The organism is Cellulomonas sp. P5_C5, from assembly GCF_054049655.1.
In genome coordinates this window covers 1-110,290 of the sequence record NZ_JBFULY010000012.1, presented here as the reverse complement: position 1 = coordinate 110,290, position 110,290 = coordinate 1, and the positions used below count along the sequence as shown (strand labels likewise).

Here is a 110,290-nt window from a genome sequence, read left to right as displayed (position 1 = left end):
CTGTCGTGGTGACCGTCCTCGTCGCCGCGGCGGGCGTCGGACTCGGTCCGCTCGTCGCTGCCGCCGCCGGGGGAGCGGGACTCGTCGGCGCCGCGCTGCTGCCCACCGCCGCGCACCTGGGTGACCTGTGGTCCGCCGCGACGTCGGGCTGGGTCGCCGGCGGGCTGGGGGGCCCGGGGCCCGCCGATGCGCTGCTCACCGCGCTGACCGTGCCGACCATCCTGTCCGGCGGCTCGTCGTCGACCGCCGTGGCGCTGCTGCTGCTCGGCTCGGTCCTGCTCGCGGGCCTGGGCGCCTGGGCGGCCGCCGGTGCCGCGACGCGGTCCGTCGGCGTGCGGGCGTGGGCGGCGATCGTCTGGGCAGGCGCTCCCGCGCTGCTGCTGGGGCTCGGCGACGGTCGGCTCGGTGCCGTCGTCGCGCACGTCATGCTGCCGTGGGTGGCCCTGGGCCTCGCCCGCGCGGTCGGCGTGCAGCGCGTGGACCAAGTCCTGTCGGGTGTGGCGACCGCGCAGCGTGCCGACGACGACGACGTCGACCAGGCTGCGGTCGAGACGCCGGTCCGTGGCACCCCGACCGTGCCGACGCCGCGGGTGTCCGAGGAAGCGCCGGCGGAGGTCGATCCCGAGCCCGAGCCTGCCCTGCCCGAGCTCGTCGGCTCGCCCGATCCGACCGGGTCCGTCGCCGCGGCGGCCGGGGCAGCGATCGCGTTCGCGTTCGCCGTCGCCGGCGCACCCGGCCTGCTCGTCCCCGGCCTGCTCGCGCTGTGCGTCGTGGCGCTGTGCGCCCCGCGGCGGCGCGGCCGGGTGCTGCTCGTCGCCGTCCCGGCGCTCGTCCTGCTCGGTCCCACCCTCGTCGAGGCCGCCGGGCGCGGCCTGGCGGGGTGGCGGCTGCTCGTCGCCGACCCGGGTCTGCCGGCTGCGTCGTCCGACGCCGGTCCCGTGAGCCGGTTGCTCGGCCTCCCGACCGACGCGTCGTCGCTCGTCCCCGACGCGCTGCCGACCGCCATGGCCACGGCCTGGCCGCTCGCCCTCGGTGCGGTGGTGCTGGTGCTCGCCGGGCTGGCGCTCCTGCGGGGCGCGCCCGTCGCGCGGGCGGTGCGCGGAGCCTGGCTCGTCGCGGTCCTCGGCGTGGCGACCGCGACCGTCGTCGTCGCGATCCCGGTCGCGGTCTCGGACGACGTGCTCGCGTACGGGTGGGCCGGTCCGGCCCTGTCGCTGGCCGGTGTCGGGCTGCTCGCCGCCGCGGTCCTCGGCGCGGACCGGCTGCGCGAGCGGCTCGCCGGCTACACGTTCGGGTGGCGGCAGCCGGTCATCGCGCTCCTGACCGCGGTGGCCGTCGTGGTGCCCGCGGTCTGGCTCGGCTCGTGGACGTGGCAGGCGCGCAGCGGCGACGCCGTGCCCCTGCGCGCGGTCGAGCGGGCGATCGTTCCTGCGGTCGGCCAGCAGGCGCAGGCGTCGGCCCTGTCGTCGCGGGTGCTCGCGGTGAGCGTCGCCCCCTCCGCCGAGGACTCTGACGCCGGTGCGTCGACGGTGACGTGGCAGCTCATGCGCGCCGACGGTGCGCAGCTGGTGGACCAGGCCGCCGCAGAGTCGACGCGGACCCTGCGCGGCGACCTGACGTCGCCCGAGGTGGCCGCCGACGACGCCGCGACGAGCGAGGTCGACGCGCTCGTGGCACGCCTGGCGTCGGCGGCGACCGGCGACGTCGCCGGCGAGCTGGCCGCGCTCGCCGTGGCCGACGTCGTCGTGCCGCCGCTGCCGCACGACCTCGGCGGGGTCGCGCCGCAGGTCGCGGCTGCGCAGCGCGAGGAGCTCGTGAGCCGGCTCGACTCGACGGCCGGTCTCGAGCGAGTGACCCAGAACGCCACGGGGACGCTCTGGCGGGTCCAGGCGACTTCCACCGCGGCCGGGGTCGCCGCCCCGACGGTCGTCCCCGCGTGGGCGCGGATCCTGCCGGCGAGCGTCGACGTTGCCGACCCGACCGCCGCGGCGCTGGCGGTCGCGTCCTCCGGCCGTGCCGTCGACACCGTGGTCCCCGCGGGTGAGGCGGAGCGGCTGCTCGTGCTGGCGGAGCGCGCCGACCCGCACTGGCACGCGACGCTCGACGGCCGGTCCCTGCGGTCGGTCGACGACGGGTGGCGCCAGACGTTCGCCCTCGGCGCCGAGTCCGGAGAGCTCGTCGTCCGGTACGACGACCCGGACCGGGGGATCTGGCTCGCGCTCCAGGCGTTCGTCGCGCTCGTCACGGTCCTGCTGGCGGTCCCGGTGCGCCGGCGTCGGGGGATACGCGCATGAGCGCCGTCCGACCCGTGCCGACGCCTGCGCAGGTGTGGCTCGCGCGCGGTGCCCGGGCGCTGTCCGGGCTCGCTGTCCTGGGGCTGACCGTCGTCGTGGTCGTCGCCGGTGCCCGGGTCCCGGGCTCGGGCACGGACGACGCGGTGGCGACGACCGTGGTGCCGGTCCCGCCGACAGCGTCGACGCTCGTGTGCCCCGGCGCGCTGATCCTGCCGGACGACACCGGCCGGGGTGACTCGGCCTTCGACCCGACCCCGGTGGACCCGGTCTCGACGGTCACCGTCGTGACGTCGGTCCCGGACCGGGACGGCAGCTCCGCCGGGACGGTGACCCCGCTCGACCGGTCGGCCGTGACCGCGACGCTGGCTCCCGGCGGCACCGCGGCGGTCGTGGAGGGCGTGACCGGCCCGCTCGTGGTCCGCGCCGAGCCGGGGTCCTCTCCGGCCCGGGTCGCCGCGGCGAGCGCGGGACTGGTCACGGCCGGGGACCTGCGCGGCCTGGCGGCGGCCTCGTGCCAGCAGCCGACGGCCGACGCGTGGCTGCTCGGTGGCGCCACCGACCTGTCGAGCACGGCCCAGCTGGTGCTCAGCAACGCGGGCTCGACCCCCGCCGAGGTCGGCCTGACCATCTGGGGGCCGTCCGGTCCTGCTGATCTCACCGGTGAACGGTTCCTGGTGGCGCCCGGCGCGCAGCGCGTGATCGTCCTCGGCGGGATCGCCGCCGACCAGCGACGGCTGGCGGTGCACGTCTCCGCCACGGGCGGGCGGGTCGGCGTGCACGTGCAGGACTCGGCCCTCGACGGCTTCACCCCGGCGGGCACGGAGCTCGTCGTCCCCGGGGACGCGCCCTCCCGACGTCAGGTCGTCCCCGGGCTCTCGGTGGTCGCGTCGAAGGTGGGCGACGCGTCGGCGCCCGCGCTGCGGCTGCTGGCGCCCGGTGACACCGGCACGACGGCGCACGTCACGCTGCTCGGGGACGCGGGCGTCACCGAGCTCCCGGGTGCGGCGTCCGTCGCGCTCGCGCCCGGCGAGGTGACGGACGTGCCGCTGGGTGGCCTCCCGGCCGGTTCCTACACCGTCGTCGTCGACGCCGACCAGCCCGTGCTGGCCTCCGCGGTGCTCAGTCGGCCCGGTTCCGTCGGTGAGCTGGACGACGTGCCGAGCGTCGAGCGGGCGTGGGCGGCGTCGACCGCGGTGGGTCGCAGCGGCGTCGTCGCGATCCCGTCGGGCACCCGCGGCAAGCTGGTCGTCGGGGCGGTCGCCACCGGCAAGGACCCCGCGGCGAAGGGGACCGCGACGGCGACGCTGCGGCTCCTGGGCGCCGACGGCTCCGTGCTGGCCGAGCGCCGGCTGCGGCTGGCCGCCGGCACGACCGGGGTGTGGTCGGTCGACAAGCTCGCGACCGGGACCGGCGACGTCGAGGTGCCCGAGCCCGGCATGTCGACCGGAGGCCGAGGGGCCCCGGCGGGCGTCGTCGGCGTGGACCTGGTGACCGACGAGGACGCGAAGGTGGCCGTCGCCTGGGCGCTCCTCGCCGAGGACAACCAGCCGGACGGCGTCCTCGTCTCGGTGCTCGACCCCGTGCCGGTGCCGCGCACCACCCCCGACGTCGCCGTGCGGGAGGACCCGCGGCTCGGCACCCGCTGACTCACCCCGCGGAGCGCAGCTCCGCGCGCTCACGCAGGCGCAGCCCCAGGGCCGCCGCACGGCGGACCGGCCACTGGTACCAGTGCGGGTACCGGCGCCGGACGTACCGGGCGGCGCTCGCGTGGTGCGCGGAGATCATCGCCGCCGGCCTGGCCCGCCAGGACGTGCCCCCGACGTGCGTGACCTGCACCTGCGGGACGTACAGGTTGGTCCACCCGGCACGGCCGAGCCGCTCGCCGAGGTCGACGTCCTCGAAGAACATGAAGTAGTCGTCGTCGAACCCGCCGACACCCTCGAAGGCCTCGCGCCGGAGCAGCAGGCAGGCCCCCGAGAGCCACCCGGCAGCCCGGCGCGTCCCGGCGTCCCCCTCGTGTGCGCGGTACCGGCGGGTCCACGGGTTGCCCGGCCAGACGCGCACGAACAGCGCGTGCCCGGCCCCTTGCGTCAGCGACGGCAGCTCGCGCGCCGACGGGTAGACCGTCCCGTCGGTGTTGAGCAGGGCGGGCCCGACGGCCCCGGCGCGCGGCTCGGTCCGAGCCGCGTCCACGAGCGCGTCGAGGGACCCGGGCTGCCACTCGATGTCCGAGTTGGCGACGACGAGCCACGGTGCCGTGCTGCCCGTCGCGCCGAGGTTGGCGCCACCGCCGTACCCGAGGTTGGCCCCCGGTGAGACGAGACGTGCCCCGAACTCGTCGGCCACCGCGCGCGCGACGGTCGGATCGGTCCCGTTGTCCACGATCACGAGCTCGACGGACGCCGCCGAGGCCGTCGCCAGGGTCCGTGCGAACGTCGCGAGCTCGTCGCCGGGGTGGTAGACGACGCACACCACCCGGACGTCGGGACGGGTGGTGCCGGGGGCGGAGAGAGAGTCGGTCATCGTGCGGACAGGCTAGTGGCGTCAGCCGGCGTCGCCGTACCGCGGGTCGACGTCCTCGGGCGAGCGGCCGAGCAGGTGGGCGACCTGCTCGACGACGACGTCCCGCACGAGGTCGGCCAGGTCGAGGGGGTCGCTCGCGCGGGACTCGACGGGCCGGCGGTAGATCACGATGCGGGCGGGCAGCCCCGCGTCGGGCGGGAAGTACCGGCCCAGCGGGACGCCGCCGTGCTCCCACGGCGCCGGGTTGGACGGCGGCACGTCCTCGACCGCGAACTCCGTGCCCTGCAGCTGACGCGCCCAGGTCCGCTCGATCCGCTCGACGGCGTCGAGGACGAGGTCGTCGAACCGCTCGGCACGGGTGCGGTAGGCGGGCATCGTGCTCGGCATCAGCGGCCCGCGGGGTCCGCGTCCGCGCCGGTCACGACGACGCACCGGCACCACGGCCGCCGACGGCAGCGCGACGGAGCGACGACCGACGCCGGGGGGCCGACGGGCGGGCGGGGGCGGTGCTGAGCTCACCTGTGCACTGTAGATCGCGGACGGGCGACGGCGTGGGGGACACGGCCTGTCGCCGCTCGGGGGTACGGTCAGCGCGTGAGATCCGTGAGGCAGTGCTCGCGCACGGCCTGTGGCCGTGCGGCCGTGGCCACGCTGACCTATGTGTACGCCGACTCGACCGCGGTGCTGGGCCCGTTGGCGCAGCACGCCGAGCCGCACTCGTACGACCTGTGCATCGAGCACGCCGAGCGACTCACGGCCCCGCGCGGGTGGGAGGTCGTCCGGCTCACGCCCGAGTTCACGCCCGCGCCGCCGAGCCGGGACGACCTGCTCGCGCTGGCCGACGCCGTGCGCGAGGCCGGCAGGCGCACCGAGCCGGAGCCGGCGCCCCTGCCGGAGGCCGTGGGCGCCGTGCTGAATGACGCACCCCGTCGAGGGCACCTGCGGGTGCTGCGGGGCGAGGGCTGACGTGGCCCGCCGCAAGGGAGAGGCAGCGCGCGCCCGGGCCGAGCGCGCGGGGGAGCCGCTGGGCTCGATCAGCCAGCCGTCAGGCCCCGGGGTGCCCGGGACCGCGGCGTGCCTGCGGTGCGGCGAGACCGACCTGACCCGGATCCGGATGGCTCTGACGGACGGTCGGCAGGTGGTCTTCGTCTCGTGCCCGGCGTGCGAGCAGCGCAACTGGTTCCCCCTCGACGGGAACGGCGTGCCGCTGGACCGCGACGACGTCGTGGGCGGCGACTCCTGACCTGCTGAGCAGCGCGCGGCCCCCGGTACGATGGCCGCGTGACCTCCCCTGTAGCGGACCGTGTCGATCTGAGCGCCCTCATCAAGGCCTACGACGTCCGGGGCCTCGTCCCCGGCGAGCTCAACCCCTCCGTGGCCCGCGCGATCGGCGCCGCGTTCGCCGACGTCGTGGTGCTCCCCGAAGCCACGGACCGCCCCCGGGTGGTCATCGCCAACGACATGCGCCCCTCCGGGCCCGAGCTCGTGGCGGCGTTCGCCGACGGGCTGGCCGCGCGCGGCGTCGACGTCCTGCGGATCGGCCTGGCATCGACCGACGGCCTGTACTTCGCGTCCGGCTCGCTGGGCATCCCCGGCGCGATGTTCACGGCCAGCCACAACCCCGCGCAGTACAACGGGATCAAGCTGTGCCGCGCCGGCGCGCGGCCGGTGGGCCAGGACAGCGGGCTGACGACGGTCCGGGAGCTGGCCGGCGACTACCTGGCCGGCTCGGTGCCCGAGGTCGCGGCAGCGCAGCGCGGAACCATCGAGGACGGGGACCTGCTCGCCGAGTACGCGTCGTTCCTGCGCTCCCTGGTGGACCTGTCCGGCATCCGCCCGCTGAAGGTCGTCGTCGACGCGGGCAACGGCATGGGCGGGTTCACCGCGCCGGCCGTCCTCGGCACCGGCGCCGGGCTCCCGGAGCTGCCGCTGGACGTCGTGCCGCTGTACTTCGAGCTGGACGGCACCTTCCCCAACCACGAGGCCAACCCCCTCGAGCCGGAGAACCTGCGGGACCTGCAGGCGGCGGTCGTCGAGCACGACGCGGACCTCGGGCTCGCGTTCGACGGGGACGCGGACCGCTGCTTCGTCATCGACGAGCACGGCGACCCGGTCAGCCCGTCGGCGATCACGGCCCTCGTGGGGCTGCGGGAGGTCGAGCGGGAGCGCGCCGCGGGCCGCACCCCGACCGTGATCCACAACCTCATCACGTCGCAGGTGGTGCCGGACCTGCTGAAGGCCGCAGGGGCGACCACCGTCCGCACCCGGGTGGGCCACTCGTTCATCAAGGCCGAGATGGCGCAGAACGACGCGGTCTTCGGTGGCGAGCACAGCGCGCACTACTACTTCCGCGACTTCTTCTTCGCCGACACCGGGATGCTCGCCGCGATGCACGTGCTCGCGGCCCTCGGCGGCCAGCCGCACCCGTTGTCCGCGCTGTCGGAGCAGTTCCAGCCGTACTCGGCGAGCGGGGAGATCAACTCCCGGGTCGCCGACGTGGCTGCCGCCCGCGCGCGGGTCGTCGAGGCCTACGTCACCCAGCAGGGCGCCGGTCCGGTCCAGGTCGACGAGCTGGACGGCCTCACCGTGTCGCACTGGGACGGCCACCCGCAGTGGTGGTTCAACCTGCGCGCCTCCAACACGGAGCCGCTGCTGCGGCTGAACGTCGAGGCGGCCGACGAGGACATCATGGAGAAGGTCCGCGACGACGTGCTCGCGCTGGTGCGACAGGACGGGGAGGGCTGATGACCGGCTCGACGTCGGGGCGGTCGCTGGAGCCGTGGGCCCGCGAGCTGCTGCGATGCCCGGTGACGGGTGCGACGCTGGTCGACGGGGTCGGTCCGGACGGTGAGCCGACCCTCGTGTCGACCGACCCGGACAACCCGCTGGCCTACCCGGTGCGGGACGGGATCCCGGTGCTCCTCGTCGACGAGGGTGTGCCGGTCCGACAGGGGTGACGAACCCGCTGTGACGCCGCTCACCCGGGGCTAGCATGGCCCGGACGGCGTGGGTGATGCCCGCAGACCGAGAGGGGTCGCGCCGGCGCGAACGACCAGGTGCTACGACGCCGTAGCCCTGATGCGTCGCGCCCGCTTCCGCACGCGCACCCCAGGAGTGAACATGTCCTCTTTCGATGAGCTCCCCGGCCAGTACAAGGTCCGGAACCTGTCCCTCGCCGAGGCCGGTCGGCACCAGATCCGCCTCGCCGAGCACGAGATGCCCGGCCTCATGGCCCTGCGCACCGAGTTCGGTCCGACGCAGCCGCTCGCGGGAGCCCGCGTCGCCGGGTCCCTGCACATGACGGTCCAGACGGCGGTGCTCATCGAGACGCTCGTCGCGCTCGGTGCCGAGGTCCGCTGGGCGTCGTGCAACATCTTCTCGACGCAGGACGAGGCGGCCGCTGCGGTGGTCGTCGGCCCGCACGGCTCCGTCGACGAGCCGGGCGGGGTCCCGGTGTTCGCGTGGAAGGGCGAGTCGCTCGACGAGTACTGGGAGTGCACCGAGCAGATCCTCCTGTGGCCCGGCGGGACGGGGCCGAACATGATCCTCGACGACGGTGGCGACGCGACCCTGCTGGTGCACAAGGGCGTCGAGTACGAGGCCGCCGGTGCGGTGCCGTCCGACCCGCAGCCGGGGGAGGAGGGCTACTCGGAGGAGTACCTGGTCATCCTCGGCACGCTGCGCCGCTCGCTCGCGGCGGACCCGCAGCGCTGGACCACGATCGCGGCGGACATCAAGGGCGTCACCGAGGAGACGACCACCGGCGTGCACCGCCTCTACCAGCTGGCCGAGGCCGGGGGCCTGCTGTTCCCGGCCATCAACGTCAACGACTCCGTGACCAAGTCGAAGTTCGACAACAAGTACGGCATCCGGCACTCGCTGCCCGACGGCATCAACCGCGCCACGGACGTCCTCATGGGCGGCAAGGTCGCGTTCGTCGCGGGGTACGGGGACGTCGGCAAGGGCGCCGCGGAGGCGTTCCGTGGCCAGGGCGCACGGGTGATCGTCTCCGAGGTCGACCCCATCTGCGCGCTCCAGGCCGCGATGGACGGCTACCAGGTGACGCGGCTCGACGACGTCATCGACCAGGCCGACTTCGTCATCACCACGACCGGCAACAAGGACGTCGTGTCGGCGGCGCAGATGGCCCGGCTGAAGAACAAGGCCGTCGTCGGCAACATCGGGCACTTCGACAACGAGATCGACATGGCCGGGCTGGCGGCCGTGCCCGGGATCACCCGGACCGAGATCAAGCCGCAGGTGCACGAGTGGACGTTCCCCGCCGACGAGTCGGGACCCGAGCGGTCGATCATCGTGCTCTCGGAGGGCCGCCTGCTGAACCTGGGCAACGCGACCGGGCACCCGTCGTTCGTCATGAGCAACTCGTTCTCCAACCAGGTCATCGGCCAGATCGAGCTGTTCACCAAGCCCGGCGACTACGCCCGCGAGGTGTACCGGCTGCCCAAGGTGCTGGACGAGAAGGTCGCGCGGCTGCACCTCGACGCGCTCGGGGTCCGGCTGACGGAGCTGACCAAGTCCCAGGCGGAGTACCTGGGCGTCGACGTGGCAGGCCCGTACAAGCCGGAGCACTACCGCTACTGAGAGACCTCAGTTGGCGGGGTCCGGGACGCCGTGGGGGAGTCGGTGCAGCTGCGACGACTCCGCGGCGTCCCGCGACCCGGTCCGCAGCCGGGCCGTGAGCTCGCGGTCGCGGCGCTCGGCCAGCACGGCGGCCAGGAACGCCTCGGGATGGGTGCCCACCGGCGGCAGCGGGTTGACGTAGCGCTGGACCTCCGTCGTCAGCTGCGAGCCCAGCTGTACGCGGGAGGCCGGGTGCAGCGAGGTCGCCCGGCCGAGGAACTGCCGCACGGACAGCGCGAGCCCGTCGGGCAGGCGGGCAAGGTCCGCGGAGTGCGCCCAGCCGGCCAGCGGCGGCGGCATCACGACGGGGGTGCGTGTCTTGGCGGCGCCGCGCACCCGGACCGCGTAGGTCCCGGCGAGGATGTCACCCACGCGCTTGCCCTGCGGGTGCACGATCGAGCAGATCAGCGCGACGGTACCGAGCGTCAGCCACAGCTCGACGATGCCGACGAGCGCCCGCACGAGGGACTGCCGGAACACCAGGGGACCGCCGTCGTCGCGCACGATCCGGATGCCCATCGCCAGCTTGCCGAGCGACCGGCCCCGGGTCAGGGTGTCGACCGTCGTGGGAAGCACGATGATGACGGTCGCGACGACCACGATGCCGAGGATGCGGCCCAGCTCCTCGGACGCCTCGGGGGCGAGGACGCCCAGGGCGATGAACAGCACGAACAGGCCGACCCCGAGGACCAGCAGGTCGAGCAGGGCCGCCAGCAGGCGCGTCGCCGCGGACGTGGGCCGTGCGTCGAGCAGGACGCCTTCGCCTGTGAGGATGCCGTCCATGCTGGGCAGGTTAGCCGGTGCCGAGCCGCCGGGATGGCAGGCTGTGCGCCATGGACCTGGACGCCTTCGAACGAGCACGCGCGACGGACTGGGCGCGGCTCGAGGAGCTCGTCCGGATGCGCCGCCGCAACGGCGCCGAGGCCGACGAGCTGGTGCGTCTCTACCAGAGCGTCGCCACCGACCTGTCCAGCGTGCGCTCGGCCGCCCCGGACCCCGAGATGGTGACCCGCCTGTCGATGCTCGTGGGGCGGGCCCGCGCCGCGATCGCCGGCACGCACGAGCCGAGCTGGCGCGACGTCACCGCCTTCGTCGCCGTGGCACTGCCCGCCGCGCTCTACCGGATCCGGTGGTGGACCGTCGGCGTCACGGTGGGCTTCCTCGTGCTCGGGGTGACCGCGGGCGTGTGGGTGGCGACGCAGCCCGAGGCGCTCGCGTCGATGGGGACGCCGAGCCAGCAGCAGGAGTACGTCGAGAACTCGTTCGCGGAGTACTACACGCCCGGTGCGGGCTTCGCGGCGATGGTGTGGACCAACAACGCGTTCCTGACCGCCGTCTGCATCGCCACCGGGATCACCGGGATCGGGCCCGTGTACTTCCTGGCCAACAACGCGGTCAGCGTGGGGGCTGCGGGCGGCATGATGGCCGCGCACGGGCACCTGGACGTGTTCCTCCAGCTGATCTCCCCGCACGGCCTGCTCGAGCTGACCGCGGTGTTCGTCGCCGGCGCCGCGGGGCTGCGGATCTTCTGGACCTGGGTCGACCCGGGCCCCCGCACACGCGGCAAGGCCCTCGCGCAGGAGGCCCGCGCGCTGTTCACCGTGGCGATCGGGCTCGTGGGGGTGCTCGCGGTGTCGGGTCTCATCGAGGGGTTCATCACGGGCTCGGGGCTGCCGTGGGCCGTCAAGGTCGGCATCGGCGTCATCGCACTCGCGGCGTTCTGGACGTACACGCTCGTGCTCGGCCGGCGGGCCGTCCGGGCCGGGCACACCGGGGACCTCGAGGCGGACCGCGCCGGCTACGTGCTGGCGACCGCCGGCTGAGCTCAGCCCGGGTCGAGCACCACCACCCGACGCTCGTCCGCCGTCGCGGCCACGAGCTCGACGAGCGCCTCCGCCTCTGCCTGGAGCTCGTCGCGCTGGCGAGCGGTCGGCCGCTCGAACGGTCGCACGGTGAGCGTGACCGGTCCGCGCAGCCGCGGGTCCCGGGGGACGTCCCAGGTGCCCGCCACGCGTCCGTCCAGCAGGAACGTGGCCGGGACGACGCCGTTCGGGCTGGCCAGGTACGGGCGGTGCTCGGGAGCGATGATCCGGGTGCGGTCGGCGTGCCCGAGCAGCACGTTGTCGTAGTCGGCGAGGAAGCGCACCGGTGCCGGCACGTCCGGGTCGGGCAGCGTCGCGCCCGGCAGGTCGAGGACCTCGCGCTCCCGCACGGCGCCCGGGGACGGGTCGGCGCGGTAGCTGACCAGGTCGAGGCGATCCACCACCGCCCGCATCCCGGTGAGCCCGGACCAGTTCTGCAGGTCCGCGACGGACGCCGGGCCGAACGCGGCGAGGTAGCGCCCGACGAGCCGTTCCTGCTCGGCGGCGAGCACGGACGGGTCGGCCAGGTCGGGCGCCGCGGCGGACCGGTCCGGACCGAACCACGCGTCCGCGGTGGTCCACGTCGTCGCCCCCGACCGCCCCCACACGCCGCGCGGCGGGACCTGCACCAGGGGGAGCGTCGCGCGGGCCGCGTAGGCGAGCGTGCTCGGGGCGACGTCCGGCCACCGCTGCGCCAGCAGGCGACCGAGCTCGGTGGTCACGCGCGGCTCCGTCTCGACGAGCTCCCGCGCGGCGGCGGTGAGCTCGGGTACGTCCAGGCTGCGCAGCGCGGCGCTGTGCTGGGCGTTGACCCGCAGGTCCTTGGCATGGAGCGGGGCGATCAGACCGGGCAGCACCAGGGCGTCGGCCGCCGTGACGAGGTGGATCGTGCTGCGCATCACCGCGATCCGGGTGACCGACCGGTCCCAGAAGGCCTCGCCGATCTCGTCGGTGCGGAACCCCGCGACGCGGCTCCACAGCCCGACGTACGGCGACCACGCGTTCTGCGCCTGGAGCCCCACCAGGTGCTCGACCATCTCGATCGCCGGCCCGGGCCGGCGCTCGAGCAGGTGCTGGCGGTCGAGCAGCGCGCGGTTGAGGTGGGCTCGGGTCAGCAGGTCGGGCACATGGCGAAAGGTACCCGGCGGAGCCGCCGCGGTCCCCTCTCAGGTCCCCTCAGAGCCGGCCCGCCGCCTTCAGCGCGATGTACGTGTCGGCGAGGCGGGGTGCCAGGTCGTCGGGCAGTGCGTCGACCACCTCGGCGCCCCTCTGGCGCAGCCGGACGGCCACCGCCGAGCGCTCGAGTCCGACACGTTCGGCGGCAGCCGCGTCGAAGACCTCGGCGGCACCGGAGCGGGCCGTGCGCAGCGCATCCACCTCGGGGTCGGACACCGACGCGAGCACCACCTGGTGCCGCTCGGTGAGCTGCCCCGCCACCCCGAGCAGGCCCTGCTCGACCGCCGACGGGTCCAGCGCGGTGAGCAGCACGACGAGGGCACGCTGGCTCAGCCGCTGCCGGACCTGCGTCACGACGCCCGGCCAGTCGGTCTCCACGAGCTCGGGCTCGACCAGGGCGAGCGTGTCCGCGAACGCGGCCATCACCCGGGCGCCCGTCGCGCTGGCCACCCTGCCGCGCACCCGGCGGTCGAAGACCAGCAGCTCGACGCGGTCGCCGGCCTTCGTGGCGAGCGCCGCGAGCAGCAGCGCCGCCTCGATAGACGCGTCGAGCCGGGGGGCGTCCAGCACGCGCACGGCGGACGTGCGGCCGCTGTCGAGCACGATGAGCACCCGGCGGTCACGCTCCGGCCGCCACGTGCGCACGACGACGTCGGAGCGCCGGGCGGTCGCACGCCAGTCGATCGCGCGCACGTCGTCGCCGATCACGTACTCCCGCAGCGAGTCGAACTCGGTCCCCGGACCGCGCACCTGCACGGACGCACGCCCGTCGAGCTCCCGGAGCCGCGCGAGGCGGCTGGGCAGGTGCCGTCGGGAGGCGAACTCGGGGAGCACCCGCAGCCGTCCCGGCGTGGTCAGCGACGCCTGCCGCCCGGCGAGCCGCAGCGGGCCGAACGTGCGGATCGTCACGCGGTCCGCGTGCGCGTCGCCGCGCCGGGTGGGCACCAGGACGGTCCGGACGCGCACGCCGTCGCCGGGTCGGACGTCGACGCGGTGCCGGTCCCTCTGCGCGGCCGACGACGGTGGCCACGCGTCGCGCACGAGCGCCCGCAGGCGGCGGCCGCCCAGGTTCGTCAGGGTGAGGGTGGAGGTCGCCGGCTCGGTGAGGCGGACCGAGGCCGGCACCTCGCGACGGATCGCGACCTGCCGCGGCGACGCGGCGAGCGCCACGTCCACCACGCACGCGACCACGACGAGCAGCGCCCACAGCAGCACCGTGCCTGCGGCGGGCACGACGAGCACCACCGGCAGGCCGAGCGCGGCGAGGACGACCGCGCGCCAGGTCACCGCCATGTCAGCGGGGGACGGCGACGGACGCGAGCACCGTGTCGAGGACGCTCTCCGTGCTGACACCCTCGAGCTCGGCCTCGGGACGCAGCTGGACGCGGTGGCGCAGCGTGGGGTGCGCCAGCGCCTTGATGTCGTCCGGTGTCACGTAGCCGCGCCCGGACAGCCACGCCCACGCCCGGGACGTCGCCAGCAGCGCCGTGGCGCCACGGGGGGAGACCCCGAGCGAGAGGGACGGCGACTGCCGGGTGGCCCGGCACACGTCGACGGCGTAGCCGAGGACCTCCGGGGCGACCTGCACACGACCGACCTCCGCCCGGGCCCGCGCGAGCATCTCCGGCGTCGCCACCGGGCGCAGACCGGCACCCGCGAGGTCGCGCGGGTCGAAGCCGGCGGCGTGCCGGGTCAGCACCTCGATCTCCTCGTGACGCTCAGGCATCGGCAGCACCAGCTTGAGCAGGAACCGGTCGAGCTGCGCCTCCGGGAGGGTGTAGGTGCCCTCGTACTCGACGGGGTTCTGCGTCGCGATGACGAGGAACGGGTCGGGCAGCGGCCGCGGGGTGCCGTCGATCGAGACCTGGCGCTCCTCCATGGCCTCGAGCAGCGACGCCTGGGTCTTGGGCGGCGTCCGGTTGATCTCGTCGGCGAGCAGGAGGTTGGTGAAGACCGGTCCGGCGCGGAACGAGAACTCGGCCGTGCGGGCGTCGTACACCAGGGAGCCGGTGACGTCGCCGGGCATGAGGTCCGGGGTGAACTGGACCCGCTTGGTCTCCAGGTCGAGCGCGGCCGACAGCGCGCGCACGAGCAGCGTCTTGGCCACCCCGGGGACGCCTTCGAGCAGCACGTGACCGCGGCACAGCAGCGCGATGACCAGACCGCTGACGGCGGCGTCCTGCCCGACGACCGCCTTGGCGACCTCGGTGCGCACGGCACCGAGCGCAGCGCGGAGCTCCTCGGACGGCTGGTGCGGCGGGGCGGTGGGTGCAGTCGCGTCCCACGGGGGGCTCTGGTCGCTCACGTTCGGTGAACCTCGCTCTCGAGATGGTCCAGGTCACGGGCCAGCCGGGCCAGCCCGCGGTCGTCGGTCGGTGGGGGGCCGTACAGCAACGACTCGACGTCCGCCGGGCGGCGCCCGGACGCACGGGAGATCGCGTCGACGACGAGTGGTGCGGGTGCCGAGCGTGGCAGGCCGAGGCGGGTCGCGCTGCGTGCGGCCGTCCCCGCGCGCAGCGCCGCGGCGGCGTGCCCGTAGGACCGCCCGCGTCGGTACAGGCGACCGCGGCCGCGGGTCGTCTCGCCGGCGCGGACCACGACCGGCAGCCGCTCGGTGACGAGCCGGCCGAGCCGGCGTCCCCGCCAGAGCGCGGCGACCACGACGACGAGCAGGAGCTGCAGCGCGAGGATCGGGACGACCGGTGGCAGCAGCGCGCCGGTCCCGGGTGCGGACCCGCCCGAGCCCGCGTCGTCGAGCGACGGGATGTACCAGACGAGCCGCTCGTGGCGGCCGAGGGCGCGCAGGACGAGCGCCGCGTTGCCCTGCTCGGCGAGGTGCTCGTTGGTGAACGGCGCCATGTCGGTCAGCGCGACGATCCGGCGCCCGTCGGACTCGACCACGGCGTAGGCGCCGCCCACGTCGGTCGAGGTACCCGGGGCGGGGAAGCAGACGACCGCTCCGGGGCCGGTGGCCAGCAGGTCGCCGCTCGCCGTGATCGCGCCGGCGACGACCGCGTCCGGGTCGTCGCACTGCGCCGAACGGAGCTCGGGCGCGTCGGTGTAGCCGCCGCTCGACGCGAGCGAGGAGGTGAGCACGCCCAGCGCCCATCCCGCGTCGACCAGCACGAGGTCCGCGTCCGTGGCGTCGAGGGCGTCGACCTGCTCGTCCGTGAGCAGGTAGTCGCCGACGACGAGCACGGTCGAGCCCGGGCCGGCGAGCGCCTCGACGTCGGCGATGTGCCGCACGTAGCGCACGTCCACCCCCTGCCGACCGAGGATCTGTGCCGCGGCACGCGCCCCGAGGTCGCCCGGGTTGTCGGGTGCGAGCGTCAGGGTCGAGGTCCGCGGCTCCGGCAGTGCGGAGAGGATCCCCGCGACGACGACGAGCGCGAGCAGCCCGAGCGGCCACCTGGCCCGCCGCCAGCGTCGGGCGGACCGGCTGCGGGTCGAGGTGCCGTCGCCGACGACCGCCTCGTGCACCGTGACGACGGGCGTGCTCATCGGGGGACCGCCACGCTCAGGTCGGCGATCTCGGAGCCGTGGGCCGCGCGCGTGTCCTGGACGCGGGAGTCGAGCTCGCGCAGGCGTGCCTCGTCCTGCGCGGTCGCCGGGACGTCGCCGTACGCGACGTCGTCGAACGTGCGGCCGGCCGCGACCAGCTCGGCGGCGAGCGCCGGCAACCGGGCCGCTGCGGCCAGGGCGGCCTCGTGCGCGGTCCGGGCGGCACGCTCGTCCAGGATCGTCCGTTCCTCGAGCCCTCGCACGATCGCGCGGAACCGCTCGAGCACCGCGACCGTCCAGTCGCCGGTCGCCGCGGCGGCGTCGGCGGCGGCCCGGATCTGCGCGGAGGTCCGCGAGTCGTCGTCCGCGAGGACGCTCCGGTCCGGGCGGCCGCGGCGCGAGCCCCGCACGGGACCGGCCACCAGGAACGCGACGACGACGATGCCCACGATCACCCCGGCGACCGCGAGGACCGCGAACGGGTCGAGGGCGGCCGGGGTCCGCAGGCCGGAGAGCAGCTCGGCCAGCCAGTCCACCAGCCGGCCGAGCAGCGAGCCCTGCTCGTGGTACACCGGGTCGAGCAGCTCCTCGGTGGCCCAGCGCCGGGCCGTCGCGGCGTCGGGGTCGACGGGGATGCCGGCGACCACGCTGGCGAGCACGCTCACGCGGCCGTCTCTGCCGCGCGGGCCAGCTCGACGTCCAGCCCTTCGCGGCGCATCCGCACGTCGATGTAGAGGAGGGCGACCACCGACGACACGAAGGTCGTCGACAGGGTGGACGCGATGATCGTGGCGATGCCGATCACGACGACCGACCCGAACGACGTCGCGGTCGGGTCGCGCAGGACGAGCTGGGCGATGAGGGTCGCGGGGAACACGATGATCTGCGCGATGATCCCGGCCAGGATCGTGGTGAGCAGGTAGATCCCGAACAGGCGCCAGAAGGTCCGCCGGGTGAGACGCCACGCCCGGGCGATGGTGGGCCAGAACTTCTTGCCCTCGAGCATCAGCGCGGGAGGCACCAGCAGCGTGCGCGTGGCGAACCAGACCCCGGCGACGAGGAACAGCACCGAGCCGCCGAGACCGACCAGCACCGCGAGCGCGACCTGGTCGTTGACCGCCAGCAGGGTGACGCCCGTGACCAGGACCGCGGCCACCGTCAGGATCGCGATCCCGCTGAGCAGCGTGAAGGCGACGACGAGCCAGACGCGCCAGGACCGGAGCACCTCCCCGACGGTCGCCACCTGGCCCAGGACGGAGCGGCTGACCGACACGATGAGCAGGCCAGTGAGGATGGTCGTCGCGATCGTGGTGACGGGTGCCGCGATGAGGAGCCCGATCGAGGAGCCCACCTGCTCGGCGAAGCCCAGCTGCCCGGACGGGTCCAGGTCGGTCGAGAGGTCCGTCAGCTGCGGCGCGAGGATGCCCTTCACGTACCACTGGATGACGGACTGGAGGATGACGGCCACGGTCACGACCAGCGCGGCGAGCCCGAACATGACGCGCGGGTTGGCGCGCACGGCACGGAAGGCGCCGTCGTAGATCTCGCCCATGCCCAGCGGCCGCAGCGGGATGATGCCCGGCTGGAGCGCCTGCGGACGCCAGGAGAGGCCCGGCGGAGGCGGTGCCGCGGGGCCCCACGACCCGTAGCCGCCGGGGGGCTGCTGCCCCCAGCCCGACGGCGGGGGCGGTGCGACGGGCGGGCCGGGCTGCGGCACGCTCTCCGGCGGCTGCGCTCCCGGTCCGGCGGGTGCCGCCCAGCTGGGCGGTCGCGGCGCGTCGTCGTGCGGGCTCGTCATGCGAGCGCGGCTCCTCGGCTGTCGTGGTGCAGGCGGTCCGGGGCGCCGTCGTCGGGCCCCCCACGGAGGAATCATCGTGCCACGGCGACCAGGTCCGCCGGTGCGCGACCGGGTGATCTGTCGCGGTCGGGACACGTTGCAGCGCGGGGTGGCCCAGGTCCGGGCCTGTGCGGTGCGAGAATGCCGCCATGAAGGGACGCGTACTGGTGGTCGACGACGACACCGCGCTGGCCGAGATGATCGGCATCGTGCTCCGGTCGGAAGGTTTCGACCCGGTGTTCTGCGAGGACGGCGACGAGGCCATCGGGGTGTTCCGGGCCACGCAGCCGGACCTCGTCCTGCTCGACCTGATGCTGCCCGGCAAGGACGGCAACGAGGTGTGCCGCCAGATCCGCGCCGAGTCGGGCGTGCCCATCGTGATGCTCACCGCCAAGAGCGACACCGTCGACGTGGTCCTCGGGCTGGAGTCCGGCGCCGACGACTACATCTCGAAGCCGTTCAAGCCCAAGGAGCTCGTCGCGCGCGTCCGTGCCCGCCTGCGCCGCAGCGACGAGCCCGCGCCCGAGCACCTGACCATCGGCGACGTCACGATCGACGTGCCCGGGCACCGCGTCGCGCGGGCCGGCCGGCCCGTCTCGCTCACACCGCTCGAGTTCGACCTGCTGGTGGCGCTCGCCCGCAAGCCGTGGCAGGTGTTCACGCGCGAGGTCCTGCTGGAGAAGGTCTGGGGCTACCGGCACGCCGCGGACACCCGCCTGGTGAACGTCCACGTGCAGCGTCTGCGCTCGAAGATCGAGAACGACCCCGAGCAGCCCGAGATCGTCGTCACCGTCCGCGGCGTCGGCTACAAGGCGGGCGTGGCCTCGACGTGAGGCGGTCTGGAGCGCACTGGTGCGTGTGAGCGGCGCCTGGCGGCTGCTCCGGGCACGGTCGAGGCGACGGGCTCGCTCGTGGACCCGGGCCTGGCGCTCGTCGTTGCAGATCCGGGTCATCACCTCGACGCTGGCGATCGGCCTCGTCGCGCTCACGCTCGTCGGCGCCTACGTGAGCGCTCGTACCGCCGACGGGCTGTTCGAGACCCGGCTCCACCAGGTGCTCCAGGAGAGCGCCCGGTCGACGCTGCAGGCGCAGACCACCTTCGACTCCTCGACCGCGACGACCGGCCCCGACGTGCAGCGGCTCAAGCGCGACGTCGCGCTCGCCCAGCGCACCGGGGGGTCGGACCGGCGCGAGGTGTTCCTGCTGCGCGCACCCGGCCAGCAGGGCGGCGACATGTTCATCCCCGGGGCGGCGTCGGACCAGGCGCTGGTCCCGCTCGTCACCCGGGAGCTGCGCCTGGCGACGGCCGGCGGTGGGCAGCACTGGCAGTCCGTGGCGATCCCGCGGGACAACGGAGGCGTGTCGCCCGGCGTGATGGTCGGGCAGGACGTGACCGTGCCGGTCGACGGCACCTACCAGCTCTTCTTCCTGTACAGCCTGCAGGCCGAGCAGAACCAGCTCGACTTCCTGCAGCGCACGCTCGGTCTCGCGGCCGTCGCCCTGGTCGTCCTGCTGGGTAGCATGACGTGGCTCGTCACGCGGCAGACGGTTCGTCCCGTGCGCCGTGCGGCCGAGGTCGCCGAGCGGCTGGCCGACGGGCACCTGTCGGAGCGCATGCCCGAGAAGGGCGAGGACGAGATGGCCACGCTGGCACGCTCGTTCAACGAGATGGCCGACAGCCTCCAGGACCAGATCCACCGCATGGAGGAGCTCTCGACGCTGCAGCGACGGTTCGTCTCGGACGTGTCGCACGAGCTGCGGACCCCGCTGACGACCATCCGGATGGCCGGTGAGGTCATCCACGCCTCGCGCGACGACTTCGATCCCGCTGCGAAGCGCTCGGCGGAGCTCCTGCAGACCCAGCTCGACCGGTTCGAGGACCTGCTGGCGGACCTGCTGGAGATCAGCCGGTTCGACGCGGGCGCGGCGGTGCTGGACGCCGAGGGCCGTGACGTGCGCGACGTCGTGATCCAGGCCGTCGACCACGCCTCCCCGCTGGCGGAGCGGCGGCAGGCGTGGCTGCACGTGCAGGTGCCCGAGGAGCGCTGCGTCGCCGACATCGACCCGCGCCGCGTCGAGCGGATCCTGCGCAACCTGCTGGTCAACGCCGTCGAGCACGCGGAGGGCAGCACGGTGGAGGTCACGGTCGGTGCGGACGCGCACGCGGTCGCGGTCACCGTGCGCGACCGGGGCGTCGGCATGACCCCCGACGAGGCCGCGCACGTGTTCGACCGGTTCTGGCGTGCCGATCCCGCGCGGGCCCGCACGACGGGCGGCACGGGGCTCGGGCTCGCGATCTCGCTGGAGGACGCGCACCTGCACGGCGGCTGGCTGGAGGCGTGGGGGCGCCCGGGCCGCGGTGCGAGCTTCCGGCTCACGCTCCCGCGCCGCGCGGGGATCCGGCTCACCGCGTCGCCGCTGCCGCTGCAGCCGGACGAGTCGCCGATCACGGGTGCGCTGCGGATCGTCGCGCGACCGCACAACGACCCCGCCGCGCTGCCCGACATGCGCTCGGACGACCTCGACCACGACGTGTCCGACGACGACCGGCAGGAGGTCCGATGACCGCGCACCGGCTCCGCAGCACCGTCGTCGCCCTCGGCGCGGCCGTCGTGCTCGCGGCCTGCACCGCCATCCCGACCTCCGGGCCGGTCCAGGAGGGCGACACCGAGGTCACCGAGCCGTCGGAGATCGACGTGCTCGCCGAGGGGCCGCAGCCGGGCGACACCCCGACCGAGATCGTGGACGGGTTCCTCGCCGCGGGCGCTGCCGGCTTCACCGACAACTTCGGGACGGCCCGCGAGTACCTCTCGGGCGAGGCCAAGTCGACCTGGGACCCGCTGGCGGGCGTCCTCGTCTCCGGTTCGGTCGAGCCGGCGCCCACCACCACCGAGACCGAGGTCACGATCGACGTCCCCGTGGTCGCCCGGGTCGACGCGGAGGGGGTGTACGCCGAGGCCCCGCGGGACGGGCGCGAGTCCGTGACGTTCGGGATGGTCCGCAACGACGCCGACGAGTGGCGGATCGCCACGACGCCGCCCGGCCTGATCCTCCAGCAGGAGGACTTCTCCCGCAGCTTCCGGCCGGCGTCCCTGTACTTCCTCTCCCCGGACCAGGAGTTCCTCGTCCCCGAGGGGCGCTGGTTCCCGACGAAGAACCTGAGCACGTCGATCGTCCGGGAGCTGCTCGCCGGGCCGTCGGCCTGGCTGCAGGACGCGGTCGTGACGGCCGTGCCCGACGGCGTCGAGCTCAACCCGGAGGCGGTGCTGGTCGACACCGAGGGGGTGGCCGCCGTCCGCCTGGAGCCGGCGCTCGCCGTGACCCGTGCGGACCGGGACCTGCTGATCGCCCAGATCGAGGCGAGCCTGAGACCCGTGCCCGGCATCAGCTCGGTGCAGGTGTACGCCCGTGACGTCCCGCTCGAGGGATCCGCGAACCTGGAGAGCGGCTCCGGTCCGCCGGGGAACGTCGAGCTGGTGCAGGACGACCGCCTCGTCGAGCTCGTCGACGGCCAGATCAAGCCCGTTCCCGGGCTCGACCCGCTCGATGCGCTCGACCCGCGCAGCCCTGCGCGCAACGAGGACGGCTCGGTGCGGGTGATGCTGAGCGGTCCCGGCACGCTGACGACGGTGCCGACGACGGAGGTCGGCCCGCAGGAGCTCGTCAGCGGCACCAGCCTGGTCGCCCCGTCGGTCGACCGGTTCGACTGGGCCTGGACGGCGCAGCCGGCCAGCGGTCTGGTCGCTGCGCGCGTGGGTGCAGCACCGGTGCAGGTGGGCGCCGAGTGGCTCGAGGGTCGGGTGGTGCGTGCGGTCCGGGTGGCGCGCGACGGGGTCCGGGTCGCTGTCGTCTCCGCCGGCGCCGACGGCGTGCAGGTCGACGTCGCCGCGATCACGCGGGACGAGTCGGGGGCACCGCAGCAGCTCGGGCCCCCGGTGCGCGCGGGTGCGTCGCTGGTGGACGCATCGTCGGTCGTCTGGTCGGAGGAGTCGACGCTCGCCGTCGTCGGGCAGTCCGTCGGCAACGCGGCCGTGCACCTCGTCCCGGTCGCCGGGCCGACGAGGGCGCTGCCCGAGGTCGCGAACCTCGACGACCTCGCCGGGAGCACCGTCATCTACGTCACGACGACCGACGGTGAGCTGCGCAGGTTCGTCGGCTCGACCTGGGCGCAGATCATGGGCGTGACGGGTGCGTCGTACCCGTCGTTCGCCGGCTGACGAGCCGCCCACAGCCCACGGGTGTCCACAGCGCACGGTCGCGTCGACGCCGCCTGCGCGCATGCTCCGCCGATGACGTTCGCACGTGAGCTGCTCGGTCTGCTCGTCCCGGTCGAGTGCGCGGGCTGTGGGCTCGACGACGTCGCGTGGTGCTCGTCGTGCGCGCACCACCTCGCAGGACGGCCGTGGCGGTGCGAGGAGCGCGCCCCGCGGCTCGACCGCCTGGACGGGTCCGGACCGCTGCCGGTGTGGACGCTCGCCGACTGTTCCGGCCACGTCCGGCGCGCAGTCGTCGCGTGGAAGGACCGCGGGCGGCTCGACCTCACGCGGCCGTTCGCTGCCGCGCTGGCCAGCGCTGCCGCCGGGCTGGACCTCGGCGCCGACGTCGGCCCGCTGCTGGTGGTCCCGAGCCCGTCGACGGCCGCGGCCCGTCGGCGCCGGGGCGGCAACCTCGTGGACGCGCTCGCCGCGGGGCTCGCGGACGGCCTCGGTCGCGCGGGGGTGGCGGCCGGTCCGGCGCCGGTCCTCGTCCGCACGCAGGGCCGCGACCAGGTCGGTCTGGGCGCCCGGGCGCGCACCCGCAACCTCGCGGGCCACGTCCGGGTGCCGACGCGGCACGCCCCGCGGCTGGGGGGTCTGCCCGTCCTCGTGGTCGACGACGTGCTCACCACCGGAGCGACCGTCGCCGCGTGCCGCACCGCTCTCGAGCGCGCCGGTGCGCGGGTCGTCGGTGCCGTGACGCTCGCGTCGACCCCCGGCCCGCACGGCGCGCCGCGCCTGCCACCCCGACCGGGGACGTCCACAGGGTGATCCACGGGCGGGGCGGGTGGTTCGACGGCGGGTGCGGGGTTAGCGTGGGGTCCTGAGCCGACGGACGTACGGACCGACCCTCGTGGGGTCGACCGTGCCGGCCGCGGGAGGAGGTGACGCCGCCCGACTGCCCTCAGGGCAGCCCATCGCACTGTCACCCTCGGGCGGGCACGACCCGCCCCTGACCCTCCCAGGAGGCTCACATGGAGATCGTGGTTGCCGGCCGGCACACCGAGGTGCTCCCGAAGTACCGGGCGCACGTCGAGCAGAAGCTCGCGAAAGTCGAGCAGCTGGCCCCCCGCGCCCAGCGCATCGACGTCGTCGTGTCGCACGAGACGAACCCCCGTCAGGCAGGCAGCAGTGAGCGTGTCGAGCTCACCGTCGTCGACCGCGGGCCCGTGATCCGCGCCGAGGCGTGCGCGGACGACAGGTACGCGGCCCTGGACCTGGCTCTCGGGAAGCTCCTCGAGCGACTGCGTCGGACGCGCGACCGGCGCAAGGACCACCGCAACCACACTCCGATCGCCCCCGTCGACGTGCGTCCGCCCGAGCCGGAACCGGCCGCGCCCGCACCCGTCGACCCGGACGCGGCGGTCGAGACGACGCTCGGTGACTCGCCCGTGGTCATCCGCGAGAAGGTCCACCAGGCGCAGCCGATGACCGTCGACGACGCGCTCTACGAGATGGAGCTCGTCGGCCACGACTTCTTCCTCTTCATCGATGCCGAGACCGCCCAGCCGTCGGTCGCGTACCGCCGGCGAGGGTGGAGCTACGGCGTGATCAAGCTCGACGCCGCGGTGACCGCAGCACCGCTGGCGACGGTCGGCGGCTGACCCGGCCTCGACTGTCGACGACGCCCGGCACGGTCACCCGACCGGCCGGGCGTCGTCGTGTCGGTGGCGCACGGCAGGATGTGCGTGTGACCGCCCCGGGTGCAGAACGCCTCTCGTTGTCGCAGGCTCGGCGCATCACGCTGCGTGCGCAGGGCCTCGACCGTCCTCGCCCCGTGCGCGCGGCGGAACCGACGATGCGACAGTTCCAGCAGGTGGTGGACCGCCTCGGGGTCCTGCAGATCGACTCGGTCAACGTGCTGGCCCGGGCCCATCTCCTGCCGGTGTTCTCCCGGGTGGGCGCCTACGACCCGGCGCTCCTCGACCGCGCGTCGGGCGCCGCGCCGCGCCGGCTCGTCGAGACGTGGGCGCACGAGGCGTCGTACGTGCCGCCGGAGACGTTCCGGCTGCTGGGCTGGCGGCAGCGCGCCTACCTCGAGCAGGCGTGGGGCGCGATCGCGGAGGTGCCCCTGAAGCACTCGCCGCTGGTCGAGGAGGTCCGCGCCATCATCGCCGAGCGCGGCCCGGTCACCGCGCGGCAGGTGCAGCTGGACTTCGAGGCCGACCACCCGACCACCCGCGGGGAGTGGGGATGGAACTGGTCGGTGGCCAAGCGCGTGCTCGAGTTCCTGTTCTTCACCGGGGAGATCACGTCGGCGGGTCGCAACGGCGCGTTCGAGCGCCGCTACGACCTGACCAGCCGGGTGCTCCCGCCGGACGTGCTGGCTCGGCCCGAGCCGTCCGACGCGGACGCGGTCCGGGCGCTCACGGAGATCGGGGCGCGTGCGCACGGCATCGGCACGCTGCGCAGCTTCGCCGACTACTTCCGCATCAAGGAGTCCCGGGTGGTGCCCGCGATCGCCGACCTGGTCGAGGACGGCGTGCTGCAGGAGGTGCTGGTCGACGGCTGGAACCAGGGGCCGGTGTACAGGCACCGGGACGCCGACCTGCCACGTCGGGCCACCGGTCGCGCCCTGCTGAACCCGTTCGACCCGCTCGTGTTCGAGCGCCGACGGCTGGAGGCGCTGTTCGGTCTGCGCTACCGCATCGAGATCTACACCCCGGAGCCCAAGCGGGTCTGGGGCTACTACGTCCTGCCGTTCCTGCTGGGGGAGTCGCTGCCCGCGCTGGTGGACCTCAAGGCCGACCGGAAGGCGGGGATCCTGCGGGTGCTCGCCGCGCACCGGGCGACGGGGTCGTCGACGCCTGACGCCGACGTGGTCGAGCCGCTGGCCGCAGAGCTGCGCGAGCTGGCCGGGTGGCTGGGCCTCGACGACATCGTGGTCGGGGACCGGGACGGGCTGCTGCGCGGCGACCTCGCGCCGGACCTGGCGCTCGCCGTCCGGTCGGCGTGACGCACGAGACGCGGCCGCGCGACTTCGCGCTCGTCGCCCTCGGCGGTGTCCTGTGGGGCACGGGCGGTCTGGCGGGTGCGGCGCTGGCGGACGTCGCGGGCCTCCCGCCGCTGACCGTCGCGGCCTACCGGCTGCTCGGCGGCGGGGGAGTGCTGCTGGTGGCGCTCGCGGTGGCCGGTGCGCTGCGCGGGCTCGCCCGGACGCGGCCGGTCGTCCTGCTCGTGGTGGAGACGGCTCTGCTCGCCGCGGTCTACCAGGCCACCTACTTCGCGGCGGTCCAGCGGGCCGGCGTCGCGGTCGCCACGCTGGTCGCCCTCGGGGCCGCCCCGCTGCTCGTCGCCGTCGGCACCGCGGCGTCCGCCCGCCGGCTGCCGCCGCCGCGCACGCTCGTCGCGCTCGGGCTGGCGCTCGCGGGGCTGGTGCTCCTCGTGGGCCCGTCCGACGCCGCCGGTCCGGGGACCGCTGCCGGTGCCCTGCTCGCCCTCGTGGCCGCCGCGGCCTTCGCGACGATGACCGGGCTGAACCGCCGCAGCGTGCCCGGTCTGGGCCCTTTGCCGCTCACCGCGACGTCGTTCACGCTCGGCGGAATCCTGCTCCTGCCCGTCGCTGCACTGGTGGGTCCGGGACTCGCCGTGCCCTCCGACGCCGAGGGCTGGGTGCTCCTGACCTACCTGGCCGTGGTGCCCACCGCGGCGGCCTACAGCGCCTACTTCACCGGCCTGCGGCACGTCCCGGCCACCACGGCCGCCCTGCTCGCCCTCCTCGAACCGCTGACCGCGACCGTCGGCGCGGTCGTGCTGCGTGACGAGCGGCTCGGCCCTGCCGGGGTGATCGGCGCCGTCCTCCTGACGGCTGCGGTGGTCGTTCTTCGCCCACGCCGCGCGGGCTCGCCTACGATGGACGCGCCCGGCCGTGCGGCCGGTCACCTCAGCCGCTCCGACGCCGCGCGCGCCCGGAGCGCGAACACGTCGGGAGTAGTGCGTGCCAGCGATCCTCGAGAAGGTCCTGCGCCTCGGTGAAGGCCGGATCGTCAAGAAGCTGTCGGGCATCGCCCAGCAGGTCAACGCCCTGGAGGACAGCTTTGTCGCGCTGTCCGACGCCGAGCTGCGCGAGGAGACGGACCGCTTCCGCGCCCGGCTCGCGGAGGGCGAGACGTTGGACGACATCCTGGCCGAGGCGTTCGCCACGGTCCGGGAGGCCGCCCGGCGCACGCTCGGACAGCGCCACTTCGACGTGCAGCTCATGGGTGGTGCTGCCCTGCACCTGGGCAACATCGCCGAGATGAAGACCGGTGAGGGCAAGACCCTCGTCGCGACCGCCCCCGCGTACCTGAACGCTCTCTCGGGCAACGGCGTGCACGTCGTGACGGTCAACGACTACCTCGCCAGCTACCAGGCCGAGCTCATGGGACGCGTCTACCGCTTCCTCGGGCTCACCAGCGGCGTGATCCTGTCCAACCAGGACCCGGCCACCCGCCGCAAGCAGTACGCGTGCGACATCACGTACGGCACCAACAACGAGTTCGGCTTCGACTACCTGCGCGACAACATGGCGTGGAGCACCGACGAGCTGGTCCAGCGCGGGCACAACTTCGCGATCGTCGACGAGGTCGACTCGATCCTCATCGACGAGGCGCGGACCCCGCTCATCATCTCCGGCCCCGCGTCCGGTGACGCCAACCGCTGGTACGCCGAGTTCGCCAAGGTGGTCCGCCGCCTGCAGAACGAGCGCGACTACGAGGTCGACGAGAAGAAGCGCACCGTCGGCGTGCTGGAGCCCGGCATCGAGCGCGTCGAGGACTACCTCGGCATCGACAACCTCTACGAGTCCCTCAACACGCCGCTGATCGGCTTCCTCAACAACGCCATCAAGGCGCAGGAGCTGTTCAAGCGCGACAAGGACTACGTCGTGATGAACGGCGAGGTGCTGATCGTCGACGAGCACACCGGCCGCATCCTGCCGGGCCGCCGCTACAACGAGGGCATGCACCAGGCGATCGAGGCGAAGGAGGGCGTGGCCATCAAGGCCGAGAACCAGACGCTCGCCACGATCACGCTGCAGAACTACTTCCGCCTCTACGGCAAGCTCGCCGGGATGACCGGTACGGCCGAGACCGAGGCCGCGGAGTTCCAGGGCACCTACAAGCTGGGCGTCGTCCCGATCCCCACCAACCGCGACATGCAGCGCATCGACCAGCGCGACTTCGTCTACAAGAGCGAGGACGGCAAGTTCGACGCCGTCGTCGCCGACATCGTCGAGCGTCACGCGCACGGTCAGCCGGTGCTCGTCGGCACCACCAGCGTCGAGAAGAGCGAGCTGCTCTCGTCGAAGCTGAAGAAGCAGGGCGTGCCGCACGAGGTCCTCAACGCCAAGCAGCACGCGCGAGAGGCGTCGATCATCGCGCAGGCGGGCCGCAAGGGCGCCGTCACCGTCGCGACGAACATGGCCGGTCGCGGGACCGACATCATGCTCGGCGGCAATGCCGAGTTCATGGCCGTCGCGGACCTGGCCGCCCGTGGCCTCGAGCCTGCCGAGCAGCCGGAGGAGTACGAGGCAGCCTGGCCGGCCGCGCTCGAGTCGGCGAAGGAGGCCGTCGCCGCGGAGCACGACGAGGTGGTCGAGCTCGGTGGGCTCTACGTGCTCGGCACCGAGCGCCACGAGTCCCGTCGCATCGACAACCAGCTGCGCGGTCGCTCCGGTCGTCAGGGTGACCCGGGCGAGTCCCGGTTCTACCTGTCGATGCAGGACGACCTGATGCGCCTGTTCAACTCCTCGCTCGCGGAGTCGATGATGACGCGCGCCGGGTTCCCCGAGGACATGCCGCTCGAGTCCAAGATCGTGACGCGCGGGATCCAGTCCGCGCAGTCGCAGGTCGAGTCGCGCAACTTCGAGATCCGCAAGAACGTCCTGAAGTACGACGACGTCATGTCCCGGCAGCGCGTCGTCATCTACGAGCAGCGCCGCCGCGTGCTCGAGGGCGAGGACCTGCACGAGCAGGTCAAGCACTTCCGCTCCGACGTCCTCACGGCGTATATCACCGGCGCCACCACCGACGGCCGGCCGGAGGAGTGGGACCTGGACGCCCTGTGGACGGCGCTGAAGGCCGTGTACCCCGTCTCGATCACCCCTGACGAGGTCGTCGACCAGGCCGGCGGCGCCACGCGGCTGTCCGCCGAGCTCATCGAGCGGGAGATCCTCTCGGACGCCGAGCACGCCTACTCGGAGCGCGAGGAGCAGATCGGCTCGGAGAACATGCGCCAGCTCGAGCGGCGCGTGACCCTGTCGGTCCTCGACCGCAAGTGGCGCGAGCACCTCTACGAGATGGACTACCTCAAGGAGGGCATCGGGCTGCGGGCGATGGCCCAGCGCGACCCGCTCGTGGAGTACCAGCGTGAGGGCTACCAGCTCTTCAACGCGATGACCGACGCCATCAAGGAGGAGACGGTCGGGTACCTGTACAACCTGGAGGTCCAGGTCGCGCAGCCCGACGCCCCCGCCGTGACCGCGGACTCCGCCGTCGCGGCAGCCGCCAGCGCGGGCGCGCAGGCGACTCTGCCGCGGTCGGTCTCCGACGGCCCGACACCGGGCACGCTCGTCGCCAAGGGCATCGACGGTCCGGACCGGCGCGCTCCGCTGCAGTACAGCGCGCCGTCGGTGGACGGTGACGGTGGCGTGGTGACGCGCGGCGACGCCGGTGGCAAGACCGCCGGCGCCCGCCCGGCTGCGAGCGACGGCGACGCGAACCGCGAGGCGCGCCGCAAGGCCGCCAAGCAGCAGCGCAAGCGCTGACCCGACGGAAGCCCGCCCCCGCACCGGGGGCGGGCTTCCGTGCGCCTGGGACCGCGACCTCGATCTGCTGGGACGTCGAGGAGGGCCGGGCCCCGCACGCGTCCCGTCTCAGCCGATCTCGAGCGCGGTGACGCGCCAGGCGCCGCGGTGCCCCTCGAGCCGGAGGGCGACCGCACGCACCCGCACGCCGTCGTCGGCCACCAGGCTCGCTTCCAGCACGTGCGGGTCGACGCGGCACGCGCGGGCCCGACGGACGACCGGCGGGCGGGTGCCACCACTCGTCCCGAGCACCCGCTGGGTCAGACCGGCGCGGACCTGCAGGGTCTCGTACACCCCGGGGGTCAGCCAGCGGGCGAGCTGCGCCACGGATCGTCGACCGGCCAGCACCTCCAGGGAGGCCAGACCGACCGCGCGGGCGACCGCGGAGGGGTCGCCGTCGGGGAGCGTCCGCGCGTCGGTGTCGTCGGCCTCCATCACGAGGGAGCGGTCGGTGACCCGCAGGACGGCGATGCGGCCGGCTGCGGTGTCCGGCACCGTGTGCGCGGGCCCGGTCGCCTCCTCGACGACGGGCGGATCCACCGCCGGGACGAGCCTGATCTGGGGGCGCCGGGGTCGCGTGCCACCCGGGCGCGCGGGTCCGGACGGACGCTGCGGTGTCGGCCCGTGCGCGGCGCCCCGTGCCCGCGCGAACGCGTCCTCGGCGGGAGTCCGGCCCTGGGCGAGCACGAGCGCGCCGACGGTGACGCTCACAGCGCCGGCTCCTCGACCGTCGTGGGCGCCACGAGCACCTGTCCCGGCCGGATCAGGTCGGGGTCGGCCCCGATCACGGTGGCGTTCGCCGCGTACCAGCGCGGCCACGCGGCGGCGACCTGCGCGTCGGTCGCACCCGGTGGGAGGTGCCGCGCGGCGATCGACCAGAGGCTGTCGCCGGGCGTGACGACGACGGCGGCGGGCGCGGCGCCGAGGTTCGCCGGAGTGGACGCCGCGGGCTGCTCGGCGGCTGTCTCCTCGACCACCGCTGCCGCGGGAGCGGTCGCGTCGGCGGGGGACGGCGAGGTGGCGGCCGCGAGCTGCTCGACCGTGGGGGTCGGCGCTGCGACGACCGCCGCGGTCTGCGCCGGGGTGGTCGTCGTGGCACTCGACGAGGTCTGTTCCGGGGCGGGTGTCGCGACGCTCGAGGTCTGCGACGACTCCGTCGTGGGCACCACGTCTGTCGACGACGTCACGGACCACCCGAGGTCGTCGGGTGCGACGCCGTCGACAGGCGCGGTGACGACCGTGGCCGGCGGCGGTTCGGGGGCTGCTGCCGACGCGGTCGTCGCCATGCCCAGCCCGATCCCCGCGCCGACCGCGAGCACCAGCGCCTTGCGCACGACCTGCGGGGCGCACCGATGGACCAGCCGCTCGCCCGCCCGCCAGGTGGCCCCCGCGGCGCGGATGCCGACGCACACGGTCGCCAGCAGCGCGCCGGCGGCCAGCCAGGCGGCGACGAGCGCGCCCGCAGCGGTCACGGCGATCTCGATCACGGTGTCGACCTGCCACGGTCCGACGTGGTCCGTCAGCACGGTCCGCACGTGCAGGGCCAGCACCCCCGCCAGCGTGCCTGCCGCCAGCGTCCCCGCGAGCAGCCCGCCGATCGACGTCCCTGCTCTCCGCACCCCGGTGCCCACCATGTTTGCCCCTGACCATGTTGTTTGATGCAGTTTGATAAATCTTGTGTGGCATAGATGTACCTGAGTCGAGTTCGGGATGTCCAGTGGTGTCCACAACCGTGGCGCTCGCGGACGGGCGGGAACCCTGCGGTCCTCGCCGAGGCGCGTGGGCCCGTTCGTGCTGTGGCACACGACTCGCCGTCCGACGGGTCACCCGATTCGATGTGGTCAAGCTCCCTCGCGCCACGCGGCGTCGCGGCTATCGTCGGGCGTGCCGGCCCTGGCACCTGCGGCAGCACCCGAGGGGACACTGATGACCGAGCCGGCACCTGCGGCGACAGCCCGGCTGACCGTGCGCGGCGCCGTCGTGCTCGGGATCGGCGCGATGGTCGGTGCGGGAATCTTCGCGCTGCTCGGGCAGGCCGGTGCCGTCGCCGGCTCGGCGGTGTGGCTCTCGTTCCTGCTGGCAGGAGCGATGTCCGCGACGCTCGGGTACACGCTCGTGAAGTTCGCGATGCGCTGGCCGTCGTCCGGTGGGCTGATCGTGTACCTGGAGCACGGCTTCCGCAGCCGCCGGCTCGTCGGTGTCGCCGCGTGGCTCGGGTACCTGACGGCGATCGTGGTGGTGGGCGCGATGGTCGCCGCCTCGTTCGGTGACTACGCGGCCGTGCTGCTCGCCGACGCACCGCCGGGTGGCTGGTTGTCGAAGCTGTGCGCCGCAGCGCTGGTGGTGCTCGGGACCTGGGTCACGGTCGCGGGGCCGCGTCTCATCGACCGGGTGCAGACGGCGATCGTCGGCCTGCTCCTCGTCGTGTTCGCCGTGTTCGTCATCGGCACGCTCCCGCACGTGGACGCCGCGCTCCTCGCGCCGAGCACCTACCCGGGCGTGGACGACATCGTGGCCAGCATCGCCCTGACCTTCTTCGCGTTCCTCGGGTTCGCGGTGATCTCGTTCTCGGGCGGTGACCTGGCGGAGCCGCGGCGCGAGCTCCCCGTCGCGATGTACGCGGCGCTGGCGATCACCACCGTGCTGTACGTGGCCGTCGCGCTCTCGGTGTTCGGCACCCTGCCCGTCGACGAGGTGGTGGCCGCGGGTCCGACGGCGCTGGCCGTCGCGGCGGAACCTGCGCTCGGGCAGGCGGGGTTCGTGATGATGGCCTGCGCGGCGCTGCTGGCGACGGCCTCCACGGTGACCGCGATGCTGTACGGCTCGGTGGGGCTGAGCGCGGCACTGGCGAGCTCCGGGACCTTCCCGCCGGCGTTCGGCCCGAGCACGCGGCTGGGCCGGCACGGCGGGCTGCTCATCACCGCGGCCCTGATGGTCGCGCTCGTCACCGTGCTCAGCGTGGGCGCGCTCGCCTCCGTCGGCAGCGCCGTGTCGCTCGCGGTCTTCCTGCTCGTCGCCGTCGCGGCGTTCCGGCTGAGGACCGAGCTCGGCGCGTCCCCGGTGCTGACCGCGATCGCCGTCGCGGTGTCCGGCTTCGTGCTGGTGTGGTTCGTCGTGGACCTCTACGCGTCGGACCGACGGTCGTTCTGGGCCATGATCGTCCTGGTCGGGCTCGCCGTCGTCGTCGACGAGGCGTGGACGCGGCGACGCCGGTCGGCCGACTCCCGTCGGTGACCGCGGGGGAGGCGGCGCCTGCCGCGACGCCGCCCCGGTACCGTGCACGCATGCGGTGGGAGTCGCTCTTCGCGGACATGGAGGCCCAGCTCGCGGCCGGTCGGCTCGCCGACGTCCGGGCGGACGTGGCCGAGCTCGCGCGCGCCGAGCGGGCGTCGATCACGCTCGCCGCGCGGGCGCGTGCGTCGGTCGGCCGCCCGGTGCGGGTGCTGCTGGGGGAGTCCGACCTGGTCGAGGGCGAGCTGATCGACGCCGCCCCCGAGTGGCTCCTGCTGGCCACCTCACCCGTGCGACGCGCGCTCGTCCCGCTGGGAGCAGCGACGGCCGTCGACGGGCTCGCCCCGCACGCGGCCCCGTCGGCGGGAGCGGTGGAGTCCCGGCTGGGGCTCGGTCACGCGCTCCGGGCGCTCGCGCGCGACCGGGTGGCGGTCCGGGTACGGGCGGGCGGTGCCGACCTCGCCGGTCGCATCGAGCGGGTCGGCGCGGACCATCTCGACCTGGCCGACACCGACGGAGCGCGGCGCGGCGGGTGGGCGGTCGCCTTCACGACGCTGCGGCTCGTCCAGACGGGTTGAGCACCGTTCGGGCCGCCCCGACGGGTTGAGCGCCTGTCGGGCCGTCCAGACGGGTTGAGCACCGGTGGGCCTCCGGTGCTCGACATCGGGCGCGACGGGCGGGGGATCGCGGTCAGTCCGCGGTGCCGCCGTCGACCGTGCTGCCGTCGCTGGAGATCCGGGCGCGCGTCTGCTCGTACATCCGCTGGATGTACTTCTCCAGCTCGGTCGACTCGACGCGCCACTGCAGCCGCCCGCCGATCTGGATGGCGGGCAGCTCACCGGAGCGCACGAGAGCGTAGGCCTGCGGCGCCGAGATGTTGAGCACCTCGGTGACGTCCGCGAGGGTCAGGAACCGCGAAGGCATGACCGCAGTGTGGCACGCGGTGGCGCCCGGACCCGGTTATCCACAATGCTCCGTCCGCGGCGGTCCGCAGACGGCAGGATGGCCGTCGGCAGCGATGCATGACGAACCAGGGGAGCCGATGGACACGAGCGTGATGGACCTGCCCGCACCGGTGGCAGCACGGCTGCGACGCCCCGGCTGGCGGGACCCTCGGCTCCTCGCGGGCATCGCGATGGTCGCCGCATCGGTGCTGCTCGGCTCGTGGGCCGTGCGCACCGCGCAGGCCACGGTCCCCGTCTACGTGACGCGTGCCGCTCTGGTGCCGGGGGACCGCGTCACGGCCGAGGACCTCGCGGTCGTCGACGTCCGGCTGGGCACGGTCAACCTCGACCACTACCTGCGGGCGGACCGGCAGGTCGCAGCCGACGGGGTCGTCGTCCGTGCCGTCGGTCGCGGCGAGCTGGTGCCCGCGTCGGCGGTCGGCTCCTCCGCGGACCTCGATCTGCGACCCGTGTCGGTGACGCTGACCCGCGCACCGTCGAGCGACGTCGTGCCCGGTGCTCTCGTGGACCTCTGGTTCACCCCGCCGGCACCGAAGGAGGACGCCGAGCCGGCGGAGCCCAACGAGCTCGCCGGCGGCCTCACGGTCGCCGAGGTCAGCACGCCGTCCGGAGCCTTCGGCGCGTCGGGAGGAAGCGCGGTCCAGGTGCTCGTCCCCAGCTCTCTGCTCCCCGTGATCCTCACGGCGCTGTCGGCCGAGGGCACGGTCGACGTCGTCCCGGTCCTCGGCACGGGGGGCTGACGTGGCTGTCGGGGTGCTCTGCGCCGTCCAGGGGTCGGCGGAGGCGATCATCGTCCAGGCCGTCGAGCAGACCGGCGGGCGGCTCAGCGTGACGCGCCGGTGCGCCGACCTGACCGAGCTCCTCGCGGCTGCTGAGGCCGGGCTGGGGCGGCTGGCCGTGGTCTCGGGGGACCTGGACCTTCTCGACCGCGAGGCGATCGAGCTGCTGCACCGCGCCGGGGTCCGCGTGGTGGGCATCGGCGACGCCACGCGTCCGTGGCTCGGTGAGCGGCTCGCGGCGCTCGGAGCGGACCTGGTCGCCGTCGCACCGCACGACGAGGCGTCCGCGAGCGACGTCGTCCGGGAGGCGCTCGCAATCCTCGGCGCCGCACCTGAGGAAGCGCCAGGGCCGGCCGCGCCGGTCGAGCACGTCGTCCGCCGTCCCGCGCGCGGTCTCGTCGTGGCCGTCTGGGGTCCGACGGGAGCCCCGGGCCGGACGACGGTGGCGGTGAACGTGGCCGCGGAGCTCGCCGCTGCCGGACGTCGGACCCTGCTCGTGGACGCGGACACCTACGGCGGGAGCGTCGCGCAGGTGGTCGGCATGCTGGACGAGGCACCGGGCCTCGCCGCGGCAGCCCGCGCCGCCGGGCAGGGCACCCTGGACCTGATGACGCTCGCCCGCATCACCCCGACCATCGCCCCGGACCTGCGGGTCCTGTCGGGCATCTCCCGGGCGGACCGGTGGCCGGAGCTCCCGTCCTCGTCGCTCGACGCCGTGTGGACGGTCGCGCGAGGGCTCGCCGAGTGGACGGTGATCGACTGCGGCTTCTGCCTGGAGCAGGACGAGGCGCTCAGCTACGACACGAGAGCCCCCCGCCGGAACGCCGCCACGCTCAGCGCCCTCGAGGCCGCGGACGTCGTGCTGGTCGTGGGTGCGGGAGACCCGGTCGGCATCCAGCGGCTGGTCCGGGGTCTGGGTGAGCTCACGGACCTCGGGTTCGCCAGCACCCGGTTCGTGCTGGTCAACCGGGTCCGGGCGTCCGTCGCGGGACCGCACCCGGGGGAGGCCGTCGCCCAGGCGCTCGCGCGGTACGCGGGGGTCGTCGACGCGCACCTGGTCCCCGACGACCGTTCGGCCCTGGACACGGCCCTGCTGGAGGCGCAGACGTTGCGGGAGGCAGCGCCGGGGTCACCGGTGCGGCGCGTGCTGGCGGCGGTCGCCGCACGGGTCGACGCGCTGCTCGTCGGCGCTCCCCTCGAGGAGCCCGTCGGGCAGACCGTGCGCGCCTGAGCCGACGGCCGCGCGCCGACGCGGCACACTGGGCGTCGTGCGCATCTACCTCCCCGCCTCCCTCGACCAGCTCGATCCCGCGTCCGGGCCGCTGACGACCCGACGGGCTCACACCGTCACCCCGGCGCTGCGGGCGATGTTCCCCGACGAGGACGACGAGGGTCTGGAGTACGCGGCGCAGCTGGCGGCCGCCGACGACTCGCTCGCGCTCCTGGGCGAGCGCCCTGACGCACCGCAGCTGCGGTGCGTCGTGTCGGCGGACGTCGCCGATGCGGCGGTGGTCGCGCTGTCGGACGACGACGACGTGCCGAGCGCGGTCGAGCTGACCCGAGCCGTGCCGCAGGGCGACGTCATCTGCGCGCACGTCGACGAGCCCGCAGCCGCGCCCGATGTCACGCTGGCCGCCGGGGGAGACGAGGAGGCGGCGGCGCGCCTCGACGAGCGTGACCTGCTCTGGTACGACGCGACCGAGCTGGCGGGCATCCCGCGCTGACGTGAGCGAGCGGGCCGTTCCCAGGTCGGCCCGCGTCGGCCCGCGTCGGCCCGCGTCGGCCCGCGTCGGCCCGCGTCGGCCCGCGTCGGCAGGGTGGGCTTCGTCACGTGACGGGTCGCCAGTTGGACCCGGCCTCAGCGCTCGGGTAGTGTTCACCGCCGGTACGACGTCCGGATGCACGCGGGTCCGCCCCGCCAGGCGACCTTCGAGCTCCGGGCGTTATACCCCCATGGGGTATGGTGTAATTGGCAGCACGACTGATTCTGGTTCAGTTAGTCTAGGTTCGAGTCCTGGTACCCCAGCGGTTCCACCAGCAGTTCATCCGCAGTTTCCCAGCACGGACACGCTGGCTCGATCTCCTCGGAGCATCGGGTAGAGTGTTCACTCGCAAGCGAGGCCCACGGGCCGAGCAGCGTATAGGCCCCCGTTGTGTAGCGGCCTAGCACGCCGCCCTCTCACGGCGGTAGCGCCGGTTCGAATCCGGTCGGGGGTACATCGAGAAGGCCCGGTCACCACGGTGACCGGGCCTTTCGCGTCGTGCGGCTCTCAGTGCAGCCCTCAGTGCTGGCCGGGCGGGCCGTGGGACGACGTCGGCAGGAGCACGACGACGCCCCACCCGATGACGGCGGCGATCGCACCGACCAGCACGCCGGTGAACGCTGCGTCGCCCGCGCTCCCGCCGCCGAGCAGGGCCAGCACCGCTCCGAGGATCAGCCCTGCACCACCGGCGACGAGCGCCACGCGTCGGCGCAGGCGACGCCGGGACGCAGCGGCGCCGCGGACGGCCACGTCAGTCCGCCGTCCGTCGCAGGACCTCGGTCAGCCGGTTGGCCGCGGAGACGACCGCGGCGGCGTGCAGCCGGCCCGGCTGCCGGGAGAGTCGCTCGAGCGGCCCGGAGACCGACACGGCAGCGACGATGCGACCCGACGGGCCCCGCACGGGTGCGGACACCGACGCGACACCGACCTCGCGCTCGGACACGGACTGCGCCCAGCCGCGGCGTCGGACGCCGGACAGGATGGTCGCGGTGAACTTGGCGCCCTGCAGGCCGCGGTGCAGCCGGTCCGGCTCCTCCCAGGCGAGCAGGATCTGCGCGGCGGACCCAGCGTGCATGGTCAGCGTGGCGCCGACCGGGATCGAGTCGCGCAGACCGATCGGGCGCTCGGCCGCGGCCACACAGATGCGCTGGTCACCCTGGCGCCGGTACAGCTGGGCGCTCTCCCCGGTGTGGTCGCGCAGCGCGGCGAGTACGGGCCCGGCGGCGGCGAGCAGCCGGTCCTCGCCGGCGGCCGTCGCGAGCTCCGACAGCCGGGGTCCGAGCACGAACCGGCCCTGCATGTCGCGGGCCACGAGACGGTGGTGCTCGAGCGCCACGGCCAGCCGGTGGGCCGTCGGTCGAGCAAGATGGGTGGCGGTGACGAGCTGCGCGAGCGTGGCCGGGCCTGCCTCGAGGGCGCTGAGAACGGACGCGGCCTTGTCCAGCACGCCGACTCCGCTAGAGTTGTCCATAGGTCGATATTGGCGTCTCGCAGGCTGAGATGCAAGTACGACGGCAGACGAGCCGGGAAAACCACACTCCTGGCCGAGAGATCGAACGAGAGAACGGACCGAGAAGATGGCCGGCACGTTGGCGGAGAAGGTCTGGGACGCGCACGTCGTGCGACGGGGCACCGACGGGGCGCCCGACCTCCTCTACATCGACCTGCACCTCGTGCACGAGGTGACGAGCCCGCAGGCGTTCGAAGGCCTGCGTCTCGCGGGTCGTCCCGTGCGGCGCCCGGACCTCACCCTGGCGACCGAGGACCACAACACCCCGACGCTCGACATCGACCGGCCCATCGCCGACGAGACGAGCCGCACGCAGATCCAGACCCTGCGCAACAACGCCGCGGAGTTCGGCGTGCGCATCCACTCGCTCGGCGACGCGGACCAGGGCATCGTCCACCAGGTCGGACCGCAGCTGGGCCTCACCCAGCCCGGGCTGACCGTGGTGTGCGGCGACTCGCACACGTCCACCCACGGCGCGTTCGGTGCGCTGGCGTTCGGCATCGGCACCAGCGAGGTCGAGCACGTGCTCGCGACGCAGACGCTGCCCCTGGCGCCGTTCAAGACGATGGCGATCACGGTGGACGGCGAGCTGCCGCCGGGTGCCACGAGCAAGGACATCATCCTGGCGATCATCGCCAAGATCGGCACCGGCGGCGGTCAGGGCTACGTGCTCGAGTACCGCGGCGAGGCCATCCGTGCGCTGTCGATGGAAGCCCGCATGACGGTCTGCAACATGTCGATCGAGGCCGGTGCGCGTGCCGGGATGATCGCCCCGGACCAGACGACGTTCGACTACCTCCAGGGCCGCCCGCACGCGCCCGAGGGCGCCGACTGGGACGCCGCCGTGGCGTACTGGAGCACGCTGAAGACCGACGAGGACGCCGAGTTCGACGTCGAGGTGGTCCTCAAGGCGGAGGACCTCGAGCCGTTCGTCACGTGGGGCACCAACCCCGGCCAGGGCCTGCCGCTGTCCGGCTCCGTGCCGGTGCCGGAGGAGATCGCCGACGCCGACGAGCGCGGAGCCGCCGAGCGGGCCATCGAGTACATGGGCCTGACCCCGGGGCAGCCGTTGCGCGAGATCAAGGTCGACACGGTCTTCATCGGGTCGTGCACCAACGGTCGCATCGAGGACCTGCGCTCGGTGGCCAAGGTCATCCGCGGCAAGCACAAGTCCGACGACGTCCGCGTCCTCGTGGTGCCGGCGTCGGCCCGCGTCCGGCTCCAGGCGGAGGCCGAGGGGCTCGACAAGATCTTCCTCGACTTCGGCGCCGAGTGGCGCAACGCCGGCTGCTCGATGTGTCTGGGCATGAACCCCGACCAGCTCGCGCCGGGGGAGCGGTCGGCGTCGACGTCGAACCGCAACTTCGAGGGCCGGCAGGGCAAGGGTGGACGGACGCATCTCGTCTCGCCGCTCGTCGCCGCCGCGACCGCCATCCGCGGAACGCTGTCGTCCTACGCCGACCTCGACACGGGTGCGCCCACGCCCGACGGCAGCCCGCTGACCGACCTCCAGACGGTCTGACCCAGGAAAGCGAGAACAGACCATGGAAAAGTTCAGCCAGCACACCGGCGTCGGGGTCCCGCTGCGCCGCAGCAACGTGGACACCGACCAGATCATCCCGGCCGTCTACCTCAAGCGCGTCACGCGCACCGGGTTCGAGGACGCGCTGTTCGCCGCCTGGCGCGGCGACCCGGCGTTCATCCTCAACCAGGACGCCTACAAGGCCGGATCGGTGCTCGTCGCCGGACCCGACTTCGGCACCGGCTCGTCGCGCGAGCACGCCGTGTGGGCGCTCAAGGACTACGGCTTCAAGGTCGTCATCTCGAACCGCTTCGCGGACATCTTCCGCGGCAACTCCGGCAAGCAGGGGCTGCTCGCGGCCCAGGCGTCGCAGGAGGACATCGAGCTCATCTGGAAGATCCTCGAGACGCGCCCCGGCACCGAGGTGACCGTCGACCTCCAGTCGAAGACGATCACCTGCGACGACGTCGTGGTGCCGTTCCAGGTGGACGACTACACGCGCTGGCGCCTCATGGAGGGTCTCGACGACATCGGGCTCACGCTCGAGCACGCCGACGAGATCTCCGCGTTCGAGGCCCGTCGCGAGCCGTGGCGCCCCGCCACCCTCCCGGCCAAGCACCTCCCGCCCGTCGAGATCGTCGCGGCGCGGCCGAGCGGCGTGCCCGTCGAGATCGGTCGCCGCCCCTGACACCGGTCCGGCGGGTCGCCGACGAAGCGACCCGCCGGACGGCCGCAGTGACTAGCGTGTGCGCTGGGCCACGGTGCAGTGCGCGCCGGCCGAGGGAGGATCACCATGGCGGGCAAGTCGCAGATCGCTGACCGGATCGCCGCGAGGGGCGCCTCCAAGGCGGCCGCCGCCGCAGCGGTGGAGGCGGTGCTCGACGAGATCACGACCGCGCTCGCGGCCGGTGAGCGGGTGACGCTCACCGGGTTCGGGACCTTCGAGGCCGCCGGCCGTGCCGCTCGCACGGGACGCAACCCGCGCACCGGTGAGGCGCTCGAGGTGGCCGCGACGACCGTGGCGCGGTTCCACCCGGGTGCGACGCTGCGCGCGCGGGTCGCTGCCGGCCCGGGGGAGCCGCTGGGGGCCGTCGTGGACCTGAGCACCCTGCAGGGCCTCGCGGAACCGGAGGCGCCCGCCGTCGCCGCGCCGGCACCGAAGCCGAAGCCGTCAGGAACGTCGTCGGCCACCGCCAAGGCGAGCGCGAAGGCGAAGGCCAAGGCCGAGGCGAAGAAGGCCGACGTCAAGAAGCGCGCCGACGCCGCCAAGAAGGCGGACGCCAAGAAGCGCCTCGATGCGAAGAAGAAGTCGGACGCGAAGAAGAAGTCGGACGCCAAGTCCAAGAAGAAGTCTGGCAAGGGTCACGCCAAGAAGAAGTGACGCCCGACCCCGTCACGTGAAGGTTTCGCACCCACCCCGGCGTGCCGGTGCGGGTGCGGTCAGGAGCACGCCCGCGCGTGGGAGACGATGGTTCGATGACCGACCTGCTGTACGTCAACGGTGGCAACCCCCTCTCGGGCGAGATCACCGTCCGCGGTGCCAAGAACTTCGTCTCCAAGGCGATGGTGGCGGCGCTGCTGGGAGAGACACCGAGCGTGCTGCGCAACGTCCCGCAGATCCGCGACGTCGCCGTGGTCACCGGGCTGCTGGAGCTCCACGGCGTCAAGGTCGACGCCGACGCCGAGGCGGGGACCCTGCACCTCGACCCGACGGACGTCGAGTCCGCGCACGTCGCGGACATCGACACGCACGCCGGGTCGAGCCGGATCCCCATCCTGTTCTGCGGCCCGCTGCTGCACCGGCTCGGTGAGGCGTTCATCCCCGACCTCGGCGGCTGCCGGATCGGCGACCGGCCGATCAACTACCACCTCGACATCCTGCGGCAGTTCGGCGCGGTCGTGGACAAGACCGACAACGGCATCCACATCCGGGCCCCGCGGCGGCTCCAGGGCACCAAGATCGCGCTGCCGTACCCGAGCGTCGGCGCGACGGAGCAGCTGCTGCTCACGGCCGTCCGGGCGGAGGGCGTCACCGAGCTGGCCAACGCGGCGATCGAGCCCGAGATCCTCGACCTCATCAACGTGCTCCAGAAGATGGGCGCGATCATCTCCGTCGACACGGACCGCGTGATCCGGATCGAGGGCGTCGACCGCCTCGTCGGCTTCCAGCACACGGCGCTCTCGGACCGGATCGAGGCGGCGTCCTGGGCGTCGGCGGCCCTGGCGACCGGCGGTGACATCTACGTCCGCGGCGCGACGCAGCCCGAGATGACGACGTTCCTCAACACGTTCCGCAAGGTGGGCGGAGAGTTCGCCATCGACGACGCGGGCATCCGGTTCTTCCACCCCGGGGGGGACCTCCGCTCGATCACGCTCGAGACGGACGTGCACCCCGGGTTCATGACGGACTGGCAGCAGCCGCTCGTCGTCGCTCTCACCCAGGCCAAGGGGCTCTCGATCGTCCACGAGACGGTCTACGAGAACCGGTTCGGGTTCACCGAGGCGCTCGTGGGCATGGGCGCGACCATCCAGGTCTACAAGGAGTGCCTGGGCGGGCGGCCGTGCCGGTTCGGGCAGCGCAACTTCTACCACTCCGCGGTGATCTCCGGCCCGACGCCGCTCGCGGCGGCGGACATCGAGGTGCCCGACCTGCGCGGGGGCTTCAGCCACCTGATCGCGGCGCTGACGGCCAAGGGGACCTCGTCGGTGCGGGGCATCAGCCTCATCGACCGTGGGTACGAGCGGTTCACGGCGAAGCTCGAGGCGCTCGGCGCCGAGTTCAGCCGCGACTGACAGGTAGCATCGGCTCCCGTGCAACCGCCGGCCAGATCGAATCGCGCCTACCGCATCGTCGCTCACATCGTGCGGCCCATCCTGCGCGCGATGACGCGCCACGACTGGAGCGGGACCGAGAACTTCCCGCGCGAGGGCGGGTTCATCGTCACCTCGAACCACATGACGAACATCGATCCGCTGACGTTCGCGCACTTCCTGTGGGACAACGGCGTCGCGCCGAAGATCCTGGCCAAGGCGCCCCTGTTCAAGGTGCCGGTGCTGGCGGGCGTGCTGCGGGCGACGGGCCAGATCCCGGTGTACCGGAACACCGCGTCGGCCGGGGAGTCGCTGACCGCAGCGGTCACCGCCATCGGCGACGGGGACGTCGTCGCGGTCTTCCCGGAGGGCACCCTGACGCGGGACCCGGACCTGTGGCCGATGGTCGGCAAGACCGGCATCGCTCGCCTCGCGCTGACGACTCAGGCGCCGGTGATCCCCGTGGCCCAGTGGGGCCCGCAGAACCTGCTGCCGCGCTACGGCAAGCTGCTCAAGCCGTTCCCGCGCAAGCTGGTCACGATCGTCGCCGGCCCTCCGGTCGTCCTGGACGACCTGTACGACCGCCCGCAGGACACCGCGACGCTGCGGGAGGCCACGGAGCGTGTGATGGACGCGATCACGGCCCTGCTCGCGCAGGTGCGCGACGAGGAGCCGCCTGCGGTGCGCTACGACATGCGCAAGCCGCTCGCGCAGGGCGAGAAGCGGGTCGGCGGAGACCACGCGACCCACCCCGAGCTGCCGTGACGGCGGACCAGGTCACGCACGACCGGCCGCACCTCCCGGGTGCTCCGCGACTGCGAGCCACGGTGCTGGGCGCGGGTGCCTGGGGCACGACGTTCGCGGCCGTGATGGCCGACGCCGGGTGCGACGTCACGGTCTGGGGGCGCGACGAGCAGGTGTGCCGCCAGATCGCCGACGAGCACCGCAACGAGGCGTACCTGCCGGGCATCGAGCTCCCCGCACGCGTCACCGCGACGAGCGACGCGCGGGCAGCGCTGGCCGGCGCCGACGTCGTCGCCGTCGCGATCCCGTCGCAGAGTGCGCGCGCCACCCTGACGCCGCTGGCCGACGCCGTCGCGAGCCATGCCGTGGCCGTCTCGCTGATGAAGGGCGTCGAGCTGTCGACCGACCGTCGCATGAGCGAGGTCGTCGCGGAGTCGCTCGGCATCCCCGTGGACCGGATCGCCGTGGTCTCCGGCCCCAACCTGGCGCTCGAGATCGCCCGCCGGCAGCCGACGGCGACGGTCGTGGCCTCCACGAGCGCGGCGTCGGCGCAGCTGGTCGCCCGCGCGTGTGCGTCGGCGTACTTCCGGCCCTACACCAACGACGACGTCGTCGGCGTGGAGCTGTGCGGAGCCGTCAAGAACGTCATCGCCCTCGCGGTCGGCATCTCGCAGGGTCGCGGCCTGGGCTACAACACGATGGCCACGGTCATCACGCGCGGCCTGGTGGAGATCACCCGGCTCGGTCTGGCCCTTGGCGCGGACGCGGACACGTTCCCCGGGCTCGCGGGCCTCGGCGACCTCATGGCGACCTGCGCCTCGCCCGACTCGCGCAACCACACGCTCGGTGGCCACATCGGCCGCGGGATGACCCTCGACGAGGCGATCTCGGCGACCGGGGGCACCGCGGAGGGCGTGAAGTCGTGCCGGTCCGTCCTGGAGCTCGCCACCACCCTCGGCGTCGAGATGCCGATCACGTCGGCCGTCGTGAAGGTGCTCCACGAAGGTCTGCCGGTCGACCAGCTGGCCCCGCTGCTGCTGGCTCGTCCCCACAAGGCAGAAGGCGCCTAGGGAGAACGAGGAGCAGCCGCGAGGGCCCGAGCCAGATCGTTCCAGAGATCCTCGACGTCCTCGATCCCGACCGACATCCGCAGCAGGTCCTCGGGCACGGTCCGCGACTCGGTGGCGAACCGGCGCCGACGCTCGAGCGTCGACTCCACCCCGCCGAGGCTCGTCGCGGGCACCCACAGCCGCAGCGCGGCGACGACGGCGTCCGCCGCGTCGGGTCCGCCGTGCGGGCGCATGCCGATGATCGCGCCGAAGCCGTCCATGAGCCGCGCGGCCCGCTCGTGTCCGGGGTCCGAGGGCAGGCTCGGGTGCCGCACCTCCGCGACGGCGGGGTGCTGGCTGAGCCGCCGCGCCAGCTCGGCGGCGTTGCTCTGCGCGCGCTCGACCCGCAGCGCGAGCGTGCGCAGGCCGCGCAGGGCCAGCCACACCTCGAACGGCCCGGCGATCGACCCGTGCAGCGTGCGGTACGCGTGCAGCCGGGCGTGCAGGTCGTCGTCGTCGGCGAGCGCGGCGCCGAGCACGACGTCGGTGTGCCCGGCCAGGTACTTGGTCACGGAGTGCACGACGACGTCCGCGCCGTGCTCGAACGGACGCTGGACCAGCGGCGTGGCGAACGTGTTGTCGACGCCGACCAGCGCACCCACCGCGTGCGCCGCCTCGACGAGCGCCGGGAGGTCGGCGACCTCGAGCATGGGGTTGGTCGGCGTCTCGACCCAGAGCAGCGACGCGGGCCGTGGTTCGCTCAGGGCGGCGACTACCGCGGGGGTGTCGTCGATGTCGACCAGCGTCACGTCGATGCGGAGGCGCTCCTGCAGGTCCTGCGCGTAGCCGAGCGTCACCTGGTAGGCGTGCCGCGGCAGGACCAGCCGTCCCCCGGGAGGCACCAGGGAGAGCGCCGCCGCGATGGCCGCCATCCCCGAGCCGAACACCAGCGCCGGGTGCGCGGACCCCTCGAGCGTGCCGAGCGTCTCCTCGAACGGGTGCCACGTCGCGGCGTCCATGCGGCCGTACAGCGGCTCGCCCGCTCCCGGCACTCCCTGCGAGACGAAGGTGGACGAGAGCACGACGGGCGGGTTCACGGGGGCACCCTGGGTGCGCGCTGGCCGGCCGGCGGCGACGACGAGCGTCGCGGGGGAGAGGTCGTCATCGTGGTCGGAGGTCACGCGCCGCACGTTACCCGGGGGCTGCCCCGCGGACGCAGCGTGGGCTGACCCACGGATGCGCCCGGACGGCCCTGGGGAGGGGTCGTCGCCAGGTAGGGTCGGGCGCGATGGACGCCACCGCACAGCCCCCGGGCCACGACCAGACCCCCGCGCAGACCCGTGGACAGACCCCCGGGAACGGCCGCCGCCCCAGGGTGATGGTCCTGTTCGGCGGGCGCTCGGGCGAGCACGCGATCAGCTGCGCGACGGCCGGCGGGGTGTTGCGCGCGATCGACCGCGACCGCTACGACGTCCTCGCCGTGGGCATCACGCCCGCCGGCCGCTGGGTGCTCGCCGAGGACGACCCCGAGCGCTGGGCGATCTCCGACGGCCACCTGCCGCAGGTGGAGGACACCGCCGCGCACGTGCTGCTGCCGCAGGCGGTCGACGACCGTGACGTCCAGGTGCTCGAGGCGGGGCAGCTGCCCCGGGTGCTCGGCGAGGTCGACGTCGTGTTCCCCCTGCTGCACGGACCGTTCGGCGAGGACGGCACGCTGCAGGGCATGCTCGAGCTCGCGGACGTGCGCTACGTGGGCGCCGGCGTGCTCGCGTCGGCGGTCGGCATGGACAAGCACATGATGAAGCTGGTGCTCGTGGGCCACGGCCTGCCCGTGGGCCCGTTCCGCGTGGTCCTCCCCGGCGAGTGGGACCGCGATCCCGAGGGCGTCACGGCTCGGGTCGCCGAGCTCGGGCTGCCGCTCTTCGTCAAGCCTGCGCGTGCCGGCTCCAGCCTGGGCATCTCCCGCGTGACCGACCTGGCCGACCTGCCGGCCGCCGTCGCCGCCGCGGCGGCCCACGACCCGAAGATCATCGTCGAGGCCGCGATCGTCGGACGCGAGATCGAGTGCGGCGTGCTCGGCGGCCACGACGGCGAGCGGGCGCGCGCGTCGCTGCCCGGCGAGATCGTCGTCACCGACCCCCGGCACACGTTCTACGACTTCGAGGCCAAGTACCTCGACGAGGCCGGCGTGACGCTGGCGTGCCCGGCCGACCTGCCCGAGGGGATCGTCGAGGCCGTGCGGGACGTCGCCGTGCGGACGTTCGAGGCGGTGGGGTGCGAGGGGCTCGCCCGGGTCGACGTCTTCGTCACCCCGCAGGGCGACGTGGTCGTCAACGAGATCAACACCATGCCGGGGTTCACGCCGTACTCGATGTACCCGCGGCTGTGGGAGGCGTCGGGCGTCGGCTACGCCCAGCTGGTCGACGAGCTGCTGCGCCTGGCGCTCGCGCGCCCGACCGGACTGCGCTGAGCCTGTGGGCGTTCCCAGCCGCGCAGGTTACGCTTCCGTAGGTCGTGACGGATCGGGCAAGGAAGCCACAGCCGTGGCCGCACTTGCTCCCCGCACGATCGGGACGTCCTCCGGGCGGCCCACCGCACCCCGGCTCGGGTGTGCGCCGCCTGGCCGACACGCAGTGACGGCTCTCCGCAGATCGGTCGTGACCGTCATGGGTGCTCCCCACGCCGCCTCACCGCGTCGCCAGCTCGTCGACACCGTTCCCGGTCGCCTCGCGTGAGCGCCGCCGTCTCGCCGCCCCCCGCTGCTGCGGCGCGCGTCGCCAAGAACGCCCAGGACTACACGGCGCTCGCGGCCTACGTGCGGGAGTCCGGCCTGCTGAAGCGCCGCTACGGCTACTACTGGACGCGCCTGATCGCCGCCGTCCTGGCGTTCGCGGGCATCTGGGTCGCCGTGGTCCTCGTCGGCGACTCGTGGTGGCAGCTCGCCGTCGCCGCCGGGCTCGCGCTCGTGCTCACGCAGATCGCCTTCCTCGGCCACGACAGCGCCCACCGGCAGATCTTCAACTCCGGCCCCTGGAACGACTGGACCTCGCGGATCCTCGCCGGCGCGTTCGCCGGCCTCAGCCACACCTGGTGGCGCAACAAGCACAACCGGCACCACGCCTCTCCCAACCAGCAGGGCACCGACCCGGACATCGCGCCGGGCGTCGTCGTGTGGACGGCGGACGTCCTGGACACCCGCAGCGGGTTCAAGGGCTGGTTCGGGCGCAACCAGGGATGGTTCTTCTTCCCCCTCCTCATGCTCGAAGGCGTGAGCCTGCACATCTCGAGCGTCCGCCTGCTGCTGGCCAAGGGGGCGGTGCCGCACCGGTGGGTCGAGGCTCCGATCGTCATCACCCGGCTGGCCGTCTACGTCGGGGTGCTCTTCTACCTCCTCCCGCCCAGCAAGGCCGTCGCGTTCATCGGGGTGCAGATGGCGCTGTTCGGCGTCCTGCTCGGCGGCTCGTTCGCGCCCAACCACAAGGGCATGCCGATCATCCCGGCCGGGATGAAGGTCGACTTCCTGCGGCGGCAGGTGATCACGTCCCGGAACATCAAGGGCGGCGTCGCCGTGGACTTCGTGATGGGCGGCCTGAACTACCAGGTCGAGCACCACCTGTTCCCCAGCATGCCCCGCCCGAACCTCAAGCACGTGCAGCCCGTCGTTCGGGACTACTGCGAGCAGCTCGGCGTGAAGTACACCGAGGTCGGCTTCTTCCGGTCCTACGCGATCATCGTCGCGTACCTCAACCGCGTCGGCCTGGCCGACCGGGCCGCGTTCGACTGCCCGGTCGCCGCCCAGTACGGGCGCTGACCCGCTACACGCAGGAGCGGACCTGCTCGGTCAGCGCGACCGCCGGACCCAGCTGGTCGACGAACGCCGTCGAGCGCTCGGCCGCGACCTCGGCCGGCACGTGCAGCTCGACGGCGGGCTCGCGCCCGTAGGTGGTGAACGTCCAGCCGTCGTCGCCCTCGACGACGACCCAGTCGACGCTGGCGCCCCCCGGGGTCTCGACGGTCTGGCAGTGCTCGGTGGTCGGTCCGAGCGGCTCGACGCCGCACCGCAGGACGACGGGAGCAGCCGGGTCGCCCCACGCCGTGGTCGCCTGGGCGGTGGTGTCCCGCTGCGGCAGCCCGTCGCCGAGCGAGTCGGGCATCGCCAGGACGACGCTCGCGCACACCGGCTCGGTCGCGTCCGGGGCCACCTCGACGGGGACGGTGACCGCGCAGCCGCCGAGAGCGACGACACCGGCGACGGGGACGATCAGGAGCAGTCGTCGGCGGATCCGGGGCACCGGGTCACCGTAACCCGTGGGTCGCGCGGAACCTCTACCGTGTCCGGGTGACCGCCGACACCTCCGCACCGTCCGACGGCCCTCTCGTCGCCGACCTGTCCGAGGACGCGCTGCTCGCCCGCATCTTCCCGCTCCTGCCGCTGGGTGCCGACACGCACGTCCCGCCCGGCGACGACGCCGCCGTGGTGGCCGCTCCCGACGGCAGGTTCGTCGTCACCACCGACGTGCTGGTGGAGGACCGGCACTTCCGGCGGACGTGGTCCTCGGGCGAGGACGTCGGCCGGCGGGCCGCGGTGCAGAACCTGGCCGACGTCGCCGCGATGGGAGCGCGGCCGACGAGCCTCGTCGTCGCGCTGGTCATCCCGGGCGATCTGCCCGTGTCGTGGGTGGAGGGGCTCGCGCGCGGGCTGGCCGCCGAGTGCGCGCCGCTCGGGGTCGGCGTCGTCGGGGGAGACCTGTCCGGTGGGCCCGCCGTCGTCGTCGCCGTCACCGCGCACGGGGACCTCGCGGGACGGGCGCCGGTCCTGCGCTCGGGCGCCCGACCGGGGGACGTCGTGGCGCACGCCGGGGTGGCCGGCTGGTCGGCGGCGGGGCTCGCCCTGCTGGAGGCGGGCCGGCCGGAGCTGGACCCGGGGCTCGTGGAGGCGCACCGTCGACCGTCCTCGCCGTTGGCTGCGGGGCCCGCCGCGGCCGTGGCGGGGGCGACCGCGATGCTCGACGTGTCCGACGGGCTGCTGCGCGACGCAGGGCGGATCGCGCGCGCGAGCGGGGTGCGGATCGACCTGGCCGCCGATGCGTTCGCGGCGGACCGGGATCGGCTGCGCACCGTCGCGGGCGAGCTCGATGCCGTGGCTGAGCGGTGGGTCCTGGACGGCGGTGAGGATCACGGCCTGCTGGCGACGTTCCCGTCCGGGTCGACGCCGCCGGCGCCGTTCCGGGCCGTCGGGCGCGTGAGCGACGGCACCGGGGTGACCGTCGACGGCGTGCCGGCACCTGCGCGGTCCGGGTGGGACCACTTCGCCGGCTGACGCTCAGCCCCGGCGGTACCGGACCTCGAGCAGGCTCTCGCCACCGATGTCGTCGTACCGGTCGACGCCGTCCGCCTGGAAGCCGTGCCGACGGTAGAAGTGCCGGGCCCGCTCGTTGTCCGCGAGCACCCACAGCGTCACGGTGGTCTTGTCGCCGACCTCCGCGATCACGGTGCGCATGAGGTCGCGGGCGACGCCGTGCCCCCAGGTGCCCGGGTCGAGGTAGATGGAGAAGATCTCCCGGTCACCCCGCGCGGCGTCCTCGTCGCGGCTCGGACCGACGGTCACGAAGCCGACCACGCGGTCGCCGGCGAGCGCGACCCACGTGTTGATCTCGTCCGCCGGGCCCCCGCGCAGGTACCGGCCCCACTGCGCGGTGCGTTCACCCGCGTCCAGGGAGGCGAGGTACGCGTCGGGCACGATGCCCGCGTACGCCTCCTGCCAGGACCGCACGTGCACCTGGGCGATGCCTGCGGCGTCCCCCTCGGTGGCGACACGGATCGTCACCTCGTCCAGCTGCTCCACCATGGACGTCACCCTGCCACACGGACCGGGCATGACGAAGGCCCACGAGGTGACAACCTCGTGGGCCTTCGATGCGTCGGGTCGACGTCAGACGGCGCGCTGCACCTTGCCGGCCTTGAGGCACGACGTGCACACGTTGAGACGCTTGGGCGTCCCCGCGACGACGGCACGCACGCGCTGGATGTTCGGGTTCCAGCGCCGCTTCGTGCGCACGTGCGAGTGCGAGATGCTGTGCCCGAAGCTCGGGCCCTTGGCGCAGACGTCGCAGTTGGCAGCCACGGTCTTCTCCTGTTGCTCTTTGCGGATCATGAGCCGCGTGTGCGGCGAAGTCATGGGTCGGGGCGCACGAGCGACACCGTCTCCGTACCGTTTCCGGACAAGGATTCGGGGGCCGCCACCGGGCACCACCAGTGCCCAGCATGGCCGGGCAACCGGTCAAGACTAGCCCATCGGGCACGTCGGCCCAAATGCGGGTGGGATGAGCCTGGGTGTGTGGGTGGGATGAGGCAAGGTGGTGTCTCGTCATCGCGCGCTGGGCTGCCCGGGAGCGCCGACGGCCTGACGATGACGGTGCTGCTGCGGGACGAGACGGCGGAGGTGCGGTGGACCTGCTGGAGGCAGCGGCGGTGCGCGCCTGGGCGGTGGCGGCACGGACGGCGCTCGAGGGGGCGGCGGACCGGATCGACGCAGTCAACGTGTTCCCGGTGGCCGACTCGGACACGGGCACCAACGTCCTGCTGACGGTGGTGGGGGGCGCCGACGCGGTCGCGTCGGTCGCGGCGGGCGCCACGTCGGTCGACGTGGCTCGGGCCTTCGGCCGGGGAGCCCTGCTGGCGGCGCGCGGCAACTCCGGCGTCATCGTGAGCCAGTACCTGACGGGGTTCGCACGGGCGCTCCCCGAGCGGGCCGGTGCGCGGGAGGTCGCGCACGCGCTGGCCGCGGCGGCCCGGGCAGCCCGCGGCGCGACCGTGGAGCCGCAGGAGGGCACCGTCCTCACGCTCGCGGACGTCGTCGCCGACGCGGCGTCGACCGCGGCCGACGCGGGCGCGACCCTGGCGACGATGCTGGCGGAGGCGGTCGCGGAGGCGCTGCGCGGCCTCGGGCGGATCAGCGCGCTGCACCCGGTCCTGCGCGCGGCCCGGGTGCTCGATGCCGGCGCCTGCGCCCTGCTGGTCGTGCTGGACGCGCTCGCACGCGCGGTCGGCGACGAACGACCCGTGCAGGTCCCGCTCGACTGGCTGCCCACGACGGCGGCAGACCACGCGTCCGTGGAGCCGGCCGGCGGCGCCTACGAGGTCATGCTGCTGGTCAGCGACGACGGGACGTCGGAGGCCCCCGTCGCCGACACCGGCGCCCGGCTCCGGCGGCGCATGGGCAGGCTGGGGGACTCGGTGGCCGTCGTCGGCGGGGACGGCTGGTGGCACGTGCACGTGCACACGGACGAGCCGACGGCCGCGATCGCCGCGGCCGCGCTGGGACGGCGGGAGCAGGTGCTGGTCCGGCTCCTGGCCGGTGCCCACGCGGGCGGGTCGGCGCACCACGACCGGGCGGACGGCCGTGAACGATGGGGTGTCGTGGTGTGCACCGCCGCGCCGGACCTGGCGGCCTGGTACGCGGCCTCGGGGGCGGTCGTCCTGGTCCGCTGCCCCGAGGCGCCGGTCCGGTCCGAGCATCTCGAGCGGGCGGTCACGGACACCGGGGCGGCGCGCGTGGTCCTCCTGCCGGGCACGGGTGCCGAGGTCCCGACCGAGCTGTCCGTCCCGGGCGTGGTCGTCCAGACGCTCGACGCGGCCGACGAGGTGCGCGCCGTCGTCGGATCGCTCGCGCTGGCCGGCGAGGGACCCACGGCGCTGGGCTGCTCGGCTGCGGAGGCGGCGCTGACCCGGCTCGGCGTCGGCACCGTCGACGTCGCCTCGGCGCGGGGTGCGACGGAGGTCGTCGACGCCCTCGTGCGGGCGCCGCGCGCGACGCCCGGCGAGAGCCTCACCATGCTGTGGCGGGACGCGCCCGACGACGGGGTGCTCGACGCCGTCGTCGCCCACCTGGCGGCGCACCACCCCGGCGTCGAGGCCACCGCGGTCGGTCCCACGGGGCACGGTCCCGCCCTCGTGCTGGGGCTGGACTGACCGTGGCGGCGAGCAAGGGGATCCGCTACCAGGACAGCGTGGACACCCACGTCGACCCGCTCGACGAACGGGTGCCCGGCAAGCCCGCCGAGCTGAAGAAGTTCGCGACGCTCGGCATCGAGACGGTCGGGGACCTGCTGGCCCACTACCCGTGGCGCTACGCCGACTCGCGCGAGGTCACCGACATCGCGAGCCTGGCCGTGGGGCGCAACGTCTCGCTCGTCGCGCAGGTGCGCAGCGCCGAGGTCCGGCTGGCGCAGAAGACGGGGAAGCCGCGTGTCGAGGCGAAGGTGACCGACGGCGCCCGCACGCTCGACCTGGTGATCTTCATGCCGCACCGGGGCGCCGCGGACTTCCACGTGAAGCGTCTGGTGCCGGGATCGCTCGGCCTGTTCTCCGGGCAGATCAACATCTTCAACGGGCGGTTGCAGCTGGCCAACCCCACCTACGCGATCTTCGGGCACGAGGTCGACGAGGCGGTCGCGCTGGAGGAGGCCGAGTGGCCGATCCCGATCTACCCGGCGACGGCCGGGCTGGAGTCGGACAAGATCCGGGCGGCGGTCCGGGCGGCCCTCGACCCGCTGACCGAGCAGGACGTGCCCGACCCCGTGCCGGACCCGGTGCGGACGCACCGCCACCTCGCGTCCCGCTGGAGCGCCCTGCGCGGGGTGCACGTGCCGCAGACCGAGGACGACTGGCGCAAGGGCCAGGCGCGGCTGCGGTACGAGGAGGCCTTCGTCCTCCAGGCCGAGCTGGCTCGTCGTCGCGCTCGTGCGCAGCGCGAGGAGTCGACGGCGCGCCCGGGGCGGCCCGGCGGGCTGCTGGAGGCGTTCGACGCGCGCCTGCCGTTCGTCCTGACCGAGGGCCAGGTCGCCGCCGGCGAGCAGATCGCCGCCGACCTCGCGCAGGCGCACCCCATGCAGCGGCTGCTGCAGGGCGAGGTCGGCTCGGGCAAGACCGTCGTGGCGCTGCGCGCGATGCTCCAGGTGGTCGACGCCGGGGGACAGGCGGCGTTGCTGGCGCCCACGTCGGTGCTCGCGGCGCAGCACGTCCGCACGCTGCGCGCGCTGCTGGGCGACCTCGCCGAGGGTGGCCTGCTGGGCGGGTCGGAGATCGGGACCCGGGTGGCGCTGCTCACGGGCGCGCAGAGCACCGCCGAGCGGCGCAGCAACCTGCTGGAGGCGGCGAGCGGGCAGGCGGGGATCGTCGTCGGCACGCACGCGCTCCTGTCGGACCCCGTGCAGTTCGCGGACCTCGGGCTGGTGGTCGTCGACGAGCAGCACAAGTTCGGCGTCGAGCAGCGGGGCCGGCTGCAGGCCAAGGCCGCGAACGCGCCGCACCTGCTGGTGACCACCGCCACGCCGATCCCGCGCACCGTGGCCATGACGGTCTTCGGCGAGCTGGAGATATCGGAGCTGCGGCACGTGCCGGCGGGCCGCAGCGGCATCACGACCCACGTCGTGCCGGCCGACAACCGGCCGTGGATGGACCGGACCTGGAACCGGGTGCGCGAGGAGGTCGAGGGCGGCGGTCGGGCGTTCGTGGTGTGTGCCCGGATCGACGCGGACGACGACCCCGACGACGATGCCGATCTCGCTCCCGACGAGCCGACGACCGTCGGCGAGGCGCAGGCCGCCGCGCAGCGTGCACCCAAGAAGCCCCTGCGCGCCGTCTTCGAGGTCGCCGAGACGCTGCGCGAGGACCCGCGGCTGGGCGGCGTGGCGGTCGGGCTCCTGCACGGTCGCATGACGGGCGAGGAGAAGGACCGGGCGATCGCCGACTTCGCGTCCGGACGCACCCCCGTGCTCGTGTCGACGACGGTCATCGAGGTCGGCGTCGACGTTCCCGCGGCGACGGTCATGGTGATCCTCGACGCCCACGTCTTCGGCCTCTCGCAGCTGCACCAGCTGCGCGGCCGGGTCGGGCGGGGGAGCGCCCCGGGGCTGTGCCTGCTCGTCGCGGACGCCCCGGAGGGCACCGTCGCGGCCCAGCGGCTGGGCGCGCTGGCGGCGACGACCGACGGGTTCGAGCTCGCGCGCGTCGACCTCGAGCTGCGCAAGGAGGGCGACGTTCTCGGCTCGGCGCAGTCCGGGAAGCGCGGCGCGCTGCGGTTCCTGCGCATCGTCAGCGACGGCGCGGTCATCGACCGGGCGCGCGAGGACGCGCGGTCGCTGGTCGAGGCCGACCCGGAGCTGGCCGCGTGGCCGGCGCTGCGGGCGGCGATCGACGTGCAGCTGGCTGACGGGCGTGAGGAGTTCCTCGGCCAGAGCTGAAGGGCAGCGGCTCGGAGCTGCGTGGGAAGGCAAAGACCTCGCATACCCTGACGCACGTGCCCAAGAAGCCCGTCATCCGCGCCCAGGACCTGATCGTCGGCTACGGCGGGGCGCCCGTGTGCGCACCCGTGACGTTCACGCTGGCACCCGGCAAGGTCGTCGCCCTCGTCGGCGCCAACGGCTCGGGGAAGTCGACGGTCCTGCGGGCCGTGATCGGGCTGCTCGAGCCGTCGGGGGGCACGCTGCGGGTGTTCGACAACCCCGTCGACGAACGGGACGTCGCGTTCCGCACGAAGGTGGCGAGCGTCCTCGACGACGACGCGTACTTCCCCGCGCTCACCGTCTCCGAGCACCTGTACCTGACCGCCCGCGGCCACGGGGTGCACGGTGCGCAGGAGGTCGTCGCCGGGCTGCTCGCCGAGTTCGGGCTGACCGACCACGCCAGGTCCCTGCCGGTCGCGCTCTCGTCGGGCCAGCGGCGCCGGCTGCTGCTCGCCGCGGGCTTCGTCCGGCCACGCTCGCTGCTCGTCCTCGACGAGCCCGAGCAACGGCTCGACCGCGCGATGCGCGACCGGCTCGCCGCGCGGATCGTCGCGGAGAAGACGGCCGGCGGTGCCGTGCTCCTGGCCACGCACGACCCGGACCTGCTGCGGGCGGTCGCCGACCGGGCCGTGCACGTCGCCGACGACGTCACCCGGCTGCTGCCCACCGACCAGGCGGCCGACCTGATCTCGCGGGAGAACCCGTGACCGCGCTCGACCACGACGCCGACCACGACGACGAGCCCGCGGTCCAGCCGTTCGAGCTCGGTGCGGTGCCGTCCGCGACGAGCATCCGCCGGTTCACGTCCCAGGCGGCGAACTCGCGCGGCGGCGCCAGCATCGGCTCGCTGCTGGGCGGCGTCTACTACGCCGTCATCAGCATCGCGATCAGCGTCGGCGTCGCCCTCGGCGCCGCGCAGGCCATGCGCGCGTCGCTGCCGCCGGCTCCCGAGGTCGACGCACCGCTGTCCCTGAGCCTCGCGACGCTGGTCGTGGTGATCGTCGTCGCGCTCGCGGGGGTGCTCCTGTCGCTCGCGGGACGGCTCGGACCCGTCGGTGCCGGAGGCGCGGAGGCGGCCTGGTGGCTCCCGCTCCCGGTCGACCGCCGTGGCCTGCTGCGCCCCGCGGCGCGCCGGCTGCCGCTGCTCGCCGGTCTCGTCGGGGCGATCCTCGTCGCGCTGCTGGACGCCGGGTTGCTCGCCGACCCGGGCCTGCGCGTCGCGCGGGTGGCGACCACCGCGGCCGTGGTGGCCGCCGGGATCGTGCTGCTCGCCGCCGTGGGCCAGTCGGCGGGCCTGTCGCGGCGCTCGCTCGCCCTCGCCGGCGACGTCCTGCTCTTCCTGGCCCCGGTCGCCGCCGTGGTCCTCGCCCGGGTCGGCTGGTCCGTCGACGCGCTGCCGACCGCGCCGTGGTGGCTCGTCGCGGCGCTCGTGCCCGTGCTCGTCGTCCTCGCCCTCGTCGTCGACCGTCGGCTCGGCCGGATCCCCTCGCGGACGCTGCGGGAGAGCGGCTCGGTCGCCACGCAGGCCGTCGGTGCGGTGGTGTCGATGGACTCCCGCGAGCTCGGCCGCGCGCTGACGGACGGAGCGGCTGCACCGGTGCGGCGCTGGCTCTCGCCGCTGAGCACGGCCCGTGGCCCGATCTCCGCGCTGATCACGGCCGACCTGGTGGTGCTGCGGCGATCGGCACGGCACGTCGTGCAGCTCGTCGTCGCGGCCCTGGTGCCCGTGCTGGTCAGCACCGTGCCGCAGCTCGCCAGCCCGATCGGTGTGCTGTTCGCCCTGCTGATCGCCGGGTCCGTCGCGATGAGCGCGACGGGGGAGGGCGCCCGGCGCGCCGAGATGGCACCGATCCTGGACCGGCTGCTGCCGCTGGAGGCCAAGACCGTCCGGCGGCTGCGCATGGTCGTGCCGGGCGCAGCGATGGCGCTGTGGTCGGTCGTCGCGTTCGCGGCGGTCGGCCGGTGGGCGTCCGACGTGCCGGGCTGGATCGCGCTCGGGATCGCGTCGACGCCCGTGTGGGCGGCCGCAGCGGTGCGGGGGTCCTACCGACCCGCACCCGACTGGGGCGGCACGCTCGTGTCGACCCCCATGGGTGCCCTGCCCACCGGGGTCGCGACCGTGCTCGCGCGCGGGCCGGACCTGGTCATCCTGTGCCTGCTGCCGGTGTGGATCGCGGTGCTGCTGCGCACGGTGAACGCGCCCCTGCTCTACGCGCAGCTCGTCCTGTCGGTCATCGCGGTGGCGATCGCCTCGTCCATCCGGACGCGGTCGCTGATGGAGACGTTGATGGACGCGCAGGAGCAGGAGAGGGCGGGAGCCCGCCGGTGACCCGGATCGTGGCGGGGACGGTCGGCGGGCGGACCCTCGCGGTGCCGCGTGCCGGGACCCGGCCGACGAGCGAACGCGTCCGGGAGGCGCTGTTCTCCCGGCTCGAGCACCTGGACGTCGTCGACGGCGCCCGGGTGCTCGACCTGTACGCCGGGTCGGGTGCGCTCGGGATCGAGGCCGCGAGCCGCGGGGCCGCACACGTGACCCTCGTCGAGTCGGCCCGGGACGCCGCCGAGGTGTGCCGTCGGAACGTGACGAGCCTCGGGCTGGCCGGGACCGTGCAGGTCGTCACCGAGAAGGCGGAGCGGTTCGCTCCGCGGCCGACCCTCGCGCCCTGGGACCTGGTGCTCGTCGACCCGCCCTACGACCTGCCCGAGGCCGACCTGGCCGGGGTGCTGACCGCGATCGGTCCCGCCCTGGCGCCCCACGGGGTCGTCGTCGTCGAGCGGGCGTCCCGCACACCCGAGCCGACATGGCCCACGGGGCTGGTCCGGTTCGACCGGCGGGCCTACGGCGACACGGTCATGTGGTTCGCGGAGCCTGACCTCGGTGCAGCACGGTGAGCAGAGGGCCGTCCGTCCCGAGCCTCACCGCACCGGCCTCGGCGAACTCGAGCCGTCGGTAGAACGGCAGGTTCCGCGGGTCCGTCGTGCCGAGGTACGTGCCGAGGCCGTCGTCCGATGCGGCGGCGACCCCCGCCTCGACCAGGCGCCCACCGATCGCCCGGCCGTGCAGGTCCGGGTCGACCGCGAGGTAGTTCAGGTAGGCAGCGGGCTCGGTGGGCGCGAGCGGCGTCGCGGAGGCGAGGGCCGCCAGGATGTCGTCGGCCCGACGCCGACCGACCAGGAGGGCGAGGACCCCGGCGGGCGACGGCAGGGTGTCCGGAGGTGTCGCTGCGGCGGGCAGCCGCCACGCGGCGACGCCGACCACGCGTCCGTCCAGCCGGGCGACGTGCACGCGGCCGACCGCGAGGTACCGGTCGACGGACGGCCCCAGCCACGCCGCGCAGGCCTCCTCACGCGTGGCGGCCTCCGGCAGGGCCCACACCATGAGCGGGTTGGTGCGGTAGGCGCGGGCCAGGAGGGTGCGGACCGCGGGGGAGTCGGCGGCGGACGCCCGGTCGAGGACGGCGGCGAGAGCCATGCCTGAGGGTAGGGCTCCCGCGCGTTCGGATGGCCGGGCCGGACCGCTGGCCTACCCTGACCAGGTGACCACCGCCGTCTGCCCCGGGTCCTTCGACCCCCTCACGCTCGGGCACGTGGATGTCGTCCGGCGAGCCAGGTCGATGTTCGACGAGGTCGTCGTCGGGGTCGCCCGGAACTCGTCGAAGGCGTCCCTGCTCCCGGTCGAGCAGCGGGTCGCCCTGGCGCGTGCGGCGTTCGCGGACCTGGACGGGGTCCGGGTGGAGGCCGTCGACGGGCTGCTCGCCGACTTCGTCCGTACGGTGGGTGCGGTCGCGGTGGTCAAGGGGCTGCGCGGCGGCGCCGACTTCGACGCCGAGCTGCCGATGGCTCTGATGAACAGGCACCTGTCGGCGGTCGAGACCGTGTTCGTCGTGGGGGATCAGGCGCTGGCCCACATCGCGTCGTCGCTGGTCAAGGACGTGGCGCGGTACGGCGGTCCGATCGACGACCTGGTTCCGGCGGGGGTCGCGGAGGCGGTGCGCGCAGCACTACGAGGAGGGGACGCAGGATGACCGACGAGGACCCGACCACGAGGCCCGAGGGCCTCACCGGTGTGCTGGACGCGATCGCGTCGGCCGTGGCGAACGCCCGGGCGATGCCGATGTCGTCGTCGGTGCTGGTGAACCGCGCCGAGCTGCTGGACCTCGTGGACCAGGCGCGGGACGTGCTGCCCAGCCAGCTCTCGCGCGCCGACGAGGTGCTGGCCGACGCGGACACCGCCCGGTCGGCCGCGCAGGCGGAGGCGGACGCGCTGATCGCGCAGGCGCGGGCGCGGGCTGCCGAGCTCGTCGACCGGGAGGCCGTGGTCGTCGCCGCGCAGGAGCGTGCCGCGGAGCTGGTCGCGGAGGCGGAGCAGGTGGCCGAGGGCCTCCAGCGGGACGCCGACGACTACTGCGACCGCCGGCTGGCGGACTTCGAGATCGACCTGGGCAAGGTGCTGAGCCAGGTCCAGGCGGGCCGGGCGAAGCTGGCGGGGCGGTTGGGCGTCGACGACGCGTGAGGTGCAGCGTCGACGAGACGTGAGACCTGCGCCACTCCCGAACGATTTGGGTGGCCCCTGGCCTGTGCCGTAGAGTCATCCGTTGGTTCTGCCGCTCATGGCGGGACCGAGATCAACGAGGGGACTTCTGGCCGTGTCGCGCCCTGTTCGCCTCGATTCCCGTTCGCCGCTCGTGCTCGATACCCACGAGCTCGGCCGACGTCCGGGATCGACGAGGACCGTGCAGCGCACCGTGGCCGCCCCGGAGGATCTCGGTACCGACGTGATCGGCATCCCCACCGGGACCGACATCGAGCTGGATCTGCGGCTCGAGGCGGTCATGGAGGGGGTCCTGGTCACCGGATCCGTCCGTGGTCGGGCGATCGGGGAGTGCGTCCGCTGCCTGGGTGAGGTCGTCGAGAACATCGACGTCTCGCTCACGGAGCTCTACGTCTACCCCGAGCGTGCGGCCGTCGCGGTGGAGGACGGCGACGAGGAAGAAGACGTGCGTGAGCTCGAGGACGACCTGGTCGACCTCGAACCCGCGTTGCGGGACACGGTCGTGCCGGCTCTGCCGTTCCAGCCGCTGTGCCGTCCCGACTGCCCCGGTCTGTGCTCCGAGTGTGGCGCACGGCTCGCGGATGACCCTGACCACTCGCATGAGACGCTTGACCCCCGCTGGTCCGCACTGAGCGGACTGCTGGGTTCGAACGACGAGACGAAAGAGAGCTAGCCGTGGCTGTTCCGAAGCGCAAGATGTCGCGCAGCAACACCCGTGCGCGTCGGTCGCAGTGGAAGACCACTGCCACGACGCTCCACACGTGCCCGCAGTGCAAGGCCAACAAGATGCCGCACACGGCGTGCCCGTCGTGCGGTACCTACAAGGACCGTGCCTACGCCGAGGCCGTGCGTACCGAGTTCGAGGTTCGCTGAGCTGAGGCTCGTGGGCGACGCGCCCCCGCCGTGGAGCATTCGATGACCGGAGGACCGGCGTGAGTGCCGCGGCAGAGCTGTTGCACGAGAAGCTCGGGGTCCACCTGGACCCCGAGCTTCTCGTGCTTGCACTGACGCACCGCTCGTTCGCGCACGAGGCCGGGGGGATCCCCACCAACGAACGGCTCGAGTTCCTCGGGGACGCGGTGCTCGGACTGGTCGTCACGGAGTCGCTGTACCGCGCGCACCCGGACCTGCCGGAGGGTGCGCTCGCGAAGATGCGGGCCGCCACGGTGTCGCAGCGGGCGCTGGCGCTGGTCGCGCGGGCCCTCGACCTGGGCGACTACGTGCTGCTGGGCAAGGGAGAGCTGTCGACCGGCGGTCGGGACAAGGACTCGATCCTGTCCGACACGCTCGAGGCCGTGTTCGGCGCCGTCTACCTGAACCACGGCGTGGAGACCGCCCGCGCGGTGGTCGAGCGACTGGTGGGGCCGTCCCTCGTCGCCGCGGCCGACCTCGGTGCCGGGCTCGACTGGAAGACGTCGCTGCAGGAGCTGTCCGCCTCCCTCGGTCTGGGTGCGCCGAGCTACGACGTCACCGGCGAGGGCCCCGACCACTCCCGCACGTTCACGGCGCGCGCCATCGTCGCCGGTGAGCCGCGCGGCGTCGGCGTCGGCCCGGCCAAGAAGCTCGCCGAGCAGGACGCCGCCGCGGACGCCTACCGGGTGCTCGCCGCGCAGCTCCAGCCCTGACGTGCCCGAGCTGCCCGAGGTCGAGACGGTCCGGGACGGGCTGGCACGGCACGTGCTGGGTCGGACCGTCACGCGGGTCGAGGTGCGGCGGGACTACAGCGTCCGACGCCACGTCGACGGACCCCTGGACTTCGCGGGCCGGCTGCAGGGCCGCCGGCTGGACGCGGCCGTCCGGCGCGGCAAGTTCCTCTGGCTTCTGCTGGACCAGGACGACGACGCCCTGATGGCGCACCTGGGGATGAGCGGGCAGCTGCTGGTCCGGGAGGGGCCGGAGCGACCGGAGCACCCGCACCTGCGCGTCCGGCTCGACCTCGACGACGGCTCCGCGCTGGACTTCGTGGACCAGCGCACGTTCGGGCACCTGAGCGTGCCGGACCTCGTCCCGACGCCGGACGGCGCAGCGGGCGGCCTGGGTTCCCCGCTGCCGGTCGTCCCGGAGCCCGTGGCGCACATCGCCCGGGACCTACTCGACCCCGTCCTCGACCGGGCGGCGCTGGTGGCAGCGGTGCGCCGACGCAAGACCGGCATCAAGCGCGCGCTCCTGGACCAGACGGTCGTGTCCGGGATCGGCAACATCTACGCCGATGAGGGCCTCTGGCGGGCGCAGCTGCACTACGCGCGGCCGACGGAGACGATGCGCCGGGCGGAGGTCGAGCGGGCGCTGGAAGGTGCGGCCGAGGTGATGAGCGAGGCGCTCGTGCAGGGCGGGACCAGCTTCGACGCGCTCTACGTGAACGTGAACGGCGCCTCGGGGTACTTCGACCGGTCGCTCGCGGTCTACGGGCAGGAAGGCCGACCGTGCCCGCGCTGCGGCACCCCGGTCCGCCGCGACGAGTTCATGAACCGCTCCTCCTTCAGCTGCCCGCGGTGCCAGCCTCGGCCCCGCCGGGGCCACTTCTAGCCCGGTTCTCGCGCGCGACGACGTTGCGGAGCCCGCGACCGGCGAGGAACGCCGCGAGGTTCGCGGCCACCAGGTCGCCCGCGCCCCGGGGCCGCCCGCCCGCGGCGTGCGGACTGATCAGCACCCGCGGCTCGTCCCACAGCGGCGAGTCGGCCGGGAGCGGTTCCGTCTCGAACACGTCGAGGGCGGCGCCTGCGATCTGGTCGGACCGGAGAGCGTCCAGCAGGGCGGCTTCGTCGAGCGTCGTGCCCCGGCCCACGTTGACCACCCACGCCCGCGGGGGCAGCAGCGACAGGACGCCGGAGTCGACGGCGTGCCGGGTCTGCTCGGTGGCGGGCAGGAGCGAGATCAGCACGTCGGTGCGCGGCAGGTGGTCGGGGAGGTCGAACGCCGAGATCACCGGGAAGCCGTGCCGGTCGCCCGCGACGGTCGCGACTCCCGTGACCTGGGCGCCCAGTGCACTCAGCACGGGTGCGAGCCGGGCGGCGATCGACCCGAAGCCCCAGATCAGCACCTGCGCGCCATCGAGGGTCCGGAACGCGTGGCCGGGCTGCGGGTCCTGCATGCCGCCCAGCTCGCCTGCCCACCGGTGCTCCGTCTGCGCGCGGACGAGGTCCGGGATCCGCCGGGCCGCGGCCAGCACGAGCGCGAGGGTGTGCTCCGCGACCGGGCCGTCGTGCAGCCCGCGGCCTGACGTGATGACGACGTCGTCGGCGAACCCCGCCGCGAGCGCCGCGTCCGGACCCGCCGCGAGCGTCTGCACCCACCGCAGGGCGGTGAGGCGCCGTGCGGCGTCGGCCGCCTGCGCAGGTTCGTTCCCCCAGAGCACGAGGACCTCGGCATCGAGAGCGTCCGACGGCACCGGCTCCTGCACGTCGTAGCGCACGACCCGCACGTCGGCGGGCAGCGTCGGGTCGTCGGACATCGTCGTGGGCAGCAGGATCGTGGTCACCGTCGCTACGATGCCATCGTGGCCTCACCCAGCGCCTCTGCTCGTGCAACCTCCGGTCCCATCACCGTGATGATCGTCGACGATCACGAGGTGGTCCGCCGCGGGATCGCGGAGCTCGTGGACCAGGCCGAGGGCATGAGCGTGGTCGCGGAGGCCGGCTCCGTGGCGGACGGGGTGCGGCGCGCCGGCCTGGTGCGGCCCCAGGTCGTGCTGGTGGACCTGCAGCTGCCGGACGGCACCGGGATCGACGTCCTGCACGGGCTGCGCGAGCAGCTCCCGGAGACGCGGGCGATCGTGCTCACGTCCTTCGACGACGACGACGCCCTCGCGGCGGCGCTCGAGGAGGGCGCAGCCGCCTACCTGCTGAAGTCCGTGCGCGGTGCGGAGATCACCGAGGTGATCCGCGCCGTCGCCGCCGGGCGCGTCATGCTCGACCAGCGGACGGTCACGCGGCACAAGGCCCAGCACGACGACCCGACGGAGAGCCTGACGCCGAGCGAGCTGCGGGTCATCGAGCTCATCGGCGAGGGGATGTCCAACCGGGAGATCGCGGAGCGGCTCGGTGTCGTCGAGAAGACCGTGAAGAACCACATCACGTCCGTGCTCGCCAAGATGGGCCTGCAGCGCCGCACCCAGGTCGCGGCCTGGGTGGCGTCGCGGGCGAGGGCGGGCTGGCGGGTCGAGCCGAGCGGCTGAGGTCAGCCCAGGGGTGCGGTCCAGGTCAGGAGCGTGCCCGGACCCTCCGGCCGGGTGCCGATCTCGGCGGTCCCGCCGTGCTCGTGCGCTCGTTCGGCGAGGTTGCGCGTGCCCGAGCTGCGGCGGCGGTCCGGTGCGAGCCCCACGCCGTCGTCCTCGACCTCGACCCGGACGGAGGCCTGCGGCCCGGCGCCGACGACCCGCACGCGCACGGTCACGGACGAGGCGCGCGCGTGCCGGGCCGCGTTGGCGAGCCCCTCGCGCACGACGGCGACCACGTCGGAGGTGAGGCCCGGTCCGACCAGCCCGTCCAGCCGGTCCGCGTCGAGGGTGCCCTCGGCCACCGTGGCACCGTCGAGGCTGACCACGAAGGACGGGGCGAAGCCGAGGCCCGTCCGCGCGAGGGACGCCTCGCGCCGCAGGCGCGCGACGAGGCCGGTGGCGGCGTCCGGGTCCCGCAGGTCGTGCACGATCCGCCGGATCTGCCGGACCGAGCCGTCGACGTTGTCGAGCGCCTCGTCGACGACCGCGATGAGCCCGGTGAGCCCAGCGGCGTCCGTGCCGCCCGCGGCACGTCGTCGGACCGTCTCCAGCTGCAGGCCCGTCGCGAACAGCTGCTGGATGGCGAGGTCGTGCAGGTCGCGGGCGATCCGCTCGCGCTCGTCGAGCAGCGCCGCCAGGTCCTGGGCGTGCCGTCCGGCCGCGAGCTCGTTGGCGAGGCCGGCCTGCGCGGCGAACGACGCCGCTGTGGTGAGGTCGGACGGCTCGAACGGGGGTGCACCGACCTTGCGCAGCAGGATGAGCACCCCGACGGCGCCCCCGGGCGCCGGCACGGGCGCGAACAGGCCGGGACCGAACGACCGCAGCGCGGGTGTCGCGACGGTGCTGGCGCGCGCGAGGGACGCCGTGATCAGCCCGGTGCCCTCCTCGATCACCCTCCAGGCGCGCGAGCCCGGTGGCATCGGGGCGCCCAGCAGCTCGCGGCGCATGCGCCCGACCGCGACCTCGATGACCAGCTCACCGCCCACGCCCGGCAGCGCGAGCGCGGCGGCGTCCGCCTGGTCGGCCTCCCGGGCGGTCGCGACGATGCGTTCGAGCGCGTCGTCGTCGTCGACGCCCTCGAGCAGCGTCGTCGTGAGGTCCTGCCCCGCCCGGAGCCAGTGCTCGCGCCGCAGCGCGTCGGCGTACAGGTGCGCGTTGGCGACGGCCACCCCGGCCGCCGCGGCGAGCGCCACCACGGACTCCTCGTCCTGCTGGGTGAAGCCGCCGGGCTTCTCGGACAGGTACAGGTGGCCGAAGACCCGCCCGCCGACCCGGACGGAGGTGCCGAGGAGCGGGACCGTCGACGGGTGGTGGGGCGGGATGCCGCGGAACGCCGGGTGCTCGCGTGCGTCGCTGAGGCGCAGCGCCCCGGTCTCGGGGACCTCGCCGAGCGTGCCGAGCGCGAGTGGCGCCGCACGCAGGACGTCGGCGACCGTCCCCGGCACGCCGGTGGACACGAACGCGGTGGACACCCCGCTGTCGTCGATCACCGTGAGCGCGCCGTACGGAGCACCGGTGAGGCCTGCGGCGGCCTCGACGAACCGCTCGAGGACCGCGACCAGCTCGAGCTCGCCCGCGACCGCGAGGACGGCGCCGACCAGGTCGCGGTCGTGCGGGACCTCCGCCTCGGCCACAGTGCGATCTCCCGTCAGTCGGTCGCGCGCTCTCGCTCCCACGCGTCACGGTAGTCCGGGACGGTCGCGAGGAGGTCGGCGTGCGTGCCCCGGGCACGGACGTGTCCGGCGTCGAGCAGGAGGACCTCGTCGGCGGCCCCGAGCGGGCTCAGCCGGTGGGTCACGAGGACCACCCCGCGCGGGTCGCTCAGCAGGTCCGTGACCAGCGCGTCCGCGCGTTCCGGGTCGAGGTGCTCGGCCGGCTCGTCGACCAGCAGGAGCGCGGTGGGCGACACCAGGGCGCGCGCGACGAGCAGCCGCCGCCGTTCGCCGCCGGACACCGTGCGGGCGTCCGGGCCGAGGACGGTGTCGAGCCCGTCAGGGAGGCCGTCCAGCCACGGCGCCAGGCCGACGCGCGCCAGGACGTCCGTGGCCTCGGTGGCGGTGAGGTCACCGCGCGCGACGCGCAGGTTCTCCAGCACGGTGGTCCCGAAGACGTGGGCGTCCTCGGTCCCGACGACGACGGTCGCCGCGACCGCGTGCCGGTCGAGGTGCTCCACGTCGTGCCCGTCGAGCGTGAGGGTGCCGGACTGCCGGGGGAGCAGGCCGGCGAGCGTCAGGAGGGTGGTCGTCTTGCCGGTGCCGGACGGTCCGACGAGGGCGATCGAGCGACCGGGCCGCAGGTCCAGCGCGAGATCCGTGACCACCGCCGGTGCGCCGGGCCACCCGCACGCGAGGTCCGTCGCGACGAGCGGGGGCCGTCCGGGGGCGTCGTCGGTGGCCGGTGGGTCGGTCGGCGCGTCGAGCAGGGCGAGGACCCGGGCCGCCGCGGCGCGCGAGCGCTGCACCTGGATCGCGGCGGCGGGCAGGAGGGCGGTCGCCTCGAACGCCGCGAGCGGGGTGAGCACGACCACGGCGAGCTCGACGGGGGAGAGCAGCCCGGCGCCGACGGCCGGGACGCCGGTGAGCAGGGCCGCCAGCATCGCGACGCCCACCGCGAGCTGACCGAGCCCGGCGGCGACCGCGGCAGGGCCGGCCCCGGCGTCGGTGGCCGCCGCGAGCCGACGGTCGGACTCGCGCAGGGCGGCCAGCTCGGCGCCCGCCCGGCCACCCACGAGGAGCGGACCGGCGTCGTCGAGCAGGCCGAGCGCGGTCGCCGTCATGTCGGCGCGGCTCTGCAGCGCACGCTCCTCGGTGCTGCGCGCAGCCCTGGCGGCGATCGCGGGTGCGACGACGCCCGCCAGCACGAGGCAGGCGCCGAGCGCGAGACCGGCCGGGGGCCAGAACGCGCACATCGCGAGCACGGTGCCCGCGCCGAGGGCGGCGGCGACGCCCGCCGGCAGCAGACCGCGCACCACCACGTCGCCGACCGTGTCGACGTCCGCGCCGACCCGCGCGAGCAGGTCCCCACGCCGCACCCGCAGGAGCGTCTCCGGGCGCGCGACCGCGAGCCGCTCGTAGAGCGTGGTGCGCAGGTCGGTCATGCCCCGCAGGGCGACGTCGTGGGACACGAGCCGCTCCAGGTAGCGCAGCACCCCGCGGCCGATGCCGAACGCGCGCACCGCGACCGTCGCGACCGACAGCTGGAGCACGGGCGGCATCTGGGAGGCGCGGGCGATCAGCCACGCCGAGACCGCCGCGAGCGCGACCCCGCAGCCCAGCGCGAGCGTGCCGAGCAGCAGCGCGAGCGCGAACCGGCGCGGATCGAGGTCGAGGAGCCGGACTGCGCGCCGCAGCGTGCCGCGGGTCATGCGAGCACCGCGGCGGCCGACCGGACCTGCACGACGTCGTCGGCGACCGCGACCAGCGACGGACGGTGCGCGACGAGCAGCACCGTCCGGCCGGCCTCCCGCAGCGCCCGGACGGTGTCGAGGACCACCTGCTCGCCGGCCGCGTCCAGGTGCGCGGTGGGCTCGTCGAGGACCACCAGCGGAGTCTGCGCGAGCAGGGTGCGGGTCAGCGCGACCCGTTGGCGCTGACCCAGGCTCAGTCCCGCGCCGCCGCGGCCCAGCGGCGTGGCCCAGCCGTCGGGAAGGGTCGCCAGCACGGTGTCGAGACCGGTGAGCGCGGCCGCCGCCGCGCGTGAGCCCTCGTCGCCGCCGACGAGCTCGGCCACGGTCCCCGGCTCGAGCACGGGGCGCTGCGGCAGCCAGGACACCTGGGCCCACACCGAGGGGAGGTCGAGGTCGGCGAGGTCGACGCCGTCGATCGACACCCGGCCGTCGTCGGGACGGAGCAGGCCGAGGGCGAGCTCGAGCGCCGTGGTCTTGCCGACGCCGCTCGGCCCGGTCAGCGCGACGACCGTGCCCGGCACCAGCGCGAGGTCGAGGCGGTGCGGGGTGCTGCCGCCCGAGGTCTGCACCCCCACGCCGTCGAGCCGCAGGACCGCCGTCCGCAGGTCCGGCGCGGTCCGCGTCCCGGCCTCGGGCACGGGCGTCTCCAGCACCTCGAACGCCCGCCCTGCCGCCGCGACGCCGTCGGCCGCGGCGTGGAACTGGACCCCGACCTGTCGCAGGGGCAGGAAGACCTCGGGCGCCAGCACGAGGACGGCGATCCCGGTGACCAGGTCGAGGTGCCCCTCGACCAGGCGCAGCCCGATGCCGACCGCGACGAGCGCCACCGACAGCGTGGTCAGCAGCTCGAGCACCATGCCCGACAGGAACGCGATGCGCAGCGTGCCCATCGTGGCCTGGCGGTGCGCGTCGCCGAGCGTCCGGACCCGGGCGCCCGGCCCGCGCTCGCGCCCGTGCGCGCGCAGCGTGGGCAGCCCGGCGAGCAGGTCCAGGACCTGCGCCCCGAGCCGCTGCATGCTGGCCAGACCCTGCTCGGACCGGCCCTGCGTGAGCCGCCCGACCAGGACCATGAAGATGGGCACCAGCGGCAGCACCGTGACCAGGATCGCCGCGGAGACCCAGTCGAGCCCGAGCACCACGAGCAGGACACCCGGGGTGACGGTCGCCGCGAGCACCAGCTGGGGCAGGTACCGCACGAAGTACGGCTCGAGGGCGTCGAGCCCGCGGGTGGCCAGCGTGACCACCGACGGGCCCTCGCCGGAGGCCAGCCACCGCGGCCCGAGCGCCACGGCGTGCGCGACCACCTGCTCGCGCAGCTCGGCGACGGTCCGGGTGGCCGCGCGGTGCGCGAAGCGCTCCTGCACGGCGGTGACCAGCGTCCGGACCGTGACGACCGCCGCGAGCCACCCGATGGTCGGACCCAGGACGTCCAGCGTGGCGCCGTCCGAGACGGCGGCGCCGAGCGCGTGCGCGAGCAGCAGCGCCTGCGCGACGACCAGCGCCGCCGTGAGCACGCCGAGCGCCGCGGTCAGGGCGACGTACCCGCGGGCGGCCCGGGCGTGCCTGAGCAGTCGCGGGTCCAGGGGCCTCACCGGTCGGCGGAGGGGGCGGGGACCTTCTCGAACGTCAGGCCGGTGTGGTCCGGGATCCGGTCCGCGGAGATCCGCTTGCGGAACACCCAGTACGTCCAGCCCTGGTACAGCAGCACCAGCGGGGTGAGTAACGCGGCCACCCAGGTCATCACGGTGAGCGTGTAGTCGGTCGACGACGCGTTGGTGGTCGTCAGCGAGTTGGCCGGGTCGAACGCGGGCATGACGTCGGGGAACATCGACCCGAAGATCAGCACGACGGCACCGACGATCGCGACGGCCGAGGCGGTGAACGCGAGGCCCTCCTTGCGGCGCTGCGCGGCGACGACGAGCACGACCAGGGCGCCGGCCGCGACGGCGACGGCCGCCCAGGTCCACGGCACCGAGTAGGCCACCTGCGCCCACACGGCCCAGGCGCCCGCCACGACGAGCGTCACGACGGACGCCCGTGCCGCGAACGCCCCGGCGCGGGCGCGGACGTCACCGTCGGACTTCAGCGCCAGGAAGACCGCTCCGTGGGTGAGGAAGATCAGGGCGGTCGTGGCGCCGCCGAGCAGGGCGAACGGGTTGAGCAGGGCCCAGAAGCCCCCGACGTACTGGTGATCGGCGTCCAGCTCCACCCCGCGGACCAGGTTGGCGAACGCCACGCCCCAGAGCACGGCCGGCACCCAGGACCCGACCATCAGGCACCGGTCGGCCAGGGAGCGCCAGCCTGGGTCGTCGATCTTGCCGCGCCACTCGAAAGCGACCACCCGCACGATGAGCGCCAGCAGGATGAGCAGGAGCGGCAGGTAGAAGCCGGAGAACATGGTGGCGTACCACTCCGGGAACGCCGCGAACGTCGCACCGCCCGCGGTCAGCAGCCACACCTCGTTGCCGTCCCAGACCGGGCCGATGGTGTTGATCATGACGCGACGGTCGCGGTCCTTGGCCGCTCGGTCGCCGCGGGACAGCAGCCCGAGCAGCATCCCGACGCCGAAGTCGAACCCCTCCAGCACGAGGTAGCCGGTCCACAGGACGGCGATGAGGATGAACCAGACGGTCGTGAGCTCCATGGTCGTCGGCTCCGCTCAGTACGCGAACGACAGCGGGCGCTCGTGCGCCGTGTCCGGGTCGTTGTCGGGGTTGTCCGGGCTCGGGTCGTGCTCGCTGTCCGCCACGCCCTGGATCGCGTAGCGGTGCATGAGGCGGTACCAGAACACGGCGAGGATCCCGTAGAGCAGCGTGAAGGCGATCAGGCTCGTGAGGATCGTCCCCGTGCTGGTCACCGTCGAGACGCCGCGGGCGGTCAGCAGCCAGACGCCGTCGACGCCACCGGGGTTCGGGTTGGGCGCGACGACCCACGGCTGGCGGCCCATCTCGGTGAAGATCCACCCGAACGACGACGCCAGGAACGGGGTCGCGATCGCGGCGATGCCGAGCCGGCCGACCCACACGTTCCCGCTCACGCGGCCCTTGCGCGTCACCCAGAACGCGACGAGCGCGAGCGCGGCGGAGCCCAGGGCGAAGCCGATCATGAGGCGGAAGCCCCAGTAGGTGACGGCGAGGTTCGGGATGTAGCTGATCGGCTCGCCGTTCGCGTCGGTGTAGCCGAACCTCTCCTCGTACTCCTGCTGCAGCTGGTCGGTGCCCTGCAGGGTGGCGGAGAAGTCGCCGGTCGCCAGGAACGAGAGGGCGCCCGGGATCTCGAGCAGGTGCGTCACCTTGTCGCAGTCGTCGCCCGTGCCCAGCGGCCCGATCGCGAGGATCGAGAACGGCACGCTCGACGTCGTCTCGCACAGCGCCTCGGCGGCCGCCATCTTGGTCGGCTGCTGCTCGAACATGAGCTTGGCCTGCTGGTCACCGCTGAGCGCGACACCGACGCCCGAGATCACCATGACGATGACCCCGAGCACGACGGCCGGGCGGTACACGTCGCGGGCCTTCTCCGCCTGGCCCGCACGCACCAGCCGCACCATCCACCAGGCGGCGATGCCGGCGACGAACGTGCCCGCCGTGAGGAACGCGGCCGAGATCGTGTGCGGGAACGCCGCGAGCAGCGTGTTGTTCGACAGGACGGCGCCGATGTCCGTCATCTCGGCGCGCCCGCGCTCCTCGTTGAACGTGGCGCCGACGGGGTGCTGCATCCAGGAGTTCGCCGCGAGGATGAAGTACGCGGACAGGTTGGTGGCGATGGCCACCGCCCAGATGCAGGCGAGGTGGATCTTCTTCGGCAGCTTGTCCCAGCCGAAGATCCACAGCCCCAGGAACGTCGACTCGACGAAGAACGCGGCGAGCGCCTCCATGGCCAGCGGGGCACCGAAGACGTCCCCGACGAAGCGGGAGTACTCGCTCCAGGCCATGCCGAACTGGAACTCCTGCACGATGCCGGTGGCCACACCGATCGCGAAGTTGATGAGCAGGAGCTTGCCGAAGAACTTGGTCAGCCGCAGCCAGCGCTCGTTCCCGGTCCGCACCCACGCCGTCTGCATGATCGCGACGAGCGGTGCCAGCCCGATCGTCAACGGGACGAAGATGAAGTGGTAGACGGTCGTGATGCCGAACTGCCACCGTGCCACGTCCAGCGTGTCCACGAGTCCTCCGGGGTGCTTCGAGTGCGACGGAGTACGTCGGGTCGAGGGTCCGGGCACCCGACGGACGAGACGACCGGCCAGGTCAGACGGCCTGGCCAGGAACGCGAGGACCGAGTCCAGTCTGCCCCTGCGGGCGGGGCGCCGGAAGCCAGGCGCTCCGGGGGTGCGTCACATCGGGACGCGCCGCCGAGAACGGGCGGCACGCCGTGAGAAGGCCGCTGTGCGATACTGACCCCGGCTCCTAGGACGACCACACCGCCCCGGGACCCTTGAGCTCGCAGCACCAGCATGTCGTGCGCGCCAGCCGCCGCTTCGCCGCCCGCTGGTCCCCGATCGGGACTGACGGCTCCGGCCCCGCAGGCGATGGCGCCGACCGGGTGCAGCAGCCACGACCGCCGACTTTCCGTCGCCGCGCAGCACGCGTGCGACGACCGACCGACCGAGCACCGCCGCGTGTGGGTGGCGATGCCCGGTACCCAGGAGCACTTCGCGTGACCGACGAGAACACCCCCACCGCAGACGTGACGACCGCCGGGGGTGAGGCACCGCCCGCACCCCCGCGCCGCCGCCGTGCCACCCGCGTGACCGCCGCTCCCAGCATCGAGACCCCGGCAGACGCCGTGGTGACCGTGCCGGCCCCTGTCGCAGAGCACGCCGAGGCTCCCGTGGTCCCGGCACCCGCCGTCGAGGAGCCGAGCGCGGACGCACCCGCCGCCCCGCCCAAGAAGAAGTCCCGCCGCGTGACGCGCACGGTCGTGACCGTCGCGTCCGACGAGGCGCCTGCCGCGGCTCCCGAGGCTGAGGTGGAGGCCGAGGCCCCGCCCGTCGTCGAGGAGGCCTCTGAGCCTGTCGCCGCGGAGCCCGCCAAGGCTGCTCCGCGTCGTCGCCGCTCCGGCACCCGCGCCGCCGCCGCGCCCGAGCCGGTCGTCGAGCCCGTCGCCGAGCCGGTCGACGAGGACGAGGAGTCCGAGGGTGCAGCGACCCTCGACGTCCTGGCCGAGCTGGCCGCCACGACGCAGCAGGCCGAGCCCGCCGAGCAGGCGAACGCCACCACGAGCACGACCTCCACGGGGTCACGCTTCGCCACGACGGCGCTCCTGTTCCAGGCGCCGGACCCGACGGCGACGCGCCCGCGCCGCCGTCGCGCCCAGGCCAGCACGGGGTCGCCGGAGGCGATCTCCGAGGCCGCCCACCGCGACACCGCCGCGGACGCGACCGAGACCGTCGAGCAGGTCGAGGAGTCGGAGCAGGCCACTGCGCCCTCGTCTGCCTCGTCGCGCGGGTCGCGCCGCCGGGGCCGTCGCGGCCGCAGCGGTGACGCCGCGCCCGTCGAGGACGCCCCCGTCGAGGAGGTCGACGTCGAGGACGACCTCGCCACCGACGAGGTCGCCGAGGACCAGGTCGCGGACGACCAGGTCGAGACGGACGAGGACGACGAGACCGAGGCGGCCGACGAGGGCGCCACCGGTGCACCCCGTCGTCGTCGCCGTCGCGGCGGCCGTGGCCGGCGCAGCCGTCCCGAGTCGGGCGGCGCCACCGAGGACGCCGACGAGGCGGACGACGAGTCCGAGGACAGCACCGAGGGCGACACCGAGTCCGACGCCGACGACTCCGCAGGGGAGGGTGACGGTTCGAGCCGTCGCCGTCGCCGTCGTCGTCGCGGGTCCTCGCGGGGCGACTCCGGTGACCAGGCCGAGGCCCGCCCGGCCCGGACGCGCGCGCCCAGCGACGAGGTCACCGCGCTGCGCGGCTCGACCCGTCTCGAGGCCAAGCGTCAGCGTCGCCGGGACGGTCGCGACGCCGGCCGTCGCCGCCAGATCATCACCGAGTCCGAGTTCCTCGCCCGCCGCGAGTCGGTGGACCGGTCGATGATCGTGCGCGAGAAGAACGCCCGCACGCAGATCGCCGTCCTCGAGGACGGTGTGCTCGTGGAGCACTACGTCTCCAACCAGGCGCAGTCGTCGATGGTCGGCAACGTCTACCTCGGGCGCGTGCAGAACGTGCTGCCGAGCATGGAGGCGGCCTTCGTCGACGTCGGCAAGGGGCGCAACGCCGTGCTGTACGCCGGTGAGGTCAACTGGGACGCCGCCGGGCTCGAGGGCGGGTCGGCGCGGCGCATCGAGCAGGCGCTGAAGTCCGGCGACCCGGTGCTCGTGCAGGTCACCAAGGACCCGATCGGCCACAAGGGTGCCCGCCTGACCTCGCAGGTCACGCTCGCGGGCCGCTACCTCGTGTACGTCCCCGGTGGCGGCATGACCGGCATCAGCCGCAAGCTCCCGGACACCGAGCGCAACCGCCTCAAGAAGATCCTGCGCGAGATCGTCCCGGACTCCGCGGGCGTCATCGTCCGCACGGCGGCCGAGGGGGCCAGCGAGGACGAGCTGCGCGCCGACATCGCCCGCCTGCAGGGGCAGTGGGAGGCCATCGAGAAGAAGTCGAAGACCGCGTCGGCCCCGGCCCTGCTCCAGGGCGAGCCGGACATGGCCATCCGCGTGGTCCGCGACATCTTCAACGACGACTTCTCCTCGCTCGTGGTCGAGGGTGCCGACGCCTGGTCCACGATCTCGTCGTACATCGACGAGCTCGCCCCGGACCTGGCGCAGAAGGTGTCCCGCTGGGAGGCCGACACGGACGTGTTCGCGGTGCACCGCATCGACGAGCAGCTGGCCAAGGGCATGGACCGCAAGGTCTGGCTGCCGTCGGGCGGCTCGCTGGTCATCGACCGCACCGAGGCCATGACGGTCGTCGACGTCAACACCGGCAAGTTCACCGGCTCGGGCGGCACGCTCGAGGAGACCGTGACCCGCAACAACCTGGAGGCGGCCGAGGAGATCGTCCGCCAGCTCCGGCTGCGGGACATCGGCGGCATCATCGTCATCGACTTCATCGACATGGTGCTCGAGTCCAACCGCGACCTCGTGCTGCGCCGTCTGGTGGAGTGCCTGGGCCGTGACCGGACCAAGCACCAGGTCGCCGAGGTCACCTCGCTCGGCCTCGTCCAGATGACGCGCAAGCGCGTGGGTCAGGGCCTCGTCGAGGCGTTCAGCGAGACCTGCGAGCACTGCCACGGGCGCGGCTTCATCGTGCACGAGGAGCCGATCGAGAAGAACAACCAGCGTCCCGACGCCGGTGCCCAGCAGCAGCCCGCAGCAGCAGCCGCCGACGGTGAGGCCAAGCGGTCGCGTCGCAAGCGCGGCGGGGCCAAGGAGCCGGTCGCGCACGTCCCGCACGCGGGCGTGCCGGTCCTGCCCGAGGCTCGTGAGGCGGTCAAGGCGACGCTCGCGACCATCGCGGCGGCCGCGGCGCACGCCCACGAGCACGAGCACGAGCACGAGCACCACGCGCCGGCCGCGGCCGCCGAGCCGGCGGACTCCGTCGCGCCCAGCGCTCCCGGTCTCGACGTGCTCGCCGAGTTCGCCGCCGTGCAGGCGCCCGCCGAGCAGCAGCCCGCGGCCGAGTCCGACGGACCGGTCGAGGAGCTCGAGCTCACGGCGGTCCCCGCGGACGTGTTCGAGTCGGACGGCTCCGAGTCGACCGACGAGCCCGCCGCCGACGGCGACAGCCGGCAGGACTGAACGACGGGCGCTCGTGCCGGTCAGCCGACCGGCACGAGCGCCTCGTCGCGTGGGGTGAGCCGCACGCCGGCTACCCGCTCCTCCATGCGCGCCAGCCACCGCTCGCGCCGCTGCGGGGACACCTCAGCCACCCTCGGGTGGCTCAGCCAGCGCGCCGGCACGCCCATCTTGTGCCACACGCCACGGACCGACGCCTTCTGCGCGGTGTTGCCGAACAGCCACCGGTAGGCGGGTCCCGGGGTCGACATCGTGGTGGCCACGGTGACGCGCTGGAGCCGGGCGAACCGTCCTCGGGGCAGGCCGAAGGCACCGTCCTCGTAGGCCCAGCCCGGCACCAGGACCTTGTCGATGAAGCCCTTCATCACGGCCGGGGCGGTCTCCCACCAGACGGGGTGCACGAGGACGAGGTGGTCGGCGGCGTCGATCCGGCGCTGCAGGTCGGCCACGACGGGGTCGATGGTGGTGTGGTCCCGCCACGCCGCCAGGTCCGCCCGGCGCATCACCGGGTCGAAGCCGGAGGCGTCGAGGTCGAGGAGGTCCACCTCCCGGCCCGCGCGGTGCGCGCCCCGCACCGCGGCGTCCGCGAGCGCGTGGCAGAAGCTGCCCTCGTAGGGGTGGTTGACGATGACCATCGTGCGCACGACGCCTCCTTGAACGGTGTTAAGTTGAACAGCGTTAGATTGATTTAACGACGTTCAGTTGTCAAGGTGGGCCGGGCACCTACGGAGGGACGGGTCGGATGGCGCAGCGGCTGGATCGCGAGCGGATCGTGCGGCGTGCGCTCGACCTGCTGGACGAGGTCGGGCTGGACGGGCTGACGCTGCGCCGGCTGGCGAGCGACCTCGGGGTGCAGGCCGCCGCGCTGTACTGGCACGTGCCCAGCAAGGCGGCGCTGCTCGACGAGATGGCGACGACCATGCTCCGGGACCTCATCGAGGAGGCCAACGACGAGCTCGCCGCGCTGGCGGGGGAGCCGTGGCAGGACTGCGTGCGGCTCTCGGCCGTCCGGTTCCGCGCGGCGCTGCTGGCCCGTCGGGACGGCGCGCGGGTGTTCAGCGGTACCTACCTCGCGGACGAGCGGCTCGCCGGGTGGGTCGAGCTGCCGCTGTCGATCCTCGTCGGGGCCGGTTTCACCGTGGCCGACGCGACCCGCGCCTGGGGGACGCTGCTGGCGTTCGTGCAGGGGTTCGCGGTGGAGGAGCAGGCGCAGCCGCCCGGCGTGGGCGAGGATGTCGAGGAGCGCTTCGGCTTCGGCGTGGACGTGATCGTGCGCGGGCTCGAGTCCCGGCTCGCGGTGGCCGTCGCCTGACGGGTCGCCTGAACCGGGTGTCGTCGGTCACGTCACACCGACCCCGGGGCGGTCAGGTTTGACCCTGCGGCGTGGGGTCCGTACCCTAGAACGTCGGCGCGTCGTGTGCGCGCTGGTCAGGTGTGCCGCCGCCAGCTGAAGAGGTGGCGCCGACGCGAACCCCCACGGGAACCGGCGACAACCGGTGGCAGCGGGATGTGCGCGGGCGCAGGCAGGGCGCACCCAGAGCGTTAGTGACCTAGGCAGTTCGACGAGCAGAGATGAGCAGCAACGTGGTGTACGCGATCGTGAAGGCTGGCGGCCGCCAGGAGAAGGTCGCGGTGGGCGACGTCGTCGTCGTCGACCGCCTCGCCGCGCAGGCCGGGTCGACCATCGAGCTGACCGCCCTGCTCCTCGTCGACGGTGAGAAGGTCACCACCGACGCCAAGGCGCTGGCCAAGGTGAAGGTGACGGCGGAGGTCGTGCGGGACGAGAAGGGTCCCAAGATCGACATCCTCAAGTACAAGAACAAGACCGGCTACCGCAAGCGCCAGGGTCACCGCCAGAAGCTGACCCGCCTCAAGGTCACCGGCATCTCCTGATCTCGCGCCGTCGGCCTGTCGGTCGCAGGCACGCGCAGCCCCCCATTCTCTGAGCACGAAAGCAGGTTCGTCATGGCACACAAGAAGGGCGCGAGCTCCTCGCGCAACGGTCGCGACTCCAACGCCCAGCGCCTGGGCGTCAAGCGCTTCGGTGGCCAGGTCGTCAAGGCCGGCGAGATCATCGTCCGCCAGCGCGGCACGCACTTCCACCCCGGCGTGAACGTCGGCCGTGGCGGCGACGACACGCTGTTCGCCCTCGCCCCCGGCGCCGTGACCTTCGGGACGCGCCGTGGCCGCAAGGTCATCGACATCGTCGTGGCGGCCGAGGTCTGAGATTCATCTGACGTCGCGACATCGGTTCGCGGCGGGTCATTCGTGGAAGGGGCGCACCGGTGCGGTGCGCCCCTTCCGCGTGTGAGTATCAAGTCGTAGCAAAGGCAAGGGAGGTTCAGCCGTGGTGACATTCGTCGACCGGGTCGTGCTGCATGCGACCGGCGGTGACGGTGGGCACGGTTGTGCGTCCATCCACCGGGAGAAGTTCAAGCCGCTCGCGGGTCCCGACGGGGGCAACGGCGGCAACGGTGGCTCGGTGATCATCGCGGTCGACCCGCAGGTCACCACGCTGCTCGACTACCACCACTCGCCCCACCGGCACGCGCCTTCGGGGACGCAGGGCATGGGTGACCACCGCTCCGGCTCCACCGGCGCCGACCTGGTGCTCGGTGTTCCGGACGGCACCGTCGTGAAGGCTCCCGACGGCACCGTGCTCGCCGACCTCGTCGGCGTGGGCGCCGAGTACGTGGCGGCTGCCGGCGGCCGCGGAGGGCTCGGCAACGCCGCGCTCGCCTCGCAGCGCCGCAAGGCGCCCGGCTTCGCGCTGCTCGGCGAGCCCGGTACCGAGCAGGACATCGTCCTCGAGCTCAAGACCATCGCCGACGTCGCGCTCGTCGGCTACCCGAGCGCCGGCAAGTCCAGCCTCGTGGCCGCCATCTCCGCGGCCCGGCCGAAGATCGCCGACTACCCGTTCACGACGCTGGTCCCCAACCTCGGCGTGGTGCAGGCGGGCGGCGCGCGGTACACCGTCGCCGACGTCCCCGGCCTCATCCCGGGTGCGTCCGAAGGGCGTGGCCTGGGGCTGGAGTTCCTGCGTCACATCGAGCGCTGCGCGGTCATCGTGCACGTGCTCGACTGCGCGACGCTCGAGCCCGACCGTGACCCGCTCTCGGACCTCGAGGACATCGAGGTCGAGCTGCGGACCTACGCCGGAGACCTCTCCATCGAGGGCGGCCGGGTGCCGCTCCTGGAGCGGCCGCAGATCGTCGTGCTCAACAAGATCGACGTCCCCGAGGCGCGCGAGCTGGCCGAGCTGGTCAAGCCCGACCTCGAGGCCCGCGGGTTCCGTGTGTTCGAGATCTCGACGGCCAGCCACGAGGGCCTGCGCCCGCTGACGTTCGCGCTCGGGGAGATCGTCGACAAGGCCCGTCGCGACGCGCCGGCGCCGGAGAACACCCGCGTCGTGCTGCGCCCGAAGGCCGTGGACGACGCCGGGTTCACGGTGACGCGCCGCGAGGTCGAGGGCCAGGGCGTGTACTTCTGGGTGCGGGGCGAGAAGCCCGAGCGCTGGGTGCGCCAGACCGACTTCTCCAACGACGAGGCCGTGGGCTACCTGGCCGACCGGCTGGCGCGACTGGGGGTCGAGGAGAAGCTGTTCGCCACGGGTGCCGTCGCCGGCGACGAGGTGCGCATCGGTCCCGAGCACAACGCGGTCGTCTTCGACTGGGAGCCCACGCTCATGACCGGGTCCGAGTTCCTCGGCGGTCCGCGCGGCGTCGACCTGCGGCTCGAGGACCACTCGCGCCCGACGCGTGGCGAGAAGCGCCAGGAGTACAAGGAGCGCATGGACGCCAAGACGGAGGCGCGCGAGGAGCTGTGGACCGAGCGCGAGGCCGGCGTCTGGACCGACGCGGCGGAGAGCTGATCGTCCGGTACCCGGATAAGCGCGTGACCCGCGGCGTGTGCGCGGCAGAATGCGGGACGTGACCGTCGACGCCCTGCAGGACCGCCAGCAGCTGGTCTCGGCGTCCCGGGTGGTCGTCAAGATCGGCTCGTCGTCGCTGACCGGGCCGGACGGAAGGCTCGCTCCAGAGAGGCTGAACGCCCTGGTCGACGTGCTCGCCGCGCGCCGGGCCGCCGGTGGACAGGTGGTCCTGGTGTCCTCCGGCGCGATCGCCGCCGGCCTCGGTCCGCTCGGTCTGGCCGCCCGCCCGCGGGACCTGGCGACCCAGCAGGCGGCCGCGTCCGTCGGGCAGGGGCTGCTCGTCGCGCACTACTCCGCGGCGTTCGCCCGGTACGGGCTGCAGGTCGGGCAGGTGCTGCTGACCGCCGACGACACCGTCCGCCGCGTGCACTACCGCAACGCCCACCGGGCGCTGACCCGGCTGCTCGACCTCGGGATCGTGCCCGTCATCAACGAGAACGACGCGGTGGCCACCGACGAGATCCGGTTCGGGGACAACGACCGCCTCGCCGCCCTGGTCTCGCACCTGGTGCACGCCGACGCGCTCCTGCTGCTCAGCGACGTCGACTCGCTCTACACCGGCCCGCCGTCGCGCGACGGGTCCCGGCGCATCGCGTCCGTCGTCCACGCCCAGGACCTCGAGGGCATCGACGTCGCCTCGCGGGGCAGCGCCGTCGGGACCGGCGGGATGGTGACCAAGCTCGAGTCGGTGGCGATCGCGACGCAGTCCGGGGTCCCGGTCGTCCTGACGTCCGCCGCGCAGGCCGCGCAGGCGCTGGCCGGGCAGGACGTCGGCACGTGGTTCACCGCGACCGGCCGCCGGACGTCCATCCGTCGGCTGTGGCTCGCGCACGCCGCGAACACGCGTGGACGGCTCGTGCTCGACGCGGGCGCCGTCCGGGCGGTCCTGGAGCGGGGGACCTCGCTGCTGCCCGCCGGGGTGACCGGCGTCGAAGGCACGTTCGAGGCGGGTGACCCCGTGGAGCTCGTCGGCCCCGACGGTCTCCTCGTGGCGCGCGGGCTCGTCTCGTACGACGCCGACGAGGTGCCGCCGCTCCTGGGCCGCTCGACGTCCGAGCTGCGCGCGTCGCTCGGCCCGGGCTACGACCGCGAGCTGGTCCACCGCGACGACCTGGTCCTGGTGCGCAAGCGCCGCTGAACGCCGGCCCTCCGCGGGACGACGTCCGCACTCCTGCGCGCTCCACCAGGCACGAGTGCGGACGTTGCTGGACGCTTCGCGCCAACGTCCGCACTCCTGCCGGTTCCAGCCCTCACGGCTGCCGACATAGGCCGCCGTCGGCAGCGTCCGAGGAATCGAGCGCTATGGGGCTCACTTCCTCGGTCGTTTGCGCCCGCCACCCCGCAACGTCCGAGGGAACGAGCGTCATGGCGCTCTCTTCCTCGGACGTTGCAGGTGGTTGGTCGGCGGGTCAGGCCGTGATCGGGACCGGGGTGGGGGTGCGGTGAGGGAGCGGGGCGCGCAGGTTCAGGTGCTCGCGCAGGGTGGTGCCGGTGTACTCGGTGCGGTACGCGCCGCGTTCCTGGAGCTCGGGGACCAGGGTGTCGACGACGTCGTCCAGGCCGCCCGGCACGATCCACGGCGTGATGTTGAACCCGTCGCTCGCCCCGGTGCGGACCCAGCGGATGAGCTCCTCGGCGACGGTCGTCGGGGAGCCGACGAACCCGCGCTGGCGCTCCTGGGCGATGACGAGCTGACGGATGCTGAGGTTCTCGGCCTCCGCGCGGGCGCGCCACTCCTGGGCGATCTGGCGGGGGTCCTTGCCGCGACGCGGTGAGCCGCGGGTCTCGCCGATGACCTCGATGACCGGGTCGTGGCGGGGGACAGGACCGTCGGGGTCGTACCCGGAGAGATCCTCGCCCCACACCTGACCGAGCAGCGACAGCGCCGTGGCGGGCGTGACCTGCTGCTCCTTGACCCAGCGCGCCTTCTCCCACGCGTCGGCGTCCGTGGCGGCGAGGATGAACTGGGTGCCGGGCAGGATCTTGAGGTCGTCCTCCGGGCGGCCCGCGGCGACGGTGCGCGCACGGACGTCGGTGGCGAACGCGAGGGCGTCGTCGTAGTCGGTCCCGTGCGCGGAGAAGATGACCTCGGCGTGCGACGCCGCGAAGTCCCGGCCCGCGGGGGAGTCGCCGGCCTGGAACAGCACCGGATGACCCTGCGGGCTGCGGGGGACCGTCGGCGTGACCTCGATCTCCAGCGTCCGACCGGCGAACGTGACCGGCTCACCGGGGGTGCCGTCCCAGATCGCCTGTGCGGCGCGGACGAACTCCCCGGCACGCACGTAGCGCAGGTCGTGGTCGAGCCAGCCGCCGCGGCGGAAGTTCTCGCCGGTCCACGCGTTGTCGGTGGTGACGATGTTCCACGCGGCGCGGCCGCCGGAGAGCAGGTCCAGGCTGGCCAGGCGGCGCGCGAGGTCCGCCGGGTCGTTGTAGGTGACGTTCTGGGTGGCGGCGAGCCCGATGTGCGTGGTCACCGCGGCGAGCGCCGCGAGCTGCGTGATCGCGTCGGGCCGGCCGACGACGTCGAGGTCGTGCAGGACGCCGTTCTGCTCGCGCAGGCGCAGCCCCTCGCCCAGGAAGAACGCGTCGAACAGCCCGCGCTCGGCGGTCTGCACGATCTGGCGGAAGGACTCGAAGTCCGTCTGCGAGCCGCTGGCGGGGTCGGACCAGATGGTGGAGTGGTTGACGCCCTGGAAGAAGACGCCGAAGTGCACGTGGGCGTGCGGGCGGGGCAGGTCGGTCACGAGGTCTCCTGGAGCGTGGCGAAGCGGCTGGTCGGGCGGGGGAGGCCGAGGGTGTCGCGCAGGGTGGCGCCCGGTCGGGGCGTCGGTGTCGCGCGGGCGACCCGCAGGGCGGGCAGGACCCAGCGGACGAGCTGGGGCAGGTCCTCCTCCAGCAGCGACGGGAGCAGACGGACCCCGTCGACCGCGCCGCGGAGCGACAGCAGGAGCTCGACGAGCCCGTCCGGCGAGCCCGTCCACCGCAGCACGTCGCCCGCGGGGGCGAGGTCCTCGAGGGCCGCCAGCCGGTCGGCGGCGGACGCGCTCGGGGTGTCGAGGGTGACGTGCAGGTCGAGGAACGTCCGCGGCGCCGCGGAGGCCTGCGGTGCGTCCACGAGTGCGATGTCGAGCAGGTCCGCCGGCACCGTCCCGGTCCGGCCGACCACGACGGGCTGTCCCTGCGGGCCCCGCGGCACGATGAGCGGACCCTTGACGGTGAACGGGGCGCGCACCCCGTCGGGCGCCGCACGCAGGCCGGGCCCGGCGAACGGACCGCTCCCGCCGCTGGTGAAGTCGACGTAGTGCAGCCGGTCGCGGTCGATGTACCGGCCCGTCGCGGTGTCCCGGATGACGGCGTCGTCGTCCCACGAGTCCCACAGGTCCCGGACCACCCGGACCACGTCGCTCGTCTCCTCCAGCAGGTCGGGCCCCTCGGCCACGGGCCGGTCGAGCGCCGCGCGGCCTCCGGGGAGCGGTCCGGAGCCGACGAGCCAGCCGGAGCGGCCCGTCGTGGCGTGGTCCAGCGCCGCGACCTGGCTGGCCAGGTGGAACGGCTCGGTCACGCCCGGGTGGGCTAGCGGGACCAGGCCGATGCGCGACGTCAGGGGTGCGACGAACGCGGCGCGCGTGACCGCGTCGACGCGCGCGGGACCGACGAGGGCGTCGTCGAAGGTCACGAACGTGACCCCGGCGTTCTCCGCGGCGGCCACGGTGCGGCGCAGGTGGTCGGCGGACAGCAGCCGCTCGACGGGGACGGAGGTGGCCGCCGCGGCGCCGGGATGGGCGCCGGCGCCGTCGACCTCGAGGGCGAGGTGCAGGACCATGTCAGCGCACCGCGTCCACGGCCGAGCCCAGCCGGTCGACGAACTCGCGCAGGGTCTCGTTCGTGTGGTTGCCGTAGGCGAGGCGCAGGTGGTCGGCGAACTCGCGGCGGCCGGACGACGCGAAGAACTCGCCCTGCTGGTAGGTGGCACCGCGCTCGGCGGCCGCGGCGTACAGCGCCGCGGGGTCGATCGACGGGTCGGTGATCCGCGGCCAGAGGAAGAAGCCGCCCTCGGGGCGCACGGTCTCGATCAGCCCGCCCAGCCGCTCCTCGAGCGCGTCGACGACGACGTCCGCGCGCTCGCGGTACAGGTCGCGGGCGCGGGCCAGGGTCGAGTCGAACCACTGCGGGTCGTGGGTGAGCAGGTCGATGATGATGCGCTGCTCGAGGGTCGACGTGTGCGAGTCCTGGCGGTTGCGCAGCGTGACCAGCTGCTTCGCGATCCGCTCGGACGCCACCACCCAGCCGAGCCGCAGGCCCGGGCCGAGCGTCTTGGAGAACGTGTTGACGTGCACCACGTGGTCCGACGTGCTGAACACCCCGGCGTCCACCGCCTCGCCCCGGAAGCGAAGCTCGCGGTACGGGTTGTCGGCGAAGATCAGGAAGCCGTAGCGCTCGGCGAGCTCGACCAGCCGGACGCGGTCCGCGGTGGACAGCGTGCCCTGCGACGGGTTGTGGAAGTCGGGCACCGTGTAGAGGGCCGTGGGCCGGGCGCCGGCGCGCAGCTTCTCCTCGAGCTCGTCGACGTCGAGGCCGGCGGGGCCGACGCGCACGGGCAGGGTGCGGCCGTCGGAGAGCTCGAGCGCCCGCAGGAAGAGCGGGAAGATCGGGTTGTCGACGGCGACGAGCCCGCCGCGCTCGACCAGCGACAGCACGGCGAGCGACAGGCCGTGGAACCCGCCGTTCGTGATGATGACCCGCTCGACCGGTACACCCTCGCGCGCCGCGATCCAGGAGCGGAGCTCGTCGAGCCCGGCGGACTGGGAGTACTGGAACGCGGCCGGCCCCGAGCGCGTGCCCGTCAGGACCCGCTCGGTCGCGGCCAGGAGTGCGCCGACCGGGAGCGCGGAGTCGTCGGGGATCCCGCCGAGCAGCTCGATGTCACCCTCGCGGCGTCGTCGCAGGCTCGCGTCGCCGAACCCCTTGGGCGCGCTGAGCGCGCGGGCGAGGGTGGTGATCGAGGCCAGGGGCGCCAGCAGGTCTGGTGTCGTCGTCATCGGTTCTGCCTTCCGGGTGGGGCCCGACTCCTGTGTGCTCGGACCGGCCGGAACGTAGGCAGGGCGTACGGGCGGGTCAACGACGGATCCGATCCGTCTCATGCATCGGACGGTCGGTCTCGCCTCCTGGTCCAGTGGGCGAGACAAGTCTGTCAATCGTTGACTAGATCGGTCGGGATACCTACGTTCCGGCTCGTCCACAGCGCGGCCTGAAGGCTCTGTACCAGCGGGAGGGCTGGCAGCCCGTCGAGCCCTTCGGCGAGTACGTCGGCGACACCATCAGCCTCTGCTTCAGCAAGGAGCTCTCATGACCCGCACCCTGGGACCGCTGACCGTCTCCCCGGTCGGGCTCGGCGCCATGTCGCTCACCGGCGCGTACGGCACCGCGGACCGCGACGAGTCCGTGGCGACGGTGCAGCGTGCGCTCGCCCTGGGCGTGACCTTCTTCGACACCGCCGACGTGTACGCGGACGGGGAGAACGAGCGGCTGCTCGGACCGCTCCTGGCGCCGCACCGGCACGCGGTCGTGCTGGCCACCAAGGTGGGACTGGGCGTCCCGGGCCGGGAGGTCGACGGTCGGCCGGAGCACGTGCACCGCGCCATCGACGCGAGCCTGGCGCGGCTCGGCTGGGACCACGTCGACCTGTACTACCTGCACCGGGTGGACCCGCAGGTGCCGATCGAGGAGACCGTCGGCGCGCTCGCCGAGGTCGTCGCGGCGGGCAAGGCACGGCACATCGGCCTGTCCGAGGCGTCGGCGGCGACGATCCGACGGGCCCACGCCGTGCACCCCCTCGCGGCCGTGCAGAGCGAGTACTCGCTGTTCCACCGCGGGGTCGAGGACGAGGTCCTGCCGACGCTGCGCGAGCTCGGCATCGGCTTCGTCCCGTTCTCGCCGCTCGGCCGGGGCATCCTCAGCGGCGCCGTGACGTCGACCGCGTTCGACCCGGGCGACACCCGTGCCCGGCACGAGCGCTACCAGGGCGACGCGTTCGCCGCCAACGTCCGCCTCGCCGAGCGCCTGCGTTCCCTCGCCGACGCCCGCGGCGTGCCCGCCGCGCGCCTCGCCCTGGCGTGGGTGCTGGCCCAGGGCGACGACGTCGTGCCGATCCCCGGCACCCGCCACGCGGCGCACCTGGCGTCCAACGTCGAGGCCGCCGACCTCGTCCTGGACGCCGACGACGTGGCCGCCATCACCGACGCCGTGCCGGCCGGCGCGGTCGTCGGGGTGCGGCACCCGCAACCGCACCTGCTCGACGGCTGACCCACCCTCATCACGAAGGAGACCACCATGACCGACACCACCTCCCGTCCCGGCGCCCCCGCTGTGCACCTGAGCCTCGAGGAGGCCGCCGCACTGGCCCCGGCGGTCAGTGCCGCCGAGGCCGCCGAGCGCGTTGCCGCCGGCGCGTTCCTCGTCGACGTGCGCAGCGAGGCCGGCCGGTCGAGCACCGGCTCCATCCCGGGCGCGACCGTCGGCGACCGCTACGCGATCGACGAGGAGTTCGACCTCACCGCCGCCACCCGGCACACGCCCGTGGTGTCCCTGGACACCCCCATCGTGGTGGTCTGCGGCTCGGTCCGCGGGTCCGGTCCGGTCGCCGCGGAGCTGCGCGCGAAGGGCTTCACCGACGTGGTGCACGTCGAGGGGGGCTTCCCGGCGTGGAAGGACGCCGGGCTGCCCACGGAAGCACCCGTCGGATGAGCGTCCCCTCCACCGCCTTCCTCGACGAGCTGCACGCGCTGACGGACCGCCGTCGCGCCTCGTTCGTGCCGCTGACGTCGCCGTTCCCGGGCGCCGACGAGCCGGCGCGCGCGGCGGTGCGGGCCGCGGCGAAGGCGGGGGAGGGGGACGTCCTCGACGTCGCCCACGCGATCCACGCCCACCCCGAGGAGGCGTTCCGCGAGGTCCGCTCGGTGGCGGCGATCGCCGACCTCCTGCGCGGGCACGGCGTACCGGCCACCGTCGGGACGCACGGCCTGTCGACCGCGCTGCGGGCAGGGCTGACGGACGCGGGACCGGACGACGGCGACGTTCGCACGGACGCCGGCCCGACGATCGCCATCCTCGCCGAGTACGACGCGCTGCCCGGCGTGGGTCACGCCTGCGGGCACCACCTCATCGCCGGCGCGGCCACCGGGGCGTTCCTCGCGCTGCACCGGGCCGTCGCGGACGGCCTGTCGCTCCCGGGTCGGGTGCTGCTGCTGGGCACCCCGGCGGAGGAGGGCAGCTCGGGCAAGGAGATCCTGGCGCGCAACGGGTTCTTCGCCGGGGTCGACGCCGCGATCATGGTGCACCCGTTCGGGTTCGACGTCGTGGACCACCCGTTCCTGGGTCGGCGTCAGCTGCGCGTGACCTACCACGGGGTGGCCGCGCACGCGTCGGCGAGCCCGTTCATGGGCCGCAACGCGCTCGACGCGGTGGCGCTGAACTACCAGGCCGTCGCGATGCTGCGCCAGCACATCCCGCCGAGCGACCGCGTGCACGGCGTGGTGCTCGAGGGCGGGACGCGGCCGAGCGTCGTCCCGGAGCGGGCGACCGTCGAGTACTACGTGCGCTCCGCCCACCCGGCCACGCTCAAGGACCTGTCCGAGCGCCTGGCCGGCATCGCGCAGGGTGCGGCGCTGGCCACCGGCACGACGGCCGAGCTGGTCTGGGACGCCGCGCCGTTCACGCTGCCGGTGCGCACCAACGCACCCCTCGCGCAGCGGTGGGCCGTGCACCAGGCGAGCCAGGGGCGGACCGTCCTGGCGGGCGGCGTCGTGCCGGAGATCCTCGCGGCGTCCACCGACTTCGGGAACGTGAGCGTCCGGCTGCCCGGCATCCACCCGATGATCGCCGTGAGCGACCCGGACGTCGCGCTGCACACCCGCGAGTTCGCGGAGGTGGCCGGCGGCCCGCGCGGGGACGCCGCCGCGGTCGACGGGGCCGTCGGGCTCGCCCTCACGGCGCTGGACTACCTTGCCGACCCGGCGCTGCGTGCGGCGGTGCGGCAGGACTTCGAGGATGCCGGAGGCGTCCTGGACGTGGAGGGTTACTTCTCGTGAGTGCACCCGTCGTCCACGCCATCCACGAGAACCCCGACTGGTTCGGCCCGTTCGCCGACGCGCTCGACGCCGAGGGGGTCCCGTACGTCGAGTGGCTGCTGACCGGCGGCGTGCTCGACCTCGACGAGCCGCCCCCGGCGGGCGTGTTCTGGTCGCGCTTCTCGGCGTCCAGCCACACCCGCGGGCACGGGCTGTCCAAGGACCACACGCGCTCGGTCCTCTCGTGGGTGGAGGCGGCGGGCCGACGGACCGTCAACGGCCGCTCGGTGCTGGAGCTCGAGGTGAGCAAGGTGGCGCAGCTGACCGCGCTGCGGGCCGCCGGGATCGACGTGCCGCGCACGGTCGCCGTCGTCGGCTCCGCCGGCCTGGTCGACGCGGCGCGCCGGTTCGACGGCCCGTTCGTCGCCAAGCACAACCAGGGCGGCAAGGGTCTGGGCGTGCACCGGTTCGACGACGCGGACGAGCTCGCCGACCACGTGGCGTCGACCGAGTTCGAGGAGCCCGTCGACGGCGTCACCCTGCTCCAGGAGTACGTGCAGCCCGCCGACGGCACGATCACCCGCGTCGAGCTGGTCGGCGGCGAGCTCGTCTACGCGATCCGGGCCGACACCACCGCGGGCGGGTTCCAGCTGTGCCCCGCCGACGCGTGCGCGATCGGCCCGGACGGCCGCCCCATCGCTCCTCCGGGTGCGCTGCGGGCCCCCGAGCCGGGGGAGCAGATCTTCTCCCTGCGCGAGGACGTCGACGGCCTCCCGATCGACCGCTACCTGGCGTTCCTGGCTGCGCACCGGGTGGAGGTCGCGGGCGTCGAGCTGATCGAGGCGGCGGACGGCCGCCTCGTCACCTACGACGTGAACACGAACACCAACTACAACGCGGCCGTCGAGGCGGTCGCACCCCGCTCCGGCCCGCGGCAGGTCGCGCGGCTGCTCGGGGCGCTGCTGGCGAAGGAGAAGGCATGAGCGTGCAGGTGCGGACGGCCCGTGACGACGAGCTCGACGCGGTCGCGGCGCTGACCGAACGGGGCTTCGGCGCCGGTCCCTACGGTCCGACCACCGACCCGGAACGCCTGCGCCTGCTGCGCGACGCTGCGGGACGGGCTGCGGCCGGGGACCTGCTCGTCGCCGTCGACGGCGACCGCCTGCTCGGCACGCTCAGCCTGCTGCGCCCCGGCACGGGCTACACACGTCAGGCGCGGGACGACGAGGCCGAGGTGCGGCTGCTCACCACCGACCCGGACGCGCGCGGTCTCGGTGTCGGGGCCACGCTCGTCGCGGAGTCGATCACGCGGGCGCGTGCCTGGGGAGTTCGGGCGCTCGTGCTCGACACCGGCCCGCGCAACGTCGCGTCGCAGCGGCTCTACCACCGGCTCGGGTTCGAGCGCGTCGTCGAGCGGGAGACCGTCGTCGTCGCCCGCGGGGTCGGTCGGCTGGCCGTGTTCCGGTACGACCTCGCGCGCACCGGGGTGCGGGTCCGGCTCGTCGCCCCGCACGAGTACGACCGCGTCGCCAGGCTGTCCGTCGACGCGTACGGCCACGACTACGACCTGCCGGACGACTACCGCGCGTCGCTGGCCGACGTCGCCCCGCGGGCGCGCGAGCACGAGGTCTGGGTCGCCGAGGACCTGGCGACCGGCGACCTGCTCGGCACGGTCGTGACCCCGCGCGCAGGGAGCCACATCTCCGAGCTCGGGCGCGACGGCGAGCTGGACTTCCGGCTGCTCGCGGTCGACCCGGCCGCCCGCCGACGGGGGATCGGGGTGCTGCTCACCGAGCACGTCATCGCGCTGGCGCGGCAGCGAGGGCTCGACCGCGTCGTGATGAACTCCGGTCCGACGATGCTCGGTGCCCACGCGCTCTACCAGCGGCTCGGCTTCGTCCGGCTGACCGAGCGCGAGACGCGTGTCGTGCACGGCGGCACGCTTCTGGCCTTCGGCTACGACACGGTCGGGGGCTGACGTGGCCGTCGAGTTCCTCGGCGCGGGCTACGGCAACCCGTCGACCGAGACCACCCCGCTCGTCGGCCCCGTCTGGGACCCCGGCTACACCCGCGAGATCGTGCGGGCGCACGAGCAGCACGGCTGGGACCACGTGCTGTTCCCGTACGCCTCCGACGGACCCGACCCGGCGCAGGCCGCGGCGTGGGCCGCCGCGCACACGGACCGGATCCGGCTCCGGGTGGCGCACCGCCCGAACGTCTCGGCGCCCACCTTCGCGGCCAAGACGTTCGCGACGCTCGACACCGCGTCCGGCGGGCGCGTGACCGTGCACCTCATCGCGGGTGGCCTGACCAGCGACCAGCGTGCCGAGGGCGACGACCTGGACAAGGACGCGCGCTACGACCGGCTGGCCGACTACGCGGACGTGCTGCTCCGGTCGTGGACCTCGCCGACGCCGTTCTCGCACACGGGGCCGTACTACCGCACGGAGGAGTTCCTGCTGCGCGCGCGGTCGGCCCGACGACCCGGCCTGTCCGCCGGCGGGGCGTCCCGACGCGCCCTCGAGGTGGGCGCCCGCGTCGCCGACGTCTTCGCCCTCTTCGGCGAACCTCTCGCCGCGACCGCCGACCAGGTCGCGCTCCTGCGTGCGCTCGCGGCGGACGCCGGGCGGCCGACGCCACGGCTGCAGATCGCGTTCCGGCCGATCGTCGCGGCCACCGACGAGGAGGCCTGGGCGAAGGCCCACGCCATCCGCGCCCGCATCGACGAGCTGTCCGGACCGCGGCCGGTCGCCACCCTGACCGAGGCACCGCTGCGGCCGGGCGCGCTCCCGGAGAACACCGCGAACCTGCGTCTGGCCGAGCTCGCGGCGTCGGGGGAGCGGCACGACCGCGCGCTGTGGACCCCCACGGTCGCGGGCGCCGGCGGCCTCCCGACGAGCGCGACGGCGCTCGTCGGCTCCTACCGGACAGTGGCGGACGCGCTGCTCGACTACGTCGACCTCGGCTTCGAGATCTTCGGGCTGCGCGGCTACGACCTGGTGGCCGACGCGGTCGAGTTCGGCGACCACGTCATCCCGCTCGTCCACGCAGGCGTCCGCCAGCGGGAGGCGCTGTCCGCCGGGACTACCCTGGTGCGATGACGACGTCGCTCGACCAGCAGGTGCAGACGACCGCCGAGACGGACGTGACCGCGCAGGTCCGCGCGGTCGCCCAGCGGGCCAAGGTCGCCTCCCGGCGGCTCGCCACCGCCACCCGCGCGACCAAGGACGCGGCCCTGCGCGCGATGGCCGACGCGCTCGTCACGGCGACCGCCGAGATCGTGGCGGCGAACGCCGTGGACCTGGAGCGCGGCCGGGCCAACGGCACGTCCGCGGGACTGCTGGACCGCCTGGCGCTGACGCCCGAGCGCATCGTGGCCATCGCGGACGCCCTGCGTGAGCTCGCCACCCTGCCGGACCCGGTCGGGGAGGTCGTGCGCGGCCAGACCCTGCCGAACGGTCTGCGGATGCGCCAGGTGCGCGTGCCGATGGGCGTGGTCGGCATGATCTACGAGGCGCGCCCGAACGTCACCGTCGACGCCGCCGGGCTCGCGCTCAAGAGCGGGAACGCGGTCATCCTGCGCGGCGGCTCGGCCGCAGCGGCGAGCAACGAGGTGATCGTCGGCGTGCTGTCGCAGGCGCTCGTCGCGCAGCGTCTCCCCGGGGACCTCGTCCAGTCGATCGACGCGTGGGGCCGGCAGGGTGCCGTCGCGCTCATGCACGCCCGCGGGCTCGTGGACGTGCTGGTCCCACGCGGTGGCGCGGACCTCATCCAGACCGTCGTGCGCGAGTCGACGGTGCCGGTCGTCGAGACCGGCGTGGGCAACGTGCACGTCTACGTCGACGAGACCGCGGACCTCGCCGTCGCCATCCCGATCCTGCTGAACTCCAAGACGCAGCGCGTCGGCGTCTGCAACGCCGCCGAGACCTTGCTGGTGCACGCGGCCGTGGCCGACGAGTTCCTCCCGGTCGCCCTGGCGATGCTGGCCGACGCGGGCGTGACCGTGCACGGCGACGAGGCGACCCTCGCGCTCGCCCCGGACGAGGTCGGGTGCGTGCCGGCCACCGACGACGACTGGGCGCGGGAGTACCTGTCGCTCGATCTCGCCGTCCGCGTCGTGGACTCGCTCGACGACGCCCTGGAGCACATCCGCGAGTGGAGCTCCGGGCACACCGAGGCGATCGTCACGCGGGACCTCGCGGCGTCCGAGCGGTTCGTCGCCGAGGTGGACTCCGCGGCGGTCATGGTGAACGCGTCGACCCGGTTCACGGACGGCGGCCAGCTGGGTCTGGGAGCCGAGATCGGCATCTCCACGCAGAAGCTGCACGCGCGGGGGCCCATGGGTCTCGGGGAGCTCACCACCACGAAGTGGATCGTCCACGGGGACGGGCATGTACGCCCCTGATGGCACAGCCGATCGTGCGACACTGAGGGCTCTCGCCCACCTTGGAGGATTGACGTGCATGCTGCCCTGATCGCCGCTGCTGAAGCTGCTGAGCACACCAACGAGCTGCCGTTCCCGCCCGTGGTGTTCGGCGTCGGCGCGTTCGTCGGTCTCGTCGCCATGCTGCTCATCACGTTCGCCTTCCGGAGCGTCGGGACGCGCCACTGACCGACGGACCGGAAGGCACCGAACAGATGACGGAGCGGCCTCGCAGGCTGGGAGTGATGGGCGGCACGTTCGACCCCGTCCACCACGGTCACCTGGTCGCCGCGAGCGAGGTCGCCGCACGGTTCGACCTCGACGAGGTCGTCTTCGTCCCGACGGGGCAGCCGACGTTCAAGCTGGACCAGGACGTCACCACCGCCGAGCACCGCTACCTGATGACGGTGATCGCCACCGCGTCGAACCCGCGGTTCACGGTGAGCCGCGTCGACGTGGACCGGTCCGGTGTGACATACACCGTGGATACCCTCCGCGACCTCAAGACCGCGCGCCCTGACGCCGAACTCTTCTTCATCACGGGTGCGGACGCCATCGCACAGATCCTGACGTGGAAGGATGCCGACGAGCTCTTCTCGATGGCGCAGTTCGTGGCGGTCACCCGCCCCGGGCACGCGCTGTCGGTCGACGGGCTCCCCGGTGATCGTGTGCACATCCTGGAGGTCCCCGCCCTGGCGATCTCCTCGACCGATGTCCGCGCACGAGCACACGCCGGGCAGCCAGTCTGGTATCTCGTCCCTGACGGGGTCGTCCAGTACATCGCCAAGCACAGGTTGTATCGAGGTCAGTCATGAGTGAACCGGGAGAGCGGCGCCGCCGTCGCGAGCTCCATCGCAACCCTGAGACGGGTGACGTCCAGGGCGTCGCACCCGACCCCGGGTCCGCGGCCGCACCGTCGCCCGCCGTGCCGTCGCCCCCCGCGCCGGCGCGTCCGGACGTCCCGGTCTCCCGACGTGCCATGCGTGGGCCGAGCGGCGCCGAGGACACCCCTGCGCGCGGGACCGCGGCCGACTCCAGCCGGTCCCGCCGGTCCATCCGTGACACCTCGCTGGACCCGACGAGCTCGCGGCCCGCTCCGACGAGCTCCGGCACCCCGGCCTGGTCGACCCAGCCGCCCGCTGCCGCACCGCCCAGCCGTCCGGCCGCGCCGCCCGTCGCCCCGCCGCGTCAGGCACCGTCCAGCACGGCTCCCGCGATCTCCCGGCCCCCGGCCGCCCAGCGGCCCGCCGTCGCACCGCCGACCTCCCCGGCGACGTCGCGTCCCGCAGCGCCGACGTCGTCGGCGACGTCCCGTCCTGCCGCCGCTGCCCCGAGCAGTCCGCCCACCTCGCGCCCCGCTCCGACCCCGGACGCTCCGGCCCAGTGGGGTCAGCGTGGCGCCGCGCCCGCCGGTCCGAGCGCACCGGCCGGCCCGGGCGCGGGCTGGTCGCCGTCGCAGGAGCGGTCGACGACGAACCCCCCGCAGAGCAGCACCGCCGCACCGCCCGTCCGGCGCGAGAGCTCCGGCTGGTCCGGTGCAGCCGCGGCTGCCGCACCGGTCGGGTCGTGGGGCACGCAGCCGTCCGCCCCGCAGGTACCCGCACCGCAGCCGGCGCCGTGGCAGCAGCAGCAGCCCGCGCAGGCACCGGCCCCTGCCGCCCCGACCGCCCCCTGGCAGGCGACCCCGTCGGCCACGCGAGCGCCCGCGACGAGCCGGCCCGCCGCACAGCCGACCGGCCAGCCCGGCTGGTCGGGAGCGCCGACCCCCACCGCCCCCGCACCGGAGGCGGCACCCGCTCCGGCCGCGTGGGCGCCGACGGGACTCTCTCCCTCGGGCACCGTGCCCGCCCCCCGCGCAGGCGGGGAGCCCGCCGCGCCGGCGATGGCCACCGCGCCGGCTGCCGCTCGACCGGACCACGTCGGGTTCGGGGTAGGCCGCGACGAGGACGACGACGACTACGACGACGATGACGACGACCTCGACGAGCGCCCTCGCCACCCGTACACGTGGCTGCACCTGATCGTGCTCGCCCTCGTCGCGTTCGTGCTGGGCTTCCTCATCGTCCTGCTGCTGAGCAACAACTCGGACGAGGACCCCGGCTCCACCGCCGCGTCATCGTCCGCCGTGCACGTCGTGACCGGCCACTCGGCCGGACCCGCCTGACCTGCCCCACCCCGAACCAAGGAGACCCGTGGCTGCGACCGAACGAGCGATCGAGCTGGCCGTGGCGGCCGCTCGTGCCGCCTCCGACATCAAGGCCGAGGAGATCATCGCTCTCGACGTCAGCGAGCAGCTGGTCCTCACCGACGTCTTCCTCATCGCCTCCGGCACCAACGAGCGGCAGGTCGGCGCCATCGTCGACGCCGTCGAGGAGGCGCTCTTCAAGCTCGGCGCCAAGCCCATCCGCCGCGAGGGCAAGGCCGCGGGCCGGTGGGTCCTCGTGGACTTCGGCGACGTCGTGGTGCACGTCCAGCACGCGGAGGACCGGGTGTACTACGCCCTCGAGCGGCTGTGGAAGGACTGCCCCGTGATCGATCTCCCCGCTGACGCGCGGGGGACCGACGAGGGCACCGACGCGTGACGGCGGGGCGTCTGCTCCTGGTCCGGCACGGCCGGACCGCGTACAACTCGGAGGCGCGCCTCCAGGGCCAGGTGGACATCCCGCTGGATGCCGTCGGCCGCTGGCAGGCCCGCACCGCCGCCGCGCGGCTGCTGACGCGGCACGAGCCGACGGCGATCGTCGTGTCCGACCTCAGCCGCGCGCACGAGACGGCCAGCTTCCTGGCCCGTGCCGCCGGTCTCGACCTCACGGTCGACGCCCGGCTGCGCGAGCGCGCGTTCGGCCTCTGGGAAGGACTCACGGGCGACGACCTGCGCCGGGAATGGGCCGACGAGTTCGCCGTGTGGCGCGCCGGTGGCCAGCCCGAGGGCGTCGGCGCGGAGACGCGCGCCGAGGTCGCGGAGCGCGTGCGGGAGGGCATCCTCGAGCACGCCGCCGCGCTCGGTCCCGACGACACCCTCGTCGTCGTCTCGCACGGCTCCGCCATCAGCTGCGCCGTCGGTGACCTGCTCGGCATGCCGACCGACTGGCACGGCTTCGCCGGGATGCTCAACGCCCACTGGACCGAGCTCGTCGCCACCCGCGGTGACTTCTCACCGTCCTGGCGCATGGTCGGGTACAACCTCGGCCCCACCGACGCGTCGACGGACTGGAACGCGGGACCCGACACGACGCGCGACTCCGACGCCGACGCGGAGACCCGCGACCCCGATTAGCGTTTCTGGCCGCGTTCGATCTAGACTCTCCGAGCGCCTACGGGCGTATGTGGATCCCCTTCGGGGGAACCGCGGGGCTGTGGCGCAGCTGGTAGCGCACCTGCATGGCATGCAGGGGGTCAGGGGTTCGAATCCCCTCAGCTCCACCGAAAGTGCTGGTCAGAGGCCACGCCGGGATCCTGAACACAGGAGCCTGACGTGGCCATCGGCCGTTCGTGGACACTGACCGGTCTGGACTCGACCCCGGTGGGTCGAGTCTCGGACCCATTGCCCGTGTTGGGCCGAGCTCCGCACACCTGCTGGCGCGGAGCACAACGTGACGTCGGCCACGGAGCCGGCGATGACTCTGTCCGAGCTCTGTGCCGGTCGACCCGGACGAGGCCCTGCTCGCGAACGTTGGCAGAGACATCGATGCCGACGCACTCGAGCGCTTCGGGAGCATCGAGGCCGCTGGGCATGCGGCTTGCCCGCTCTACGTACGGCCCGCGGCGTCGGCGGCCGTTCCGACGGTGGGCGTCATCTCGGGCCGAGCTCCGCCCAGACGACCTTGCCTCGGTCCGTGCGGTACCAGGCGGTGTCCAGGGACAGGAGTTGCGTGATCCGCAGCCCGAAGCCGCCCTGGCCGCGGGGTCGTTCGGTGGCGATGCGCGGCTCGGCGGACAGGTCTTGGTCGGCAACGGTCACCAGGAACCGGGTGTCGTGCTGGAGCAGCTCGACGATCGTGGGTGGCAGTCCGTAGCGGATCGCGTTGCTCGCGAGCTCGGTGGCGACGAGCACGACGTTCTCGGCGATGCCGCCCAGGAGCCGGTCGGCGCGCAACCGGTCCCGGGTCGCGATCTCGTCACGCAGCCCGGCACGCAGGGCGTGCAGCTCGCCAAAGGTGTCCAGGATCCACCGGCGCACCGGTGAGAAGGAGGATGGCGGAGGTGAGGTACGCAGCCCAGCATCGTGGTCGACGTCCTCGCCCGAACGGTGGTCGAAGGTCACGGGACGACGGTAGGGGCGCTGGCAGTCGAACGCCCCCCGAAGGGGTGTACTCCGCATCGCCCTGGAGCGCTTAGGGTCCTGCGTGACAGAGCGGTGGCGCTCGATACAGCACGAGAGGTGGCACGTGACATGAACGGCAACGTGCAGCTGCGAGGTCCCGAGGACCGCGAGGGGACCGTGCACGTCCTCGCCACCGCGGAGGCTGTCCAGATCACCTTGACCGGCGAGATCGATGCCGATCTTGGCGACGAGCTGGACGCCGCGGCGAGCGCGGTGCAGGCGTACCGCTTGCCCGTCCGGATCGACGCCACCGAGGTGACGTTCATGGACTCCACCGGTGTGCGACTCATCGCCCGCTGCTACGCCAACGGCCCAGTGACTGTTGCCGCGTCACCCACGGTCCGGTTCCTGCTCGAGATCCTGGCTATGGACGACCTTCTCGCCACACCGTAGGAGCGAGATCCCACCGCGCGATCGCGGCGCACCCCCTGCGTGCGCGGGCCGGAACACGATGCCTGGCCTGTGGCAACCAGCTGGATCCAGAGCGCTCAACCCTGTGCTGCGTCAGCTCTCGTCCGGGAACTTCCCCCGGACGGTTCCGTCCATGGCGTCGGCGAGGGCGTAGATCACCGGCCAGGCGCCCTCGGAGCTGTTGCCGAGCACGGTCACGGTGGTGCGGGTCTCCGGGATGTGCGTGGACCGGAACGACGCTCCGGCGTCGTAGCCCTCCAGGATCAGCGACGAGCTGCGGCGGCCCAGCCAGAACCCCATCCCGTACCGCTTGTGCTCGGACGGCACGTCGAAGCGGGGGCGGATCATCTCGGCGAGCGTGCCGGGCGACACGATCCGGCCGTCCAGCAGTGCGTTCCAGAACCGGTGCAGGTCATCAGCGGTGAAGTACATGCCGCCGTCGCCGTTGCCCCGTACCGGGAGGTGCAGCACGCTGGTGCGATTCCCCACCTCGTCCAGGTACCCGAGCGCGGCATCCCCGGGGAGGTCGTCGGAGCGAAGGAATGCGGATCCGGTGAGTCCCGCACGGTCGCAGACCTCGGTCTGGACCAGCTCATGAAATCCCCGGCCGCTGACGCGCTCGGCGACGAGGGCGAGCACCATGTACCCGCCGTTGCAGTAGGAGAACCGCTCGCCGGGCGGGAACTTCTGCGGGAAGCCGTCGAGGGCGGGCAGGAACGCCTCGGTCTCGGCCAGCTCGTGCAGCGGAATGGAGAAGAGATAGTCGTCGATCTCCCCGTCACCTTCCTCGTCGAGGTAGTCGCCGATGCCGGAGCTGTGGGTGAGCAGGTGCTCGATCGTGACCGCGTCGTCGATGAGAGGCAGGTCGTCGCCGAGGATCGGACGCACCAGGTCCCCGAGGCCGAGCGTGCCGCTCTCAGCGAGCCGCGCGATCACCAGCGCGGTGAAACCCTTGTTGCCGCTCGCGGCCGAGATGCGGGTGCTCGGCGTGTGGGGGACGCCCAGGGCGCGGTTCGCGAACCCCTCGCAGCGCTCGAGCGTGCGCCTCTCGCCGACATCGATCGTGAGCACGCCCGTGAACGACTCCGCCGCGACAGCGGCGTCGAGCGCCTCAGGGGTGATCGGGATGGTCATGGTCGGAACTCCCTAGGGTTCGGGAAGCGCCTGTTCACCCCCAGGCGCCGCGCGAGAAGGAGCACGATGTGTCCTGATCGTCGCCCCTCGAGACCGTTCGCCAGCGTATCTGCCAGGGGTGAGGCGGTCTCCTCCTTTTGCACAGGCCTCAAGACGGCCATCCACAAGGAGGAGGTCATCATGCGTCTTCGCCGCAAGCTTGCGGTCGCCGCGACATCCGTCGTTCTGGCGGGCTCTGGAAGCATCGCCTCGGCGGGACCCGCCGCGGCAGTGAGCTCCTACGCCGAGCTCTTCATCAGCCCGTCGTGGGACCACCCCGGCTACTACGTGGTGGTGGTCTCGGGCCACGTGCACAACGCACCCGGGATCACGGTCGGGATGCGTCTCATCGGCGACGATCCGGTGTTCAACGACGACCTGGGCGTCTCGCGCAGCACCAACACGCCGACCGGTGACTTCTCCATCGAAGTGCTCGTCTGGCACGGCACCCTCAACGAGGACCCGGAAGGTCGCGACGAGATCTTTGCCAAGGTCAGCGCCTCCAACGGATGGACCAGGAGCACAGCGAACGTCAACGGCTACTACTGAGCAGCCACCTCCTGCGCACGGACGGCCGTCTGGCTCCTTCCTCGTGACACCTCCCGCCAGGAACCGCGGGAGCGGCCGGACAGCCGGCGGAATGAGGGGTGCGGCGACCGACTTCGGTGCCGCCAGACACTCTCCACGACCGGGGGAGCGGCAGGGGGATCGGGAGGTCGGGCGGAGAGGCGACCTCCTCCCCTTGCGTCAGACGGGCCGGTTCAGCGACCACCGGAGGGCGTCGGGGAGCAGGACGCCGCCGTGGTTGGGGCTGTGCCCGCCGTCGCCGAGAACGAGGTGAAAGTCGTATCCGGATTCCGCCAGCGCCGCGCCGACGCGCAGGTTCTCCGCCAGCCAGTTCCTTGTCGGTGCGTTCCAGTTCAGGTCCCGGTGCCCGGCCTGCAGGAACGGCCGCACCGGCTTCCGAGCACTGCGTGCGATGAGGTCCGGGTAGGGGTTGCCGCCGGGCATCTGGGCGAAGCTGGAGAGGTAGCACACGACGCGACGGAAGCGGTCGGGGCGCATCCAGGCAGCGGTGAAGGCGGCGTTGCCTCCGCTGCTGCCCCCGCAGATGCCCCACCGCTCGGGGTCGTCCGTCACGGCGTACCGGCTGGTGACGAGCGGGACGATCTCGTCGAGCAGGAACGTGACGTAGCGGTCGTCGAAGGCGTCGTACTCGACGTTGCGGTTCTTCGGCTGCTCGGCGCCGACGAGGACACCGGGCTCCACGAAGACGCCGATCGTGAACGGGATGTCGCCCCGGTGGACGAGGTTGTCGAGGACGATCGCGCCGCGGACCTCACCGGCCGGGTCGAGGTACCACCAGCCGTCGTTGAACACCAGGAGAGCAGCCGGCGGCGCGGGGTCGTGGTGCGCGGGGACATGGATCCAGACCCTGCGCGACGTCCCGGGATAGATCGAGCTCTGTGTCCACCGCAGCTCGATGGTCTCGCCCGTCGGGACGCCGGGCTGGCGGTACGAGTCGGGACCGTGCGCGTACTCGACGCCCGAGTCGTCGAGCGGAAGGGCACGGAACGGCACGCGGGTGGGCACGCGCTCCAGGTTAGGGCGTCGCCACTCAGCGACCCCCGCGTGCGGTCAGCCGGACCTTGCCGACGCGGACGACATCCACCGCTGCGACGTGCACCCCGTCGGGGATCTCCCGCACGGTCGGGTCGACCCAGACCCCGGTGCTGCGCTGCCACGGCAGGAGCTCGAGCCGCACTCCGTGCCGGGCGATCGCGGCCGCCCACGGCGTGAGGTCGACGTCCCAGTCGCGTCCGTGCCAGAAGTGGTCGCCGATCAGCTCGTCGCCCACGTACGCACGGCCGACGTCCCCGGTCCATCGCACCCGGAGCAGCGTGCGGTCGACGCCGTCGACCAGCTCCGGGGGGACCTCGACCTGCACGACGGCGGCACCGGAGAAGTCGGTGGGCGCGCTGAGCCGGTGCAGGGGGCCACCGCGCTCGGGGATCGGGGAGGTCGCGTCGGGGTGGAGCCCGGAGAGGAGAGTGCGTCGGCCGACCTGCGGTGCGCCCACCTGCCATGACCGCCAGGGGCCGTCGTCGGACGGTTCGCTGAGGTCGCCGCCCTCCGCCCGGAGGGCCTCGGGAGCGGGGAGGAGGGAGACGGTGACGTCGGGGCTCTCCGTCTGCACGACGAGCTCGCCGTCCACCGCGTAGAGCGGTGCGGAGGACAGCACCAGCCGCTCCCGGCCGTCCACCTCGAGCAGGTAGAGCCGGTCGACGCTCGCCTGGTCCAGGACGATGATCCGCGCAGTCTCGAGCTCGACGACGCACGTCGGTCCGGCCGGTGCGGCGAGGGAGATGATCGTCGCGCCCTCGCGGTGGACGGCGACCCCCGCTCCACCCACGAGATGGTCCCCGTCGAGGACGAGCTCGACGGGGATGCCGTCGTAGGCGCCCAGCACGACGACCTCGCGGTCGTCGACGGTGACGCGAGTGAGGACCCGTGCGGTGGCACTCCGCAGGACCACGCCCGGAGCGAGCGGGTACCGCAGGGGCCACACCAACGAGATGCCGGCCGGGATCGTGACCGGCTGGGTGGGCACCGTGATGTCTCCGTCGTCGAGGGTCGCCGTGAACTGGACGTCGCTCTGTGCCGGCAGCGCGGCCTTGGCGGGCTGGTAGGTCGAGGCGAACAGGTAGCCGCTGCGACCGTCGGACCGCACGGCCCACCGCAGGATCTCCGGGTCGACGCTGCCGCCGCCGACCGTCGTGGCCATCGTGGCGATGCGGTGCCCGTCGTGCTGGAGCCACAGGTGCTGGGCCCGCAGGGCGTGGTGGTGGGGGCGGATCTGGCCGTGCTCACCGATCGGGGCGGCGAAGTCGTAGGTCACGCGGGGGACGTCGTTGGGGTAGCCGGTGGCGTGAGACTCCTGCTCGGAGCCGTGCGGACCCGTGCGCTGCGACCCGCCGGCGTACATGTAGTAGCCCTGCCAGATCGAGCCGCTGCCGATCTTGGCGAGCGCCAGTGCGGCGACGTCGGCGGGGGCGACGAACGGCCTGCGGTGGTACGCCACGTGCATCCCGCCGCCCAGCTCGCACGTCGCGAAGGGTACGGCGTCGTCGTCCTTCAACGGCACCGCATCGGGGTCGAGGGTGATCCCGTCGAGAGCCTCGCGCAGGTCCGCCCCGACGGACAGGTCGTCGCGCACAGGGCTGTAGCGGAAGTGGAACGCCGAGAACTCGGGCCACTCGGTCTGCTCGTCGTCCCAGAAGCCGTCCGAGTAGGCGCTGTACACCGGCAGCAGCGTGTCCGGGACCTGCGCACCACCCCAGCCGGTCGCCGTCCAGATCGGGACGCGGAGCCCGAGCTCCTCGGCGAGCCCGCGCAGGCGGGCGAGGTGCTGCGGCTGGTCGTAGAGCTCGTTGTCCACCTGGGCGCCGACGATGGGCCCGCCGTCGGCATGGGACAGGCCCCGGAGCTGCGCGATGGTCTGCGCGTAGAACGCGTGCACGAGGTCGAGGTACGCGGGGTCGTTGGTGCGGGTCGCGAGGTTCCGCTCGACGAGCCAGTCGGGGAAGCCGCCGTAGCGTGCCTCGCCGTGCGCCCAGGGGCCGAGCCGGACGACGACGTCGAGGCCGTGCGCCCTGGCCTCCTCGACGAAGGCGCGCAGGTCGAGCTGGCCCTCCCACCGGAACACGCCCTGCGACGGCTCGTGCGCCTGCCAGAGCACGTAGGTGGCCACGGAGGTCAGACCGCCGGCCCGGGCGTGGCCCAGGACGTCACGCCAGCGGTCGCGCGGGACTCGCGAGTAGTGGATCTCGCCCGTGACCGGGAACCACGGGACACCTCCGCGCTCGATCCACCTGCTGGTCACCTCGATCGGGTCGTCCCCGGCGGGCGGCTCGCCGACGCCCAGGTGGCCGCGGCGCGGCTCCGTCGGTGCGACGACGGTGAGGTGGTGCGGCGCCACGAGGGTGTTCGGGCGAACGTCGCTGGTCATGTCTCTCCTTGAAGCAGGTCGAAGTACCTCAGCCCTTGTCGTGCGAGCGGTACTCGGTGGGGCTCATGCCGTGGATCCGGTGGAACTGGCGGGAGAAGTAGAGGGGGTCGCTGAACCCGACCTGGGCGGCCACGGACGCGATGGGCCGGCCGGTGGTGTCGAGGAGGTCGCGCGCCGTGCCCATGCGCAGACGGGTCTGGTACTCCAGGGCGCCGTAGCCCGTGGCCCGCCGGAACAGCGCGGAGTAGTGCGAGACGCTCAGCCCGGCCATGCTCGCGAGGTCGGCCAGGGAGATGCGGGTGGAGACGTTCGCGCGCAGGTGCTCGATCGTCGCCGCCACCGGGTCCGACTGCTGCTGCTTGCCGATCGTCCGACGGTCGGCCGCCAGGAGCGCCATCGCGTGCCACGCAGCACCGGCGGACGCCAGGAGGGTCGCGGGCGTCTCGTCACGCTCCATGCGCCGGATGATCGTGTCGACCAGCGAGATGACGGGGGCCGGGTCGCCGAGGCCGAAGACCGGCTGGTCCGGCGTGGCGCCGGTCGCCGCAAGGAGGTCGGGCACCTGCTGGCCCACCAGGTGCATCCACCAGATGGTCCAGGGCTCCTCGGTGTCCGCCTCGTACCGGTGGGGCACGCCCGCGGGGATCGTGAGCGCCTGGCCCGCGTGCACCTGGTGCACGCCCGACGGCAGCGTGCAGGTCCCTCGGCCCGCCGCGCACACGATCACGATGTGCTGCGCGGCGCCGTGCGTGCGGGCGCGCCCGTGCGTCGATGCTCGCGGGAAGTACCCGACGTCGGTGACGAGCAGCTGCGACAGCGGCGGCGTCCGCGAGGCCTGCGCGACGAGAGGCCGCGGGAGCACGCGCATGCGCTGCCCAGGGAAGCCCTCTCGTCGGCGGGGCTGCGCCTCAGGCGCTGAGATCATTGATTCGTCCATGTGTCTCGGAAGACTGCCCATTCTGCAGCATGCCGACCGGAGCGTAGCGTCCTGCCCATGCTCGACCACGAGTCCCGCCTCGCACTCCCCCCCGTGCCCGCCCACCTCGTGGGTCAGGCCGTCGCCGCGTGGCGCCAGCCGGTCACGATCGACACGTACCTGCCGGACCCGGCGGACCGCTACCCGGCGTTCCTGGAGAACCGCGTCTACCAGGGCTCGTCGGGCCGGGTGTACCCCCTGCCGTTCCACGAGCGCATCAGCCCCACCAAGGCGCCCCGCGCCTGGGACGCGATCCACCTGGAGAACCCGTGGGTCCGGCTGATGATCCTGCCGGAGCTCGGTGGCCGTATCCACGTCGGGATGGACACCACCAACGGGTACGACTTCTTCTACCGCAACAACGTCATCAAGCCGGCGCTCGTCGGGCTCGCCGGGCCCTGGCTCTCGGGCGGGGTCGAGCTCAACTGGCCACAGCACCACCGCCCTGCGACGTTCCTCCCGGTCGAGGCGACGATCGAGCACGAGGCCGACGGGGCCGTCACGGTGTGGTGCTCGGACCACGACCCGTTCGCCCGGATGAAGGGCATGCACGGAATCCGCCTGCGCCCGGGCTCCTCGGTGATCGAGCTGCGCGCCAGGCTGTTCAACCGCACCGACGAGGTGCAGACGTTCCTGTGGTGGGCGAACGTCGCGGCTGCCGTGAACGACGACTACCAGTCGTTCTTCCCGACCGACGTGCACGCCGTCGCCGACCACGCCAAGCGCGCCGTGACGGCGTTCCCCGCGGCCGACCGCCCGTACTACGGGATCGACTACCGGGCCCGGAAGGCTGGGGCGCACCCCGGCGGTGCCCCCGACCCTGACCGGATCGACTGGTACCGCAACATCCCTGTGCCCACGTCGTACATGGCCCTCGGGACGCAGGACGACTTCTTCGGCGGCTACGACCACGGCCGTCGGGCGGGCTTCGTGCACTGGGCCGACCACCAGGTGGCACCCGGGAAGAAGCAGTGGACCTGGGGCACCGGCGCGTTCGGCAGGGCCTGGGACGCGAACCTCACCGACACCGACGGGCCCTACGTGGAGCTGATGGCCGGGGTCTTCACGGACAACCAGCCGGACTTCACGTTCCTGGCACCGGGCGAGACCAAGACGTTCAGCCAGTACTGGTACCCGATCCAGGAGACCGGTCCCGTCCACCAGGCCAACCTCGACGCGGCGGTCCGTCTCGACGTGGCGCCGGGCACCGCGACCACCGCTGTGCGGGTCGCGGTCGCGATGACCCGGGTCCGCGCCGGAGTCGCCGTGCGCCTGACCGCGCCGGACGGCACGACCCTCTGGCAGGTCGAGGCGGACTCGGGTCCGGATCGTCCGATCGTGCATGACCTGAGCCTCGATACCGCCTGGGCCCCCGAGGACCTGACGCTCGTCGTCGAGCACGACGGTGCCGAGGTCATCGCGTGGCGGCCCCGCGCGGCGCACGGTTTCCCGGCGATGCCCGAGCCCGCGCAGGAGCCCGCACGGCCCGCGGACGTCCCGTCCGCCGACGAGCTGTACCTCGTCGGCGTGCACCTCGACCAGTACCGGCACGCGACCCGTTCGCCCGAGCCGTACTGGCTCGAGGCCCTGCGTCGCGACGAGGGTGACTACCGCTCGAACCTGGCGCTCGCCGCGCGGCGCTACACGGCCGGGCGGTACGCCGACGCGGAGCAGCACCTGCGGACGGCGCTCGCCCGCCAGACCCGGCTGAACACCAACCCGGGGGACGGCGAGGCGATGTTCCGCCTCGGCCAGGTGCTCGCACGCACCGGTAGTCCGGACGAGGCCGACGAGGCGTGGGGCAAGGCGCGGTGGAACCAGGCGTGGCGCGTCCCGGCGCTCCTGGCGATGGCACGGCTCGACGCTGCACGCGGCAACGACCGCTCCGCCCTGGACCACGCCCGCGAGGCCGCCGCCGACGCGGACAACCTGCAGGCCCAGGCGGTGCTCGTCGTCCTGCTGCGGCGTGCCGGCCGCGACGCCGACGCGGACGCGGTGCTGGCGCGGGCGCTGGACCGCGACCCCCTCGACGTGTGGATCCGTGACCTGGCAGGTCACGACGTCGCGACGGACGCCCCGACGCTGCTCGACGTCGCGCTGGAGTACGACTCGCTCGGCATGTGGCCCGATGCGGTCCGCGTGCTCGAGGCCGCCGCCGAGGTCGAGCCCGCCCTCGGTCAGGTGGAGGTCCGACCGCTCGTGCACCTGCACGCCGCACGCATCCTGCAGGCGGCCGGCGAGCACGACGACGCCGACCGGCACCGCGCCCTGGCACGGACGGTGCCCGCCGTGCACTGCCTCGCCTCGCGCCTCGACGACGCGGACATGCTGCAGGACCACGTCGAGCAGTACCCCGACGACGCCCGGGCCTGGGCGATCCTCGGCCACTGGCTGTACTTCCAGCGTCGTCACCACGATGCGATGGCCGCGTGGTGCACGTCGACCGAGCTGGATCCGAGCGACCCCGTCGTCTGGCGCAACCGGGCGGTCGCGGCGTTCAACGTCCTGGCCGACCCGGACGCCGCGCGGCAGCACTACGAGCGCGCACTCGCGGTCGCTCCCGGCGACCCCCGCCTGGTCTACGAGCGCGACCAGCTGGCCAAGCGGTCCGGCGCGAGTCCCGAGGAGCGCCTCGCGGTGCTCGAGGGCGAGCGGTCGGCGGTCGACGCCCGCGACGACCTCACCGTCGAGCTGGCCCAGCTGCACACCGCCACGGGCAGGCCCGAGGTCGCGCTCGAGCTGCTCCTCTCCCGCCGGTTCCAGCCGTGGGAGGGCGGCGAGGGGCAGGTGCTCTCGGCCTGGGACGAGGCGCACCTCGCCCTCGCCCGCCGCGCACTCGACGACGGCGACGAGCAGCTCGCGCTCGAGCACGTCGGCGCGGCCCTCGAGCCCGTCGCGAGCCTCGGCGAGGCCCGGCACCCGCTGGCCACCACGGCCCAGCTGCACCTCGTGCTCGGCGACGTCCTCGCCGCGACGGGTGACGAGGCGGGCGCCTCCGCCGCCTGGTCGCACGCCGCCGGCTCGACGGGCGACTTCCAGAGCATGGCCCCGGTCGCGTTCTCCGAGCTGACCTACTACGCCGTGCTCGGCTCGCGCCGTCTCGGCGACGACGCCCGCGCCGACGCCCTGGTCGACGGCCTCGCTGCACACGCTCAGACGCTCCGCTCGACGCCCGCGACTCCTGACTACTTCGCGACCTCGCTGCCGACCTTGCTGCTCTTCCAGGACGACCTGGAGGCCGCGCAGACGACGACGGCGATGCTCCAGGAGGCACAGGTCGCCGCCCTGCGGGGCGACGGCGACGCCGCGGCTGCGGGCCTCGACGACGTCCTCGCCCGCGAGCCCGGTCGGCTGCGGGCGCTCGACCTGCGACGGGAGCTCGCGCGCTCGTGCCAGCATGAGCCGTGCTGAGCGTGAGCGTGATCGTCACCGCGTTCGACCAGGGCAGGCTGGTCGCCGACGCGGTCGAGTCGGCCCTGCGCCAGACCCGCGTCCCGGAGGCCGTCATCGTGGTGGACGACGGCTCGACCGACGACGAGTCGGTCGAGATCATCGAGCAGCTCCAGCGGGACGCTCGTGTCCAGGTGCTGCGTCAGCCCAACCGCGGGGTCGGCGCGGCCCGGAACGCCGGGATCGCCGCCGCGGGGACCGACCTCGTGGCTGTGCTGGACGGTGACGACCGGCTCGCGCCGACGTTCCTCGAGCGGACGGCCGCGGTGCTGGAAGGCGACCCCGACGCCCGTGCGGCGTCGTCGTGGCTGCGTGCGCACGGGGTGATCGACGCGGTCGTGCGGCCCGGCGGAGGGTCTGCTGTCGACTTCCTGCACCGCAACGCCTGCCCGGCGACCGCGCTCGTCCGCCGCGACGCCTGGCGCGCGTGCGGCGGGTACGACGAGGACATGCGCAGCGGGTTCGAGGACTGGGACTTCTTCCTGTCGCTCGTCGGCGACGGCGGGCACGTCACCGTCGTGCCGGAGCCGCTCATCGAGTACCGGACGGCGCCCGCCTCCGCGAACGTCCGCTCCATGGACTCCCGGCTCGAGCTCTACGGCGGACTCGTCGACAAGCACCGCGCCGTCTTCGAGCGACACCTGCGCGAGGTGCTGCTGGCGCTCGAGGCCCGCGCCATGGACGCCGCCGGACGGTGGGAGGACCTCGTGGCCGCGGACCGGTCCCTGCCGGTCGGGGAGGTCACCTACGGCGACGGCGGCATGGCCGCAGCCGTCCGGATCGCCGTCCGCCGGGGCTGACGGCCCAGCGGGACCTCAGGGCACGAGCGGCCGGTCGACGGTGCTCGTCGTCGCCCTCGCGCCCCGCGTGGCGGGGACGTCGAGGCGGCGCAGGACCAGGAGCGCGATGCCCGCGGACAGGAGCTCGCCCGCGGCGAGGCCGGTCCAGGTGCCGGTGGGGCCGACGTGGCCGAGCGCGAGCACGAGCGGGACCTTGATGACGAGGAGGGTCCCGACGGAGAGGAGGTACGACGGCCGGGGTCTGCCGAGAGCCTGGAAGTACGCGGAGACCAGGGGAGTGACGCCGGCTGCGGCGAACCCGACCGCCAGGATGCGCAGCGCGTCGACGGACGCGGAGCGGACGGCGGCGTCGTCGACGAAGGCGGCGGTGATGGGCTCGGCGAGCAGCGCGACGAAGCCCGCGGCGACGGTGCTGTAGACGAGGGTGCCGCGCAGCGACAGGGTCCGGGCGCGCCGGACGCGTGCGGCGAGCCGGCGACCGGCGTTGTACCCGACGATCGGCTGCATCCCCTGGCTGATGCCGAGCTGGGGCATCGAGACGAACGTCTGGATGCGGGAGCAGATCGCGAACGCGGTCAGTGCCGCAGTGGCGGCGGCCACCCGGGACAGCGTGGTGTTGACGACCACGACGAGCAGGGTGGCGCCGAAGCCGGCGAGGAACGAGGGGGCGCCGATGCCCACGAGGGTGCGGACCGTGGGGAGGTGGGGTCGCAGGTCGGACCTGCGGATGCGGTAGGGGCGGTGCCGCTGGGCGAAGAAGAACCACATGCTCATCGCGGCGGAGACGGCCTGGCCGCCGACCGTTCCCAGGGCGGCTCCCCGGACGCCGAGGTCCAGCCCGAAGATGAGCAGGGGATCGAGGGTGATCTGGACGGCGACCGGGACGACCCACAGCATCGTGGCGAACCGCATCCGACCCTCGGCGCGCACCAGGCTGGAGAACCCGGTCGAGACGATCGCACCGGCCAGGATCACCACGGCGTAGTCGCGGGCGTAGCCGAGGGTCTCGCCGTGGGCGCCGAGCAGCCGCAGGAGCGGCTCGAGCCCGGTCAGCCCGATCACGGTGATGAGGACGGCGGTGGCCCAGAACGCGGTCAAGGCGTTCCCTGCGGCGCGTGCGGCGGTGCTCGTGTCGCCGGCGCCGAGGTGCCGGGAGACGACGGAGGCTGCTCCGACGCCGAGGGCGGTCGAGACCGCTCCCAGCGCCAGGAGCAACGGGGCGACGAGGTTGACCGCCGCCATCGCGGTCGTCCCGACGCCTCGCGCGACGAACCAGGCGTTGGTCAGCGCGTAGATCCCGTAGACCCCGACGGCGATGGTGGTCTGGGTGCAGGCGTGCCACAGCAGCCGCCCGACGGGCCGTTCGCCCAGGGCGGCCGCGTCGAGCGTGCGGGTGCTCACGGCTCGGTGAGCAGGCGCATCATCGTGTCGATCTGCACGCGAGCCCAGTCGTACTGGGTGGGTGTGGTGTGTCCGCGGTAGACGGTCTCGATCGCCATGATCACGACCAGGTGCAGGCAGTACAGGCCACGACGCGTCTGCTCCCGCGGGGTGAGCGGGTCCTGGCCGTAGCCGCGCATGAAGGCGGTCGGGTCACCGAAGTCGGACAGGAAGGTGCCGGCGAAACCGGCCTCCATCAGCGGGTCCCCGTACAGGGCGCGCTCGTGGTCGATGATCGAGACGATCCTGCCGTCGCGGACCATGACGTTGGAGTCCCAGAGGTCCCACTCGACGAACCTCGGCTCGACGACGTCGTCGAGGACGTCCGCGTGCAGGGCGACGACCTTGCGGATCTCGTCGTAGTCCCGGCCGATGTCGACGGTGCGGGCCTCGCCGTCGGCCAGGACGGCCTCGACGAGGCCGGTGAACACGACCCGCCACGACGGGTCACCCGGGCCGGCGAGCGGTCCGAACCGGCTCCCACGGATCGAGTTCAGCTCGCGGTTGGCCGCTCCGAGCGCCTCGTTGTACGCGTCGCGCTGCTCGGCGCTCAGGCTCTCCGTGATGATGCCGAAGTTGTCGGCGTCGACGAACGGCATGAAGAAGTAGTCGGCGTCGACGAGCTCGTGGCTCAGGTCGGCGTGGTCGACCTGCGGGACCGGGACGCCGGTACGTGCCGCGATCAGCGCCAGGGAGTCGAGCTCGATGCGCATCGCGCCGCGCTCGGCGGTCAGCACCGGCACGTCCGACGGCGGCGCGATCTTCACGACGACGGCCCGGCCGTCGCGCAGCACGATCCGGTAGGCGACGTTGAACCAGCCGTGCCCCAGCTCCTCGAGCCAGGACTCCGGCTCGCCCGCGGGCACCTGCTCGGCGCCGTAGGCGCGTTCGACCATCGCGCGCAGCGTCGCGGGCGTCTGGCGGTTCTTGGTGATGCTCTCCATCGAGTCCTCTTCGTCGGGCGGCGGGGTGTGCGGCCCTGGGTGGCGCAGGCGCCGTCGCGGGTCGAGGTTCAGCGCGGAGGGGGGCCGGTGCTCGCCCGGACGATGAGCTCCGTGGGGATGACCGTCAGGGCCGGCGGTGCCACGGACCGGGACCGGAGCTGACCGACGACGAGGGTGATGAGTGCACGGCCGATGGCGTGGAAGTCCTGCCGGACGGTCGTCAGGGGTGGCGAGGTCCAGCCGGCGACGGCGATGTCGTCGAAGCCCACCACGGACACGTCGTCGGGCACGCGGCGGCCGGCCTCGTGCAGCGCCCGCACCAGGCCGAGCGCCATCTCGTCGTTGGCGCAGAACACGGCGGTGACCTCGGGGTCGGCCGCGAGCCGCTGCCCCGCCTCGTAGCCGTCGTGCGCGCTCCAGTCCCCGTAGACCGGCTCGGGGGGACGGATCCCGGCCTCCAGGAGGCAGCGGCGCCACGTGCCGCTGCGCACCAGGGCGTGCTCCGAGTCCCGCGGCCCGGCGAGGTGGTGCACGGTGCGGTGTCCCAGAGCGAGCAGGTGGCGGACGGCGTCCTCGCTGCCCTGGACCTGGTCGGCGGTGACGGTGGGGTAGTGGCCCGCGAACTTGGAGAAGGACACCGCCACCGGCATGCCGGCGGGGAGTGCCAGCGTCGCCGGCGACGCCTGCTCGGCGCGCATGATGACGAGGCCGTCGATGGCCTGGTGCGAGATGCGGTGCGCTGCGCTGTCCCAGCTCTCCCGAGCGGGGTTGCGCACGTGCAGGAGCGTCACCGAGTAGTCCTCGAGCGCGGCGGCCTCGACCAGGGCCTCGGCGGTGAGCGCCTCGCCCGTGCGCTGGAAGCCGGTCGAGAGCACCCCGATGGCGCCGAACGTGCCGTTCCGCAGCGCCTGGGCGGCACGGTTGGGCGAGTAGCCGAGCTGGTCCATCGCCTGCACGACGCGTGCGCGGGTGCTCGGCCGGACCGAGTCGGCGCCGGTCGAGACGCGCGAGACCGTCTGGGGCGAGACGCCGGCGAGGCGGGCGACGTCACCGATCGAAGGACCTGAGCGGCGGCGGCCAGGTGCTGACGCGGTTGTCATGCCGAGATGCTAGTGGTGACAAGCATGATGACGTAACCATCGGACACATGTCGCACCGAAACACGGTAGTTAGCGTTACCAAAGCGTTGCAGAGCATGCCGCTGAGCGCTGCTATGGTGACGTCACCAAACGCCAGAGAGGGTCGGGGGACACCGTTGTCGCTCGAGGTCGGTGTGGACAAGACCCCCTTGGCGTGGAGCTGGAAACCGCCTCATCTACGGCACGGCGCACAACCTCCAAACAGCACAGTCGACCTGTCCCGCTCGACCCCACCGCGACGTCGCGGTGAGGGAGCGGGAGCCGGCGGCTCGGCGAGAAGCCGGCGACGGTCCACGGGACGACCAACAGCACGAAGGGATCACCCGATGAAGAAGACACGCACGCTCGGGGCGCTGGGCGCCGTCTTGTCGCTGAGCCTCGCCCTCGCCGCTTGCAGCGGCGGAGGCGGCTCGAGCGAGGACGAGACGACGGGCGCGGACGGCGGTTCCGGCGACAACACCCTGACCGTCTGGGCCTGGGACCCGGCGTTCAACATCTACGCCCTCGAAGAGGCCGAGAAGGTCTACCAGGCCGACAACCCGGACTTCAAGCTCGAGATCGTCGAGACGCCGTGGGAGGACGTGCAGACCAAGCTGACCACGCTGGCCCAGTCGGGCGAGACCGACCAGCTGCCTGACATCTTCCTCATGCAGAACAACGCGTTCCAGAAGAACGTCATCAACTACCCGGACATCTTCGCCAACTTCACGGACTCGAAGGTGGACTACAGCGAGTTCCCCGAGTCCGTCGTGGCGTACTCCACGTACGACGACGTCAACTACGGGGTGCCGTTCGACAACGGGACCGCGATCGGCGCGTACCGGACGGACCTCCTGGAGCAGGCCGGCTACACGATCGACGACTTCACCGACATCACCTGGGACGAGTTCCTCACCCTCGGCAAGGACGTGCTGGCCAAGACGGGCAAGCCGCTGCTCACGGGCCAGGCGGGCTCGGCCGACACGATCATGATGATGCTGCAGAGCGCCGGCGCGAGCCTGTTCGACGACGAGGGCAAGCCGACCATCACCGACAACGACGCGCTGCTGGCCGCGATCGACATGTACGGACAGCTCGTCGACGCGGGCGTCTTCGTCGAGGTCAACTCGTGGGACGAGTACATCAACACGATCGTCAACTCGAACACGGCCGGCGTCGTCAACGGCATCTGGATCTCCGGCTCGATCCAGTCCGCCGCCGACCAGTCCGGCAAGTGGGCCGTCACCAACGTCCCGAAGCTCGACGGCGTCGACGGTGCGACCAACTACACGGCGAACGGCGGGTCGTCCTGGGCGATCACCCCGAACGGCAACGAGGCGCTCGCCAGCGACTTCCTCGACGCCACGTTCGCCGGCTCGACCGAGTTCTACGACACGATCCTCCCGAAGTCCGGCGCGCTCGCCAACTGGCTCCCGGCCGGTGAGTCGGACGTCTACAACGAGCCGCAGGAGTTCTTCGGCGGGCAGCCGATCTACGCCGACGTCCTGAAGTTCGCCGCGGAGGTGCCCAGCAACAACACGGGCGCGTACTACTACGAGGGTCGGGACGCCGTGAGCGTCGCCATCACCAACATCCTCAACGGCACGGACCCGGCCGCCGCCCTCGAGGAGGCGCAGCAGACCGTCGAGTTCGCCATGGGGTGATCCCAGGGCGGGCGGGGGTGGTCAGTCCTTGACTCCGCCGCCCGCTTCCCCGCCCAGTCCGTCACCGGCGAAGTAGAGGTGAGCTGATCGTGTCCGCTCCCACCGCACCAACCGAGGAC

101 protein-coding genes, 3 tRNA genes and 1 pseudogene are annotated in these 110,290 nt (G+C 73.7%); 68 read left to right on the top strand and 37 right to left on the bottom strand.

Annotation, left to right across the window (positions count from 1 at the left end; genetic code table 11):
* Together ACXJKF_RS12495 and ACXJKF_RS12490 are read left to right on the top strand one after the other, a co-directional pair.
* Positions 1-2,294, top strand: a pseudogene (locus tag ACXJKF_RS12495) (glycosyltransferase family 2 protein); the annotation flags it as partial.
* Positions 2,291-3,940: a DUF5719 family protein gene (locus ACXJKF_RS12490; protein ID WP_456788032.1), complete on the top strand. Its 1,650-nt coding sequence runs from the start codon at positions 2,291-2,293 to the stop codon at positions 3,938-3,940. The pseudogene ACXJKF_RS12495 and the gene ACXJKF_RS12490, both read left to right, overlap by 4 nt.
* A 1-nt stretch (position 3,941) precedes the next feature.
* Here ACXJKF_RS12490 and ACXJKF_RS12485 read toward each other — a convergent pair whose 3' ends face one another.
* On the bottom strand, positions 3,942-4,817 hold the full coding sequence (locus ACXJKF_RS12485; protein WP_456788031.1) for a glycosyltransferase family 2 protein: 876 nt from the start codon (positions 4,815-4,817) through the stop codon (positions 3,942-3,944).
* A 21-nt stretch (positions 4,818-4,838) separates the two neighbouring features.
* Positions 4,839-5,336 carry a metallopeptidase family protein gene (locus tag ACXJKF_RS12480; protein ID WP_456788030.1) on the bottom strand — a complete coding sequence of 166 codons (498 nt, stop codon included), beginning with the start codon at positions 5,334-5,336 and terminating at the stop codon, positions 4,839-4,841.
* Positions 5,337-5,411: 75 nt separating this feature from the next.
* Here ACXJKF_RS12480 and ACXJKF_RS12475 point away from each other — a divergent pair, with 75 nt between their 5' ends.
* The 5 genes from ACXJKF_RS12475 to ahcY all read left to right on the top strand — a co-directional run bounded on the left by ACXJKF_RS12475 (position 5,412) and on the right by ahcY (position 9,419).
* Positions 5,412-5,783, top strand: a complete 372-nt coding sequence (locus ACXJKF_RS12475) for a DUF3499 domain-containing protein (RefSeq protein ID WP_456788029.1) — start codon at positions 5,412-5,414, stop codon at positions 5,781-5,783.
* Position 5,784: 1 nt separating this feature from the next.
* Complete coding sequence (locus tag ACXJKF_RS12470) at positions 5,785-6,060, top strand: hypothetical protein (protein WP_456788028.1); 276 nt, start codon at positions 5,785-5,787, stop codon at positions 6,058-6,060.
* Positions 6,061-6,098: 38 nt separating this feature from the next.
* Complete coding sequence (locus ACXJKF_RS12465) at positions 6,099-7,562, top strand: phosphomannomutase/phosphoglucomutase (protein WP_456788027.1); 1,464 nt, start codon at positions 6,099-6,101, stop codon at positions 7,560-7,562.
* Positions 7,562-7,774 (top strand): Trm112 family protein, encoded by a 213-nt coding sequence (locus ACXJKF_RS12460; RefSeq protein ID WP_456788026.1) that lies wholly within the window; start codon positions 7,562-7,564, stop codon positions 7,772-7,774. The genes ACXJKF_RS12465 and ACXJKF_RS12460 overlap by 1 nt, the downstream gene beginning before the upstream one ends.
* A 163-nt stretch (positions 7,775-7,937) precedes the next feature.
* Positions 7,938-9,419, top strand: a complete 1,482-nt coding sequence (ahcY, locus tag ACXJKF_RS12455; RefSeq protein ID WP_456788025.1) for an adenosylhomocysteinase — start codon at positions 7,938-7,940, stop codon at positions 9,417-9,419.
* A 6-nt stretch (positions 9,420-9,425) separates the two neighbouring features.
* On the opposite strand, the gene ACXJKF_RS12450 is transcribed toward ahcY, so the two are convergent.
* Positions 9,426-10,241 carry an RDD family protein gene (locus tag ACXJKF_RS12450; RefSeq protein WP_456788024.1) on the bottom strand — a complete coding sequence of 272 codons (816 nt, stop codon included), beginning with the start codon at positions 10,239-10,241 and terminating at the stop codon, positions 9,426-9,428.
* 50 nt (positions 10,242-10,291) lie between these two features.
* Between ACXJKF_RS12450 and ACXJKF_RS12445 the strand changes: the two genes are divergently transcribed.
* Positions 10,292-11,281, top strand: a complete 990-nt coding sequence (locus ACXJKF_RS12445; RefSeq protein ID WP_456788023.1) for a stage II sporulation protein M — start codon at positions 10,292-10,294, stop codon at positions 11,279-11,281.
* A gap of 2 nt (positions 11,282-11,283) precedes the next feature.
* Here ACXJKF_RS12445 and ACXJKF_RS12440 read toward each other — a convergent pair whose 3' ends face one another.
* Genes ACXJKF_RS12440 through ACXJKF_RS12415 form a run of 6 tightly spaced genes read right to left on the bottom strand, consistent with a single transcriptional unit; the run spans position 11,284 to position 17,795 of the window.
* Positions 11,284-12,447 carry a winged helix DNA-binding domain-containing protein gene (locus ACXJKF_RS12440; RefSeq protein ID WP_456788022.1) on the bottom strand — a complete coding sequence of 388 codons (1,164 nt, stop codon included), beginning with the start codon at positions 12,445-12,447 and terminating at the stop codon, positions 11,284-11,286.
* 49 nt (positions 12,448-12,496) lie between these two features.
* Positions 12,497-13,789, bottom strand: a complete 1,293-nt coding sequence (locus ACXJKF_RS12435) for a DUF58 domain-containing protein (protein WP_456788021.1) — start codon at positions 13,787-13,789, stop codon at positions 12,497-12,499.
* Between the two features lies 1 nt (position 13,790).
* Positions 13,791-14,801, bottom strand: coding sequence for an AAA family ATPase (locus tag ACXJKF_RS12430; protein WP_456788020.1), 1,011 nt, complete (start codon positions 14,799-14,801; stop codon positions 13,791-13,793).
* A complete protein-coding gene (locus tag ACXJKF_RS12425; protein WP_456788019.1) occupies positions 14,798-15,997 on the bottom strand; it encodes a DUF4350 domain-containing protein in 1,200 nt (399 codons plus the stop codon). The genes ACXJKF_RS12430 and ACXJKF_RS12425 overlap by 4 nt, the downstream gene beginning before the upstream one ends.
* Positions 15,994-16,662, bottom strand: a complete 669-nt coding sequence (locus ACXJKF_RS12420; protein WP_456788018.1) for a DUF4129 domain-containing protein — start codon at positions 16,660-16,662, stop codon at positions 15,994-15,996. The genes ACXJKF_RS12425 and ACXJKF_RS12420 overlap by 4 nt, the downstream gene beginning before the upstream one ends.
* Positions 16,659-17,795 (bottom strand): glycerophosphoryl diester phosphodiesterase membrane domain-containing protein, encoded by a 1,137-nt coding sequence (locus ACXJKF_RS12415; protein ID WP_456788017.1) that lies wholly within the window; start codon positions 17,793-17,795, stop codon positions 16,659-16,661. Before ACXJKF_RS12415 ends, ACXJKF_RS12420 begins: the two co-directional genes overlap by 4 nt.
* A gap of 188 nt (positions 17,796-17,983) precedes the next feature.
* On the opposite strand from ACXJKF_RS12415, the gene mtrA reads away from it, so the two are divergent.
* The 8 genes from mtrA (at position 17,984) to secA (ending at position 28,835) form a co-directional block, all read left to right on the top strand.
* On the top strand, positions 17,984-18,667 hold the full coding sequence (mtrA, locus tag ACXJKF_RS12410) for an MtrAB system response regulator MtrA (protein WP_055912929.1): 684 nt from the start codon (positions 17,984-17,986) through the stop codon (positions 18,665-18,667).
* Positions 18,668-18,683: 16 nt separating this feature from the next.
* The gene (gene mtrB / locus ACXJKF_RS12405) at positions 18,684-20,399 is read left to right on the top strand and encodes an MtrAB system histidine kinase MtrB (protein WP_456788035.1); all 1,716 of its coding nucleotides are present in this window, start codon (positions 18,684-18,686) and stop codon (positions 20,397-20,399) included.
* Entirely contained in the window at positions 20,396-22,051 is a 1,656-nt protein-coding gene (locus ACXJKF_RS12400) for an LpqB family beta-propeller domain-containing protein (RefSeq protein WP_456788016.1), read from the top strand. Before mtrB ends, ACXJKF_RS12400 begins: the two co-directional genes overlap by 4 nt.
* Positions 22,052-22,123: 72 nt before the next feature.
* Positions 22,124-22,861 carry a ComF family protein gene (locus tag ACXJKF_RS12395; RefSeq protein ID WP_456788015.1) on the top strand — a complete coding sequence of 246 codons (738 nt, stop codon included), beginning with the start codon at positions 22,124-22,126 and terminating at the stop codon, positions 22,859-22,861.
* 203 nt (positions 22,862-23,064) lie between these two features.
* Positions 23,065-23,694, top strand: a complete 630-nt coding sequence (gene hpf, locus ACXJKF_RS12390) for a ribosome hibernation-promoting factor, HPF/YfiA family (RefSeq protein WP_056585262.1) — start codon at positions 23,065-23,067, stop codon at positions 23,692-23,694.
* A gap of 194 nt (positions 23,695-23,888) precedes the next feature.
* Positions 23,889-25,046 (top strand): winged helix-turn-helix domain-containing protein, encoded by a 1,158-nt coding sequence (locus ACXJKF_RS12385; RefSeq protein WP_456788013.1) that lies wholly within the window; start codon positions 23,889-23,891, stop codon positions 25,044-25,046.
* Positions 25,043-26,065 (top strand): DMT family transporter, encoded by a 1,023-nt coding sequence (locus ACXJKF_RS12380; RefSeq protein WP_456788012.1) that lies wholly within the window; start codon positions 25,043-25,045, stop codon positions 26,063-26,065. The genes ACXJKF_RS12385 and ACXJKF_RS12380 overlap by 4 nt, the downstream gene beginning before the upstream one ends.
* Positions 26,028-28,835, top strand: a complete 2,808-nt coding sequence (gene secA / locus ACXJKF_RS12375; RefSeq protein ID WP_456788011.1) for a preprotein translocase subunit SecA — start codon at positions 26,028-26,030, stop codon at positions 28,833-28,835. Before ACXJKF_RS12380 ends, secA begins: the two co-directional genes overlap by 38 nt.
* A 108-nt stretch (positions 28,836-28,943) precedes the next feature.
* Here secA and ACXJKF_RS12370 read toward each other — a convergent pair whose 3' ends face one another.
* Together ACXJKF_RS12370 and ACXJKF_RS12365 are read right to left on the bottom strand one after the other, a co-directional pair.
* On the bottom strand, positions 28,944-29,585 hold the full coding sequence (locus ACXJKF_RS12370; RefSeq protein WP_456788010.1) for an Rv3235 family protein: 642 nt from the start codon (positions 29,583-29,585) through the stop codon (positions 28,944-28,946).
* Entirely contained in the window at positions 29,582-30,508 is a 927-nt protein-coding gene (locus ACXJKF_RS12365) for a LysM peptidoglycan-binding domain-containing protein (RefSeq protein ID WP_456788009.1), read from the bottom strand. Before ACXJKF_RS12365 ends, ACXJKF_RS12370 begins: the two co-directional genes overlap by 4 nt.
* Before the next feature lie 292 nt (positions 30,509-30,800).
* Here ACXJKF_RS12365 and ACXJKF_RS12360 point away from each other — a divergent pair, with 292 nt between their 5' ends.
* A complete protein-coding gene (locus ACXJKF_RS12360; protein WP_456788008.1) occupies positions 30,801-32,108 on the top strand; it encodes an APC family permease in 1,308 nt (435 codons plus the stop codon).
* Positions 32,109-32,158: 50 nt separating this feature from the next.
* Positions 32,159-32,683 carry a hypothetical protein gene (locus ACXJKF_RS12355; RefSeq protein WP_456788007.1) on the top strand — a complete coding sequence of 175 codons (525 nt, stop codon included), beginning with the start codon at positions 32,159-32,161 and terminating at the stop codon, positions 32,681-32,683.
* A gap of 112 nt (positions 32,684-32,795) precedes the next feature.
* Here ACXJKF_RS12355 and ACXJKF_RS12350 read toward each other — a convergent pair whose 3' ends face one another.
* Complete coding sequence (locus tag ACXJKF_RS12350; protein ID WP_456788006.1) at positions 32,796-33,029, bottom strand: helix-turn-helix domain-containing protein; 234 nt, start codon at positions 33,027-33,029, stop codon at positions 32,796-32,798.
* A gap of 118 nt (positions 33,030-33,147) precedes the next feature.
* Between ACXJKF_RS12350 and ACXJKF_RS12345 the strand changes: the two genes are divergently transcribed.
* The 5 genes from ACXJKF_RS12345 (at position 33,148) to ACXJKF_RS12325 (ending at position 36,066) form a co-directional block, all read left to right on the top strand.
* Positions 33,148-33,810 carry a hypothetical protein gene (locus ACXJKF_RS12345; RefSeq protein ID WP_456788005.1) on the top strand — a complete coding sequence of 221 codons (663 nt, stop codon included), beginning with the start codon at positions 33,148-33,150 and terminating at the stop codon, positions 33,808-33,810.
* A gap of 1 nt (position 33,811) precedes the next feature.
* Positions 33,812-35,080: an AAA family ATPase gene (locus tag ACXJKF_RS12340; protein ID WP_456788004.1), complete on the top strand. Its 1,269-nt coding sequence runs from the start codon at positions 33,812-33,814 to the stop codon at positions 35,078-35,080.
* Positions 35,081-35,117: 37 nt separating this feature from the next.
* Positions 35,118-35,573 carry a DUF6912 family protein gene (locus tag ACXJKF_RS12335; protein WP_456788003.1) on the top strand — a complete coding sequence of 152 codons (456 nt, stop codon included), beginning with the start codon at positions 35,118-35,120 and terminating at the stop codon, positions 35,571-35,573.
* Between the two features lie 230 nt (positions 35,574-35,803).
* A tRNA-Gln gene (locus tag ACXJKF_RS12330) sits at positions 35,804-35,875 on the top strand.
* Positions 35,876-35,993: 118 nt separating this feature from the next.
* Positions 35,994-36,066: transfer RNA gene (locus tag ACXJKF_RS12325), tRNA-Glu, on the top strand.
* 65 nt (positions 36,067-36,131) lie between these two features.
* On the opposite strand, the gene ACXJKF_RS12320 is transcribed toward ACXJKF_RS12325, so the two are convergent.
* Positions 36,132-36,362, bottom strand: coding sequence for a hypothetical protein (locus ACXJKF_RS12320; protein ID WP_456788002.1), 231 nt, complete (start codon positions 36,360-36,362; stop codon positions 36,132-36,134).
* Between the two features lies 1 nt (position 36,363).
* A complete protein-coding gene (locus ACXJKF_RS12315) occupies positions 36,364-37,083 on the bottom strand; it encodes an IclR family transcriptional regulator (RefSeq protein WP_028046824.1) in 720 nt (239 codons plus the stop codon).
* Between the two features lie 106 nt (positions 37,084-37,189).
* Here ACXJKF_RS12315 and leuC point away from each other — a divergent pair, with 106 nt between their 5' ends.
* From leuC to ACXJKF_RS12285, 6 genes are all read left to right on the top strand, one after another.
* Positions 37,190-38,644, top strand: a complete 1,455-nt coding sequence (leuC, locus tag ACXJKF_RS12310) for a 3-isopropylmalate dehydratase large subunit (RefSeq protein WP_456788001.1) — start codon at positions 37,190-37,192, stop codon at positions 38,642-38,644.
* Positions 38,645-38,666: 22 nt separating this feature from the next.
* Complete coding sequence (gene leuD / locus ACXJKF_RS12305; protein WP_456788000.1) at positions 38,667-39,332, top strand: 3-isopropylmalate dehydratase small subunit; 666 nt, start codon at positions 38,667-38,669, stop codon at positions 39,330-39,332.
* A 105-nt stretch (positions 39,333-39,437) separates the two neighbouring features.
* Positions 39,438-40,025: an HU family DNA-binding protein gene (locus ACXJKF_RS12300; RefSeq protein ID WP_456787999.1), complete on the top strand. Its 588-nt coding sequence runs from the start codon at positions 39,438-39,440 to the stop codon at positions 40,023-40,025.
* A 95-nt stretch (positions 40,026-40,120) separates the two neighbouring features.
* Positions 40,121-41,437, top strand: a complete 1,317-nt coding sequence (murA, locus tag ACXJKF_RS12295) for a UDP-N-acetylglucosamine 1-carboxyvinyltransferase (RefSeq protein WP_456787998.1) — start codon at positions 40,121-40,123, stop codon at positions 41,435-41,437.
* Between the two features lie 18 nt (positions 41,438-41,455).
* Positions 41,456-42,220 carry a lysophospholipid acyltransferase family protein gene (locus ACXJKF_RS12290; protein ID WP_456787997.1) on the top strand — a complete coding sequence of 255 codons (765 nt, stop codon included), beginning with the start codon at positions 41,456-41,458 and terminating at the stop codon, positions 42,218-42,220.
* Positions 42,217-43,269 (top strand): NAD(P)H-dependent glycerol-3-phosphate dehydrogenase, encoded by a 1,053-nt coding sequence (locus ACXJKF_RS12285; protein WP_456787996.1) that lies wholly within the window; start codon positions 42,217-42,219, stop codon positions 43,267-43,269. The genes ACXJKF_RS12290 and ACXJKF_RS12285 overlap by 4 nt, the downstream gene beginning before the upstream one ends.
* Here ACXJKF_RS12285 and ACXJKF_RS12280 read toward each other — a convergent pair.
* Entirely contained in the window at positions 43,266-44,429 is a 1,164-nt protein-coding gene (locus tag ACXJKF_RS12280) for a trans-sulfuration enzyme family protein (RefSeq protein WP_456787994.1), read from the bottom strand. The genes ACXJKF_RS12285 and ACXJKF_RS12280 overlap by 4 nt on opposite strands.
* Positions 44,430-44,536: 107 nt before the next feature.
* On the opposite strand from ACXJKF_RS12280, the gene ACXJKF_RS12275 reads away from it, so the two are divergent.
* A complete protein-coding gene (locus tag ACXJKF_RS12275; RefSeq protein WP_456787993.1) occupies positions 44,537-45,718 on the top strand; it encodes a D-alanine--D-alanine ligase family protein in 1,182 nt (393 codons plus the stop codon).
* A 261-nt stretch (positions 45,719-45,979) separates the two neighbouring features.
* Complete coding sequence (locus ACXJKF_RS12270; protein ID WP_456787992.1) at positions 45,980-47,059, top strand: fatty acid desaturase family protein; 1,080 nt, start codon at positions 45,980-45,982, stop codon at positions 47,057-47,059.
* 4 nt (positions 47,060-47,063) lie between these two features.
* Here the strand turns inward: ACXJKF_RS12270 and ACXJKF_RS12265 are convergent, their stop codons facing one another.
* Entirely contained in the window at positions 47,064-47,540 is a 477-nt protein-coding gene (locus ACXJKF_RS12265; protein ID WP_456787991.1) for a DUF3515 family protein, read from the bottom strand.
* Between the two features lie 47 nt (positions 47,541-47,587).
* Between ACXJKF_RS12265 and ACXJKF_RS12260 the strand changes: the two genes are divergently transcribed.
* Complete coding sequence (locus tag ACXJKF_RS12260; protein WP_456787990.1) at positions 47,588-48,568, top strand: thiamine-phosphate kinase; 981 nt, start codon at positions 47,588-47,590, stop codon at positions 48,566-48,568.
* A gap of 3 nt (positions 48,569-48,571) precedes the next feature.
* Here ACXJKF_RS12260 and ACXJKF_RS12255 read toward each other — a convergent pair whose 3' ends face one another.
* Complete coding sequence (locus tag ACXJKF_RS12255; protein WP_456787989.1) at positions 48,572-49,096, bottom strand: N-acetyltransferase family protein; 525 nt, start codon at positions 49,094-49,096, stop codon at positions 48,572-48,574.
* A gap of 84 nt (positions 49,097-49,180) precedes the next feature.
* Positions 49,181-49,372, bottom strand: a complete 192-nt coding sequence (rpmB, locus tag ACXJKF_RS12250; protein WP_029289091.1) for a 50S ribosomal protein L28 — start codon at positions 49,370-49,372, stop codon at positions 49,181-49,183.
* Positions 49,373-49,695: 323 nt separating this feature from the next.
* Between rpmB and ACXJKF_RS12245 the strand changes: the two genes are divergently transcribed.
* From ACXJKF_RS12245 to rsmD, 5 genes are read left to right on the top strand one after another with little or no spacing between them, the layout of a single operon-like run.
* Positions 49,696-51,219, top strand: coding sequence for a DAK2 domain-containing protein (locus tag ACXJKF_RS12245; RefSeq protein ID WP_456787988.1), 1,524 nt, complete (start codon positions 49,696-49,698; stop codon positions 51,217-51,219).
* A 2-nt stretch (positions 51,220-51,221) separates the two neighbouring features.
* On the top strand, positions 51,222-53,492 hold the full coding sequence (locus ACXJKF_RS12240; RefSeq protein ID WP_456787987.1) for an ATP-dependent DNA helicase RecG: 2,271 nt from the start codon (positions 51,222-51,224) through the stop codon (positions 53,490-53,492).
* Positions 53,493-53,548: 56 nt separating this feature from the next.
* Positions 53,549-54,241, top strand: a complete 693-nt coding sequence (locus ACXJKF_RS12235) for an ABC transporter ATP-binding protein (protein ID WP_456787986.1) — start codon at positions 53,549-53,551, stop codon at positions 54,239-54,241.
* Positions 54,238-55,863 carry a DUF6297 family protein gene (locus ACXJKF_RS12230; RefSeq protein WP_456787985.1) on the top strand — a complete coding sequence of 542 codons (1,626 nt, stop codon included), beginning with the start codon at positions 54,238-54,240 and terminating at the stop codon, positions 55,861-55,863. The genes ACXJKF_RS12235 and ACXJKF_RS12230 overlap by 4 nt, the downstream gene beginning before the upstream one ends.
* On the top strand, positions 55,860-56,426 hold the full coding sequence (rsmD, locus tag ACXJKF_RS12225) for a 16S rRNA (guanine(966)-N(2))-methyltransferase RsmD (protein WP_456787984.1): 567 nt from the start codon (positions 55,860-55,862) through the stop codon (positions 56,424-56,426). The genes ACXJKF_RS12230 and rsmD overlap by 4 nt, the downstream gene beginning before the upstream one ends.
* Here the strand turns inward: rsmD and ACXJKF_RS12220 are convergent.
* Positions 56,386-57,006: a GNAT family N-acetyltransferase gene (locus tag ACXJKF_RS12220; RefSeq protein ID WP_456787983.1), complete on the bottom strand. Its 621-nt coding sequence runs from the start codon at positions 57,004-57,006 to the stop codon at positions 56,386-56,388. The genes rsmD and ACXJKF_RS12220 overlap by 41 nt on opposite strands.
* Before the next feature lie 64 nt (positions 57,007-57,070).
* Between ACXJKF_RS12220 and coaD the strand changes: the two genes are divergently transcribed.
* The 6 genes from coaD (at position 57,071) to mutM (ending at position 60,612) form a co-directional block, all read left to right on the top strand.
* On the top strand, positions 57,071-57,559 hold the full coding sequence (gene coaD, locus ACXJKF_RS12215; RefSeq protein ID WP_456787982.1) for a pantetheine-phosphate adenylyltransferase: 489 nt from the start codon (positions 57,071-57,073) through the stop codon (positions 57,557-57,559).
* Complete coding sequence (locus ACXJKF_RS12210; protein ID WP_456787981.1) at positions 57,556-58,047, top strand: hypothetical protein; 492 nt, start codon at positions 57,556-57,558, stop codon at positions 58,045-58,047. The genes coaD and ACXJKF_RS12210 overlap by 4 nt, the downstream gene beginning before the upstream one ends.
* Positions 58,048-58,180: 133 nt before the next feature.
* The gene (locus tag ACXJKF_RS12205; protein WP_456787980.1) at positions 58,181-58,759 is read left to right on the top strand and encodes a YceD family protein; all 579 of its coding nucleotides are present in this window, start codon (positions 58,181-58,183) and stop codon (positions 58,757-58,759) included.
* A 2-nt stretch (positions 58,760-58,761) separates the two neighbouring features.
* Positions 58,762-58,959, top strand: a complete 198-nt coding sequence (rpmF, locus tag ACXJKF_RS12200; RefSeq protein WP_055913037.1) for a 50S ribosomal protein L32 — start codon at positions 58,762-58,764, stop codon at positions 58,957-58,959.
* Positions 58,960-59,018: 59 nt separating this feature from the next.
* Entirely contained in the window at positions 59,019-59,711 is a 693-nt protein-coding gene (rnc, locus tag ACXJKF_RS12195; protein ID WP_456787979.1) for a ribonuclease III, read from the top strand.
* A 1-nt stretch (position 59,712) separates the two neighbouring features.
* Entirely contained in the window at positions 59,713-60,612 is a 900-nt protein-coding gene (gene mutM / locus ACXJKF_RS12190) for a bifunctional DNA-formamidopyrimidine glycosylase/DNA-(apurinic or apyrimidinic site) lyase (protein WP_456787978.1), read from the top strand.
* On the opposite strand, the gene ACXJKF_RS12185 is transcribed toward mutM, so the two are convergent.
* A complete protein-coding gene (locus tag ACXJKF_RS12185; RefSeq protein WP_456788034.1) occupies positions 60,566-61,537 on the bottom strand; it encodes an NAD(P)-dependent oxidoreductase in 972 nt (323 codons plus the stop codon). The genes mutM and ACXJKF_RS12185 overlap by 47 nt on opposite strands.
* 96 nt (positions 61,538-61,633) lie before the next feature.
* Between ACXJKF_RS12185 and ACXJKF_RS12180 the strand changes: the two genes are divergently transcribed.
* A complete protein-coding gene (locus tag ACXJKF_RS12180) occupies positions 61,634-62,260 on the top strand; it encodes a response regulator (protein WP_456787977.1) in 627 nt (208 codons plus the stop codon).
* Positions 62,261-62,262: 2 nt separating this feature from the next.
* On the opposite strand, the gene ACXJKF_RS12175 is transcribed toward ACXJKF_RS12180, so the two are convergent.
* Genes ACXJKF_RS12175 through ACXJKF_RS12155 form a run of 5 tightly spaced genes read right to left on the bottom strand, consistent with a single transcriptional unit; the run spans position 62,263 to position 69,870 of the window.
* A complete protein-coding gene (locus ACXJKF_RS12175) occupies positions 62,263-63,936 on the bottom strand; it encodes a GAF domain-containing sensor histidine kinase (protein WP_456787976.1) in 1,674 nt (557 codons plus the stop codon).
* A gap of 14 nt (positions 63,937-63,950) precedes the next feature.
* Positions 63,951-65,666, bottom strand: a complete 1,716-nt coding sequence (cydC, locus tag ACXJKF_RS12170; protein WP_456787975.1) for a thiol reductant ABC exporter subunit CydC — start codon at positions 65,664-65,666, stop codon at positions 63,951-63,953.
* A complete protein-coding gene (gene cydD, locus ACXJKF_RS12165; protein ID WP_456787974.1) occupies positions 65,663-67,300 on the bottom strand; it encodes a thiol reductant ABC exporter subunit CydD in 1,638 nt (545 codons plus the stop codon). The genes cydC and cydD overlap by 4 nt, the downstream gene beginning before the upstream one ends.
* Complete coding sequence (cydB, locus tag ACXJKF_RS12160; protein WP_456787973.1) at positions 67,297-68,352, bottom strand: cytochrome d ubiquinol oxidase subunit II; 1,056 nt, start codon at positions 68,350-68,352, stop codon at positions 67,297-67,299. The genes cydD and cydB overlap by 4 nt, the downstream gene beginning before the upstream one ends.
* A gap of 15 nt (positions 68,353-68,367) precedes the next feature.
* A complete protein-coding gene (locus ACXJKF_RS12155) occupies positions 68,368-69,870 on the bottom strand; it encodes a cytochrome ubiquinol oxidase subunit I (protein WP_456787972.1) in 1,503 nt (500 codons plus the stop codon).
* Positions 69,871-70,361: 491 nt separating this feature from the next.
* Between ACXJKF_RS12155 and ACXJKF_RS12150 the strand changes: the two genes are divergently transcribed.
* On the top strand, positions 70,362-73,445 hold the full coding sequence (locus ACXJKF_RS12150) for an Rne/Rng family ribonuclease (RefSeq protein WP_456787971.1): 3,084 nt from the start codon (positions 70,362-70,364) through the stop codon (positions 73,443-73,445).
* 20 nt (positions 73,446-73,465) lie between these two features.
* Here ACXJKF_RS12150 and ACXJKF_RS12145 read toward each other — a convergent pair whose 3' ends face one another.
* On the bottom strand, positions 73,466-74,077 hold the full coding sequence (locus ACXJKF_RS12145; RefSeq protein WP_456788033.1) for an NAD(P)H-dependent oxidoreductase: 612 nt from the start codon (positions 74,075-74,077) through the stop codon (positions 73,466-73,468).
* A 107-nt stretch (positions 74,078-74,184) separates the two neighbouring features.
* Between ACXJKF_RS12145 and ACXJKF_RS12140 the strand changes: the two genes are divergently transcribed.
* From ACXJKF_RS12140 to proB, 5 genes are all read left to right on the top strand, one after another.
* A complete protein-coding gene (locus ACXJKF_RS12140) occupies positions 74,185-74,754 on the top strand; it encodes a TetR/AcrR family transcriptional regulator C-terminal domain-containing protein (protein ID WP_456787970.1) in 570 nt (189 codons plus the stop codon).
* A 272-nt stretch (positions 74,755-75,026) separates the two neighbouring features.
* Positions 75,027-75,335 carry a 50S ribosomal protein L21 gene (gene rplU, locus ACXJKF_RS12135; protein WP_186814764.1) on the top strand — a complete coding sequence of 103 codons (309 nt, stop codon included), beginning with the start codon at positions 75,027-75,029 and terminating at the stop codon, positions 75,333-75,335.
* Positions 75,336-75,407: 72 nt separating this feature from the next.
* Entirely contained in the window at positions 75,408-75,668 is a 261-nt protein-coding gene (rpmA, locus tag ACXJKF_RS12130) for a 50S ribosomal protein L27 (protein WP_055913072.1), read from the top strand.
* Positions 75,669-75,789: 121 nt separating this feature from the next.
* Complete coding sequence (gene obgE, locus ACXJKF_RS12125; protein ID WP_456787969.1) at positions 75,790-77,313, top strand: GTPase ObgE; 1,524 nt, start codon at positions 75,790-75,792, stop codon at positions 77,311-77,313.
* Between the two features lie 49 nt (positions 77,314-77,362).
* A complete protein-coding gene (gene proB / locus ACXJKF_RS12120) occupies positions 77,363-78,511 on the top strand; it encodes a glutamate 5-kinase (RefSeq protein ID WP_456787968.1) in 1,149 nt (382 codons plus the stop codon).
* A 271-nt stretch (positions 78,512-78,782) separates the two neighbouring features.
* Here the strand turns inward: proB and ACXJKF_RS12115 are convergent, their stop codons facing one another.
* From ACXJKF_RS12115 to ACXJKF_RS12105, 3 genes are read right to left on the bottom strand one after another with little or no spacing between them, the layout of a single operon-like run.
* A complete protein-coding gene (locus ACXJKF_RS12115; protein ID WP_456787967.1) occupies positions 78,783-80,117 on the bottom strand; it encodes an LLM class flavin-dependent oxidoreductase in 1,335 nt (444 codons plus the stop codon).
* A complete protein-coding gene (locus ACXJKF_RS12110) occupies positions 80,114-81,196 on the bottom strand; it encodes an LLM class flavin-dependent oxidoreductase (RefSeq protein ID WP_456787966.1) in 1,083 nt (360 codons plus the stop codon). The genes ACXJKF_RS12115 and ACXJKF_RS12110 overlap by 4 nt, the downstream gene beginning before the upstream one ends.
* 1 nt (position 81,197) lies before the next feature.
* Positions 81,198-82,412, bottom strand: coding sequence for an aminotransferase-like domain-containing protein (locus ACXJKF_RS12105; protein WP_456787965.1), 1,215 nt, complete (start codon positions 82,410-82,412; stop codon positions 81,198-81,200).
* A gap of 307 nt (positions 82,413-82,719) precedes the next feature.
* On the opposite strand from ACXJKF_RS12105, the gene ACXJKF_RS12100 reads away from it, so the two are divergent.
* The 13 genes from ACXJKF_RS12100 (at position 82,720) to ACXJKF_RS12040 (ending at position 93,285) form a co-directional block, all read left to right on the top strand.
* Positions 82,720-83,676 (top strand): aldo/keto reductase, encoded by a 957-nt coding sequence (locus ACXJKF_RS12100; protein WP_456787964.1) that lies wholly within the window; start codon positions 82,720-82,722, stop codon positions 83,674-83,676.
* Positions 83,677-83,703: 27 nt separating this feature from the next.
* The gene (locus ACXJKF_RS12095; RefSeq protein ID WP_456787963.1) at positions 83,704-84,117 is read left to right on the top strand and encodes a rhodanese-like domain-containing protein; all 414 of its coding nucleotides are present in this window, start codon (positions 83,704-83,706) and stop codon (positions 84,115-84,117) included.
* Complete coding sequence (locus ACXJKF_RS12090) at positions 84,114-85,460, top strand: M20 family metallopeptidase (RefSeq protein WP_456787962.1); 1,347 nt, start codon at positions 84,114-84,116, stop codon at positions 85,458-85,460. The genes ACXJKF_RS12095 and ACXJKF_RS12090 overlap by 4 nt, the downstream gene beginning before the upstream one ends.
* Positions 85,457-86,422, top strand: a complete 966-nt coding sequence (locus ACXJKF_RS12085) for an ATP-grasp domain-containing protein (protein WP_456787961.1) — start codon at positions 85,457-85,459, stop codon at positions 86,420-86,422. Before ACXJKF_RS12090 ends, ACXJKF_RS12085 begins: the two co-directional genes overlap by 4 nt.
* Positions 86,419-87,417: a GNAT family N-acetyltransferase gene (locus tag ACXJKF_RS12080; RefSeq protein ID WP_456787960.1), complete on the top strand. Its 999-nt coding sequence runs from the start codon at positions 86,419-86,421 to the stop codon at positions 87,415-87,417. Before ACXJKF_RS12085 ends, ACXJKF_RS12080 begins: the two co-directional genes overlap by 4 nt.
* A 1-nt stretch (position 87,418) precedes the next feature.
* A complete protein-coding gene (locus ACXJKF_RS12075; protein WP_456787959.1) occupies positions 87,419-88,540 on the top strand; it encodes an LLM class flavin-dependent oxidoreductase in 1,122 nt (373 codons plus the stop codon).
* Entirely contained in the window at positions 88,537-89,844 is a 1,308-nt protein-coding gene (locus ACXJKF_RS12070) for a glutamate-5-semialdehyde dehydrogenase (protein WP_456787958.1), read from the top strand. Before ACXJKF_RS12075 ends, ACXJKF_RS12070 begins: the two co-directional genes overlap by 4 nt.
* A gap of 54 nt (positions 89,845-89,898) precedes the next feature.
* A complete protein-coding gene (locus ACXJKF_RS12065; RefSeq protein ID WP_200940513.1) occupies positions 89,899-90,051 on the top strand; it encodes a hypothetical protein in 153 nt (50 codons plus the stop codon).
* 26 nt (positions 90,052-90,077) lie between these two features.
* Positions 90,078-90,677, top strand: coding sequence for a nicotinate-nucleotide adenylyltransferase (gene nadD, locus ACXJKF_RS12060; RefSeq protein WP_456787957.1), 600 nt, complete (start codon positions 90,078-90,080; stop codon positions 90,675-90,677).
* On the top strand, positions 90,674-92,026 hold the full coding sequence (locus ACXJKF_RS12055) for a hypothetical protein (protein ID WP_456787956.1): 1,353 nt from the start codon (positions 90,674-90,676) through the stop codon (positions 92,024-92,026). The genes nadD and ACXJKF_RS12055 overlap by 4 nt, the downstream gene beginning before the upstream one ends.
* A gap of 28 nt (positions 92,027-92,054) precedes the next feature.
* A complete protein-coding gene (gene rsfS, locus ACXJKF_RS12050; RefSeq protein ID WP_421741012.1) occupies positions 92,055-92,444 on the top strand; it encodes a ribosome silencing factor in 390 nt (129 codons plus the stop codon).
* Complete coding sequence (locus tag ACXJKF_RS12045; protein WP_456787955.1) at positions 92,441-93,139, top strand: histidine phosphatase family protein; 699 nt, start codon at positions 92,441-92,443, stop codon at positions 93,137-93,139. The genes rsfS and ACXJKF_RS12045 overlap by 4 nt, the downstream gene beginning before the upstream one ends.
* Before the next feature lie 73 nt (positions 93,140-93,212).
* A tRNA-Ala gene (locus ACXJKF_RS12040) sits at positions 93,213-93,285 on the top strand.
* 370 nt (positions 93,286-93,655) lie between these two features.
* Here ACXJKF_RS12040 and ACXJKF_RS12035 read toward each other — a convergent pair.
* Positions 93,656-94,126, bottom strand: a complete 471-nt coding sequence (locus ACXJKF_RS12035) for an ATP-binding protein (protein WP_456787954.1) — start codon at positions 94,124-94,126, stop codon at positions 93,656-93,658.
* Positions 94,127-94,243: 117 nt separating this feature from the next.
* Here ACXJKF_RS12035 and ACXJKF_RS12030 point away from each other — a divergent pair, with 117 nt between their 5' ends.
* Positions 94,244-94,579 (top strand): STAS domain-containing protein, encoded by a 336-nt coding sequence (locus ACXJKF_RS12030; RefSeq protein ID WP_456787953.1) that lies wholly within the window; start codon positions 94,244-94,246, stop codon positions 94,577-94,579.
* 111 nt (positions 94,580-94,690) lie between these two features.
* Here the strand turns inward: ACXJKF_RS12030 and ACXJKF_RS12025 are convergent, their stop codons facing one another.
* Positions 94,691-95,731, bottom strand: a complete 1,041-nt coding sequence (locus ACXJKF_RS12025; protein ID WP_456787952.1) for a serine hydrolase domain-containing protein — start codon at positions 95,729-95,731, stop codon at positions 94,691-94,693.
* Positions 95,732-95,911: 180 nt separating this feature from the next.
* Here ACXJKF_RS12025 and ACXJKF_RS12020 point away from each other — a divergent pair, with 180 nt between their 5' ends.
* A complete protein-coding gene (locus tag ACXJKF_RS12020) occupies positions 95,912-96,319 on the top strand; it encodes a hypothetical protein (protein WP_456787951.1) in 408 nt (135 codons plus the stop codon).
* Between the two features lie 198 nt (positions 96,320-96,517).
* Here ACXJKF_RS12020 and ACXJKF_RS12015 read toward each other — a convergent pair whose 3' ends face one another.
* The 3 genes from ACXJKF_RS12015 to ACXJKF_RS12005 are packed head-to-tail and all read right to left on the bottom strand — an operon-like array spanning position 96,518 to position 100,704.
* A complete protein-coding gene (locus ACXJKF_RS12015; protein WP_456787950.1) occupies positions 96,518-97,363 on the bottom strand; it encodes an alpha/beta hydrolase in 846 nt (281 codons plus the stop codon).
* A gap of 25 nt (positions 97,364-97,388) precedes the next feature.
* Positions 97,389-99,779 carry a beta-galactosidase gene (locus tag ACXJKF_RS12010; RefSeq protein WP_456787949.1) on the bottom strand — a complete coding sequence of 797 codons (2,391 nt, stop codon included), beginning with the start codon at positions 99,777-99,779 and terminating at the stop codon, positions 97,389-97,391.
* A gap of 28 nt (positions 99,780-99,807) precedes the next feature.
* On the bottom strand, positions 99,808-100,704 hold the full coding sequence (locus ACXJKF_RS12005) for a helix-turn-helix domain-containing protein (protein ID WP_456787948.1): 897 nt from the start codon (positions 100,702-100,704) through the stop codon (positions 99,808-99,810).
* Between the two features lie 69 nt (positions 100,705-100,773).
* Here ACXJKF_RS12005 and ACXJKF_RS12000 point away from each other — a divergent pair, with 69 nt between their 5' ends.
* A complete protein-coding gene (locus ACXJKF_RS12000) occupies positions 100,774-104,166 on the top strand; it encodes a DUF5107 domain-containing protein (protein ID WP_456787947.1) in 3,393 nt (1,130 codons plus the stop codon).
* 2 nt (positions 104,167-104,168) lie between these two features.
* A complete protein-coding gene (locus ACXJKF_RS11995) occupies positions 104,169-105,005 on the top strand; it encodes a glycosyltransferase family 2 protein (RefSeq protein WP_456787946.1) in 837 nt (278 codons plus the stop codon).
* 15 nt (positions 105,006-105,020) lie between these two features.
* Here the strand turns inward: ACXJKF_RS11995 and ACXJKF_RS11990 are convergent, their stop codons facing one another.
* The 3 genes from ACXJKF_RS11990 to ACXJKF_RS11980 all read right to left on the bottom strand — a co-directional run bounded on the left by ACXJKF_RS11990 (position 105,021) and on the right by ACXJKF_RS11980 (position 108,489).
* Entirely contained in the window at positions 105,021-106,406 is a 1,386-nt protein-coding gene (locus ACXJKF_RS11990; RefSeq protein WP_456787945.1) for an MATE family efflux transporter, read from the bottom strand.
* On the bottom strand, positions 106,403-107,389 hold the full coding sequence (locus ACXJKF_RS11985) for a phosphotransferase family protein (protein ID WP_456787944.1): 987 nt from the start codon (positions 107,387-107,389) through the stop codon (positions 106,403-106,405). Before ACXJKF_RS11985 ends, ACXJKF_RS11990 begins: the two co-directional genes overlap by 4 nt.
* A 68-nt stretch (positions 107,390-107,457) precedes the next feature.
* Complete coding sequence (locus ACXJKF_RS11980; RefSeq protein ID WP_456787943.1) at positions 107,458-108,489, bottom strand: LacI family DNA-binding transcriptional regulator; 1,032 nt, start codon at positions 108,487-108,489, stop codon at positions 107,458-107,460.
* Positions 108,490-108,854: 365 nt separating this feature from the next.
* Here ACXJKF_RS11980 and ACXJKF_RS11975 point away from each other — a divergent pair, with 365 nt between their 5' ends.
* The gene (locus ACXJKF_RS11975) at positions 108,855-110,171 is read left to right on the top strand and encodes an ABC transporter substrate-binding protein (protein ID WP_456787942.1); all 1,317 of its coding nucleotides are present in this window, start codon (positions 108,855-108,857) and stop codon (positions 110,169-110,171) included.
* Positions 110,172-110,290 lie beyond the last annotated feature (119 nt).

What these genes read in the sequence shown, in the direction of transcription:
- ACXJKF_RS12490 (WP_456788032.1), top strand. Translation starts at nt 2,291, where the DNA reads ATGAGCGCCGTCCGACCCGTGCCGACGCCTGCGCAGGTGTGGCTCGCG.
- ACXJKF_RS12485 (WP_456788031.1), bottom strand. Translation starts at nt 4,817, where the DNA reads ATGACCGACTCTCTCTCCGCCCCCGGCACCACCCGTCCCGACGTCCGG.
- ACXJKF_RS12460 (WP_456788026.1), top strand. Translation starts at nt 7,562, where the DNA reads ATGACCGGCTCGACGTCGGGGCGGTCGCTGGAGCCGTGGGCCCGCGAG.
- ahcY (WP_456788025.1), top strand. Translation starts at nt 7,938, where the DNA reads ATGTCCTCTTTCGATGAGCTCCCCGGCCAGTACAAGGTCCGGAACCTG.
- ACXJKF_RS12450 (WP_456788024.1), bottom strand. Translation starts at nt 10,241, where the DNA reads ATGGACGGCATCCTCACAGGCGAAGGCGTCCTGCTCGACGCACGGCCC.
- ACXJKF_RS12445 (WP_456788023.1), top strand. Translation starts at nt 10,292, where the DNA reads ATGGACCTGGACGCCTTCGAACGAGCACGCGCGACGGACTGGGCGCGG.
- ACXJKF_RS12435 (WP_456788021.1), bottom strand. Translation starts at nt 13,789, where the DNA reads ATGGCGGTGACCTGGCGCGCGGTCGTCCTCGCCGCGCTCGGCCTGCCG.
- ACXJKF_RS12425 (WP_456788019.1), bottom strand. Translation starts at nt 15,997, where the DNA reads ATGAGCACGCCCGTCGTCACGGTGCACGAGGCGGTCGTCGGCGACGGC.
- ACXJKF_RS12415 (WP_456788017.1), bottom strand. Translation starts at nt 17,795, where the DNA reads ATGACGAGCCCGCACGACGACGCGCCGCGACCGCCCAGCTGGGCGGCA.
- mtrA (WP_055912929.1), top strand. Translation starts at nt 17,984, where the DNA reads ATGAAGGGACGCGTACTGGTGGTCGACGACGACACCGCGCTGGCCGAG.
- ACXJKF_RS12400 (WP_456788016.1), top strand. Translation starts at nt 20,396, where the DNA reads ATGACCGCGCACCGGCTCCGCAGCACCGTCGTCGCCCTCGGCGCGGCC.
- ACXJKF_RS12395 (WP_456788015.1), top strand. Translation starts at nt 22,124, where the DNA reads ATGACGTTCGCACGTGAGCTGCTCGGTCTGCTCGTCCCGGTCGAGTGC.
- hpf (WP_056585262.1), top strand. Translation starts at nt 23,065, where the DNA reads ATGGAGATCGTGGTTGCCGGCCGGCACACCGAGGTGCTCCCGAAGTAC.
- ACXJKF_RS12385 (WP_456788013.1), top strand. Translation starts at nt 23,889, where the DNA reads ATGCGACAGTTCCAGCAGGTGGTGGACCGCCTCGGGGTCCTGCAGATC.
- ACXJKF_RS12365 (WP_456788009.1), bottom strand. Translation starts at nt 30,508, where the DNA reads ATGGTGGGCACCGGGGTGCGGAGAGCAGGGACGTCGATCGGCGGGCTG.
- ACXJKF_RS12360 (WP_456788008.1), top strand. Translation starts at nt 30,801, where the DNA reads ATGACCGAGCCGGCACCTGCGGCGACAGCCCGGCTGACCGTGCGCGGC.
- ACXJKF_RS12355 (WP_456788007.1), top strand. Translation starts at nt 32,159, where the DNA reads ATGCGGTGGGAGTCGCTCTTCGCGGACATGGAGGCCCAGCTCGCGGCC.
- ACXJKF_RS12350 (WP_456788006.1), bottom strand. Translation starts at nt 33,029, where the DNA reads ATGCCTTCGCGGTTCCTGACCCTCGCGGACGTCACCGAGGTGCTCAAC.
- ACXJKF_RS12345 (WP_456788005.1), top strand. Translation starts at nt 33,148, where the DNA reads ATGGACACGAGCGTGATGGACCTGCCCGCACCGGTGGCAGCACGGCTG.
- ACXJKF_RS12315 (WP_028046824.1), bottom strand. Translation starts at nt 37,083, where the DNA reads ATGGACAACTCTAGCGGAGTCGGCGTGCTGGACAAGGCCGCGTCCGTT.
- leuC (WP_456788001.1), top strand. Translation starts at nt 37,190, where the DNA reads ATGGCCGGCACGTTGGCGGAGAAGGTCTGGGACGCGCACGTCGTGCGA.
- leuD (WP_456788000.1), top strand. Translation starts at nt 38,667, where the DNA reads ATGGAAAAGTTCAGCCAGCACACCGGCGTCGGGGTCCCGCTGCGCCGC.
- ACXJKF_RS12300 (WP_456787999.1), top strand. Translation starts at nt 39,438, where the DNA reads ATGGCGGGCAAGTCGCAGATCGCTGACCGGATCGCCGCGAGGGGCGCC.
- murA (WP_456787998.1), top strand. Translation starts at nt 40,121, where the DNA reads ATGACCGACCTGCTGTACGTCAACGGTGGCAACCCCCTCTCGGGCGAG.
- ACXJKF_RS12275 (WP_456787993.1), top strand. Translation starts at nt 44,537, where the DNA reads ATGGACGCCACCGCACAGCCCCCGGGCCACGACCAGACCCCCGCGCAG.
- ACXJKF_RS12255 (WP_456787989.1), bottom strand. Translation starts at nt 49,096, where the DNA reads ATGGTGGAGCAGCTGGACGAGGTGACGATCCGTGTCGCCACCGAGGGG.
- ACXJKF_RS12220 (WP_456787983.1), bottom strand. Translation starts at nt 57,006, where the DNA reads ATGGCTCTCGCCGCCGTCCTCGACCGGGCGTCCGCCGCCGACTCCCCC.
- ACXJKF_RS12210 (WP_456787981.1), top strand. Translation starts at nt 57,556, where the DNA reads ATGACCGACGAGGACCCGACCACGAGGCCCGAGGGCCTCACCGGTGTG.
- ACXJKF_RS12185 (WP_456788034.1), bottom strand. Translation starts at nt 61,537, where the DNA reads ATGTCCGACGACCCGACGCTGCCCGCCGACGTGCGGGTCGTGCGCTAC.
- ACXJKF_RS12180 (WP_456787977.1), top strand. Translation starts at nt 61,634, where the DNA reads ATGATCGTCGACGATCACGAGGTGGTCCGCCGCGGGATCGCGGAGCTC.
- cydC (WP_456787975.1), bottom strand. Translation starts at nt 65,666, where the DNA reads ATGACCCGCGGCACGCTGCGGCGCGCAGTCCGGCTCCTCGACCTCGAT.
- cydB (WP_456787973.1), bottom strand. Translation starts at nt 68,352, where the DNA reads ATGGAGCTCACGACCGTCTGGTTCATCCTCATCGCCGTCCTGTGGACC.
- ACXJKF_RS12145 (WP_456788033.1), bottom strand. Translation starts at nt 74,077, where the DNA reads ATGGTCATCGTCAACCACCCCTACGAGGGCAGCTTCTGCCACGCGCTC.
- ACXJKF_RS12140 (WP_456787970.1), top strand. Translation starts at nt 74,185, where the DNA reads ATGGCGCAGCGGCTGGATCGCGAGCGGATCGTGCGGCGTGCGCTCGAC.
- rpmA (WP_055913072.1), top strand. Translation starts at nt 75,408, where the DNA reads ATGGCACACAAGAAGGGCGCGAGCTCCTCGCGCAACGGTCGCGACTCC.
- proB (WP_456787968.1), top strand. Translation starts at nt 77,363, where the DNA reads ATGCGGGACGTGACCGTCGACGCCCTGCAGGACCGCCAGCAGCTGGTC.
- ACXJKF_RS12110 (WP_456787966.1), bottom strand. Translation starts at nt 81,196, where the DNA reads ATGGTCCTGCACCTCGCCCTCGAGGTCGACGGCGCCGGCGCCCATCCC.
- ACXJKF_RS12105 (WP_456787965.1), bottom strand. Translation starts at nt 82,412, where the DNA reads ATGACGACGACACCAGACCTGCTGGCGCCCCTGGCCTCGATCACCACC.
- ACXJKF_RS12100 (WP_456787964.1), top strand. Translation starts at nt 82,720, where the DNA reads ATGACCCGCACCCTGGGACCGCTGACCGTCTCCCCGGTCGGGCTCGGC.
- ACXJKF_RS12095 (WP_456787963.1), top strand. Translation starts at nt 83,704, where the DNA reads ATGACCGACACCACCTCCCGTCCCGGCGCCCCCGCTGTGCACCTGAGC.
- ACXJKF_RS12090 (WP_456787962.1), top strand. Translation starts at nt 84,114, where the DNA reads ATGAGCGTCCCCTCCACCGCCTTCCTCGACGAGCTGCACGCGCTGACG.
- ACXJKF_RS12080 (WP_456787960.1), top strand. Translation starts at nt 86,419, where the DNA reads ATGAGCGTGCAGGTGCGGACGGCCCGTGACGACGAGCTCGACGCGGTC.
- ACXJKF_RS12070 (WP_456787958.1), top strand. Translation starts at nt 88,537, where the DNA reads ATGACGACGTCGCTCGACCAGCAGGTGCAGACGACCGCCGAGACGGAC.
- nadD (WP_456787957.1), top strand. Translation starts at nt 90,078, where the DNA reads ATGACGGAGCGGCCTCGCAGGCTGGGAGTGATGGGCGGCACGTTCGAC.
- ACXJKF_RS12055 (WP_456787956.1), top strand. Translation starts at nt 90,674, where the DNA reads ATGAGTGAACCGGGAGAGCGGCGCCGCCGTCGCGAGCTCCATCGCAAC.
- ACXJKF_RS12025 (WP_456787952.1), bottom strand. Translation starts at nt 95,731, where the DNA reads ATGACCATCCCGATCACCCCTGAGGCGCTCGACGCCGCTGTCGCGGCG.
- ACXJKF_RS12020 (WP_456787951.1), top strand. Translation starts at nt 95,912, where the DNA reads ATGCGTCTTCGCCGCAAGCTTGCGGTCGCCGCGACATCCGTCGTTCTG.
- ACXJKF_RS12010 (WP_456787949.1), bottom strand. Translation starts at nt 99,779, where the DNA reads ATGACCAGCGACGTTCGCCCGAACACCCTCGTGGCGCCGCACCACCTC.
- ACXJKF_RS12005 (WP_456787948.1), bottom strand. Translation starts at nt 100,704, where the DNA reads ATGATCTCAGCGCCTGAGGCGCAGCCCCGCCGACGAGAGGGCTTCCCT.
- ACXJKF_RS12000 (WP_456787947.1), top strand. Translation starts at nt 100,774, where the DNA reads ATGCTCGACCACGAGTCCCGCCTCGCACTCCCCCCCGTGCCCGCCCAC.
- ACXJKF_RS11985 (WP_456787944.1), bottom strand. Translation starts at nt 107,389, where the DNA reads ATGGAGAGCATCACCAAGAACCGCCAGACGCCCGCGACGCTGCGCGCG.
- ACXJKF_RS11980 (WP_456787943.1), bottom strand. Translation starts at nt 108,489, where the DNA reads ATGACAACCGCGTCAGCACCTGGCCGCCGCCGCTCAGGTCCTTCGATC.
- ACXJKF_RS11975 (WP_456787942.1), top strand. Translation starts at nt 108,855, where the DNA reads ATGAAGAAGACACGCACGCTCGGGGCGCTGGGCGCCGTCTTGTCGCTG.